Raw genomic sequence first — 115,343 nt, forward strand, 5'->3', positions numbered from 1 at the left:
CCGCCGCGGATTCCTCTGGCGGGTGACGCGGGGCGGCTGGTGGATCCGGAGTACTGGGTGCGTCAGGTGCGTGAGCCGGTCCGGTTCGCCGACGCCGTCGATGCCCTGCGTGCCGAGGGCGTGACCACGTACGTCGAGGTGGGCCCCGACGCGGCACTGACCACCCTCGCCACCGAATGCCTCGACGGCACCCCGCACCTCGCGGTGCCCCTCCAGCGGCGTACCCGCGACCAGCGCCACACCCTCCTCACCGCCGTGGCCACCCTCCACACCCACCACGCCGCCACCCCCGACTGGCCCGCCCTCCTCCCCGACGCCCGCCTCACCGACCTGCCCACCTACCCCTTCCAGCGGCAGCGCCACTGGCTCGCCCCCGCCGCTTCGACCGGCGACGTCACCCACGCCGGCCTCGGCCCCACCGAACACCCCCTCCTCGGCGCGGTCGTCGAACTCGCCGACGCCACCGCCGACGGCCTCGTCCTCACCGGCCGGCTCTCCCTCCACACGCACCCCTGGCTCGCCGACCACGCCGTGTCCGGCTCGGTGCTCCTCCCCGGCACGGCGCTGGTCGAGCTGGCGCTGCACGCCGCGCAGCAGCTCGGCGGCGGCCACGTCGACGAGTTGACCCTCGCCGTCCCCCTGCGCGTCCCGGCGACCGGCGCCCTCGACATCCAGGTGGCCGTGGGCGCGGGTGACGCGGACGGCCGCCGGCCCGTCAGCGTCCACTCCCGTCCCGCCGGTGACGCGGACGCCCCGCCGTGGACCCGCCACGCCGAGGGAACGCTCGTCCCCACCGCCGAGGCCCACTCCGAGCCCTCAGCCGGCACCGCATGGCCGCCGCCCGACGCCCACGCCCTGCACCTGACCGACGCCTACCGCTCACTGACCGAGCGCGGCTACCACTACGGGCCCACCTTCCGCGCGCTCCGGCACCTGTGGCGGGCAGCCGACGGTGACGAGCTGTACGCCGACGTCACCCTGCCCGACGACGCCGCAGCCGACGCCGACGCCTTCGGCATCCACCCCGCCCTCTTCGACGCCGCCCTGCACGCCCTCGTCCTCGCCGCCGGGACCGAAAAGGCGGACGCCGCCGACGAGGCCGTCCGGCTCCCCTTCGCCTGGGCGGGCGTGCGCCTGCACGCCACCGGCGCCACCACCCTGCGCGTACGCCTCACCCCCGCCGGCCCCGACACGGTCACCCTGCACGCCGTCGACCCGGCGGGGCAGCCGGTTCTTTCCGTGGACCGGCTGACGCTGCGGGCTGTCGCGCCCGACGACGGGGCCGCGGCCCCGGCCGGCGACATGCTGTTCCGCCGGGAGTGGGTCCCGCTGCCGGACATCCCGCGTGCGGAGGCGGGCCGTTGGGCCGCTCTGCGCGCAGCGCCCTGGGCGGGCTTCGAGGGGCCCGTCTTCGCCGGCCCCGACGAGCTGGCCGCCGCCGTGGCGGCCGGCGGGACCGAACCGCCCGACGCGGTCTTCGCGCCCCTCGCCCCCGCCCGCGACGCGGAGCCCGAGGCGGCGGAGACGATCCACGCGGCCTGTGCGGAGGCCCTGTCCCTCGTCCGGTCCTGGGTGGCGGACGACCGGCTCGCCCCCGCCCGGCTCGTGCTGGTGAGCGCCGGGGGCGCGGTGCCGGAGCTGGTGCGGGCGCCGGTTCAGGCCCTCGTGCGGGTCGCGGAGTCGGAGCACCCGGGCCGCTTCGTCCTCCTGGATCTGCAGTCGGACCCCGCCCCGGACCCTCTCCCGACCCCGAAGGCCGCCGCGGCGGCACTGGCCGCCGGAGAGCCGCAGGTGGGGCTCCGCAACGGCCGGCTGTCCGCCCCCCGCCTGACCCGCCACCGCCCGGAACCCGGCTCCGGCTCCGACCCGTCGGCCGCCGCCTGGGCCGCCGACCCCGACGGCACCGTCCTCGTCACGGGCACCGGCACCCTGGCCGCCCTGGTCGCCAGGCACCTCGTCTCCCACCACGGCGTCCGCCACCTCCACCTCGTCTCCCGCCGGGGCGACCGGGCACCCCACGCCGCCCGGCTCCGCACCGAACTCACGTCTCTGGGCGCCGCCACCGTCACCGTCACCGCCTGCGACCTGACCGATCCGCAGGCCGCCCGCGCGCTGATCGACGGCCTCGACCCCGGCCACCCGCTCCGCGCCGTCGTCCACACCGCCGGGGTCCTCGACGACGCGCCGGTCACCGCCCTCACGCCGGAACGCCTGCGCGCGGTCCTCGCCCCGAAAGTCGACGCGACCCTCCACCTCCACCGGGCGACCGCTCACCTCCCGGACGTCGCGTTCGTTCTCTTCTCCTCCACGACCGCCACCCTGGCCACCCCCGGCCAGGCCAACTACGCCGCCGCCAACGCCTTCCTCGACGCCCTCGCCCAGCACCGGCCCCGTACCCGCTCCATCGGCTGGGGCCTGTGGGCGGAGACGAGTGGCATCACCGCCCACCTGACGGAGGCGGACCTCGCGCGGATGGCGCGGCTCGGCCTGCTGCCGTTGGAGACACCACAGGCCCTCGCCCTCTTCGACGCCGCGACCCGCGACGCGGCGCCCGGTCTCGCCGCCGTACGGTTCGAGCCCGCCGCGCTCCGCGCCCGCGCCGCGGACGGGACGCTGCCCCCGCCGCTCCGCGCCCTCGTCCCCGCCGCCACCGCACCGCGCCGCGCCCGGCGGTCGTCGGGCGGCACCTCGGCCGTGCCGCTCGCCGACCGGCTCGCCGGACTCGGCCCGAAGGAGCGGAAGGCGGCCCTGCTCGACCTCGTGGCGGGCGAGGTCGCCGCCGTGCTCGGCCATCCGCGCACCACCCCGATCGAGCCGACCCGCGGCTTCAAGGACCTCGGCTTCGACTCGCTGACGGCCGTGCAGTTGCGCAACCGCCTCGCCGACACCGTCGGCCGGCGCCTGCCCGCCACCCTCGTCTTCGACTACCCGGACCCGCTGGCCCTCGCCGACCACCTGGGCACCCAACTCCTCGGCGACCGGGCCGAGTCCGCGCCCACCGCGGCACCGCCCGCCACGGCCGTCGAGAACGAGCCGATCGCCATCGTCGGCATGGCCTGCCGCTACCCCGGCGGCGTCACCTCCCCGGCGGAGCTGTGGCAGCTCGTCGCCACCGGCCGCGACGCCGTGACCCCCTTCCCCACCAACCGCGGCTGGGGCCTGCACACCCTCTTCCACCCCGACCCCGACCACCCCGGCACCAGCTACGCGCGACACGGCGGATTCCTGCACGACGCGGGCGACTTCGACGCGGACTTCTTCGGGATCTCGCCGCGGGAGGCGCTGGCGATGGATCCGCAGCAGCGGTTGCTGCTGGAGACGAGCTGGGAGGCGTTCGAGCGGGCCGGCATCGACCCGTCGGCGGTGCGCGGCAGCCGCACCGGCGTCTTCACGGGGCTGATGTACCACGACTACGCCGCCTGGCTCCCGGAGCTGCCGGACGAGGTCGCGGGCTACGTGGGCACGGGCAACACCGGCAGCGTGGCGTCGGGTCGGGTGTCGTATGCGTTCGGTCTTGAGGGGCCGGCGGTGACGGTGGATACGGCGTGTTCGTCGTCGTTGGTGGCGTTGCATCTGGCGGCGCAGTCGTTGCGGTCGGGTGAGTGTGAGGTGGCGCTCGCGGGTGGTGTGACGGTGATGGCGAGTCCGGGGACGTTTGTGGAGTTCAGTCGTCAGCGTGGGCTGGCGCCGGACGGCCGGTGCAAGTCGTTTGCGGCGGGTGCGGATGGTACGGGGTGGGCTGAGGGTGTCGGGGTGCTGGTGGTCGAGCGGTTGTCCGTTGCCCGCCGCCATGGGCATCGGGTGCTGGCGGTGGTGCGCGGTTCGGCGGTGAATCAGGACGGGGCGAGCAACGGGCTGACCGCGCCGAACGGGCCGTCGCAGCAGCGGGTCATCCGCGCGGCGCTCGACAACGCCGGGCTGACCCCGGAAGACATCGACGCCGTGGAGGCGCACGGCACCGGCACGGAGCTGGGCGACCCGATCGAGGCGGAGGCGCTGCTGGCGACCTACGGCCAGGGGCGGGCCGAGGACCGGCCGCTGTGGCTGGGGTCGATCAAGTCGAACATCGGGCACGCCCAGGCGGCGGCGGGAGTCGCGGGGATCATCAAGATGGTCGAAGCCATGCGGCACGGGGAGTTGCCCGCGACCCTGCACGCGGAGGAGCCGACGCCCCACGTGGACTGGGAGTCCGGCGCCGTACGCCTGCTGACCGAGCCCCGTCCGTGGCCGGAAGCGGAGCGGGCGCGCCGCGTCGCGGTTTCGTCGTTCGGCATCAGCGGCACCAACGCGCACGTGATCCTCGAACAGGCCCCGGACGCCCCCGGGGCCCGGGAGTCGTCACCTCCGCCGGCGCTGCTGTGGCCGCTGTCGGCGAAGTCGCCGGCCGCGCTGGCGGCCCAGGCCGCCCGGCTCGTACGCCATCTGGACGCCGAGCCGGATCTTCACTCCGCCGACGTCGCCGCCACGCTGGCGAGGGCCCGGGCCGACCACCGGCACCGCGCCGTGGTCCTCGACGGCGACCGCGCCGCCCTGGCCGCGCTGGCGGAGGGCGCAACCCACCCCCACCTCGTCACCGGTCCGGCCGCCGGCCCCGAGTCGGGCAGGCTGGCGTTCCTCTTCTCCGGTCAGGGCAGTCAGTTCCCGGGGATGGGGCGGGAGTTGTATGACGCGTTTCCCGCGTTCGCCGCGGCGCTGGACGAGGTCACGGCCGCTGTGGACCCGCATGTGGATCGTCCGCTGCGTGAGGTGATGTTCGCGGGGGAGGCGGAGGTGCTGGGCCGGACCCGGTATGCCCAGCCCGCGTTGTTCGCGCTGGAGGTCGCTCTCTTCCGGCTGCTTGAGCACTGGGGTATCTCCCCGGACTGTCTGGCGGGTCATTCCGTGGGGGAGGTGGCCGCGGCGCACTGTGCGGGTGTCCTTGATCTCGCGGATGCCGCGTTGCTGGTGGCCACCCGGGCTCGCCTGATGCAGGAGATGCCGGCGACCGGCGTGATGATCTCTGTGCAGGCGTCCGAGGAAGAGGTTGCACCGCTTCTGACCGAGGGCGTGGCGATCGCCGCTTTCAACAGTCCTGTCTCCACGGTCGTTTCGGGTGAGGCGGGGGCGGCTCGGGCGGTGGCGGAGGGTTTCCGGTCGCGTGAGCTGCATGTCAGCCATGCGTTTCACTCGCCGCACATGGACGGGATGCTGGATCCGTTCCGCGAGGTCGTCCGCACGCTCACCTTCCACCCGCCGCGGATTCCTCTGGCGGGTGACGCGGAGCGGCTGGTGGATCCGGAGTACTGGGTGCGTCAGGTGCGTGAGCCGGTCCGGTTCGCCGACGCGGTCGATGCGCTGCGTGCAGCCGGTGTGACCACGTACGCCGAAATCGGCCCCGACGCCGCACTCACCACCCTCGCCACCGAATGCCTCGACGGCACCCCGCACCTGGCGGTGCCCCTCCAGCGGCGTACCCGCGATCAGCGCCACACCCTCCTCACCGCCCTGGCCACCCTCCACACCCACCACGCCGCCACCCCCGACTGGCCCGCCGTCCTCCCCGACGCGCCCCTCGCCGACCTGCCCACCTACCCCTTCCAGCGGCAGCACCACTGGCTCACCCCACCCGAGACCGCGACGACGCGCGCCGCCCTCGACTCGTGGCGCTACACCCTCACCTGGCAGCCTCACGACCCCCCGCCCTCACCCGCTCCCGCCCTCACCGGCACCTGGCTGCTCCTCACCCCCGCCGGCGCCGCCCCGCCCGCCGACCTCGTCGCCGCTCTCGACGGCGCCGGCGCGTCCACCACCACCGACCCCGGCCACCCCGGCGTCACCGCCGTCCTCAACCTCGACCCCGACCCGTCCTCCGCCCTCCGCCTCCTCCACCGCCCGCAGTTCGCCGCCGCGCCGCAGTGGACCCTCACCACCCACGCCGTCCACACCGGACCCCACGACCCGCCCCCGGACCCGGACCAGGCACGGACCTGGGGGCTCGGCCGGGTGGCCGCGCTCGAACACCCCGAGCGCTTCGCCGGGCTCGTCGACCTGCCCCGCGCGCCCCGCCCCGTCCACTACGCCCGGCTCGTCCGGCACCTCGCCACCGCTGACCACACCCACGAGGCCCAGCTCGCCGTGCGTGACGACGCCGCGTACGTTCCGCGCCTCACCCGCGCACCGCACGCCGGCCCACCCCCCGCCGCGTACCACTTCCGCGACACCTCTCTCGTCACCGGCGGCACGACCGGCATGGGACTGCTCGTCGCCCGCCATCTCGCCCGTGCCGGAGCCGACCACCTGCTGCTCACCCGCGCCCCCGACGGCGGCCCGGACCAGGAACCAGGCGCGTCGACCGCGGGCCTCACCGCCGAGCTGACCGCCGCGGGCGCCGGTGTCGTCACCGTCGTCGACACCGACCTCCGCGACCGCGACGCCGTACGCGCTCTCCTCGCCTCCGTGCCTCCCGACCGGCCGCTCACCACCATCATCCACACCGCCGAGGCCGACACCTGGTCCCCGCTGGCCGATCTGACCCCCGACGACCTCGCCGACGTCCTGTCCGTACGCGCCGGAGGCGCCGGGCTGCTGCATGAGCTGACCCTCGAACGCGGCCTGGCCCCGGACGCGTTCGTCCTCTTCTCCTCCGTCGCCGGCGTGTGGGGGAGCGCGGGGCAGGGCGCGCACGCCGCCGGGGTGGCGTATCTGGACGCGCTCGCGCACGCCCGGCGTGCGGCCGGGCTGGCGGCCACGTCGATCGCCTGGGGGCCGTGGGCGGACGTGTCCGTCGGCGTGCCGGACGGCGCCGTCGATGCGGACCGGCAGGCGCAGCTCGCGCGGCGCGGGCTCGGCGGGCTGCCGGCCGGGCCGGCCCTCGCCGCGCTGCAGCAGGCGCTCGACCACGACGAGACCTTCGTCGCCGTCGCGGACGTCGACTGGGCGCGCCTCGCGCCGGTGTTCGCCTCCATACGCCCCAGCCCTCTCCTCTTCTCCCTGCCCGAGGCGGCCGGGGCCCTGGGGCGGGGAGACGACGACGCCGGGAGCGGCGCAGAGGCGGCCGGTGACGCCGGCGCCTCCGCGTTCGCGACGCGCCTGGCCGCGCTGGACCCGGACGAACGCGCGGCGGAGGTGCTCGCCCTGGTGCGTACGGCCGCCGCCGAGGTGCTCGGCCATCCCGGGGCGGCGGCGGTGGACCCGTCCCGGCCGTTCCAGGACCTCGGTTTCGACTCGCTCGCCGCCGTGTCGCTGCGCAACCGGCTCGGCGAGGCGGCCGGCCTGACGCTGCCGTCGACCCTCGTCTTCGACCATCCGACACCGGCTGCGGTCGCGGAGTTCCTGACCGGCGAACTGCTGGGCACGGCCGGGGCCGAGGCGCCGGAGACCGCGTACGGGCCCACGGACCACGGGCTCGCGGGCTACGACGCCGCGTACGCCTCGCGACCGGAGGTCGCGAGGGCCGTGGCCGGGTTCACCGACGACGAGTTGTTCGCGTTCATCGACGAGCGGCTGGGCGCCTTCGGGTCCGGCCGCGGCCACCACTGAGGACCGCCATGGCGAATACGGCCAACGAGGCGCGCCTCCGGGACTACCTGGAGCGCGTGACCGTCGACCTGCACGAGGCGCTGCGCCGGCTGCACCGGGCCGACCTGCGCGAGCGCGAGCCCGTCGCCGTCGTCGGCATGGCCTGCCGCTTCCCCGGCGGCGTCGCGACGCCGCGGGAGCTGTGGGAGCTGCTGGCCGCGGGGCGGGACGCCATCGGCGGCTTCCCCGCGGACCGCGGCTGGGACCTGGACGGGCTCTACCACCCGGACCCCGACCACCCGGGCACCAGCTACGTCCGGCACGGCGGTTTCCTGTACGACGCGGGCGACTTCGACGCCGAGTTCTTCGGCATCTCGCCGCGCGAGGCCCTCGCGATGGACCCGCAGCAGCGGCTGGCGCTGGAGACCGCGTGGGAGGCGGTCGAGCGGGCGGGCGTCGACGTGTCCGCCCTCGCGGGCAGCCGGACCGGCGTCTTCGTCGGGACCAGCGGCCAGGACTACGGGATGCTCACGACGACGACCGCCGACCGCGTCGAGGGCTACGTGATGACGGGCAACGCCGCCAGCGTGCTGTCCGGGCGGCTGTCGTACACCCTGGGCCTGGAGGGCCCGGCGCTGACGGTGGACACCGCCTGTTCGTCGTCGCTGGTGAGCACGCACGTCGCCGTGGGGTCGCTGCGCGCGGGGGAGTGCGACCTGGCGCTCGCGGGCGGGGTGACGGTGCTGGCCACGCCCGCCGGGTTCGTGGAGTTCAGCCGGCAGCGGGGGCTGGCGCCGGACGGGCGCTGCAAGTCGTTCGCGGCGGCGGCGGACGGCACCGCGTGGGGCGAGGGCGTGGGGATGCTGCTGCTGGAGCGGCTGTCCGACGCGCGCCGGAACGGCCACCCGGTGCTCGCGGTGATCCGCGGCTCGGCCGTCAACCAGGACGGCGCGAGCAACGGCCTGTCCGCCCCCAACGGGCCGTCGCAGCAGCGCGTCATCCGCGCCGCCCTCGCCGCCGCCGGGCTGGCGCCCGAGGACGTCGACGCCGTGGAGGCGCACGGCACGGGCACCCGGCTCGGCGACCCGATCGAGGCGCAGGCGCTGCTCGCCGCGTACGGCCGCGGGCGGTCGGCGGAACGGCCGCTGTGGCTCGGCTCGTTGAAGTCGAACTTCGGCCACACGGCGGCGGCGGCCGGGGTCGCGGGGATCATCAAGATGGTCCTGTCGCTGCGGCACGGGCAGTTGCCCGCCACCCTCCACGTGGACGAGCCGACGCCGCACGTCGACTGGACGACGGGGCACGTACGGCTGCTGACGGAACGTACGGACTGGGCGGCGGCGGACCGGCCGCGGCGGGCGGGGGTGTCGGCGTTCGGGGTCAGCGGCACCAATGCGCACCTGATCGTGGAGGAGGCTCCTCAGGCGCCCGACGCGTCGGAGGCGCAGGATCCCGGCGGCGGCGCTACGGGCGGGAAGGCCCCGCTGGTGATCGGCACCGGCACCGGCACCGGACCCGCGGTGCCGTGGCCGCTGTCGGCCCGTACCGAGGACGATCTCCGCGCCCAGGCCGCCCGCCTGCACGACCACCTCGGTTCGGGAACCCCGGTGCTGGACACCGGGTTCACCCTGGCCGCGGGCCGGCGCTCGTTCCCGCACCGGGCGGTGGTGACCGCCGCCGACGCGGACGGCTTCGCGCAGGGACTGCGGGCCCTGGCCGAGGGGCGGTCGGCGGCGGGCGTGGTACGGGGACGGGCGAACGGGCCGGGCGCGGCCCCGGAGGGCGGCGGCGCCGCCCCGGGGCCGGTGTTCCTCTTCGGCGGCGGCGGGTCGCACTGGGCCGGGATGGGCCGCGAACTCCTCGACGCCTCCCCGGTGTTCGCCGCGCACATCGCCGCCTGCGAAGAGGCACTGGCCCCGCACGTCGACTGGTCGCTGCGCGACGTCCTCCGGCACGCCGAGGGCCCCGAGCTGGAGCGCGCCGACGTCGTCCAGCCCGCGCAGTGGGCCGTCGCCGTGGCGCTCGCCGAGCTGTGGCAGGCGTGCGGCGTGCGCCCCGCGACCGTCGTGGGCCACTCGCAGGGCGAGATCGCCGCGGCCGTCGTGGCGGGCGGGCTCTCCCTCGCCGACGGCGCCGCCGTCATCGCCCACCGCGGCGCCGTGCTGCACACTCTCGCCGGGCAGGGCGGCATGGCCGTCGTACCGCTGCCCGAGGACGACGCCGCCGGCCGGCTCGCGCCCTACGCCGACCGGCTCACGGTCGCGGCCGTCAACGGACCGGCGGGTGTCGTGGTCTCCGGCGAGAATGCGGCGCTGGACGAGCTGCTGGCGGTCCTCGGCAAGGAGGAGGTCGACGCCCGCAGGGTCCGGGTGGACTTCGCCGCGCACTCGCCGCAGATCGAGCCGCTGCGCGCCGGACTCCTCGCGGGCTGGCGGGACATCCGGCCGCGGCGGGGGCGGGTGCGGTTCGTCTCGACGGTCACCGGCCGGCCCTTCGACACCGCCGGACTCGACGCCGGCTACTGGTACCGCAACGCGCGCGGCACCGTCCGCTTCGGGGCCGCCGTCGCAAGCCTGGCGGGGGCGGGGCACCGGGCGTTCATCGAGGTGGGCGCCCATCCGGTGCTCACGGGGGCGGTGCAGGACGTCCTCGACGCGGAGGGCGCGGAGGCCGGCTCGGCGGTGCTCGGCTCGCTGCGGCGGGACGACGGCGGCGCCGGCCGGTTCGTCACCGCGCTGGGAGAGGCGTACGCGGCCGGGCTGCCGGTCGCGTGGCCGGAGCTGTTCGCCGGCACCGGCGCCCGCCGCCGCGAGCTGCCCACCTACCCCTTCCGGCGCGAGCGGTTCTGGCTCGCCCCGGCCGCGAAGGGCACGGGGGGCACCGGGCCGGACGACTGGTTCTGGGACCACGTGCGGCAGCGGGACTCCCGGACCCTGGGCCAGGCCGTGGGCGTGGAGCCCGCAGCACTCGACACCGTGCTGCCGGCGCTCGCCGACTGGCGCGCCCGGGGGGAGGAGAGCGCCGCCCGGGACCGGCTGCGCTACCGGGTGGTGTGGCGCGCGGCGGCCCGGCCGGGAGACGCGGCGCGTCTCGACGGCGACTGGCTGGTCGTCGCCCCCGCCGACGCGGGCGCCGAAGCCGACGCCGCCGTACGGGCGTTGACCGCACGCGGCGCGCGCTGCCGCCCGCTGCGGGTCGACACCGCCACCGCCACGCGCGCGTCGCTGGCCGGACGGCTGCGCGAAGCGGCCCCGGCGGGCGCGGCGGGCGTGCTCTCGCTGCTGGCCCTCGACGGGCCGGGTCCGCCCGGCGACCGGATCCTCACCCCCGGCATGGCCGCCACCCTGGCGCTGGCGCAGGGCGCCGCCGACGCCGCGCTCGACGCCCCGCTGTGGGTGGTGACCAGGGGCGCCGTCGCCGTCGATGCGGAGCACGAGGCCCCGGAGCCGGACCAGGCCGCGGTCTGGGGGCTCGGCCGGGCGGTCGCCCACGAGCACCCGGGGCGGTGGGGCGGCCTCGTGGACCTGCCGAAGGCGGACGAGCCGCAGACGGACGAGCCGCGGGAGGCCCCGGCGAGCGAGGACATCCCCCGGGACGTCCCGCCGCAGCGGTGTCTGCCCCGCGAAGACGGGCCGCCGGACGGCCCCTGGGCCGGTCTGGCCGAGGCCCTCACCCTCGCCGCCGCCGACGGCACGCGCCGCGAGGACGAGGTGGCCGTACGCCCCGAAGGCACCTTCCTCCGCCGCCTCGTCCGCGCCCGCCCCGCGGGCCGCGCGACCCCCGGCTGGCAGCCCCACGGCACCGTGCTCGTGGCCGGCCCGGACGACGGCCCGCGCGCCGACGCCGCGCGCCTGCTCGCGGCCGGCGGAGCGGCGCACGTGCTGCTCGCCGGCGGCACCCGGGCCCGTACGGACGCGGAGGCCGCGGAGCTGACGGCCGCCGGGATCCCGGCCACGGCCCTCGACCCCCGCCCGGACCTCGACGCCGCCCTGGCGGACCTGCCGCCCGACCGGCCGCTCACCGCCGTCGTCCACACCGGCACGGCGCCCGGGGACATGCCGGTCGACCGGCTCACCCCCGACCGGCTTGCCGCGGGCCTCGCGGCGACCGAGGAGGCCGGCGCGCTGCTGGCGCAGCTTCAGGGCCGGCCGCTGGAGGCGCTGGTGTGCTTCTCCTCCGTCGCCGCGACCTTCGGAGGCGCCGGCCAGGGGGCGTACGCGGCCTGCTGCGCGCGCCTGGAAGCGCGGGCCGAAGGGCTGCGGACGGCCCTCGGTCTGCCGGTGGCGTCCGTCGCCTGGGGCCCGTGGAGCGGGACCGGCGGACCGGAGGAGCAGCGGTTCGCCCGCGCCGGTCTCGGGCAGCTCGGCCCCGCGGAGATGCTGCACGGGATGCGGTGGGCCGTGGCCGGGGGCGGGGCGGGGGACGACGGGGTCGCGGTGGTCGCGGACGTCGACTGGGAGCGGTTCGCCGCCGCCTACGGCGCGGCCCGCCCCGGCGCGCTCCTCGCCGAGCTGGCCCCCGGCTCGCCCGTACGCACCGCAGGACCGGCCGGGGACGGCGCCGGGCCGGCGCCGCGGCGGCTGGCGGACGCCACCGGCGAGGAGCTGCGCGGGCTGCTGGCCGAGCTGGTCAGGACCGAGGTCGCGGCCGTGCTCGGCCACGCCGACCCCGCGGCGCTGCCCGACCGGGGACTGCTGGAGCTGGGCTTCGACTCGCTCACCACCGTCGAACTCCGCAACCGGCTCAACACCGCCACCGGCGCCCGCCTCCCGGCGGCCGTCCTCACCCGGAACCCCGACCTGGCCGCGCTCACGGAGCAGTTGTACGCCGAGCTGTCCCCCGCACTTGGGACGCCCGGTTCGTCCGACACGGGCGGCGGCTTCCTGCCCGCGATGTTCCGCAACGCGCTGGCGCAGGGCCGGTCGCGGGAGTTCGTCGACCTGCTGGGCCAGGCGGCTTCGTTCCGTACCACGTTCACCGGCCCGGACGATCCCGGCGCGCTCCCCGCGCCCGTCGCCCTCACCACCGAGGGCGCCGGCCCGCGGCTGCTCGCGCTGCCCAGCGCGCTGGCGGCGTCCGGGCCCCACCAGTTCGCGCGGCTCGCCGCCGCGCTGCGCGGCGACGGCCACCGGGTGACCGCGCTGCCCCTGCCCGGCTTCCGCGCGGACGAACCGCTGCCCGCGAGCCTGCCGGCGCTGCTCGACGCCCTGGCCGCCGCCGCCTCGCAGGCCGCGGACGACGCGCCGTTCGCCCTCGTCGGGTACTCCTCCGGCGGGCTGCTCGGGCACGCGGTGGCGGAGCGGCTGGGGGCCACGGCCGTGGTGCTGCTCGACAGCCGGCCGCTGACCGCGTACAGCCCGGCCGACCATCCGGAGCTGCTCGACGGCGTCGCCGCGCGGATGGACGTCATCGACGACACCCGCCTCACCGCAATGGGCCGCTACCTGGAACTCCTGCACACCCTGCACCCCCAGCCCACCGAAGTCCCCACCCTGCTGGCCGCCGCGGAGCGGCCGATCCCGGCCCGGCCCGTGCCGTGGCCGCTGCCGCACACCGAGGTCGTCGTGCCGGGCGATCACTTCACTCTCATCGAGGACCACGCCGCGACGACCGCCGCCGCCGTGAGCGCATGGCTGAGCAACGTCTGGAGAACGAACCATGAGTAACGACCAGGACCACAGCCGGGACCGCACGACGGAATCCGGCCCGGTCGTCGTGGTCGGCGCCGGCCCCTGCGGGCTGGTGATCGCCTGCGAGCTGCTGCGGCTCGGCGTCCCGACCCGGCTGCTGGAGGCCGACACCGAACCGCACACCGGCTCCCGCGCCGTCCTGCTGTGGCCGCCCACGCTCGACGTACTCGACGGCCTCGGCATGCTCGACGACGCGCTGGCGCGCGGCGTGCGCCCCGCCGCCCTCGCGTACCACATGCCCGACGGCAAGACGCTGCGCGTCGCGCTGGGCGAGGCGAACGAACCGCTGGTGCTGCCGCAGCAGGAGACCACCCAACTCCTGCTGGGCGTACTGGAGAAGCTCGGCGGCCGGGTCGAGTACGGGGTCCGCGTCAGCGACGTCAGCACCGGGGACGACGCGGTCACGCTGCGCACCGAGGGCCCGGACGGCGCGACGGAAACCGTCACGGCCCCCTGGCTGGTCGGCGCCGACGGCGTCGGCAGCACGGTGCGCCAGGCGCTGGGCGTCCCGTTCGAGGGCGGCAGCGTGCCGATGACGTTCGTCCTGGCCGAGGGGGAGGTGACCGGCGACTTCGGCCGGGACGCGGTGCAGTACTTCCTCGGCCACAAGGGTGCCGTACTCCTGTCCCCGCTGCCGGGCGGGCTGGTCCGTATCTCCGGCCCGGTCGCGCCCGACATGCCGATGACGCGGGAGGCGGTGCAGCAGATGCTCGACGAACGCGCCCCCGCCGGCCTGCGTTATGTCTCCGCCACCTCCATCGACTCCTTCACCAGTCAGGAGCGCATCGCGAAGACCCTGCGCTCCGGCCGCGCGTTCCTCGCCGGCGACGCCGCCCACGTCCACTCCGTCGTCGGCGGGCAGGGCCTCAACCTCGGCATCCAGGACGGCCGCAATCTGGCGTGGAAGCTGGCCGGGGTGATCCACGGCACCCTGTCCCCCGCGGTGCTCGACAGCTACACCGCCGAGCGGCGGGCCGTCGCCGAGCAGGTCGTCCAGACGACGGGCCGCATGATCCGGCAGGCCGCCGCCGGGCCCTTCGCCTCCCGCGTACGGAACGGCGTCTGGGCCCTGATGCAGGCCACCGGCACCCTGCGCCGCTGGTACGCGCCCATGCTGGCCGGCCGGCTGACCCGCTACCCCGACGTGCTCTTCGGCGCCCCCGCGCCCAAGCCGCCCCGCGGGCTGCCGGCCCCCGGCAGCCGGACGCCCGCCTGGGTCCCGGCGGCGGACCCCGGGCAGGACGGTTTCCGGCTGCTCACCCTGGGGCCCGCCGGCGCCTCTCCCCTGCGGCCGGCCGCCGAGTCCCTGGCCGCCGGTCACCCGGACGTCCTCACCCACGACCACCTCACCCACCGCAAGGCGGGCTGGCTGCTGCTGCGCCCGGACGGATTCGTCGCCGCGGCCGGCCGCTCCGCCGCGCAGCTCGCCGCGGTCGAGTCGCTTCTCGCCCGGGTCCTCGCCGACCGGGGCGTGGCATCGGAAAGCGCTGGTCAGGCAGACGACTGACCGGACCGTGGCACCACCGGCCCCGGTCCTCGGACGGGGCCGGATGTTTCACGTGAAACGCCCGGACGGGGTAACGCCCCGCCCGGGGGGTTCCGGGCTGATCGGCGAAGGTGGTAGACCCGAGGGCACGAGGTCCGATTCGTCGCCGTACGCTGGCGGGAACCGAGGTCCCGGGGTGCTCGTTGCACCCGGTGGGTGCCGCGGTCAGCCGGGCCCGGCAATGTTCGTCAAGCGGCGCGGCCCGCGCCGGATTGGGGCAGGGTAAGTCATGGGTGTCAGCCTCGCTAAGGGTGGAAACGTCTCGCTGACGAAGGAGGCGCCGGGGCTCACGGCCGTCGTCGTCGGCCTCGGCTGGGACGTGCGGACCACCACCGGCTCGGACTTCGACCTCGACGCCAGCGCGCTGCTGCTCGGCGCCGACGGGAAGGTCCTTTCTGACCAGCACTTCATCTTCTTCAACAACCTCAAGAGCCCCGACGGTTCCGTCGAGCACACCGGTGACAACCTCACCGGTGAGGGCGAGGGCGACGACGAGCAGGTGAAGGTGAACCTCGCGGGCGTGCCCGCCGAGATCGACAAGATCACCTTCCCGGTGTCGATCTACGAGGCGGAGAGCCGCCAGCAGAGCTTCGGCCAGGTGCGCAACGCGTTCATCCGCGTCGTCAACCAGGCCGACAACAATGAGATCGCCCGCTACGACCTCAGCGAGGACGCCTCGACCGAGACCGCCATGGTCTTCGGCGAGCTGTACCGCAACGGGGCCGAGTGGAAGTTCCGTGCCGTGGGCCAGGGGTACGCCTCGGGGCTGCGCGGCATCGCGCAGGACTTCGGCGTCAACGTCTGAGTCAGCAACCGAGCCGGTAACGGCTCGTGAGGCGGCGGATCGACGGGCCCCCGGGCCCGTGGTCCGCCCGCCCTGCCCGGTCGGCGGACCGGCGACGGCCGAGCCGTCGCCGGTCCCGTCGTTTTCGCGGCCGGCGGTGGCGGGGGCACGGTCCGTAGGCGGCGGCCACTCCTGGCGGAACCGGCCGTCCCCACCCGGGGCCCACCCCGTACGCTGGCGGGGTGACGGAACCCGCGGAATCCGACGAGCAGACGCCCCCCGACGACGAGCACGCGCGTGCCGACGGGTCCGCCGCCGAGAGCGGCGAGCGCTCCGCGGGCGCGGGCGACGACAGCGGCGCCGAGCGGCTGGAGCGCGCCGTACGGGCCGCGGAGCAAGCACTCATCGAGTTCGAGGTGGCCGTCGAGACCTTCCGTATCGAGGTCGACAACTTCTCCCGCCTGCACCACCAGCGCCTCGGCCCCATGTACAGCCGCCTCGACGAGCTGGACGCCCTCATCGCCGAGGCCCGCGCCGAGCGGACCGGTGACCCGGAGGACAAGCGCAGGGCCGACGAGGCGCGGGCGCTGGTGATGCCGATGCCCGGCGTCGAGGAGCTGTTCGGCGGCTGGCTCGACTCCGACGGGCTCTCGCCGGAGGCGGCCGACATGCTCACCGGCCGGCCGGTGTCGCCGCCGCCGCGGGTGCGGCCCAGCGAGGAGGCCCGCCGCATCTACCGCGAGCTGGCCCGCATGGCGCACCCCGATCTCGCCCAGGACGAGCACGAGTCGGACCGGCGCAGCGCGTTCATCGCCCGCGTGAACACCGCGTACGCCTCCGGGGACGTCGAGGCGCTGACCGCGCTCAAGGCGGAGTGGGAGGCCGGGCCCGTGCCCGAGGAGCCCCGGCGCAGCCGTACCGAGGAGCTGTACGCGCGGCTGGAGTGGCTGGCTCAGCGCAAGGAGCTGCTGGTGTCGGTCGCCAAGCAGTTGGAGGAGGGCGCGATCGGGCAGATGCTGAAGCTGGCGCCCGACGACCCGGACCGGCTGCTGGAGGAGATCGCCGAAGAGCTGCTCGCGCGGGTGGCCGAGAAGGAGTCGACTCTCGCGGAGCTGGCCCGCGGCTGAGGCGCGGGCAGCCGGACGGGGACGAGGGGGACGGCCGGGACGGGCGGCGGCGCGGAGCCGGCCGGCGGCGGTCAGGTAGCGTCGTCGGTATGAGCTTTGGTCACGTACCCACGGTCGGCGTCGACGAGGTCGCGCAGGCCGACTTCCTGCTGGACGTCCGCGAGGACGACGAGTGGCAGGCCGGCCACGCCGAGGGCGCCCTGCATGTCCCGATGAGCCAGTTCGCCGCGCGCTACGGCGAGGTGACCGAGGCGGCGCCGCAGGACGGCCGGATCAACGTGATCTGCCGCTCCGGCGGGCGCTCGGCGCAGGTGGCGATGTACCTCGTGCAGCAGGGGATGGACGCGGTGAACGTCGCCGGGGGCATGGAGGCGTGGGCCGCGGCCGGCCGGCCGGTCGTGGACGACAAGGGCGCCCCGGGATACGTGCTCTGACCCGCCCGCGGCCCGCCCCGGGTCAGCGGTCGAAGTCCACCTCCACCTGCTCCGTCACCGGGTGCGACTGGCACGCCAGCACGTATCCGGCCGCCAGCTCGTCCGGCTCCAGCGCGTAGCTGCGGTCCATCCGGACCTCGCCGCGCACGAGGAACGCCCGGCACGTGCCGCAGACGCCGCCGCGGCAGGCGTACGGGGCGTCCGGCCGGGCCCGGAGCACGGCGTCGAGCAGCTTCTCGCCCGGCCGCAGCGGCCACGTGCCCGAGCGGCCCGCGAGGGTGGCGGTCAGCGTGCTGTGCTCGGGAGTGGCGCCCGCGGGCGCGGGGGGCGGGACGTCGTCGACGTGGAAGATCTCCTCGTGGATCCGGCGACGGGGCACGCCGAGGGCGCGCAGCCCCCGCTCCGCCTGCTGGATGAGGCCGAAGGGCCCGCACAGGAACCAGCCCTCGACCTCGGCGACCGGCAGCAGCGCGGGCAGCAGCTCCGCCAGCCGCGCCGCGTCCAGCCGCCCGGCGGGCAGCCCGGCCTGCTGCTCCTCGCGGCTGAGCGACTGCACGACCTGGAGCCGGTCGGGATAGCGGTCCTTGAGGTCGGCGACCTCCTCCAGGAACATCGCCGAGTCGGTCGACCTGTCGCTGCGGACGAGACAGAAGCGGGCCCGCGGGTCGCGCCCGAGGAGGGTCGCGGCGATCGAGAGCACCGGCGTGATGCCGCTGCCGCCGACCACCGCGCCGTAGCGCCCGCCGGGGACGGGGGTGCCGCGCAGCCCGAAGCGGCCGGCGGGGGTGAGCACGGGCAGGGTCTCCCCCGGCGCGAGCCGCCGGTTGACGTACGGCGAGCAGGCGCCGTCGGCGACCTCGCGGACGCCGACGGTCAGCTCGGCGGGCTCGGGGTCCTCGGGGGAGCAGATCGAGTATGTCCGCCGGTCGCTGGCGCCGCCGTCGGTGCCGGTGGGGATCCGCAGGGCGAGGTGCTGCCCGGCCCGGAAGCCGTACGCGGCGCGCAGCTCCGGCGGGACGGCGAAGGTGACGGCGACGGCGTCATCCGTGAGGCGGCGGATGTCGGCGACCTTGAGGTCGTGGAAGACGGCGTGGCCCCGGGGTGCGGCGGCGGAGGTCACGTCAGCTCCTTGAAGTGGTCGAAGGGCTCCAGACAGGCGGTGCAGCGGCGGAGGGCCTTGCAGGCGGTGGAGGAGAAGGGGGACAGCAACTCGGTCTCGGCGGACCCGCAGTGGGGACACCGGACGCCTGCCGCGGGCGCGGCGGGGCCGCGGGCGCCGGGAGCGCCGGATGGTGCGGTGGCGGCGGAGGGCCGGGCCGGGTCGGCGGCTCGGCTGCCGGAGGCGTCCACGGCGGACAGCGGCCCGGCCGGTCCGGCCGCTCCGGCGGGCACGGCGGTCTCCGGCGCCGCGGCGGGGCCCCGGGGGCTGAGCGTGACCGGGACCGGCCCGGCGGGGCGGGACGTACGGGGCGGGGCGATGCCCGACTCCGCCAGCTTGCGGCGGCCCTCCGCCGTGATGTCGTCCGTCGTCCACGGGGGCGCCAGCACGCGCCGCACGCGCACCTCCGCCATGCCGCCGCGCTCGCGCAGCACCCGCTCGATGTCCTCGGCCATGGACTCCACCGCCGGGCAGCCCGTGTACGTCGGCGTCAGCTCGACCTCCACCGCCGACTTCCCGGTCCTGCGCACGCCGCGGACCACACCCAGCTCCGCGAGCGTCAGCATCGGCAGCTCCGGGTCGGGCACGCTGCCGGCCAGCTCCCGCAACCGCTCCTCCAGCGGCGTGCCCGCGGGGGCGGCCTCCGGAGCCTCCGCCGGGGTGTCCGCGTCCGTCACCATGACGCCCCCGGGTGGCTGCGGTGCAGATGCTGCATCTCCGCGAGCATCCGGCCGAACGGCTCCGTGTGCACGCCCTCCCGCCCGCCGCCGGCCGACCAGCCCGTGCCGCGCGGGCCCTCGGGCAGCGTGAGCGTCGCACGCCGGAGCACGTCCCCCACGGTCTCCAGCCAGGCCGTCTCCAGCCCGGCCCAGTCCACCGCGAGGCCCTCGACGGGCCGGAACAGCTCGCCGGTGTACCGCCAGAGCGCGTCGAGGCCGGCCCGCATGCGGGCATGGGAGGTCTCGGTGCCGTCGCCGAGACGCAGGGTCCACTGCTCGGCGTGGTCGCGGTGGTACGCGACCTCCTTGACCGCCTTCGCCGCGAGCGGCGCCAGCGGCGAGGCGTCGCCGCCCGCGGCCATCTGCCCGTACAGCAGCTCCTGGTAGACGGAGAAGTACAACTGGCGGGCGATCGTGTGCGCGAAGTCGCCGTTCGGCTGCTCGACCAACTGGACGTTGCGGAAGGCACGTTCCTCGCGGAGGAACGCCAGCTCGTCCTCGTCGCCGGCGAGGGACAGCAGCGTGCGCGCCTGACCGAGCAGGTCGAGCGCGATGTTCGCGAGGGCGACCTCCTCCTCCAGGACCGGCGCATGGCCCGTCCACTCCGTGAGCCGGTGGGACAGGACGAGCGCGTCGTCCCCCAGCTCCAGCGCGCCCGCGGCCGTCGCGGCGGCCGGGTCGGCGGTGGCCGGGTCGGGGGCGGTGCTCACAGGTTCCGCACCCCTTCCGGCAGCTCGTAGAACGTGGGGTGGCGGTACGGCTTGTCGGCGGCGGGCGCGAAGAACGGGTCCTTCTCGTCGGGCGAGGAGGCGGTGACCGCCGAGGACGGCACGACCCACACCGAGACACCCTCCTGGCGGCGCGTGTACAGATCGCGGGCGTTGCGCAGGGCCATGGCGGCGTCGGGGGCGTGCAGCGAGCCGGCGTGCACGTGCGACAGGCCGCGCCTGCTGCGGACGAACACCTCCCACAGCGGCCAGTCCCCCGCCGCGGCACCTTCGCCGGCGCCGCTCCGGGCGTCCTCCCCGCCCGTACGCCCCGCGGCCACACCGGGCCCCGCGGCAGGGCCGGGGTCCGCACCCGGCCCGGCGCCGACGGGGTCCGCGCCTGCGGCCTGCACCGCGCCGTGAAAGTCCGTTCCCGTGCCCGGCTCGGTGGCGCCGGGGCTCGCACCCGACTCCGTGCCTGCACCGGGGACCCGCCCGGCGCCCGCACCCGGCCCCACGACCGCGCTCACGCCGCCGCCTTCCCGCGCTCCGCGGCACGCGGGCCCCGCTTCGCGGCGTACGCCGCGGCGGCGTCGCGCACCCACGCGCCGTCCTCGTGCGCCTGTCGTCTGCGGCCGATCCGCTGCTCGTTGCACGGCCCGTTCCCCCGCAGGACCTCCTTGAACTCCGACCAGTCGATGGCGCCGAAGTCGTGCTGACCCCGCTCCTCGTTCCACCGCAGGTCCGGGTCGGGGAGCGTCAGGCCCAGGATCTCCGCCTGCGGGACGCAGATGTCGACGAAGCGCTGGCGCAGCTCGTCGTTCGAGTGGCGCTTGATCTTCCAGGCCATGGACTGCGCCGAGTGCGCCGACTCGTCGTCGGGCGGGCCGAACATCATCAGCGACGGCCACCACCAGCGGTCGACGGCGTCCTGCGCCATCGCATGCTGCTCGGGGGTGCCGTGCGCGAGGGTGTGCAGCAGCTCGTACCCCTGGCGCTGGTGGAAGGACTCCTCTTTGCAGATGCGGACCATCGCGCGCGCGTACGGGCCGTAGGAGCAGCGGCACAGCGGCACCTGGTTGATGATCGCGGCGCCGTCCACGAGCCAGCCGATGGCGCCGACGTCGGCCCAGGTGAGGGTGGGGTAGTTGAAGATCGAGGAGTACTTCTGGCGGCCGGCGTGCAGCTTGTCCAGCAGCTCGTCCCGGCCGGTGCCCAGGGTTTCGGCGGCGCTGTACAGATACAGGCCGTGGCCCGCCTCGTCCTGCACCTTGGCCAGAAGGATGGCCTTGCGGCGAAGGGAGGGGGCGCGCGTCAGCCAGTTCGCCTCCGGCTGCATGCCGATGATCTCGGAGTGCGCGTGCTGGGCGATCTGGCGCACGAGCGTCGCGCGATAGGCGTCGGGCATCCAGTCGCGCGGCTCGATGCGCTCGTCCGCGGCGATCTTCGCCTCGAACGCCGCCTCGGGCGCCGCCGCCCGCGGTGGGGCGTCGGGTGCCCCCGTGCCCGTACGAGGTCCGGAGCCGGGCTCGGCTCCGGACCGGCTGCCTCTTTCGGTGATCGTCTCCGGCATCTCGGCTCCCGCATCCCCTACCGACCGATCGTTCGGTTCCATGCTCCTTGCCCACCCGTACCCTGTCAAGGTCGGTTTCTGCCCCCGCGCGCTGCGCGGAGGGGGTCGGGGTGGGTAGCGTGCCGGTCCTAAGGACCGGAGGAGACGGGAGCCCGGGGGTTATGGAATCGCGCCAGCCGGACGAGAGCCGCGCCGGCATACCCGACGACGGGGGCGTCGCGGGGGCGGAGCCGGGGCCGGCGGAGCAGGAGCCGGCAGCGGCACCTGAGCCGGCGGCGCCGGGGCAGGCGCCCGGCATCGCCGGGCTGTCGCCGTTCTCGCGGATCGTCATCGCGCTGGCCATCGCGGTGCTCGTCGGCCTCGTCACCGTGCACCTGGGCGCCGGCTTCCTGCACGTCGCGCCGGCCAACACGCTCAGCAAGAAGCACGACGAGACGATCGACCGCATCGTCTTCCCCGAGTTCGAGCAGAACTGGCGGCTGTTCGCGCCCAACCCGCTGCAGACCAACATCCACGTCGAGGTGCGCGCCCAGGTGGAGATGCCCGACGGCGACACCGAGGAGACCGGCTGGGTCGACCTCACCGCCATGGACCACGAGAACATCCGGGGGAACCCGGCTCCCAGCCATACCGAGCAGAACGAGCTGCGCCGCGGCTGGGACTACTGGACCGACACCCACGACGAGGACAACCGCGCCATATCCGACCGCGCCGACCTCGCCGAGGACTACGTCAAGCGCATCGTGATGCGGCGCCTGGGGCCCGTGCTGAACGACGGCCGGGTCGAGCGGATCCAGCTCCGCCAGGCCAGCCGCCGGATCGCCCCGCCGCCGTGGAGCGCCGAGCAGTGGGACACCGCCCCGGTCTACCGCGAGCTGCCCTGGTGGATCATCACGGGGGAGGACCTGATGGAGAGCGACCGTGAGGTGTGGGAGGAGAGCGCCCAGTGACCTCGGCACCGCACCCGCCCCACGCGCCTCACCCGTCCTACACCCCGCCTTCGCCCCCCGCGCCCCCGAAGGTGCCCTCAGCGCGCGAGCTGCGGCACCGCTTCGAGGGCGCCCTCACCCGCGGCCTGGGGCACGTCACGATGCGGGCGCTCGGCCCGTACCAGACGGCCGTCGTGCGCATCGGCTTCGCGTTCACCTGGCTCTGCTTCCTGCTGCGCGAACTGCCCCACCGGCACGAGCTGTACGGTCCCGACGGGCCGTGGAGCTACGACCTCGGCAAGCGGCTGCTCGCCGAGACCGACGCGTTCACGCTGCTGATGTGGTCGCGCAGCGAGTTCTGGTTCGAGACCGTCTATCTGCTCGCCGTGGCCGCCAGTGTGATGCTGCTGCTGGGGTGGCGGACGCGGACCGCGTCCGTGCTGTTCATGGTGGGCGTGCTGTCGCTGCAGAACCGCAGCATCTTCATGGGCGACGGCGGCGACAACGTCATCCACCTCATGGCCACGTACCTGGTGGTCACGCGCTGCGGCCAGGTGTGGTCCCTGGACGCCCGCCGCGCGCGGCAGGCGGAGCGCGCGGTGGCGGAGCCCGGCGCGGCGCCGCCGCCGGACCGGGTGGGCGCGGTGCTGTGGGCGGTGACCGGCGTCGCGCTGGCCGTCGTGACCGTGCTGGGACACCTGACCTGGGGCTGGGCGCTGATCTTCTGGGGGCTGTGGGTCGCGCACGCGGTGTGGTGGTCGGCGCTCCGCGCCAGGTCCGCCGAGCCGCGGACGGTCTGCGACGTGCTGGCGAACCTCGTGCACAACGCCGGGCTGCTCGTGATCTTGGCGCAGGTCTGCTTCATCTACGCGACCGCCGGCTGGTACAAGGTCCAGGGCACCCGCTGGCAGGACGGCACCGCCGTCTACTACCCGCTCAAGCTGGACTACTTCACGCCCTGGCCCGGGCTCGCGGACATGATGGCGGGCAGCGGGACCCTGATCATGCTGCTCGGCTACGGGACCGTCATCGTGCAGGTCGCCTTCCCGTTCACGCTCTTCAACCGTCGACTGAAGAACGTGCTGCTGACCATCATGATCATCGACCACGCGTCGATCGCCGTGATCATGGGTCTGCCGTTCTTCTCGGCGGCGATGATCTCGGCGGACCTGGTGTTCCTGCCGACGATCTTCCTGGTCTGGGTGGGTGCGAGGGCCACCGGCCTGAAGAACCTGCTGCTCGGGCGGCTGCCGGGCACGGCCCCGCCGGTCGGCCGGGAGCCCGGGCGGCCGGAGGCCGGAACGCCGGACCCGGCGATCCCGGCGCAGGCGGGCGCGGCTGAGGCGCACGCGGACGCCCGCCGGGCCTGACGGGCCCGGGCCCGCCCGCGCGCGGCAGGACCGCCGGCCGGCCGTCCGCCCGGGACGCGTAGGCTCGGCGCATGAGCGGTGACGTCGTACGGCAGTGGCGCGAGGCCGCCGCGGACGACGGCGCCGTCCTGCTCGACGGCTTCCACGCGCTCAAGCACGCCCTGCGCTTCGGTGCCCGCGTACGGGTCGCCGTCACCGCCTCGCGCGCCGGTACCCGGGCGCTGGCCGGCGAACTGGCCCCCGACCTCGCCGGCCGTCTCGACGCCCTGCTCGCCGAGCTGCCCGACCGCGAGCTGCGCGAGCTGGTACCCCGGCGGCACCCCACCGGCGTCGCCGCCCTGGCCGACCGGCCGGAATCGGCCGCCGTCCGCGCCGCGCTGCGTGCCCCCCGCGCCGCGCCGGTGGTCGTCCTCGACAACCCGCGCAACCTCGGCAACGTGGGCGCCGTCGTCCGCCTCGCCGCCGGCATGGGCGTCACCGGCGTCGTCACCACCGGTGACGCCGACCCCTGGCACCCCCACGCGGTCCGCGGCGCCGCCGGGCTGCACTACGCCACCGCCGTCGCCCGCCTTCCGCTCGGCGACCTCTCCGATGCCGCACCCGGCCCGCTCTACGCCCTCGACCCCGCCGGGGACGACCTGCGCGCGCTGCGGTTGCCGGACGACGCGCTCCTCGCCTTCGGCTCGGAGCGGCACGGCCTCTCCCCGGCCCTGCGGGCGCGCGCCGACCGGCTCGTCTCACTGCCGATGCGTCCCCAGGTCTCCAGCTACAACCTCGCCACCAGCGTGGCGATGGCGCTCTACCACTGGTCCCTCGGCGGCGGTCCGAACGGCTGACCGCCGCACGCTACGCGGGGCGCCTGACCTCCACCATCCGGAAGCGGTTGGCCACGAACGCGGCGTCCGTCAGCGCCGCGTTCGCCGCCGGGTTGCCGCCCGAGCCGTGGAAGTCGGAGAAGGCCGCGGTCTGGTTCACGTACACCCCGCCGGTGAGGTTGAACGACAACTGCGCCGGCTCCTCCAGGCACGCCTCCTCGATCAGCCCCTCCACGTCCTTCGACGTCGTGTAGGCCCCGACCGTCATGGCGCCCTTCTCCCGGATCGTGCGCCGCAGCAGCTCCACCGCGTCGCCCGTCGAGTCGACCGCGACCGCGAACGACACCGGCCCGAAGCACTCGGTCATGTACGCCGCTTCGGCCTCGGGCTTCGCGCCGTCGAGCTTGACGATCACCGGCGTACGCACCGTGGCGCCAGGGAACTCCGGATGGACCACCGCCCGCGAGGCCAGGGCCACGTCGCCGAGGCCGGGGGCCGCCTCCAGCCGCTCCCGCACGCCCGGGTTGACGAGCGCGCCGAGCAGCGCCGCGGCCCGCTCGTCGTCACCGAGGAGCTTGTCGACCGCGGCGGCGAGGCCGGCGGCCACCTCGTCGAACGACTTGCGGCCCTCGTCGGTGTCGATGCCGTCCCGGGGGATCAGCAGGTTCTGCGGGGTGGTGCACATCTGGCCGCTGTAGAGCGAGAGGGAGAAGGCGAGGTTGGCGAGCATGCCGCGGTAGTCGTCGGTGGAGTCGATGACGACGGTGTTGACCCCGGCCTTCTCCGTGTAGACCTGAGCCTGGCGGGCGTTGTCCTCCAGCCACTCGCCGAAGGCGGAGGAGCCGGTGTAGTCCACGATCCGGATCTCGGGGCGCAGCGCCAGCGTCTTGGCCGCTCCTTCGCCCTCCCGCTCGGCGGTCAGACAGACCAGGTTCGCGTCGAAGCCGGCCTCCGTCACCACCTCGCGAGCGGCCTGCACCGTCAGCGCCAGCGGCAGCACGGCCCGCGGGTGCGGCTTGACCAGCACCGCGTTCCCCGTGGCCAGGGAGGCGAAGAGGCCGGGATAGCCGTTCCACGTCGGGAACGTGTTGCACCCGACGAGCAGCGCGACGCCGCGCGGCACGGCCGTGAACGTCTTGCGCAGGTGCAGCGGGTCACGCTTGCCCTGCGGCTTGGACCACTCGGCGACCAGCGGCGTGCGGCTCTGCTCCGCATACGCGTACGCGACGGCCTCCAGGCCGCGGTCCTGCGCGTGCGGCCCGCCGGCCTGGAACGCCATCATGAACGCCTGCCCCGAGGTGTGCATCACGGCGTGGGCGAACTCGTGGGTGCGGGCGCTGATCCGGGCCAGGATCTCCAGGCACACCAGCGCCCGCAGCTCGGGCCCGGCCCGCCGCCACGCGCCCGTCGCCGCCCGCATCTCGGGCAGCAGCACGTCCGGGTCGGCGTGCGGGTACGTGATGCCCAGCTCGACGCCGAACGGCGACACCTCGTCCCCGGCCCAGCCGTCCGTACCGGGCTGGCCGAGGTCCATGCGGCTGCCGCGCAGCGCCTCGAAGGCGGCATGGCCGTCCGCGGGGGCACTCTCGCCGTACGCCTTCGGGTGCTCGGGGTGCGGCGACCAGAAGGCCCGCGAACGGATCGCGTCCAGGGCCTGGTCGAGAGTGGGGCGGTGCTTCCCGGCGAGCGTGTCGGGCGTCAGGGCGGCGGGCATGCGGAACCAACTCCTCGTCGAGCTGGGCGGAAATCGGGCGTCGCGGCTAGAGTAACCGAATGATCGGTCGGGGCAAGAGAGGCTGTGGATAAGTGGCCGAGAGCAGGCGGACAGGCGCGCAAAGCGGCGCGAAGCGGGACACGTACACCCCCGAGACGCTGCTCGCCGTGGCCGTCGAGGTCTTCCTGGAGCGCGGCTACGACGGCACCTCGATGGAGCACCTCTCGCGCGCCGCGGGCATCTCCAAGTCCTCGATATACCACCACGTGCGCGGCAAGGAGGAACTGCTGCACCGTGCGGTCAGCCGGGCGCTCGACGGCCTCTTCGGGGTCCTCGACGAGCCCGCCGCGCGCACCGGCCGCGCCGTGGACCGGCTGGAGGCCGTCGCCCGGGGCACGACCGCGGTGCTGATGGCGGAACTGCCGTACGTGACGCTGCTGCTGCGGGTGCGCGGCAACACCGAGACGGAGCGCTGGGCCATGGAGCGGCGGCGCGAGTTCGACGCCCGGGTGGCGGCGCTGCTGAAGGAGGCGGTCGCGGACGGCGACCTGCGTGCGGACGTGGACGTCCGGCTGGCCACGCGGCTGCTCTTCGGCATGATCAACTCGATCGCCGAGTGGTACCGCCCGCGCGCGGGCAACGCCCACGACGACGACGAGGTCGCGTCGGCGGTGGTGACGCTGGCCTTCGCGGGGCTGCGTACCTGACGGCAGAGGCCCGTGCGGGCGGCGGGCCCGGGTGCGTCCTCAGCCCAGCAGGTCGTTCTGCACGTCCGTCTCCTCGAAGACCAGCAGCGTGCGCGTCGACAGCACCTCGGGGATCGCCTGGATCCGGGTCAGCACGAGGTCGCGCAGCGCCCGGTTGTCCTCGGTGTGCACCAGCAGCAGCACGTCGAAGTCCCCGCCCACCAGGGCGATGTGGGCCGCGCCCGGCAACTGTTCGAGCTGGCGGCGGGCCGTGCGCCAGGTGTTCTGGACGATCTTCAGGGTGATGTACGCGGACGTCCCCTGCCCGGCCCGCTCCTGGTCGATACGGGCGGCGAAGCCGCGGATCACGCCGTCGTCGATGAGGCGGTTGATCCGGGCGTAGGCGTTGGCGCGGGAGACGTGGACCTTCTCGGCCACGGCGCGTACGGAGGTGCGGCCGTCGGCGCGGAGGATGCGGATGATCTCGCGGTCGACGGCGTCCAGCCGGCGGGCCGGCGGGCGCGGCGCGGGTACCGCGGGAGTGGAGGCGGGCAGGTCGGGGGTGTCGTCGGCCAACTGTTCTTCCGCCATGCCCTACCGCCTTCCCCGTCTGGACGACCTGCTGGTATTGGAAGCTGTGCAGAACCGTTTGTCCACAGGCTGGGGTTCCCTGTAGCCAAAATGTGCCGTCAACCGAACAATCGGTAGGGAGTGCACGAGTTCAGCCACGCCCACAAGGAGGTGGACGTCATGACGGTTCTTGAGCAGCCCGGCCGCGCCTACCACCCGGCGCCCCCGCCGGCCTGGAAGCCCCGTACCGACGCGGCACCCCTGCTGCCCGACCCCGAGCCGTACCGCGTGCTCGGCACCTCCGCCGCGGGGGAGAGCGACGCGGGACTGCTCCGCGAGCTGTACGGCGCGCTGGTCACCGGCCGGCGGTACAACGAACAGGCCACGACCCTGACCAAGCAGGGCCGCCTCGCCGTGTACCCGTCGACGACCGGCCAGGAAGCCTGCCAGGTCGCCGCCGCCCGCGCCCTGCGCCCGCAGGACTGGCTCTTCCCCAGTTACCGGGACACGCTCGCCGCCGTCGCCCGCGGCCTCGACCCCGTGCAGGCCCTCACGCTGCTCCGCGGCGACTGGCACACCGGGTACGACCCCGCGGAGCACCGCATCGCTCCCCTGTGCACCCCGCTCGCCACCCAGCTCCCGCACGCCGTCGGCCTCGCCCGCGCCGCCCGGCTCAGGGGCGACGACGTCGTCGCCCTCGCCATGGTCGGCGACGGCGGCACCAGCGAGGGCGACTTCCACGAGGCGCTGAACTTCGCCGCCGTCTGGCGCGCTCCCGTGGTCTTCCTCGTGCAGAACAACGGCTATGCGATCTCCGTCCCCCTCGCCAAGCAGACCGCCGCCCCCTCCCTCGCCCACAAGGCCGTGGGGTACGGGATGCCGGGCCGCCTCATCGACGGCAACGATGTGGTGGCCGCCCACGAGGTCCTCACCGAGGCCGTCGAGCGGGCCCGGGGCGGCGGCGGCCCGACGCTCGTCGAGGCCGTCACGTACCGCATGGACGCGCACACCAACGCCGACGACGCCACGCGGTACCGCACGGACAGCGAGGTCGAGCCCTGGCGCGCGCACGATCCGATCGCGCTGCTGGAGGACGAGCTGACCGGCCGCGGGCTGCTCGACGAGGCGGATGCGGCCGCCGCCCGCACCGCGGCGGAGGAGCTGGCGGCGGGCATGCGCGAGCGGTTGCACGCCGATGCGGAGCTGGACCCGATGGACCTCTTCGCGCATGTCTTCGCCGAGCCGACGCCGCAGCTCCGCGCGCAGGAGAGCATGCTGCGCGCCGAGCTGGAGGCGGAGCTGCAGGCCGAGCAGTCCGCCGGGGAGGAGGAGCGATGACGACGACCGCGGTCGCCGGCACCGAGGCCGGGCGCAAGCCCGCCACCATGGCGCAGGCCCTCACGCGCGCGATGCGCGACGCCATGGCCGCCGATCCCGCCGTCCACGTCCTCGGCGAGGACGTGGGGCAGCTCGGCGGGGTCTTCCGGATCACGCAGGGCCTGGCGGAGGAGTTCGGCGAGGACCGCTGCACGGACACCCCGCTGGCCGAGGCCGGCATCCTCGGCACGGCGGTGGGGATGGCGATGTACGGCCTGCGGCCCGTCGTGGAGATGCAGTTCGACGCCTTCGGGTATCCCGCGTTCGAGCAGCTCGTCAGCCACGTCTCCCGGATGCGCAACCGGACCCGGGGCGCCACCCCGATGCCGCTGACCATCCGGGTGCCGTACGGCGGCGGCATCGGCGGCGTCGAGCACCACGGCGACTCCTCCGAGGCGTACTACATGGCCACCCCCGGGCTGCACGTGCTCACCCCCGGCACCGTCGCCGACGCCTACGGGTTGCTGCGCGCGGCCATCGCCTCCGACGACCCCGTGGTCTTCATGGAGCCCAAGCGGCTCTACTGGTCGAAGGCCGGCTGGGACCCCGAGCGGCCGGAGCAGGTGCCGGGCATCGGGCGCGCCGTGGTGCGCCGGCCGGGCACGACGGCCACGCTCGTCACGTACGGCCCGTCGGTGCCGGTCTGCCTGGAGGCCGCCGAGGCCGCGCGGGAGGAGGGCTGGGACCTGGAGGTCGTCGACCTGCGCTCCCTGGTGCCGTTCGACGAGGAGACGGTGGTGGCGTCCGTACGGCGTACGGGCCGCGCCGTCGTCGTCCACGAGTCGCCCGGCTTCGCGGGCCCCGGCGGCGAGATCGCCGCCCGCATCGGCGAGCGGTGCTTCCACTACCTGGAGGCGCCGGTGCTGCGCGTCGCCGGCCTCGACATCCCGTACCCGCCGCCGATGCTGGAGAAGCACCACCTGCCGGGCGTGGACCGCGTGCTGGACACGGTGTCGCGGCTGCAGTGGGAGGCCGAGTGGACGGAGGGCGGCTGATGCCGGAGGTCCGCGAGTTCGCGCTGCCCGACCTGGGTGAAGGTCTGACGGAGGCGGAGATCGTCACCTGGCTGGTGGAAGTCGGCGACGTGATCGCCGTCGACCAGCCGGTGGTGGAGGTGGAGACGGCCAAGGCGATGGTCGAGGTGCCGTGCCCGTACGGCGGTGTGGTCACCGCCCGCCACGGCGATCCGGGCACGGAGGTGCCGGTGGGGTCGGTGCTGGTCACGGTGGCGGTGGAGGCCGGTACCGGCGGCGGAAACCCGGACCGGACCGGGGCCGGGCCCCGCGGCGCGGGCGCCGGCCCGGCCGGCCGCGCGGTCGACGGCGCGGTGGTCGGGGCGCGGGCCGCGGCGGAGTTCGCCGGGGAGGAGACGGGCGGCTCGGGCAACGTCCTCGTCGGCTACGGCACGAGCGCCGGCGGCACGCGCCGCCGGCGGCGGGGCCCGGCGGGAGCGGGGCGCGCCCGGGGCCGGAAAGCGGCAGGTGCCGCCGCCTCCGGGGCGCGTGCCGGTGGCGCGGCCCGGCCGGGTGCACGCGCGGGCGCGGGAGCCGCGCCCGCCGCGGACGGCGGCGGCCCGGTCCGCCCCGAAGAGGGCGGGCCGTCGGCGCAGAGCGCGACGGTGCCGGGAGCCGTGGCGGACGGCCCGGTGGCCGTCATCTCGCCGCTGGTGCGGCGGATCGCCCGGCAGTCCGGGCTCGACCTGCGCACCGTCGCCGGTACCGGGCCGCACGGGCTGATCCTGCGCGCCGACGTCGAGGCCGCGATCCGGGCCGGGGCGCCCGTGGACGGCCGGACGGCGGGCGCGGCGGCGGCCGGGGAGCGCGGCGCCGTCGGGGCCGCGGGATCTACGGCGGTGGGCGACACGGCCGGCCCCGCCGGTGTGCCCGGCGAGGAGCGGGTGCCTCTGCGCGGGGTGCGGGGGGCCATCGCCGACAAGCTGTCGCGCAGCCGGCGGGAGATCCCCGACGTCACGTGCTGGGTGGACGCCGACGCGACGGAACTGCTCGCCGCCCGGCGGGAGATGAACGCGGCGGCGGGCGACCGGCCACCGGTGTCGCTGCTCGCGCTGCTCGGCCGCGTCTGCACCGCCGCGCTCGCGCGCTTCCCCGAGCTGAACTCCACGGTGCGGGACCGCGACATCGTCCGGCTGCCCGCCGTCCACCTCGGCTTCGCCGCGCAGACGGACCGCGGGCTCGTCGTGCCGGTCGTCCGCGACGCGCACACGCTCTCCGCCGAGCGGCTCTCGGCGGAGATGGCCCGGCTGACCGAGGCGGCGCGGGCCGGCACGCTGACCCCCGCCGAGCTGACCGGCGGCACGTTCACGCTGAACAACTACGGCGTCTTCGGCGTCGACGGCTCGACCCCGATCCTCAACCATCCCGAGGCGGGCATGCTCGGCGTGGGGCGGATCACGGAGAAGCCGTGGGTGCACGGCGGTGAGCTGGCGGTGCGGCGCGTGGTGCAGTTGTCGTTCACGTTCGACCACCGGGTGTGCGACGGTGGCACGGCGGGAGGTTTCCTGCGGTACGTGGCCGACTGCGTCGAGCATCCCGCGGTGCTGCTCAGGGCGCTGTAGAGGAACGGCACGCGGCGGGTAGGGTCCCCTGCCATGGAGGAGTCCGGCGGTACGGGGTCCGGGGCGGGGCCCCGCGTGGCGCACCCGGGTGCGGACGCGGGTGCCGGCGCGGCGGGGCCCTACGCCGCCGTCGTGCTCGCCGGAGGAGCCGCGCGGCGGCTCGGCGGGGTCGACAAGACGGCGCTGCGCGTCGGCGGGCGGACCCTCCTGGACCGGGTGTTGCGCGCGTGCCGCGGCGCCGGGCAGACCGTCGTCGTGGGGCCGCGGCGCCCCACGGCCCGCCCCGTGACGTGGACCCGCGAGGCGCCACCCGGCGGCGGACCCGTCGCCGCGCTGGCCGCCGCGCTGCCGCTGACCTCGGCCGACACCGTCGTCCTGCTCTCCGCGGACCTGCCGTTCCTGCACGACGGCACGGTACGCACCCTCCGCGACACCCTCGCGGCGGCCGGCGACGGCGTCGACGGGGCGATGTTCGTGGACGGCACCGGCCGCGACCAGCCGCTCGTCGCGGCCTACCGGGGCGAGTCGCTGCGGCGGGGCCTCGCGCTCCTCGCCGTCGAGTACGGAGGGCTCGCCGGGCTGCCGCTGCGGCTGCTCACCGGGGAGCTGCGGGTCGTCCGGTCGGCATCCGGTGCCACGTTCGACTGCGACACCTGGGAGGATCTGGCCACGGCCAGGCAGCGGATCAGGGAGCATGGGCACGTGCTGGATGAATGGCTCGCAGCGGTCAAGGAAGAACTCGGTCTCGACACGGACGTGGACACCCGCGTCCTGCTCGACCTCGCGCGCGACGCCGCGCACGGAGTGGCGCGCCCCGCGGCGCCGTTGACGACGTTCCTCGTCGGCTACGCGGCCGGGCGGGCCGGCGGTGGCCCGGAGGCGGTCGCGGAGGCGGCGCGCAAGGTCACGGCGCTGACGAAGCGATGGGCGGAGGAGACGGCCGGGGAGGGCCGGGCGGACACATGACCTCTGGTCGGCGCGGCGACCGACGCACTCCCGGGGCGGGCGCCGGATCGGGGAGCGGCAACCGGAACGCGCACGGAAACGACGGCGGAACCGGGGCCGGCGGCGACGAGTTCGCGGACGCGCTGGCACTGGCGAACGACCGCCGCGACCTGGCCGCCACCTACGGCGACGCCTTCACCCTCGCCGACCCGCCGCCTGCGACCCCCCGGGAGCCCGCGGCTCCCGCGCGGCCGGGCACGACCCGTGGACCGGCGCGGACGGACGAGTTCGGCGACGCCCTGGCGCTCACGGACCGGGACGGAGCGGCCGGCGGCCCGCCGCCGTCGGCGCCGCGCCGCCGTCCGGGCGGCCCGGACCCCGCTGCCGGACCGGCCCGGCGGACGGGCGGGGACGCGCCCGCGGCGCCGGGCGGGCGTGCGGCTCCTGCGCCACCGACCGGCTCCGGGCGTCGCACCGCAGGCGCGGCGCGCGGGGGCACCGACCGCGTTCTCCGCGAACCCGGCGACGGCGCCGACGCGCCGTCGGGGCGTACCGGCCCGGGGCGTCGCGCCGACGGGTGCGGGGCCGGAGCGCAGGACGGGGCAGGTGCGCCGGCTCCGGGCTCGGGCCGGGCCCCCCGGGGGAGTCGCGGCGGGCCGGCCGCCGGCGAGGACGGACTCTCCGGACCGGGGGCCCGTGCGCGTGCCCGGCGTTCTGCCGGGGCGCGTGACGCGGCGGCACCGGACGGCGCCGGCGCGCGTGCGGCGCGTACGTCGGCGGGCCGGGGCCCGCAGGGGCGCGGGAGCACGCCCGCGGCGCGGGGCGGCTCCACGCAGGGCGGCTCCGCGCGCGGCGGGGATCCGCTGGACGTCGCGCTCGGACTCGACGCGCGCGCCGGGCGGGCCGGGCACTCCGGGCGCGAACCCCGCGACCCGCGGGGGCTGTCGTGGGACACCGCCCGGCGGGTCGCCGTGCGGTCCGGGCGGCGGCTGGGCGCCGCCGTGGTGCCGGTGGCCGGGGCGTACGGGCAGGTGCTCGCCGAGCCGCTGAAGGCGCTCGTCGACCTGCCCCCCTTCGACACCTCCGCCATGGACGGCTACGCCGTCGCCGGCCCGGGTCCCTGGCGGCTCGGCTCCGCCGGGCAGGGCATCCTCGCCGGCCACGCCGCCCACCCCGCGCTGCCCGACGGCCACGCCGTACGCATCGCCACCGGCGCCCGCGTCCCGCCCGGCGCCACCGGCGTCCTCCGCTCCGAGCACGCCGAACTCCGCGACGACGGCAGCCTCTACGCCATCGGCCACACCGCGGCCCAGGACGTCCGTACCGGCCAGGACATCCGCCCCCGCGGTCAGGAGTGCCGCGCGGACGCCGAGTTGCTGCCCGCCGGCGAGCGCGTCACCCCCGCGGTCCTCGGTCTCGCCGCCGCCGCGGGCCACGACGAGCTGCGCGTCGTCCGCCGGCCCCGCGTCGAGATCCTCGTCCTCGGCGCCGAGTTGCTGCACCGCGGCCTGCCGCGCGAGGGCCGCATCCGCGACGCGCTCGGCCCGATGCTGGAGCCGTGGCTGCGCGCGTGCGGCGCCGAGCCGTTCGTCACCCGGCGCCTCGGGGACGACGCGGAGCTGCTGTACGAGGCGGTCGCCACGTCCACCGCGGACGTCGTGGTGACCACCGGCGGCACCGCCGCGGGCCCGGTCGACCACGTCCACGGCACCCTGCGCCGGCTCAAGGCCGATCTGCTCGTCGACGGTGTCGCCGTGCGCCCCGGCCACCCGATGCTGCTCGCCGTGCTGCCGACCGGCGCGCACGTCGTCGGGCTGCCCGGCAACCCGCTGGCGGCGGTCTCCGGGCTGCTCACGCTCGCCGAGCCGCTGGTGCGCGTGCTCGGCGGCGCACCCGTGCCGGAGCCGCCGGAGGCGGTGCTCCTTGCGGACGCCAAGGGCCACCCGACGGACACCCGGCTGGTGCCGGTCGCCCTGGAACAGGGCGGCGCCGGGCGGGCCGTCGTCGAGCAGGGCGCGCGGGGGTCCGCCGCCGCAGCCTCCGGCGCACCGGCGCACCGGGCCGCGCGCGTGTCGCAGACCCCGCCGCCCAGTGCCCGGCCCCCGGCGCGTACGCCCGCCCGCGCCGCGGCAGGCGGCGCCCCGTACCCGGTCGCGCGCCCCCTGCACTTCACCGGCCCCGCGATGCTCCGCGGCCTCGCCGCCGCCCACGGCCTCGCCGTCGTCCCGCCCGGCGGCGCCCCCGCCGGCGCCCCCGTGCGCGTCCTCCCCCTCCCGTGGGCCGCGACGCCCCCGGCCACCGCCGCGACGGCCCCGGCAGGCCCCGCGTGAAGTACCCCGATCAACGCGTCGCCCTGCCCCGCCGCCCCCGCGCCCCCCTGCGCCAGGTCGGCGGCCGGATACTGGCCGCGCTCTTCGTCCTCGCGCTCGCCGTGTTCGTCGTCTACCTCGGCCGCGATGGCTACCACGACAACGACGGCGGCAAGGTCGGCCTGCTGGACTCCGCGTACTACGCGACCGTCTCGCTCTCCACCACCGGCTACGGCGACATCGTCCCCGCCACCCCGGGCACCCGGCTCAGCACCATCCTCGTGGTGACCCCGCTGCGCGTGCTCTTCCTGATCATCCTCGTCGGCACCACCCTTGAGGTGCTCACCGAGCGCACCCGCCAGCAGTGGCGGCTCGATCGCTGGAGGTCTACGTTGCGCGATCACACCGTGATCGTCGGGTACGGCACGAAGGGCCGCTCCGCGCTGCAGACGCTGCGCGCCAAGGGGCTCGACAAGAGCCAGGTCGTGGTCATCGATCCGAGCGGGAAGGTCATCGAGGCGGCCAACGCGGACGGCTACACCGGCGTCGTCGGTGACGCGACCCGCTCCGCCGTGCTGCTGCGCGCCGAGGGGCAGCGGGCGGCGCAGTTCGTGATCTCGCCGCAGCGCGACGACACGGCGGTGCTGGTGACGCTGACGGTCCGGCAGTTGAACCCGCGGGCCAAGATCGTGACCGCGGTGCGCGAGGAGGAGAACGCGCCGCTGCTGCGCCAGTCCGGCGCGGACGCGGTGATCACCAGCTCCAGCGCGGCGGGCCGGCTGCTCGGCCTGTCGGTGCTCAGCCCGAGCGCGGGCACGGTGCTGGAGGACCTCATCGTGCAGGGCTCGGGGCTGGACCTCATCGAGCGCCCGGCGACCAAGGCGGAGGCGGGCCTGATGCCGCGTGAGACCGACGACCTGGTGGTGGCGGTCAAGCGCGGGCACCGGCTGATGGCGTACGACGATCCGGACGTCGGCCGGCTGGAGATGACGGACCGTCTGATCACGATCAGCCGGGCCTCGGGCCCCCCGACGACGCCGGAGAACGAACGCATAGTCACCCGCGAGGGTGGCTGGGACCTGGGTGGGCGCCGGGACCGCGGCTACCGGGACTACGACGACGTCCGCGGCGCCAGGGAGCCACGGGGCTACGGCGGGTACGGGGAGTGGCGCCGCGGCGCGGACCGGGAGCGCGGCCGGGGGCGCGGCCGGGGCGGGAACCGGAACGGCGACGTCGGTCCGGGGGAGGACGCGGACGGCGCGGACGACGCGGAGTAGTAGCGTCCACGTCATGCATGCGATCACCATCTCAGAGCCCGGCGGCCCCGATGCACTCGTCTGGGCCGAGGTCCCCGACCCCGTGCCGGCGGAAGGCGAAGTGCTGATCGAGGTGGCTGCCGCCGGCGTGAACCGTGCGGACGTGCTGCAACGCCAGGGATTCTACGAACCGCCCGCCGGCGCGTCTCCGTACCCCGGACTGGAGTGCGCGGGACGTGTCGCCGCGCTCGGCCCCGGGGTGACGGGCTGGCAGATCGGCGACGAGGTGTGCGCGCTGCTCGCCGGGGGCGGTTACGCGGAGCGGGTCGCGGTGCCGGCCGGCCAGCTCCTGCCCGTACCGCGCGGGCACGACGCCGTGACCGCCGCCGCGCTGCCCGAAGTGGCGTGCACGGTCTGGTCGAACGTGTTCATGATCGCCCACCTGCGTCCGGGCGAGACGCTGCTCGTGCACGGCGGCGGCAGCGGCATCGGCACGATGGCGGTGCAACTGGCCAAGGCGGTCGGCGCCCGGGTGGCGGTGACGGCGGGCAGCGCGGAGAAGCTGGAGTACTGCCGCGAGCTGGGTGCGGACGTGCTCGTCAACTACCGGGAGCAGGACTTCGTCAAGGAGGTGCGGTCCGCCACGGGGGGCGCGGGCGCGGACGTGATCCTGGACATCGTCGGGGCGGCGTACCTGGCGCAGAACGTGAAGGCGCTGGCGGTCAACGGCCGGATCGCGGTGATCGGCCTGCAGGGCGGCGCGAAGGGGGAGCTGAACCTAGGCGCGCTGCTGGCCAAGCGCGGGGCGATCACGGCGACGTCCCTGCGCGGCCGGCCGCCGGGCGAGAAGGCGGCGATCGTGGCGGCGGTACGGGAGCACGTGTGGCCGCTGGTGGAGGCGGACCGGGTGCGGCCGATCGTGGACCGGACGCTGCCGGTCCGGCAGGCGGCCGAGGCACACCGGGTGATGGAGTCGAGCGCGCACGTGGGCAAGCTGCTGCTGACGACGTGACGGGAGACCTGACCGGCGGTGCGCCGTGCGCGTGCCGCACTCGCACGGCCTAGCTCCGAATGTCGGTTTTATTGGTTTATGTGACTCTGGTCATATCGCCATTGCCGGCACGGAAGGGTCTCCGCCGTGGCTGCTCCCGCACGTCGCCCGTGCCTCGCGGCCGGGGTGGTGGCGGTGGTGCTCTGGCAGGGGGTGGTGTCGGGGGAGGCGGTGGCGTACGGGAGGGTCGACGCGGCACCGGCCGCGACCCGGTACGAGGCGGCCCTGCCGGGCGTGGCGGCGGGGCACTCCGGTCGCGCCCGCGACGCCGAGCGCGACGACGACTCCGATCGCGACCGCCCTCGTCGCCCCCGCGCCGGGAACGGCGCGGGCGAGGGCCGCCGCCACCCCGGTCGCCCGCACCCCGCCGAACCCCCCGGTGGCGTCACCTCACCACCCCGCCCCGCGCCTCCCTCCCCGCCGTACCCGGGCGCCCCGGGCGGACCCCGCGCCGACGGGCCCGCCCCCCCGGCCCCGCACCGCCCCTCACCGCCCGACCTGGACCGCCCGCCGCCCGCGGCCCCTCTCCCGGACCGCCCCGCCCGACCGGACCGCCCCGCCCGACCGGACCGCCCCGACCGCCCCACCGCACCCCGCCCCCCGCACTCCGACCGCTCCCCCGCGCCCACCGCCACCCCCCGCGGCAAGCGCCGCGACGCCGGCCCCCACCCCCGTGCGGAACGTGACCGCCCCCGCGACCGGCCCAGAGGAACCCGCGGCCACCGCCCCGGCCGCCCCCGCCCCGCCGGTCCTCCGCACTCCCGCCTCCGCGCCCCCGACCCCGCCCCGTACCGCAGCAGCAACACGCCCGTACCCGGCGCGGACCGCACCCCGGACCCGGAGCAGAGCCTCACCTTCGTCCCGGACACCCGGGCCGACGCCACCAGCAGCCCTCCGCGGCGCGCCTCCGGCGCGTCGGACCGCGTCCTGCCCCTCGGCACGGGCATGACCCTCACCGGCCTCGGCCTGGCGTACTTCGCCCTCCGGCTCCGCCGGCGCTGACCGGCGAGCCCGGGGCAACGACGCCGCCCGGATGGACCTCCCCCGGCCCGGCAACGCTCCAGGCCGGTGCACCCGGCGGCGATCCCGCCGGCCCTCCGGGCCCTCCGACCAGCGATCCGGCCCCTCCCGGCACGATCCGCCCCGCGGCTCAAGATCCCGACAGCCCCTCCGCCGGGCCCGTGCGCGACAATGGACGCATGAATACTCCGAGCAACGAGCGCCCGCCAGAGACACCCCAGGTGGTGGTGGTCGGACCCGACGGCATGGCCCGCGGGACCGTCGCGCCGGGCGAGGGCGGGGCGGACGAGGAGGGCCGCGAGATCCCGCTGACGGACAAGGTCGAGCAGCCGGCGAAGGTCATGCGCATCGGCAGCATGATCAAGCAACTGCTGGAGGAGGTGCGGGCCGCGCCTCTGGACGAGGCGAGTCGCGCCCGGCTGAAGGAGATCCACTCCAGCTCGGTGAAGGAGCTGGAGGACGGTCTCGCCCCCGATCTGATCGACGAGCTGGAGCGGCTGACGCTGCCGTTCACCGACGAGACGGTGCCCACGGAGGCGGAGCTGCGCATCGCCCAGGCACAGTTGGTCGGCTGGCTCGAAGGGCTCTTCCACGGCATCCAGACCACGCTGTTCGCCCAGCAGATGGCCGCGCGGGCGCAGCTTGAGCAGATGCGCCGGGCGCTGCCCGCCGGCGGTGGTCTCGGCGGCGAGGAACCGGGCGAGATGGGCCCGGAGCACGGCCGCACCGGCGGCCCGTACCTCTGAGCCGGACCGTCCGCTCTCTCCTCTGTCCACGCACTCCACATCGCACCGGGCCGGTTCGTCACACGGTACGAACCGGCCCGGAGTCCTGCGGGGGAGCGGGACCTACTGCGCGTACCCCGTCGCGATGACCAGCTCGATCTTGTCCTTCGACGGGTCGAAGTAGTCGTCGTAGTCGTCGAAGTTCTGATCGAGCACGGTGTCCTTGCCCCACAGCGGGTCGGGCTCCTCGTCCACCTCGTACGACCACTGCGCCGCGCGCAGGCACTCGCGCACCGACTGGTAGTCCTTGAACTTGAAGTCCGGCACCCTGACCAGCTTCTCGTTCTCGGGGTCGGTCAGCGGATCCGTGCAGCGGGTCGAGTCGATCGTGCGGGTCCGGTCCGGGGGCTTCACGCCGCCGTCGGTGCCCTCGCGGCCCCCGTCGGCGCCGGGATCGGCGGTCGGGTCGGCGGTCGGGTCGGAGGTCGGGTCCGTCTGCTGGGTCTGGCCGGTCTCCTTGGCCTCGGGGTCGCCGCCGTCGCCACTGTTGAGCACGACGAGGATGATGGCGGTGGCGGCGATGACGGCGATGGCGATGACGACGGTCAGCCCGATGACCGCGACGTTCCGGTTGCCCCCGCCTCCGTTGCCTCCCCCCGGCCCGCCCTGCGGGCTGAGCGAGTACGGCTGGGGCGTGGAATACCCGCCGTGCGGCGACTGCGGGCCGCCGTGCTGCGGCTGCGCCGGGCCGAAGCCCTGCTGCTGCATCGGCTGGTACGGGGTGGCGGCGCCGGGCGGCGGCGAATGGTACGGGTTGACCGGCGGGAACACCGCCGAGCCGACGCCCGCGCCCGAGTCGCGCGCGTGCTCGCCCGCGACGACGGACGGCATCGCGCCCGGCGGCGTCATGCCGCCGGCGTGGCGTACCTCCTGGCGCATCTGCTCGGCGCTCGCGAACCGCTCGTCGGGGTTCTTCGCCAGCGCGCGCGCAACCAGCGCGTCGACCACCGGCGGTATCGTCCGGTTGATGGACGACGGCGCCGGCGGCTGCTCCTGTACGTGCGCGTAGGCGATGGCCAGCGGCGAGTCCGCGTCGAAGGGCAGCCGCCCGGTCAGCAGCTCGAAGAGCATCACGCCCACCGAATACAGGTCGGAGCGGGCGTCCACCCCGCGGCCCAGGGCCTGTTCGGGGGAGAGGTACTGCGGGGTGCCCACGACCATGCCGGTCTGCGTCATCGACGTGACGCCCGACTGCACGGCGCGGGCGATGCCGAAGTCCATCACCTTGACCTGCTCGCGGCGCGTCATCATGACGTTGCCCGGCTTGATGTCGCGGTGGACGAGACCCATCTCGTGGCTGGCGTCGAGCGCGGCGAGCACGTCCGAGACGATCCGCAGCGCCTTCTCCGTCGGCATCGCGCCGTACTGCGCCACGTCCTCGTCGAGCACCGAGCGCAGGGGCCGGCCCTCGACGTACTCCATGACGATGTACGGCACGGGGCCGCCGCCGTCGCCGGCGAAGCGGTCCTCGCCGGTGTCGAAGACGGAGACGACGTTCGGGTGGGACAGCCGGGCGACCGCCTGGGCCTCACGGCGGAAGCGCTCGCGGAAGGAGTCCTCGCGGCCCAGCTCGGTGTGGAGCGTCTTCACCGCGACCTGGCGGTCGAGGACGGTGTCGTGGGCGAGGTGGACGGATGCCATGCCGCCCGTGCCCAGCAGGTCGAGGAGCGGATAGCGGCCGCCCCCCACGGATCGACCGGCGTAGTCGTCCTGGCCGCCGTACTCGGTCATGCTGGATTCTCCCCCGGGTGCCTGCCTGATGCTGAAAGTCTGCCTCAGGCGGAGGAGAGGTCAAGCGGGTTGCCCGTTCCGTGACCACCTGCCCAGTTGGCCCGTCCCTTTGCGCCCCCTTTACCCACCGCTCACGTCCGGCGCCGGTCGTCGGTCCCGTCCCCCGCGCACGGTGGGCACCGCCGCGGTGAGGGAGCGGGTGAAGGGGCCCTCTCCCCTCCTCCGGGCCCGTCCGGGATTTGCGTACGGGCCCCCGGACCCGGTTGCATGTTCCGTTCAGTGGGGTCCGGTGTGTCAGGGGCAGGGGGTAGCGTGCCCCCTACCGGACGGACGACGGAACAACGACGAGACGACCACGAACCGAACCACCGCGAGGAACTGATGTCACAGACGGAGCCCCCCGAGGAGCCGTCGGCGAACGGGCCGGGCCGCGGCGGTATGGCTGACTCTCCGGAGAACTGGGGCGTGGGCGGGCTCGTCGGGGACGGGCGCTACCGGCTGACGCGCCGCCTGGGCCGCGGCGGCATGGCCGAGGTCTTCGCCGCGGAGGACGTGCGCCTCGGCCGCGAGGTGGCGGTCAAGCTGCTGCGCAGTGACCTCGCCGAGGATCCCGTCTCCAAGGCCCGCTTCACCCGCGAGGCGCAGTCGGTCGCGGGTCTGAACCACCACGCGGTCGTCGCGGTGTACGACTCGGGTGAGGACCAGGTCGCCGGGTCGACCGTGCCGTACATCGTCATGGAGCTGGTCGAGGGCCGGACGATCAAGGAGCTGCTGACCGGCGCCGAGATCCCGCCGCCCGACCAGGCGATGCTGATCGTCTCCGGGGTGCTGGAGGCGCTGGCGTACAGCCACCAGCACAGCATCGTCCACCGCGACATCAAGCCCGCGAACGTCATCATCACCACCACCGGCGCGGTGAAGGTGATGGACTTCGGCATCGCCCGCGCGCTGCACGGCGCGGCCTCGACCATGACGCAGACCGGCATGGTCATGGGCACCCCGCAGTACCTCTCCCCCGAGCAGGCGCTCGGCCGGCCCGTCGACACCCGCTCCGACCTCTACGCCGTGGGCTGTCTGCTGTACGAGCTGCTGACCGGCCGCCCGCCGTTCGTCGGTGAGACCCCGCTGGCCGTGGTCTACCAGCACGCGCAGGACAACGCCGTGCCGCCGTCCCAGATCGGCGAGGACGCGCCGCCGGAGCTGGACGGCCTGGTCATGCGCGCGCTCGCCAAGGAGCCCGACGACCGCTTCCAGACCGCCGACGAGATGCTCGGCCTCGTGCAGTACGCGCTGCGCATGCTGCGCGACGTCGGCCCGCACACCGGCACGTGGGACACCGGCGCGGTGGCCGCCGGCGGTACGCCGCCGATGGGCACCCAGGCCGTCGGCGCCACGGCCGCCACCACGGCGATGGCCGCCGCGGGCGGCGACACCTCGCAGCGTCCGCTGCTGCGGCCCAGCGGGCCGGACGACGGCGGCTTCGAGCCCGGCCCGCGCCGCGCGGGCCGGAGGCGCGGGAAGATGTGGGCGATCGCGGCCCTGGCGGTGGTCGCCATAGTGATGGGCGTGGCGTTCGCGCTGAGCGGCGGCGAGGAGGAGAACCCGAAGCAGGCGCCGCCGTCGCCGACGAAGCAGGAGCCGAAGCAGAAGAAGAACGAGGAGACGGAGAACGAGACGCCCGCGCCCACGGAGGAAGAGCCCACGTACGAGGACGACGATCCGACGTGGGAGAACACCTCCGAGCCTCCGCCGAGCACCTCTCCGACGGACAGCCCGACGGACACCGGCAGCCCGACCGGCTCGCCCAGCGAGCCGACCGAGGACGCCGGCGGCACCACGAGCGAGGGCAGCGGCAGCACGACCGAGGGCGGCACGCAGGGCGGCACGGCGGGCGAGACCACCGGGGAGACGACCGGCGAGACGTCGGGCGAGACCACCGGGGAGACGACCGGCGAGGCCGACGGCGGCGAGATCGGCGGCGACATCGCGGGCCGGGCCAGCGGCGGCGCCGGCACCGAAGGCTGACCCCGGCCGCCCGCCGGGCCGCCATGTGACGGGAAGAGCAGGGGCGCGGCGCTCACGCGCGCGGCGCTTACGGGCCGCGCGTGCGCCGTATGCCGTACGCGGGGCGTGCCGCCCGCGCACACCGTGCCTCAGCCGCCCCGGCCGAAGCAGCCCGGGGCCGCCTACCCCTCCCGGTCGCCGCCGCCCTGTTCCGCCTGGCGGCGCGCGACGTACGCCGCCGCCTGCGACCTGCGCTCCATGTTCAGCTTCGACAGCAGGCTGGACACGTAGTTCTTGATCGTCTTTTCCGCCAGATGCAGCCGCTCGCCGATGGCCCGGTTCGTCAGCCCTTCGCCGATCAGATCGAGGATCCTGCGCTCCTGGTCCGTCAGCCCGGCCAGCCGCTCGTCGTCCCGCCCGCGGCCGCCGTCGCGCAGCCGCTCCAGCACCCGCGCCGTGGCGACCGGGTCGAGCAGTGACTTGCCGGCGGCGACGTCCCGTACGGCGGTCAGCAGCTCGTTGCCGCGGATGGCCTTGAGCACGTACCCGGACGCACCGGCCATGATCGCGTCGAAGAGCGCCTCGTCGTCGGCGAACGAGGTGAGCATGAGGCACTTGATGCCCTCGTCCCGGGAGCGGATCTCCCGGCAGACCTCGACGCCGCTGCCGTCGGGCAGCCGGACGTCGAGCACGGCCACGTCGGGCCGGACGGCGGGGATGCGGACGAGCGCGTCGGCGGCGGTGCCGGCCTCGCCGACGACCTCGATGTCCGGCTCGGCCTGAAGCATCTCGTGTACCCCCCGACGGACCACTTCATGGTCATCGAGGAGGAATACCGTGATTTTTCCATCCATCGCCACTGTTCCAGTCTCACATACCGGGTCTTCCCGCGCTTGAGGCCGCCGGGATAACGTGCCACTGTCCCGGCGGCCTGCGAGGCTGTGACCAGTGGACCTGATGCCGACGAGGCGAGCCGGCTCCTGCGTTACTAGGAAATCAAAGCAAAACCGCAGGTCAGGACCGCTTCGCGAAGCAGCGGACCACTGTGTAACGTGCCTGCCAGTGGGAAGGACGCCGGGCGCCTGTCACCCCGGATCCCCTCGGTGCACCCACCCCGTGCACGCAGGGACCCGGGTGAGCCGCCCTCCGCTGCCGCGGGGGACCGAAGGCCACCGGCGATCCCGGGGGCCGGAGAGACGTCAGGAGAGACCGTGACCGAGAGCACTGCCGCGCGCGACCCGCGCCGCAGCAGCAAGCGCACCGGCGGGAGCGCAGCCGCGTCGGCGGCGCCCGCGAAGAAGGCAGCGGCCAGGAAGACGCCGGCCAGGAAAGCGACCGCCGACGCCGAGCCGCCCGCGAAGAAGGCCGCCGCCGGGAAGACGGCGGCGAAGAAGACGGCGCGCGGGAAGACCGCGGCGAAGAAGACGGCCGGGACGGCGAAAGCAGCCGCGACGGTGCCCGCCGGCCCTCTCGCGCACGGTCCCGGCACCGATGCCGGCGAGCTGGTCCAGCTCCTCACTCCCGAGGGTGAGCGCGTCGAGCACCCCGAGTACGCGGTCGACCCGAGCCCGGAGGAACTGCGCGGCCTCTACCGCGACATGGTCCTCACCCGCCGCTTCGACTCCGAGGCCGTCACCCTGCAGCGCCAGGGTGAGCTGGGCCTGTGGCCCTCGCTGCTCGGCCAGGAGGCCGCCCAGGTCGGCTCCGGCCGGGCGACCCACGAGGACGACTACGTCTTCCCCACCTACCGCGAGCACGGCGTCGCCTGGTGCCGCGGCGTGGACCCGACGCTGCTGCTCGGCATGTTCCGCGGCGTGAACAACGGCGGCTGGGATCCGAACAGCAACAACTTCCACCTCTACACGATCGTCATCGGCTCCCAGACGCTGCACGCCACCGGCTACGCGATGGGCGTCGCCAAGGACGGTGCCGACTCCGCCGTCGTGGCGTACTTCGGCGACGGCGCCTCCAGCCAGGGCGACGTCGCCGAGGCGTTCACCTTCGCCGCCGTCTACAACGCCCCGGTCGTCTTCTTCTGCCAGAACAACCAGTGGGCCATCTCCGAACCCACCGAGCGCCAGAGCCGCGTTCCGCTGTACCAGCGCGCCGCCGGCTACGGCTTCCCCGGCGTCCGCGTCGACGGCAACGACGTGCTCGCCGTGCTCGCCGTCACCCGCAGGGCACTGGAGCACGCCCGCTCCGGCCAGGGCCCGATGCTGATCGAGGCGTACACGTACCGCATGGGCGCCCACACCACCTCCGACGACCCCACCCGCTACCGCCGCGACGACGAGCGCGCCGCCTGGGAGGCCAAGGACCCGATCCTGCGGCTGCGCACCCTGCTGGAGCGGGAAGACCTCGCCGACGAGGCGTTCTTCGCCGGGCTCGACGAGGAGAGCGACGCGCTGGCCAGGCGGGTGCGCGAGGCCATCAGGACCATGGCGGACCCGGACCCGATGGCCATCTTCGAGAACATCTACGCCGACGGCCACGCCGTCGTCGACGAGGAACGCACGCAGTACGCGGCGTACCAGGCGTCCTTCGCGGACTCCGCCGACGAGGCGGGCGCCCCCGCCGGGAAGGGGCACTGACCATGGCGGTCGAGAAGATGGCACTGGCCAAGGCGATCAACGCGTCGCTGCGCACGGCCATGGAGGACGACGCCAAGGTGCTCGTCCTCGGCGAGGACGTCGGCAAGCTCGGCGGCGTCTTCCGCGTCACCGACGGGCTGCAGAAGGACTTCGGTGAGGACCGGGTCATCGACTCGCCGCTGGCCGAGTCCGGCATCGTCGGCACCGCGATCGGGCTGGCGCTGCGCGGCTACCGGCCGGTGGTGGAGATTCAGTTCGACGGGTTCGTCTTCCCGGCGTACGACCAGATCGTCACGCAGCTCGCGAAGATGCACGCGCGCGCGCTGGGCACGGTCAAGCTGCCGGTCGTCGTCCGGATCCCCTACGGCGGCGGCATCGGCGCGGTCGAGCACCACAGCGAGTCGCCGGAGGCGCTGTTCGCGCACGTGGCGGGGCTCAAGTGCGTCTCGCCCTCGACGCCCGCGGACGCGTACTGGATGCTCCGGCAGGCCATCCACAGCGACGACCCGGTGATCTTCTTCGAGCCCAAGCGGCGATACTGGGACAAGGGCGAGGTCAACACCTCGGCCATCCCCGGTCCGCTGCACGAGGCGCGGGTCGCCCGGGAGGGCACGGACCTGACGCTCGTCGCCTACGGGCCGATGGTGAAGACGTGCCTGGAGGTCGCCGCGGCGGCGGCCGAGGAGGGCACGTCGCTGGAGGTCGTGGACCTGCGCTCCATGTCGCCGATCGACTTCGACGCCGTGCAGCGTTCGGTGGAGAAGACCGGCAGGCTGGTCGTCGTGCACGAGGCCCCGGTGTTCTACGGCTCCGGCGGGGAGATCGCCGCGCGCATCACGGAGCGGTGCTTCTACCATCTGGAGGCCCCGGTGCTCCGCGTCGGCGGCTTCCATGCGCCGTACCCGCCCGCGAGGCTGGAGGAGGAGTACCTCCCCAACCTCGACCGGGTGCTCGACGCCGTCGACCGCGCGCTTGCGTACTGAAGAGGGAGCGTGTCCGTGACCATGAGCAACACCGCGCGGCTCCGTGAGTTCAGGCTGCCCGACGTGGGCGAGGGCCTGACGGAGGCGGAGATCCTCAAGTGGTACGTCCAGCCTGGTGACGCCGTGCACGACGGCATGGTGGTGTGCGAGGTGGAGACGGCCAAGGCGGCGGTCGAACTGCCGATCCCGTATGACGGGGTGGTGCAGGAGATCCGCTTCGCCGAGGGCGACACGGTCGACGTCGGAACACCCATCATCGCGGTCGACACGGAACCCGGTGCCGCCCCCGGACCCGGGGGGACCGAGGCCCCGGCCGACGCCGCACCCGAACCGGGCGGTGCCGGACCCGCCGGCGGCCCGGCGGCCCCGGAACCGGGTGCCGCGGCGCCGGATGACGCGGGGGCGGGGGCCGGCGGCGCCAAGCGGGAGCCGGTGCTCGTCGGCTACGGCGTGGCGCAGAGTTCGACGAAGCGCCGCCCGCGCAGGCCGCAGTCCGGCACCGAGTCGGGGGTCGCCTCGGCGGCGATCCAGGCCGAGCTGAACGGCCGCGACGCGCCACCGCAGGCGCCCGCCGGCCCGGCCGGTACCGGCACCACCGTCCCGTCCGGCGGCCCCGCCGCCGCAGGCGGCATCGCGGGCATGCCGGGAGCAGGCGGCCCCGCCGCCGCGGCACCCGCCGCGCCCGCCGCAGGCGGCCCCGCAGGTGGCCGCGTGCTCGCCAAGCCGCCCGTGCGCAAGCTCGCCAAGGACCTCGGCGTCGACCTGACCGGCGTCGTGCCCACCGGCGACGGCGGCGTCATCACCCGCGACGACGTCCACGCCGCCGCGGCCCCGCCGCCGAAGGCGCCGTCCGTACCGGCCGCCCAGCCCGAACCGGAGCCGCAGCGGGCGCCCGCCGAAGAACCGGCGGGCACCGCCCGCGAGACCCGTATCCCCATCAAGGGCGTCCGCAAGGCCACCGCCCAGGCGATGGTCACGAGCGCCTTCACCGCACCGCACGTCACGGAGTTCGTCACCGTCGACGTCACCCGCACGATGAAGCTCGTACGGGAGCTGAAGGAGGACCCCGATCTCGCCGGGCTGCGGATCAACCCGCTGCTCATCGTCGCCAAGGCGTTCCTGCTGGCGATCCGGCGCAACCCCGAGGTCAACTCCGCCTGGGACGAGGACCGTCAGGAGATCGTCCGCCGGCACTACGTGAACCTCGGCATCGCCGCCGCCACGCCGCGCGGCCTGATCGTGCCCAACATCAAGGACGCGCACGCCAGATCGCTGCCCGAGCTGGCCACGGAGCTGTCCGGGCTGGTCGCCACCGCCCGCGAGGGCAGGACGACGCCGGAGGCGATGCAGGGCGGCTCGGTGACGATCACCAACATCGGCGTCTTCGGCATCGACACCGGTACGCCGATCCTCAACCCCGGCGAGCCGGCGATCCTCGCCTTCGGCGCGATCAAGCAGCAGCCGTGGGTGCACAAGGGGAAGGTCAGACCGCGGCATGTGACGACGCTCGCGCTCGCCTTCGACCACCGGCTGGTCGACGGGGAGCTGGGCTCGAAGGTGCTCGCGGACGTCGCGGCGGTCCTGGAGCGGCCGAAGCGGCTGCTCACCTGGGGCTGATCAGCGAATAACGCCCACGCCCCCGGCCCGTGCGGACGGTGCCGGGGGCGTCGGCATGCGTGCGCGGAGGTGCGGCCCGTGTCCGTATCGCGGACGGCGGCGGCATACGCATACGTGTGGTATCTATGCTGTGCGCATGCCTCCGAGCCCGTCCGCCCCGGCCAAGCCCGCGCCCGCCGCCGACCGCGTCTACGCCCACGTCAAACAGGGCGTGCTGGAACGGCGTTACGAGGGCGGCACGATGCTCACCGAGGGCGAGCTGGCCGACGCCGTCGGCGTCTCGCGGACGCCCGTGCGCGAGGCGCTGCTACGGCTGCAGGCGGAGGGGCTGCTGGAGCTGTACCCGAAGAAGGGCGCGTTCGTCCTGCCCGTCTCCGCCCAGGAGATCGCCGACGTCGTCGAGACCCGGATGCTCGTCGAGGAGCACGCGGCCCGCCGTTCCGTACCCGCGCCCGCCTCGCTGCTCACCCGGCTCGAAGAGCTGCTGGAGGAGCAGCGCCGGCACGTCGAGGCCGACGACCGCGCCGCCGCGTCCGTCACCGACCGCTGCTTCCACGCCACGATCGTCCGCAACGCCGGCAACGACATCCTCGTCCGCCTCTACGACCAACTCCGCGACCGCCAGCTCCGCATGGGCGTCGCGCTCATGAACGCCCGGCCCGGCCGCATGCACCGCTCGCTCACCGAGCACGCCGAGATCCTCCGGGCGCTGCGCAGCGGCAGCGCCGACGCGGCCGCCGCCGCGGTGCACGGCCACGTCGCCTCCGTACGGGACCTGCTCCGCGGGGACGTGCGGTGACCGCCGTCCGCGCGGGGGGTACCGCAGGCGCCCGCGGCCTGCCCGGCGACCCGCCGGGCGGGGTGAGGGCCGCCGCCGTCTGGAGCCTGGGCGTCGCCGTCTACTTCGTCGCCGTCACGTACCGGACGAGCCTGGGCGTCGCCGGCATCGACGCCGCCGAGCGCTTCGACGTCGGCGCGTCCGCCCTGTCGGGCTTCTCCATCCTCCAGCTCCTCGTCTATGCCGGGATGCAGATCCCCGTCGGCCTGCTCGTCGACCGGCTCGGCACGCGCCGGGTGCTGGCGATGGGCATCGTGCTGTACACGGCGGGGCAGTTCGGCTTCGCGCTCTCCGGCACGTACGGCACCGCCCTGGCCTCCCGCGCGCTGCTCGGCTGCGGCGACGCGATGACGTTCATCAGCATCCTGCGGCTCGGCGCGCGCTGGTTCCCCGCCCGCCGCGGGCCGCTGATAGCGCAGCTCGCGGGGCTCGTCGGGATGGCGGGCAACCTGGTCTCCACGCTCGTACTCTCCCGCATGCTCCAGGAGTTCGGCTGGACCCCGACCTTCGCGGGCAGCGCGGTGGCCGGCGCGGTCATGCTCGTCCTCGTCCTGCTCTTCCTGCGCGACCAGCCCCGGGACTACGTCGCGCCGCCCCCCGAGGACCACCGCGGCGGCGGCATCCGGGCGCAGATAGCCGGCGCCTGGCGCGAGCCGGGTACGCGGCTGGGCTTCTGGGTGCACTTCACCACCCAGTTCCCGGCGATGATCTTCCTGCTGCTGTGGGGGCTGCCGTTCCTCGTCGAGGCCCAGGGGGCGAGCCGCGCGGAGGCCGGCCAACTGCTGACGCTGCTGGTGCTGTCCAACATGGCCGTCGGCCTGGTCTACGGCCAGCTCGTCGCCCGGCACCACGCGGCGCGGCTGCCGCTGGCGCTGGGCACGGTGGCGGCGACGGCGGCGGTGTGGGGCACGGTGCTGAGCTGGCCGGGGGGACACGCGCCGGGGTGGCTGCTGGTGGTGCTGTGCTGCGTCCTGGGCGCGTGCGGGCCGGCGTCGATGATCGGCTTCGACTTCGCCCGCCCGGCGAACCCGCCGGAGCGGCTGGGCACGGCGTCCGGCATCGTCAACATGGGGGGCTTCACGGCGTCCATCACGACGCTGCTGGCGGTGGGTCTGCTGCTCGACGCCACGGGCGACCGCTACGGCATCGCGTTCGCGAGCGTCTTCGTCCTGCAGATCCTGGGGACGACCCAGATCCTGCGCCTGCGCCGACGGGCCCACCGCCGCGAACGCGAACGCCTGGTGGCGAGCCGCGTCTCGGCCGTCCACGTACCCGCGTGAGGCGCCGGGCCTCCGCGTGACCCGCAGGGCCGCCCGCCGCGCCGGAGCCGCCGTCTTCTCCCTGCCCGGTGCCGACCACGACGGCGGCTGGGTACGGGCCGCCGGGATCCTGCCCCGTGTGCGGCGCTTCCTCACGGCCGGCACGACGGCGGTCAGCCCTTCGGCGGGCGACGCTCCGGTGCACCACTCCTAATCGGTCGCGACCTCCGTGGGCACGTCGGCCGCGCCCTGGGCGGCCTGCGGAGCGGGAGCCGGTGCCGAACCCGGTGCCGGCCCGCGGAAGTCCGCCGGACCCGGAGGCGCGTCGGGGAGGGACTCCGGCGGAGCGCCGTTCTCGATCATGGAGCCGAGGCCCACCACCGCCGCCACGTCCGGGCGTTCCGCGATCTGCACGGGCAGCCCCACCGACGTCCGCAGCATCGTCTCCAGGCCCGGCATGGTCGCGCTCTCGCCCGCCAGCACGATCCCGCGGTCCCCGATGTCCGCCACCAGGTCCGGCGGGCAGCGCCGCAGCACCGAACGGATCCCGTCCAGCACCGCCAGCATCGGCACTCCCGCCGCCTGCCCGACGGCCGCCGGGTCGACCCGCACCGTACGCGGGCGGCCCGAGATCACATCGCGGCCGAGCACGTCGAGCGACGCCGCGCCCTGCGCGCCGGCGAGCGACAGCTCGCGGTGCACCTGGCCGACGGTGTGGCTGCGCAGCATCACCTCGTGGTTGATGCGCAGGTGCTCCACCAGCGCCCGGTCCACCGCCGCGCCGCCCACCGGCACCTTCTCGGCGGCGACGACGTTGCCCAGCGACAGCACGGCGATCTGCGTCATCGCCGTACCGCACACCACGATCAGCGTGCCCTCCGCCGCCGGCACCGGCAGCCCGCAGCCCACCGCCGTGGCGATGAGGGTGTCGACGAGGATGACCCGCTTCGCGCCCAGCCCCGCCAGTGTGTCGATCATCGCCCGCTGCGTCAGCGGCTCGACGTCGTGCGGGGTGCACGCCGCGGCCCGTAGCGCGGGGTGGAAGCGCCAGGATCTGCGGACCCTGGCGTGGATGAGGTGGCGCAGCATGCGCTGGGCCATCTCGATGTCGGTGATGCCGTTCGGCCCCACGGGCCGGGCGACCTGGATGTGCGCGGGGGTACGCCCGGTCATCGCCTCGGCCTGTCCGCCGACGGCCACCAGGGCGCCGGTACGGGTGTTGAGGGCCACGGCGCTCGGCTCGTCCACGACGAGGCCGGTGCCCTTGAGGTAGACGCGGGTGCGGGAGGAACCGATGTCGACGGCGACGCTGCAACGGAGAAGCTGATCCTGGCTGATACTCACATGATCAGCCTGGGGCGCGGGAGCGCGGGACGCCCGCCGGGCTGTGCCGGTCGGATGAGCGCCGCCCCCCTACGGGTGAAGGCGCGGGTCCGTCGCGGCGCGCGGGGCGCCCGCCGCCGGGCCGTACGCCCGCCACGGCATGCGACGCGGCGTCATGTCCCGCCGCGCCGGCCCGCCGTGGCGCCGTCTTCGAGGTGGTCCTGCCGGCCCGCGGTCAGTCGGTCACCGTGAAGTGCCGCAGGACCGCCTCCGCCAGCTTCGGATCACCCTCCGCCTTCACCCGGTCCGCCGCCGCTGCCGCCCGCAGCCGGCCCGTCGCCAGCCACAGGTACGTCTCCCAGTCCGTCGTCAGCGTCACCGTCGGCCCGAGCGAGACGCTGCCGTCGATGGACCCGCGGCCGTCCTCCCCCACCCGTACCGTGCGCATGAACTCCAGCGGACCCGTCACGTCCACGACCACGACCGAACCCGGCCGGGCGCCCGCGTCCTCGGCCACCACCTTCGGCAGCCGCCTCAGCAGCTCGTCCCGCGCGATGTGGGCGCCGGGCGAGTCGAGGTTCCCCGGCTTGCCGAGTGCGCGGCGGATGTCCTGCTCGTGCACCCAGATGTCGAAGGCCCGGTAGTGCGTCAGCTCGGCCAGCGTCATCTCGCTGCCGAACGCCCCGCGCACCGTGGCGTCCGGCGCGCGCTTCTCGTCGCGGAGCTGGCGCCGGCGGCGGATCAGCGTGTACTCGAGGTCGGCGGTCATCTCCGGCGCGGTGTGGTGGCGGCGCGTGTCGACCTGCACCTCGACGTAGCGCGCCTTTTCGCCCGTGATGTGCATAAGGTCGGCCGGAAGGTTGTGGATCGGCCGCGGATCGCCGAGTGCCTCGCACTCCGCGCCGATGATGTGGGAGACGACGTCGCGGACGGACCACCCCGGCAGTCCGCTTCGACCGCTCCACTCCCCCTCGGAGAGCGGTGCCACGAGTTCGGATATGGCCTCGGCCGAGTGGGCCCAGGCATCGATGGACGGCTGGAGGCTGGAGTGGACGGTCACACTACCCCTTACGGGATCGTTCGCGAGATGCACGGCAGGCCCTAAGTTACGCTGCGCGCGGGTGCCCCGGCAGTGCTTTCGGGTGACGATTATGCGGTGAGGCAAACGACTTGGACTTCGAGGTGGTGGTAAGGTGCGCGCTTCTCTGATCCAGTTTCGGGTGGATCCGGATGAAACCGTGGAAAGCAGGCGGGCCCGGGCGGCGGCGCTCGTGCGTGCCGAGAAGGGCTCCGGGCTGGTGGTCCTGCCCGAGCTGTGGCACCTGGGTGCGTTCGCCTACGACGACTTCGAGACCGGGGCCGAGACCCTCGACGGACCCACGGCGGCGGCGATGGCGGCGGCGGCCCGGGACGCCGGCGTGTGGCTGCACGCGGGGTCGCTCGTGGAACGGGACGCGTCCGGGACGCTGTTCAACACGAGCCTGCTCTACGCGCCGGACGGCGAGCTGGCGCACAGGTACCGCAAGATCCACCGCTTCGGCTTCGACAGCGGCGAGGCCGTGCTCATGGGCGCCGGCGAGGAGGTCGTCACCGCGGACCTCGCCGACACCGTCGTCGGCCTCGCCACCTGCTATGACCTGCGCTTCCCCGAGCTGTTCCGGGCCCTGACCGACAAGGGCGCGCGGGCCTTCGCCGTCCCGGCCGGCTGGCCCGCCACGCGCCGCGGCCACTGGCGGCTGCTGGCGCAGGCGCGGGCGGTGGAGAACCAGGCGTACGTCCTGGCCTGCAGCACGGCGGGGACCACCGGCGGGGTGGCGCAGGCGGGCCACAGCATGATCGTGGACCCGAAGGGCGGGATCCTGGCGGAGGCGGGCGAGGAGGAGGAAGTCCTGCGCGCGGAGCTGGACCCGGCGCTTGTGGCGCGTACCCGGGAGGAGTTCCCGGTGCTGCGGGACCGGGTGCTCGGGCGGCCGTAGGGCCGGAGCGCTCGTACGGCCGGAGCGGCCCCGGGCGCCGGGGTCGCGGGCCCCCCTGCCGCAGCGCCTGGGAATGGCCGCGGCGGCGGTGTGGTTGGCTCTGCTTATGGCGAAACGTGCCCGTCTCCGGGCTCCCGAACTGGTCGGCAGGGGCGGCTGGCTGAACACCGGCGGGGCGGAGCTGAGCCTCGCCGCGCTGCGCGGCCGTGTCGTGATCCTGGATTTCTGGACCTTCTGCTGCATCAACTGTCTGCACGTCCTGGACGAGCTGCGTGAGCTGGAGGAGAAGCACCGGGACACCGTGGTCGTCGTCGGTGTGCACTCGCCGAAGTTCGTGCACGAGGCGGAGCACGCGGCCGTCGTGGACGCCGTCGAGCGCTACGGCGTCCACCACCCGGTGCTGGACGACCCGGAGCTGGCGACGTGGAAGCAGTACGCGGTGCGGGCGTGGCCGACGCTGGTGGTGATCGACCCGGAGGGGTACATCGTCGCGCAGCACGCCGGGGAGGGGCACGTCCACGCCATCGAGCGGCTGGTCGCGGAGCTGGAGGCGGAACACGCGGCCAAGGGCACGCTGCACCGCGGGGACGGCCCGTACGTCGCGCCGGAGCCGGTGGCGACGCATCTGCGCTTCCCCGGGAAGGCGCTGCGGCTGCCGTCGGGGAACCTGCTCGTCTCCGACACCACACGGCACCGGCTGGTGGAGCTGGAGCCGGACGGCGAGACGGTGGTGCGGCGGATCGGAAGCGGGGAGCGGGGGTTCACGGACGCCGAGCCCGGCGGTCGGGGGGCGCGCTTCAACGAGCCGCAGGGGCTGGCGCTGCTGCCGTCGGGCGCGGTGGCGGTGGCGGACACCGTGAACCACGCGCTCAGGTCCGTCGACCTCGCCACCGGGTCGGTGACGACGCTGGCGGGGACCGGGCGGCAGTGGTGGCAGGGCTCGCCGGCGTCGGGGCCGGGGCGGGAGGTCGACCTGTCGTCGCCGTGGGACGTGGCGTGGTTCGACGGACGGCTGTGGATCGCGATGGCGGGCGTCCACCAACTGTGGACGTACGACCCGGAGACCGGCACGGTGGCGGTGGCGGCCGGCACGACGAACGAGGGGCTGTTCGACGGGCCGGCGGAGGAGGCGTGGTTCGCGCAGCCGTCGGGCCTTGCGGCGACGGACGGCCGGCTGTGGATCGCGGACTCGGAGACCTCGGCGCTGCGCTGGCTGGAGCCGGCCGGCGGGCCGGGGCGGCGGGCGCGGGTGCACACGGCGGTCGGCACCGGGCTCTTCGACTTCGGCCACCGCGACGGCCCTGCCGGCGAGGCGCTGCTCCAGCACCCGCTGGGCGTCACGGCCCTGCCGGACGGCTCGGTGGCGGTCTCGGACACGTACAACCACGCCGTGCGCCGCTACGACCCGGCCACCGGCACGGTGACCACCCTGGCGACGGACCTGCGGGAGCCGTCGGACGCGGTGGTGGACGGCGACGAGATCGTGGTCGTCGAGTCCGCCCGCCACCGCCTGACCCGCCTCCGGCTGCCGGAGGAGGCGGTCCGGGTCGCGCCGGTGGCCCACCGCACGCGGCGCGCGGCGACGGACGTGGCACCGGGCGGTCTGTCGCTGGACGTCGTCTTCCGCCCCCCGCCGGGCCAGAAACTCGACACCCGCTACGGCCCGGCCACACGTCTGCTCGTCAGCGCCACCCCTCCGGAGCTGCTCGCGGCCGGCGAGGGCCCGGGCACGGACCTGACCCGCGAGGTGGTCGTGTCGGCGGACGGCCCGGCGGAGGGCGTCCTGCACGTCTCGGCGATGGCGGCGAGCTGCGACGACGACCCGTCGGTGGAGTACCCGGCGTGCCACGTGCACCAGCAGGACTGGGGCGTTCCCCTCCGCGTCACGGAGTCGGGCGCACGACGCCTGCCGCTGATCCTGGCGGGGATGGACGAGGGGCCGTAGCGGCGCATCGGCAGGGCTTCGGTCGAGGCCGGAGAGTGACGCCCGGCGGCGGGGGCCGCCCGGCTGGTCCGCCGGGATGCCGAACCAGCGAGGGGTGGATCGGCCGCGCGCCCGGGGCGGCGTCTTCGGGCTCGAACCGGACGCGACGGTGGCCGTCAGGCCGTACGCGTGACGCCACGCGGGCGGCGCGGCCCGGGGGCCGGGAGGAGCCGCCCGCCCGGTTCACTCCGTCAGGAACGCCGCCAGCGCGCCGGCCAGCAGGTGCGGGTCCTCCGCGCCGCACAGCTCCCGCGCCGAGTGCATCGAGAGGATGGCCGTCCCGATGTCCACGGTCGTGATCCCGTGGCGGGCCGCCGTGATGGGGCCGATGGTCGTGCCGCAGGGCATCGCGTTGTGGGAGACGAACGTCTGCCACGGCACCCCGGCCCGCTCGCAGGCGTGGGCGAAGATCCCGCGGCCGGCGCCGTCCGTGGCGTAGCGCTGGTTGACGTTGACCTTGAGGATCGGTCCCGCGTTCGGCATCGGGTGGTGGCCCGGCTCGTGGCGCTCGGGGTAGTTCGGGTGCACGGCGTGGCCGGTGTCGGAGGAGAGGCAGACGGAGCCGGCCAGTGCGCGGGCGGCGTCGTCGTAGGAGCCGCCGCGGGCCGTGACGATGCGGCGCAGGACGGTGCCGAGGAGGGGACCTTCCGCGCCGGTGTCGGACTGGCTGCCGGTCTCCTCGTGGTCGAAGGCTGCGAGCACGGGGATGGCGGCGAGCGGGGCGCCGGCCTCCCCCGTGCCCCCGTGGACGTGAGCGGTGCCGGCCGCGGCGGTCAGGGCGGCGAGGCCGGCGTGTACGGAGAGGAGGTTGTCCATGCGCGGACCCGCGAGCAGCTCGCGGTCGCGGCCGAGGTAGGCGGGGGGTTCGACGCTGTGCACCATCAGGTCCCAGCCGATGACGTCGTCCGCCGCGACCGCGGCCTCCGCGGCCAGGAACCCGACGAGGTCGCCCTCGCGCACGGCGCCGAGACCCCAGATCGGCGTCACGTGGCGCTGCTTGTCGAGCTTCAGGCCCTCGGAGACCACGCCCCTGTCGAGGTGGATGGCGAGCTGGGGTACGCGCAGCAGCGGCCGGTCGATGTTGACCAGCCGTACCTCCGCGCCGCCCGGCCCGTGGCCCCCGCCGTCCGCGCCCCCGCCCGCGTCCGCCGCCCCCGGCCGCAGCGTCAGCCGGCCCGCCAGCCCCAGATCCCGGTCCAGCCAGCTGTTCAGCAGCGCTCCGCCGTAGACCTCCACCGCGATCTGCCGCCACCCGTGCGCGCCCGTGTCCGGAACCGGCTTGACCCGCAGGTTGGGCGAGTCGGTGTGGGCGCCCACGATGCGGAACGGGGTCTCGGGGGCGCTGCCCTCGGGCACGTACCAGGCGATGAGCGCGCCGCCCCGCAGCACGTACCGGCCCCCGGCCGTCGCGTCCCAGGCGTCGGTCTCCCGGAGCTGGGTGAACCCGGCCTTCTCCAGCCGCCGGGCGGCCTCGGCCACGGCGTGGTACGGCGTGGGGGAGGCGGTGAGATACCCGGCGAGGTCGTCGGTGTGGCTGCGGTCGAACCGGGGTGAAGGAGCAGAGGTCATGAGCAAAGCCTAAGACGTGGGTGAGAAGCGGAATCGAGCCATTGCCTTTGCTGAATCGTTGTCTTACGTTCTTCCGGGTGCGTGTCGCCTGTGGCCACTGAGGCGCCGGCTGTCCGCACGGGGGGAGTGACAGGCAGGCACGGGGTGAAGGAAGGGTGGCAAGAGCCCTATGGGAGTCGTGAACACGGGCATCAAGCGCAGAGCGCGGCTGCTGGGCGAGGCGCTCCGGCCGCCGCGGCAGTTGACGGGCCCGGGCGCGGAGGCGGCCTCCGGGGCCCGGGCGGCGCCCGAAGCCGCGACGCCGCGGACGACCGCGGTGAAGACCAAACCGAAGGGTCCGCGCCCGCCCAAGAAGACGGTCGCGCTGGAGTACGGGGCGGAGCCCATGCCCCGGCAGGTCGAGGCGCCGGTCTTCGTGCTCGCGCCGGTGCGCTCCGGCTCCACCCTGCTGCGCATGCTGCTCAACAGCCACTCCCGCATACGCGCCCCGCACGAGCTGCACCTGCGGACCCTCGGCGTGGAGCTGACCCCCGGCTTCTCCGACCAGTCCATGCTCGAACTCGGGCTGGACAAGGTGGAGCTGGAGCACGTGCTGTGGGACCGGGTGCTGCACCTGGAGCTGGAGCGCAGCGGCAAGGACATCGTCGTCGACAAGACCCCGGGCAACGTGTGGACCTGGGAACGGCTGCATCACGCCTGGCCCAAGGCGAAGTTCCTGTTCCTGCTGCGCCACCCCGAGGGTGTCGTCAGCTCGTTGGAGAACCGCAAGTCCAACACCTCGACCCGCGCGCAGAACGAGGCGAACGCGCTGAAGTACTTCGAGCCGCTGGAGCGGGCCCGCACCACGCTCGACGGCCACACCCTCACGTACGAGGACCTGACCTCCGACCCGGAGCGGGTCATGCGGGAGGTGTGCGCGTACCTGGAGGTGGAGTTCGAGGCGTCGATGCTGGAGTACGGCGAGCAGGACCACGGCCGGCTCCGGCCCAACCTCGGGGACCGCAGCGACAACATCAAGTCCGGCCGGATCCAGGCGGCCCGCACCTTCGAGGGGGAGGCCGTCGAGCTCTCCCCGGAGCTGGCGGAGTACGCCGCCGCCTGGGGCTACCGGGCCTGACCCCGCCCGGCCCTCCGGAGCCCACCGGGGTCCGGATCCGGCGCCTTCGTCGTCGTCAGAAGGGCGCCGTGTCCGGACCCCGGGGCCGGGGGCCCGGACACGGTCCCGCGTCAGCGCGGACGCCCGTGACCCGCGTGCCGTACGCCACCGGCTCACGCCGGGGCGGCTCCCTCGGACCGGGGCCTCAGCACGCGGCTCGGCACGGGGCCCTCAGAACGCGGCCTCGTCCAGCTCCATCAGCGACTGGTCCGTGGTCTCCGCCAGCGCCCGCTGCACCCCGACCCCCGGCAGCACGTTCCGCGCGAAGAAGGTCGCCGCGGCGATCTTCCCCTGGTAGAACGCCACGTCCTTCGCCGCGGCCGTCGGCAGCTTCTCGGCGGCCACCGAGGCGCCCCTGAGCAGCAGATAGGCGATCACGACGTCGCCGGAGGCGAGCAGCAGCCGGGTGGTGTTGAGCCCCACCTTGTAGAGGGACTTCACGTCCTTCTCGGTGGCCGCGAGGTCGGACAGCATCGCCCCGACGATGGCCTCCAGGTCCGCCGCCGCCCCGGCCAGCTCGTCGCGCGCCGCGGCGAGTTGCTCCCCGCCGGCCGCCTCGGCCAGGAACTTCTTGATCTCCTCGGCCAGGGAGGTCAGCGCCTGTCCCTGGTTGCGGACGATCTTCCGGAAGAAGTAGTCCTGCCCCTGGATGGCGGTGGTGCCCTCGTAGAGGGTGTCGATCTTCGCGTCCCGGATGTACTGCTCGATCGGGTACTCCTGCAGATAGCCGGAGCCGCCGAAGGTCTGCAACGACTGGGCGAGCTGCTCGTACGACTTCTCCGACCCGTACCCCTTGACGATGGGCAGCAGCAGGTCGTTCAGCGCGCGCTGCGCGGAGGCGTCCTCGCCGGCGGCCTCGCGGACCTGGATGGTGTCCTGCACGGAGGCGGTGTAGAGCACGAGGGCGCGCATGCCCTCGGCGTACGCCTTCTGCGTCATCAGCGAGCGGCGCACGTCCGGGTGGTGCGTGATGGTCACGCGCGGCGCGGTCTTGTCGGTGAACTGCGCCAGGTCCGGTCCCTGGACGCGCTCCTTGGCGTACTCCAGCGCGTTGAGGTAGCCGGTGGAGAGGGTGGCGATGGCCTTCGTGCCGACCATCATCCGCGCGAACTCGATGATCTTGAACATCTGGCGGATGCCGTCGTGCTTCCCGCCGAGCAGCCAGCCCTTCGCCGGGTGCCGGTCACCGAAGGTCAGCTCGCAGGTGTTGGAGACCTTCAGGCCCATCTTGTGCTCGACGTTGGTGGCGTAGACGCCGTTGCGCTCGCCCAGCTCGCCGGTCTCCGGGTCGAAGTCGTACTTCGGCACGACGAAGAGGCTCAGCCCCTTCGTGCCGGGCCCGGCGCCCTCCGGGCGGGCCAGCACGAAGTGCACGATGTTCTCCGACAGGTCGTGCTCGCCGGAGGTGATGAAGCGCTTCACACCCTCGATGTGCCACGTGCCGTCCGGCGCCTCCAGCGCCTTCGCGCGCCCGGCGCCCACGTCGGAGCCGGCGTCCGGCTCGGTGAGCACCATCGTCGAGCCCCAGCGCCGCTCCACCATCAGCCGGGCGGCCTTGCGCTGCTCCTCGGTGCCCTCGTCGTACAGCACGCCCGCGAAGGCCGGCCCGGAGGCGTACATCCACACGGCCGGGTTCGCGCCGAGCACCATCTCGGCGTACGCCCAGATCAGTGACGACGGCGTCGCCGTGCCGCCGATCTCCTCGGGCAGGCCCAGCCGCCACCACTCGGCGTCCATGTAGGTCTCGTACGACTTCCGGAACGCCGCCGGGACGGGGGCGGCGCCGGTCTCGGGGTCGAAGACCGGGGGGTTGCGGTCGCCCTCGGTGAAGGACTCGGCCAGGTCGTTCTCGGCCAGCCGGGCGATCTCGGTGAGGACGCTCCGTGCGGTCTCGGTGTCCATGTCCTCGAACGGGCCCGTGCCGTAGACGTCGCCGCGGCCCAGCACCTCGAAGAGGTTGAACTCGATGTCCCGGAGGTTCGACTTGTAGTGGCCCATGCGCAGGCTCCGTATCAGGCATCAGGGGTCAGCGACCATCCATGATGCTACCCGTCAGTAATAAAACGCAACCCTCGTCTTGTCACATCCGTCCGGCCGGCGGAGTCTCCACCGGTACCCCCGCGGCGCGGCTAGGCTTGAAAACATGTACGGCTACGACCAGTCCGCCGGCTACGGCGCCCCTCAGGGCCACCCCCAGGCACCCCCGGGGCACCCCCAGGGGCACCAGTACGCCGCACCGCCTCCCGGGCCGTACGACCAGCCCGCCCCCGGCTACGCCGAGCAGCCCCTCTACCCCGAGCCGTCCCAGCCCTCCCCGCCGTCCCTGGCCGACGCGGTCAAGGCGTTCACGGGCGGGACCCTCAGCTCCGAGGACTTCCAGCAGATCTTCGCCACCTCCAAGATCTACTGCCCCCGCGGCGACAACCCCGGCTTCCTCGCCCTGCACAACACCCAGCAGCCGGTGATCCCGCTCTTCAGCTCGCTGAAGGAGCTGCGCCGCTACGCGGGCCGGGAGTCGAAGTACTTCACGGTCACCGGCGCGGAGGTCATCGACCTGCTGCCCACGGGGTACGGCTTCGTGCTGGACATCGAGGGCGACCACCGGATGGTCGTGGACGCGAAGGCCGTCGAGGAGATGGTCGACTTCGCGATGCGCAGCATGTACGGCTGAGCCCGCCGGGGCGGCTGAGCCGGCCGGCGGCGCCCGGCGGCCGGCCGCTCACAGCTCCTGCCGCTCCTCCTCGTGGAACTCGCACCAGATCTCCTTGCCGTCGCCGCGCGGCTCCGTGCCCCACTCCCCGGACAGCTCCTGGAGCAGGAACAGCCCGCGGCCCGAGGAGGACAGCTCGCCCGGGTGGCGCAGGTGCGGCAGGCCGGTGTCGGCGTCGCCCACGGAGACGCGCAGGGTGCGGTTGCCGCGGGGGCCGGAGACGTCGGCGCTGATGTCGGCGTCGCTGTCGGTGTGCAGGAGGACGTTGGCGACGAGTTCGGAGAGGACCAACTCGGCGGAGTCGACCTGCGCGGGGGTGGTCCAGTCGTAGAGCATGGAGCGGAGTTCGTGGCGGGCGTCCGCGGTGCGCTGCTGCTCCGCCTGGGGGACGGTGAGGTGCATGTGGCGGCCGGTGGCGGGCGCGGCGCCCGGTTCGCCCTCGCGCGGGGGCTGGTCGCGGCGGAGGAGGACGAGGGCGATGTCGTCCTCGCGGCGCTCCGCGTGCGGTCCGGGGGCGGCGTGGGAGTCGGGGCCGCTGACGGCGTCGATGAGCGCGTCCGCCAGCGTCTCCGGGTCGTCGCCCACGTGCTCGGCGAAGACCCGGCGCAGCCGTTCGCGGCCGGTCACCAGGTCGTGACCGCCGGTCTCGATGAGCCCGTCGCTGCACAGCAGCATCAGCTCGCCCGGCTCCAGGACCAGCCGGGTGACGGGATAGTCGGGGTCCTCGACGACACCGAGGGGCAGCCCGCCCTGGACGGGGCGGACCAGCAGGGTGCCGTCGCCGATGCCCATCGCCGGGTCGAGGTGGCCGGCGCGGGCGATGGTGAGGGAGCCGGTGGCCGGGTCGGCCTTCATGTACAGGCAGGTGGCGAAGCGGGGGTCGGCGTCGTCGGGCGGGGAGCCGCCTTCGAGGCCCTCGCGCTCGTTGAGCTGGGTGAGGAAGTGCGAGGCGCGGGTGAGTACGGCGTCCGGGTGGTGCCCTTCGGAGGCGTACGCGCGGATGGCGATGCGCAACTGGCTCATCAGCCCGGCGGCGCGGACGTCGTGGCCCTGGACGTCGCCGATGACCACCGCCGTCTTCCCGGACGGCAGCGTGATCACGTCGTACCAGTCGCCGCCGATCTCCAGCCCGCCGCCGGTCGGCACGTAGCGGGCGACGACCGTCATGCCCGGCGTCGGCGGCACCTCCTCCGGCATCAGGCTGCGCTGCAGTCCGGCGGACAGCTCGCGCTCGGACTCGTGCACGTGCGCGCGGGACAGCGCCTGCGCCAGCATGCGCGCCACGGTCGTGAGCACGGAACGCTCGTCGGGCGTGAAGGGCGCGGGGTAGGAGAAGGCCACCAGCCACACGCCGATGACGCGGCCGGCCACGATCAGCGGTACGTACGCCCATGAGCGCCGGCCCAGCCGGCTGGCGAACCGCCACGCCTCGGGGAAGCGGCGGCGGTACTCCTCGGGGCCCGCGATGTAGACGGCGCGGCCGGTGCGGACGGCCACGGCGCCGGGGTAGTCGGAGTCGAGGGAGATGTCGGTGAAGGGGTGCTCGTCCTCGGGGCGGTAGCCGTGCTGGCCGATGAAGGTGAGGTGGTTGCCCTCGACGCCGAAGACCGCCATGCCGTCGGGTGAGAAGCCGGGCATCGACAGGGACGCGGCCACGCGCAGCACCTGGTCGGTCCCCCGGGACTCGGCGAGCGCGCGCCCGGCGTCGAGCAGGAACGCCTCGCGGGACAGCCGCCAGTCGCTGGTCAGCGGTGACGGCGGGGAGGTGCCGGCGCTGGCGCCCGGCAGGGGCTCGACGATCTCCTGCACGGTGCCGGACAGGAACATGTCGTCGGTGGGTCCGTCGCCGTCCTCCCAGCCCGCCCGCCCCGGCCCGCCGTGTTCCCCGGGTGCCGGGTGCCCGGCGCGGAACGGCCGCATCCGGGTCCGTACGACCCGCAGTACCGTCCCCTCCTCGTCCACGATCCGCAGGTGGGCCTCCGCCACGGTGCCCTCGGCGCGGGCCAGGTCCATCGCCCCGGCCAGCTCGACGTAGTCCACGCCGTGGCAGCGGCCCCGCAGGACCGCGGCGGTCGTCTCCGTCGGCCGTGCGGGCAGGCCGACGAGCCGGGCGGCCTCGGCATCCATGGTCACGGTGCCGGAGGCGGCGTCCCAGCTCCATACCCCGGTGCCGACGGCGGCCAGGACCTCCTCGGTGCGCATTGCCTTATTTTAGGGCGATTGATCCGGTTCGGCCGGGGAAGGCGGGGACGGTAGTCTTGGCGCGCTGAACACTCTCCTGGCCGAATCGGCAGCCGCCGAGGACGACGAGCCGACGACGACGATGAGTCCGACGAACTGGATGGATGATGCACCGGTACCGGTCCCACACCTGCGGCGAGCTGCGCGCGAGCGACGTCGGCGGCGACGTCCGCCTCTCCGGCTGGCTGCACAATAGGCGCGACCTGGGCGGCATCCTCTTCATCGATCTGCGCGACCACTACGGCATCGTCCAGCTCGTCGCCCGCCCCGGCACCCCGGCGAACGAGGCGCTGGCGCACCTGACCAAGGAGACCGTCGTCCGGGTCGACGGCAAGGTCGTCTCGCGCGGCGCCGACAACGTCAACCCCGAGCTGCCCACCGGCGAGATCGAGATCGAGGTCGCCGAGGTCGAGGTGCTCGGCGCGGCGGAGCAGATCCCGTTCACGATCAACGCCGAGGACGGCGTCGGCGAGGAGCGCCGCCTCGAATACCGCTTCCTCGACCTGCGCCGCGAGCGCATGCACCGCAACATCATGCTGCGGACCGCGGTCGTCACGGCCATCCGGCAGAAGATGACGGCCCTCGGCTTCAACGAGCTGACCACCCCGATCCTCTCGGCCACCTCCCCCGAGGGGGCCCGCGACTTCCTGGTCCCCTCCCGGCTGCACCCCGGCTCGTTCTACGCGCTCCCGCAGGCCCCGCAGCAGTTCAAGCAGCTCCTGATGATGGCCGGGTTCGACCGCTACTTCCAGATCGCGCCCTGCTTCCGCGACGAGGACGCCCGCGCCGACCGCTCGCCCGGCGAGTTCTACCAGCTCGACATGGAGATGAGCTTCGTCGAGCAGGAGGACGTCTTCGCCGTCATCGAGAAGGTGATGACGGAGCTGTTCGAGGAGTTCGGCAACGGCCGGCACGTCACGTCGCCGTTCCCGCGGGTCCCGTACCGCGAGGCGATGGTCAAGTACGGCTCGGACAAGCCGGACCTGCGCGCGGAGCTGGAGCTGGCGGACGTCACGGACGTCTTCGCGGCCGGCGAGTTCAAGGCGTTCGCGGGCAAGCACGTGCGGGCCCTGCCGGTGCCGGACGTGCAGGACCAGCCGCGGAAGTTCTTCGACGCGCTCGGCGACTTCGCCGTCGAGCAGGGCGCGAAGGGCCTGGCGTGGGTCCGGGTCGGCGAGGGCGGGGCGCTGTCGGGGCCGATCGCGAAGTTCCTCACCGAGGAGAACGTCGGGGTGCTCACCGAGCGCCTGGACCTGGCCCCCGGGCACGCGGTGTTCTTCGGCGCCGGGGAGACCGACGAGGTCTCCAGGATCATGGGCGCCGTGCGTGTGGAGGCCGCGAAGCGCGCCGGGCACTTCGCGGAGGGCGTCTTCCGGTTCTGCTGGATCGTCGACTTCCCGATGTTCGAGAAGAACGAGGACACGGGCGGGATCGAGTTCTCGCACAACCCGTTCTCCATGCCGCAGGGCGGCATCGACGCGCTGGAGAACAAGGACCCGCTGGACGTGCTCGCCTTCCAGTACGACATCGTCTGCAACGGGGTCGAGCTGTCCTCCGGCGCGATCCGGAACCACGAGCCCGAGGTCATGTTCAAGGCGTTCGGCATCGCCGGGTACAGCAAGGACGACGTGGAGCGCGAGTTCGGCGGCATGCTGCGCGCGTTCCGCTTCGGCGCCCCGCCGCACGGCGGGATCGCGCCCGGCATCGACCGCATCGTGATGCTGCTGGCCGACGAGCCGAACATCCGCGAGACGATCGCCTTCCCCCTCAACGGCAACGCGCAGGACCTCCTGATGGGCGCGCCCAGCGAGGTCGACGAGGCGCGCCTGCGCGAGCTGCACATCGCCCTGCGCAAGCCCCAGCCCAAGTAGGCAGCCCAAGGAGGCAGCCCAAGGAGGCAGCCCGGTAGCGGGCACTTTTCCCACCGGCGTACGGGCCGGGGCGCCCGGCGGCCCCGGCCCATGGTGGTGCCAGCTACACCCCCGATCCGGGTGGGCATCCCATGGGGTGCGCGGACGCGCGTTCCTACGTTGATGTCATCCGACATCGCAGAGGGGACCCGTCCCATGTGGGCCATGGCCGTCCGTACGCTCCGCCACAGAGCCGCCGCGCTCTCGGCGACCTTCCTGGCCCTCTTCCTGGGCGCCGTCATCGTGATGACGTGCGGCGGTCTGCTGGAGACCGGCATACGCAACAACGCGCCGGCGCAGCGCCTCGCGGGCGCCGACCTCGTGGTCACCGGCGACCGCGGCCTGCCCCGCGGCGACGAGACCGCCGTCCTGCCCGAGCGCCCTCCGCTGGACGACTCCCTGACCACGGCCGTACGGAACGTCCCCGGCGTCGCACGCGCCGTGCCCGAGCGGGTCTTCGACGCGGCCGTGCTCGGTGCGGGCGACGCCCCCGGCGCCCAGGCCCACGGCTGGTCCTCCGCCGCCGTCACCCCCTACGAGCTGAGCGCCGGCCGGGCGCCGGCGGGACCGGGCGACGTGGTGCTGGACGAGGCGACGGCCCGGGCGAACGGGCTGCGCCCGGGTGACGAGGTGCGCGTCGCCGCGCAGGGCGGCGCTGCGGCCTACCGCCTGACCGGCGTGGTCCGCACCGCGCACGCCGTCGACCGCGGCGCCGTGTTCTTCACCGACGACCGAGCCCGCGCGCTCTCCCCCGCCGTCGCCGACATCGCCGTCACGGCCGCGCCCGGCACCGACCACGGCGAGCTGAAGGACCGCCTCGGTGAGGTCGTCGCGGACCGTACCGCGCAGGCGCACGCCCCGGCGAAGGTCGTCTCCGGCGACGACCGCGGCGCCGTCGAGTACCCCGAGGTGCTGACCCGCAAGGAGGACCTCATCGCGCTGGCCGGCGCCTTCGGCGGCATGGCCACCCTCGTCGCCGTCTTCGTGGTCTCCGGCACCGTCGCGCTGTCCGTCGAGCGCCGCCGCCGTGAGTTCGCACTGCTGCGCACCATCGGCGCCACCCCGCGCCAGTTGCGCCGGCTGCTGCTCGCCGAGACGCTCATGGTCGCGCTCGTCGCGGGGGCCGCGGGCTGGTTCACCGGGCCGCCCGCGGGGGAGCGGCTGTTCGAGGAGTTCACCGGCAGCGGCATGGTCTCCCCGGCCGTCGCGTACGAGCAGGGCTGGATCCCCGCCGTCGCCGCGGCCGGCGCGCTGCTGCTGACCTCGCTGCTCGGCGGCCTCATCGGCGGCCGGCGCGGGGTGCAGGTCACCGCGGTGGAGGCGATGGCGGAGTCGGCGGTACGGACCCGCTGGGCGAGCCCGGTGCGGATCGTGGCGGCCCTGCTCTTCCTCGCCGGCGCCGCCGCGCTGGCGATCCTGACCTGGGTGCTCTTCGACGGCCCGATCGCCGCCAGCACCGCCGGGCCCACCGTGCTGTGCACGGCCATCGGTCTCGCGCTCCTCGGGCCCGGCCTGACGAAGCTGTGCACCCTGCTGATCTCCGGCCCGGTCAGGGCCGTCACCGGTGCCGGCGGCGAACTGGCCGTCCTCACCGCGCGGGCCCGCGCCGTGCGGATGGCGGGCGTCGTCACGCCCGTGATGCTGGCCGTCGCCATGGCCACCGCGAACCTGTACCTGCAGACCACGCAGACCGACGCCTCCCGCGAGGCGTACGCGCAGAACCTGCGCGCCGACGCCGTCGTCGAGTCCGCCTCCGGCACCCTCGACCCCGCGCTCACCGCCGAGGTCCGCGCCACGGACGGCGTCGCCGCGGCCGGCGCGTACGTCACCGGCACCGGCTGGATCGACGGCCTCGGGGACGAGGACGGCGTACCGCTCCAGGGCATCGACGCCCGCGGCGCCGCCCGCACCACCGCCCTGGACCCCGTCGAGGGCCGGGTCGCCGACCTCACCGGGGCCACCATCGCCCTGCCCGCCGGCGCGGCGGACGGCCGGAGCGTCGGCGACACCGTCGAGGTGCGCTTCGGCGACGGCGCCGCCGCCGGCCTGCGGATCGCCGTGCTCTTCGAGGGCCGCGCCGGCTACGACACGGCGTTCGTGCCCGCGGACCTCCTCGCCGGGCACACGGACGGCGCGCTGCCGCAGCAGATCCTCGTCCGCGCCGAGGACGGCACGGGCGCCGCGGCCCTGACGGCGAACCTGGAGAAGACCCTCGCGAACCATCCCGGCACCGCCGTCGCCGACCGGGACGAGCTGATCGAGGCCAACATCAAGGACACCGAGACCCAGGCGTGGGTCAACTACCTGATGGTCGGCATGATCGTCGCGTACACCGCGATCTCGGTGGTCAACAACCTGGTGCTCTCCGTCTGCGGCCGCCGCCGGGAGTTCGGGCTCCAGCGGCTCGCCGGCGCCACCCGCCGGCAGGTGCTGCGGATGCTGACGATCGAGGCGCTGATCGTCGCCGGGATCGGCGTGGCCCTCGGCACGGCCGCCGCGGCGACCGCGCTGCTGCCGTTCAGCCACGCGGCGGCGGACAGCCTGCTCCCCTCCGGCCCGCCGTCCGTCTACGCCGCGGTGGTCGCCGGTGCCGCGGCCCTCGCCCTCACCGCCACCCTGGTGCCCGGCTGGGCGGCTCTGCGCAGGCGCCCCGCGGAGGCGGCGCTGGCGGAGGAGTGAGAGGCGGGCCCGCCCCGGGTGCGGGGCGGGCCCCGGTGTCTTGCGGCGGCACCGCCAGGCAGCACCGCAAGACGGCTCGGCCGGCCGGGGTCCCCCGGGCCCCGGCCGGAGTCGTCGGCTCAGCCGAAGCGGCCGGAGACGTAGTCCTCGGTCGCCTGCACCGACGGGTTGGAGAAGATCTTGTCGGTGTCGTCGATCTCGATGAGCCGGCCCGGCTCGCCGACGGCGGCCAGGTTGAAGAACGCGGTGCGGTCCGAGACGCGCGCCGCCTGCTGCATGTTGTGCGTGACGATGACGATCGTGAACCGCGTCTTCAGGTCCCCGATGAGGTCCTCGATGGCGAGGGTCGAAATGGGGTCGAGGGCCGAGCAGGGCTCGTCCATGAGGAGCACCTGCGGTTCGACGGCGAGGGCGCGGGCGATGCACAGCCGCTGCTGCTGGCCGCCCGAGAGGCCGGAACCGGGGCGGTTGAGGCGGTCCTTGACCTCGTTCCACAGGTTCGCGCCGCGCAGGGACCTCTCCACCACGTCGTCCAGCTCGGACTTCCTGGACGAGCCGTTGAGCTTCAGGCCCGCGGCCACGTTCTCGTACACGCTCATCGTGGGGAACGGGTTCGGCCGCTGGAAGACCATGCCCACCACGCGCCGTACGGAGACGGGGTCGACGCCGGTGCCGTAGAGGTTCTCGTCGTCCAGCATCACCTTCCCCTCCACCCGCGCGCCCGGGATGACCTCGTGCATGCGGTTGAGGGTCCGCAGGAAGGTGGACTTGCCGCAGCCGGACGGGCCGATGAAGGCGGTCACGGACTTCGGCTCGACGGCCATCGAGATGTCCTCGATCGCCTTGAAGTCGCCGTAGTAGGCGGTGAGGCCGCTGATGTCGATGCGCTTGGCCATGTCAGATCACTTCTCCTGTGGCCGTCAGTGGCCGGTTTTCGGGGCCTTCCAGCGGGCTATGCCGCGGGCCAGCAGATTGAGGACCATCACGAAGACGATGAGGACCAGGGCGGCGGCCCAGGCGCGGTCGAACGACGCCGCGGTGCCGGCTCCCCACTGCTGGTAGATGTACAGCGGCAGGGACGCCTGGCCGCCGTCGAAGGGGTTGCTGTTGATCGCGGGGCTGCCGAAGACGAGCAGCAGCACGGGCGCGGTCTCGCCGGTGATGCGGGCGACGGCGAGCATGACGCCGGTGGTGATGCCGCCGACGGAGGTGGGCAGGACGACCTTGAGGATGGTCTTCCACTTCGGTACGCCCAGGGCGTACGACGCCTCGCGCAGTTCGTTCGGGACGAGCTTCAGCATCTCCTCGGTGGAGCGGACGACCACGGGCATCATCAGGATCGCCAGGGCCAGCGCCCCGGCGAAGCCGGAGTAGCCGAAGTCCAGGATCATGATCCACAGGCTGAGGACGAACAGGCCGGCGACGATGGACGGGATACCCGTCATGACGTCCACGAAGAACGTCACGGCCTTCGCCAGCGCTCCGCGGCCGTACTCCACCAGGTACACGGCGGTCAGCAGCCCGATCGGGGTGGCGATCACCGTGGCGATCAGCACCTGCTCGATGGTGCCCAGCAGCGCGTGGTAGACGCCGCCGCCCGGCGCGACGTTGACCACGCCGCTCATCGAGTGGGTGAGGAAGTAGCCGTCGGTGACCGTGATTCCCTTGCTGACGGTCTCCCAGATCAGCGACGCCAGCGGGATGACGGCCACCAGGAACGCCACCCAGACCAGGGAGGTCGCCAGCCGGTCCTTCGCCTGCCGGCCGCCCTCGACCACCGTCGAGAGGACGTACTGGCCGGCGACGAAGAGGATCGCCGCGATCAGGCCCCACTGGATCCGGCTGCCGAGGCCGCCGAGCACACCGGTCAGCACGGCCACGGCGGCGGCGCCGGCCGCGACGGCGAGCGGCGCCCAGCGCGGCAGCCGCGGCTGCTGGACGCCGAGGCGGTCGGCCCTGCCGGCCGCGAAGTGCGTGGTGGCGCTCATGCGGCTCACGCGTGGGCCCCCGAGTACTCCTTGCGGCGCGCGATGATCAGCCGGGCTGCGCCGTTGACCAGCAGCGTGATGACGAACAGCACCAGGCCGGAGGCGATCAGCGCGTCCCGCCCGAACTGCCCGGACTCGCCGAACGACGCGGCAATGTTCTGCGCGAACGTCCCGCCGCCCGCCTGGAGGATCTCCGCCGACAGCAGCGCCGACGGCGACAGCACGGTGGCCACCGCCATGGTCTCGCCGAGCGCCCGGCCGAGGCCGAGCATCGAGGCGGAGATGACGCCGGAGCGCCCGAAGGGCAGCACCGTCATGCGGATGACCTCCCAGCGCGTGGCGCCCAGCGCCAGCGCCGCTTCCTCCTGGAGGCGGGGGGTCTGGGCGAAGACCTCGCGGCTGACGTTGGTGATGATCGGCAGGATCATCACGGCGAGCAGGATGCCCGCGGTCATCAGCGAACGCGGCGCGGTCCCGTCGAAGGACAGCACGACGGTCCAGCCCAGGTAGCGGTCCAGCCACTCGTACGTGCCGACCAGGTGCGGCACGAGGAACAGGGCGCCCCACAGGCCGTAGACGATCGAGGGCACGGCGGCCAGCAGGTCGATGACGTACGCGAGGGGCGCCGCCAGCTTCCGCGGCGCGTAGTGGGTGAGGAACAGCGCGATGCCCACGGCGAGCGGCACCGCGAGGGCCATGGCGACGATCGAGGAGACGACCGTGCCGAAGGCCAGCACCGCGATGCCGAAGACCGGCGGGTCGGCGTTGGCGTCCCATTCGAAGGTGGTGAGGAAGTCGCCCTCGTTCTCCGCCAGGGCGAGGGACGCGCGGTAGGCGAGGAACGCGGCGATCGCGGCCATGATCAGCAGCAGCGTGATCCCGGATCCCTTCGACAGGCCGGAGAAGACCTTGTCGCCGCGGCGGGAGCCGCCCTTGCCGTCCGGCAGCAGGACCTCTGACGGCGGTGGGGCGGGGGATTCGATGTCGGTGGGTGGTGCAGTCATACGGGAATCTCCGGTCTGGTGTGGGGCGACGGCGCGGTCTGCGCCCGCGTCCCGGCGGCGGTGCACCGGATGGCCCCCGCCGGCCGGACGGTGTGGTCCGCCGGCCGGCGGGAGGGGGGTCAGGACAGGGTGTCGATGGTCTTGGCGACCTCGGCGGCCATCTCCGCGGGCAGCGGGGCGTAGCCGATGTCGGTGATCGACTGCTGGCCGGCCTCGCTGGCGGTGTAGCCGAGGAAGGACTTCACCGCGTCCAGGGACTCCGGCTTGTTGCCCTTGTCGCACGCGACCTCGTACGTCACGAGGGTGATCGGGTACGCGCCGTCCGCCTGGGTGGCGTAGTCCAGCTCCAGTGCCATGTCGGGGGCCTCACCGACCCGCTTGCCGGCGGCGATGGCCGCGGAGGCGTTCTCCACGGTGGCCGCGACCGGCTCGGCGGCACCGGTGTCCAGCTTGACGGTGGTCAGCTCGTTGGACTCGGCGTGCGAGATCTCCATGTACGAGAGGGCCCCGTCGGTCTGCTTCACCTGCGAGGACACCCCCGCCGAGCCGCTGGCGGCCTGGCCGCCCTCGATCGGCCACTTCTTGTCCGCCTCGTGCGGCCAGGCGTCCTTGACGACCGTGTTGAGGTAGGCGGTGAAGTTCTCGGTGGTGCCCGACTCGTCGGAGCGGTGGACGGGCTGGATCGTGGTGTCCGGCAGCTCGGCGCCGGGGTTCAGCTTGGCGATGGCCTCGTCGTTCCACTTCGTGATCTCGCCGTTGAAGACGTTCGCCAGGGTCTCGGCGTCGAGCACCAGCTCGTCCACGCCCTCCAGGTGGTACGCGATCGCGACGGGGCCGCCGACCATCGGCAGGTTGATGCCCTGCCCGCCGGAGCAGACCTCCTTGGACTTCTCCACCTCCTCCGGCTCCAGCGCGGAGTCGGAGCCGGCGAAGGCGGTCTGGCCGTTGAGGAACTCCTCGATGCCGGCGCCGGAGCCGACCGGCTTGTAGTTGACCGTCACGTCGGGGCAGGCGGCCTGGTAGTCGGCCACCCACTGCTGGATGGCGTTGTCCTGGGAGCTGGCGCCCGAGGCGAGCAGCTCGCCGCTGCCGCCGCACGCGATGTCGCCGGCGGCGGCGCTGCTCCCGCCGCCTCTGCCTTTGTCGTCGCCTGTGCCCGCGTTGTCGTCCGAGCCGCACGCCGAGAGGACGAGGGCGCCGGAGAGGGCGAGAACGCCTGCGGCGGTGCGGAACCGGATCGTGCTCTGAGACTTCACTGGGGACTTTCCTTCCTGAGGCCGCACTGCAGGGGCGGCTGGGTGTCGGGACATACGGAGTGGTGGGGTCTAGGGGAGGCCCGCGACCGGCGGCACGAAGCGGTAGCCGACGTTGCGGACGGTGAGGATGATCCGGGGAGCGTGGGGGTCGTCCCCGATGCGGTCGCGCAGACGGCGGATGTGCACGGCGATCGTGTTGGACTTCGGTGCGCTGCCACCCCACAGCTCGGCGCTGATCTGGTCCCGGGTGACGACCTTCTCGGCGTTGGCCACCAGCAGGTGCAGCAGCTTGAACTCGCGGAGCGGAAGCTGCACCAGCCGGCCGTCGACACGGGCCTCGAAGGTGGCGGGGTTGACGCTGTAGGGACCCGAGGAGACCGTCTGGTCCACGTCGTACGTCGCCGGGCTGGCGACGCCGAGCATCTTCAGGACCTCGTACGGCCGGTAGGGCCGGGCGACGCAGGCGCTGGCCCCCGCGGTGAGCGCCTCGACGGCGTCCTCCGCGTCGTCGGGGCCGACGCCGATGAGGACCGGTGTGGCGCTGCGCCGCCGCAGCACCTCGACCACGCGGGCACCGGGCACGAGCGGCAGCTTGGCGCTGACGAGCAGGGCGTCGGGCGCCTGCAGGCCGGCCTGGAGCAGCGCCTCCGCCCCGTCGGAGCAGAAGACGACCTTCACCTGATGGCCCGCAAGGTGCTCGGCCAGGTCATGCGCCACCTGTTCGTCCGGATCGGCGAGCAGCAGGACGTGCCCGTGTCGCCGGCCGGGTATCGCCGGTGTGTCCATTGGTCGGTCACCACCCCCTTCGTCGCGTCCCATGGAAATCCGTGTCGGCGGACGCGGCCGGTGGTGGCGGTTAACTGAAGGTGAACATCGGAACAGGAGCGCGTGATGCCGTTACCGGCCCGTGATGAACGGTGTGGTCCGCGGCGCCTTCCGCCCCGCGCGTGGTCCCGCGTGGGGCCGCTAGATCGGATCTAGCGGGCGCCCGCCGGATTCTGGCGCCCGAAGGGTGAGGGCCCCGGGCACACCGCCCGGGGTGGCCGAGACCCGGGAGGTGTCCGATGCGGAACGGCGAGTCCGCCCCGCGCGAGACCCCCGGCCCTTCGGGTGCGCCCGGCGGGCCCGCGGGGCTGCGGATCGCCTGCATCCTGGGCGGCCCGGCGGAGTCCGGCTGCGGCTCGCCCGCCGTCGCGCACTGGCTCGGTGAGCTGGCCGGCGAGCGGGGCGATGTCCTGCTGCGCGTCCTGGATCTCGCCGACTACGACCTCCCGCTGCACTCCCCCGGGCACCCGACCGCGCAGATCTCCTCGTTCACCGGGGAGCTGGCGTGGGCGGAGGGGTTCGTCGTGGTCACCCCGGAGTGCAACCGCAGCTTTCCCGCGCTGCTCAAGCACGCCATCGACCTGGGCTACGACGAGTGGCACGCGAAGCCGGTCGGCTTCGTGTCGTACGGCTTCGGCTGCGACGGCGTGCGCGCGGTGGAGCACCTGAGGTCGGTCTTCACCGAGCTGCACACGGTCACGGTGCGGGACTCGGTCGGAATAGATCTGCGCTTCACCGATGAGAAATTCCCGGCCGGGGGGTCCCTCTACTCGGACGGTCTGGTACGCGCCGCCGGCGCCCTGCTGGACCAGCTCACCTGGTGGGGTCTCGCGCTGAGAGAGGCCCGCGCGACGCGGCCGTACGTGGCATAGCAGAAGCCGCACATATACCTGATGTTGGAGAATCTGGAGAAGAAGCACATGACTAACGACCCGTCCGGCCCGGCGATCGAGACGTCGGGACTTGTGAAGGTGTTCGGCGAGACCCGTGCCGTGGACGGCGTCGACCTCGCCGTTCCCCGCGGCACCGTCTACGGCGTCCTCGGCCCCAACGGCGCCGGGAAGACCACCACGGTGAAGATGCTCGCCACCCTGCTGCGCCCCGACGGGGGCGAGGCCCGGATCTTCGGCAAGGACGTCGTCCGCGACGCGAACGCCGTACGGTCCCGGGTCAGCCTCACCGGCCAGTACGCCTCGGTGGACGAGGACCTGACCGGCACCGAGAACCTGGTGCTGCTCGGCCGCCTCCTCGGGCACAGGCCCGCCGCCGCGCGCGTGCGCGCCGCGCAGTTGCTGGAGGCGTTCGGCCTGAGCGAGGCCGCGGCCAAGCAGGTGAAGAACTACTCGGGCGGCATGCGGCGGCGTATCGACATCGCCGCGTCCATCCTCAACACCCCCGACCTGCTCTTCCTCGACGAGCCGACCACCGGCCTCGACCCGCGCAGCCGCAACCAGGTCTGGGACATCGTCCGCGCCGTCGTCGCCCAGGGCACCACGGTCCTGCTCACCACCCAGTACCTGGACGAGGCCGACCAGCTCGCCTCGCGGATCGCCGTCATCGACCACGGCAAGGTCATCGCCGAGGGCACCAAGGGCGAGCTGAAGGCGTCCGTCGGTGCCGGCTCCGTCCACCTCCGGCTGCGCGACGCCGCGCAGCGCGCGGAGGCGGTCGCCCTGCTGGAGTCGGTTCTCACCGGCGCCCAGGTGCAGCTCGAACCCGACCCCGTCGCGCTGACCGCCCGCGTCGGCAGCGGCGAGGAAGGTGCCCCCGGCGCCGGAGGCCACGGCGCCGCCGCGCAGGCCGCCGCCGCGCTGGCCGAGCTGGCCCGCGCGGACATCACCGTCGACAACTTCTCGCTGGGTCAGCCCAGCCTGGACGAGGTCTTCCTCGCCCTCACCGACCGCAAGGCCGGTGCTGAGACCCAGGAGGCAGCAGCATGAGCACCGCGACCGAGACCCGGGCCCAGACCCGTACGGAAGAGCTGGCGCCGGTCACCACCGAGAGCCTGGCGGAGCTGCTGGTCGCCAGGGAACGGCCGCCGCAGCCGAGCGCGTGGTCCGCCTCCCTGACGTTCGGCTGGCGGGCCGTGCTGAAGATCAAGCACGTGCCCGAGCAGCTTTTCGACGTCACCGCTTTCCCGATCATGATGGTGCTGATGTACACGTACCTCTTCGGGGGTGCGCTGGCCGGGTCCACCTCGGACTACCTGCAGTACCTGCTGCCGGGCATCCTGGTGATGAGCATCGTCATGATCACGATGTACACCGGTGTCTCCGTCAACACCGACATCGAGAAGGGCGTCTTCGACCGCTTCCGGTCGCTGCCGATCTGGCGTCCCGCGGTGATGGTCGGCTACCTGCTCGGCGACATGCTGCGGTACCTCATAGCGTCGGTGGTGATGATCGGCGTCGGCCTCATCATGGGCTTCCGCCCGGACGGCGGCGTGGCGGGGATCCTCGCGGGGGTGGCGCTGCTGATCGTCTTCTCCTTCGCGTTCTCCTGGATCTGGACGATGTTCGGCCTGCTGCTCCGTACGGAGAAGTCGGTCATGGGCGTCAGCATGATGGTCCTGTTCCCGACGACGTTCCTCAGCGACATCTTCGTCGAGCCGGAGACGATGCCGGGCTGGCTGCAGGCGTTCGTCAACAACAACCCGGTGACGCACCTCGCCGCCGCCGTCCGTGACCTGATGCACGGCGACTGGCCGGGCTCGGACATCGCGTGGACCCTGGGCTGGGCGGGGGCGATCGTGGCGGTCTTCGGCCCGATCACGATGCGCCTGTACGCCAGGAAGTAGCCCGCCCCGACGACCGACCGGGCCCGCCCTCCGCCGAGCAGACGGAGGGCGGGCCCGGTCATGTCCGCCCGCGGTCTGCTAGGTTCGGCCGCATGTTCCTCCCCCGTGCATAGGAGCCGGCGCCGCCGCGCCGCTTCGGGCGTGGCCGTACGCCGCCCCTGCACGCTCTCTCTTCGAGGAACACCACCATGTCTGCGCCGTCCTACGCGGCTGTGCTGCGCGTCCCCCATGCCTCCCGCACCTTCGGCGCCGCCCTGCTGGGGCGGTTGTCGTACGGGACCGTCTCGCTGTCGCTGCTGCTCTCCGTCAAGGACGCCACCGGTTCGTACACCGCGGCGGGCGCCGCCCTGGCGTGCTTCGGGGCGACCAGCGTGACGCTGTCGCCGGTACGGGCCGGGTTCATCGACCGGCACGGCCCGCGGCGGGCGCTGCCGCCGATGGCCGCGGTGTACGCGGTGCTGCTGGCGGTGCTCGCCCTCGTCACCGCGGGCGGCGGCGCGGGCGCCGCAGGGCCGGTCGCGCTTGCGGCGGCGGCCGGGGCGTGCACGCCGCCGCTGGGGCCGGTGATGCGGGTGCTCTGGGGCGACCTGGTGCCGCCGGGGCTGCTCCCGCGCGCGTACAGCCTGGATGCGGTCGCCGAGGAACTGTTGCTCGTCACGGGGCCGTTGCTGGTCGGGGCGATCGTGACGGTGGCGCCGGCGCCGGTGGGCCTGGGGGCGAGCGCCGCCTTGATCCTCGGCGGCACGCTGGCCCTGGTGGCCTCCCCGGCGGCCCGCTCCCGGGAGGGCTCCCGCAGGCCGCCGGGGAAGGCGCCGGGGGCCCGCCCCGGGGCCCTGCGCGGGAACCCGTCGATGCGCCGGGCGGTTGTCGGGGTGGCGGGGGTGGGGGTGTGCCTGGGAGCGCTGAACCTGCTCGTCGTCGCCTTCGCCGACGCGCACGACGCCCCCGGGCTGGTGCCCTGGATCCTCGCGGCGATGTCCGCCGGCAGCGCGGCCGGCGGGCTCGCGTACGGCGCCGTCGCCTGGCGCGCTCCCGCCACCCGCCGGCTGCCGGTACTCGCGGCGGCCCTCGGCCTGCTGCTCGCCGCCGCGGGCCTGTCCCCGCACGCGTACGTCCTCCTCGGCTGCGCGGCCCTGTCCGGCGTCTTCGTGGCGCCGGGCATCACGACGGCGTACCTGATCGCCGATGAGTCCGCCGCCCCGGGCTCCCGTACGACGGCGGGCGCCTGGGTCAACACCGCCCTCAACGCCGGTTCCGCCACGGCCACGGCGGCCACGGGCGTCCTGATCGACAACGCCCCGCTCCCGTTGTGCTTCGCCCTGGCCTCCCTCCCGGCCGTTCTCGCCGCGACGGCCCTCGCGTGCGCCGGCCCCGGCCCGCGGCCTCCGTCCGCCCTGTCACGCCGCCCTGCCGGCGCGGCGGTGGAGGCGGGCCGCGGAGAGGAGAAAGAAGACGCCGCCCAGCGTGGCGTAGCCGGCGACGGAGGTGAGTGAGTCCGCCTCGTCGGCCGTCAGGAGGAAGCGGGCACCCGCGAGGGCGGAGATGCCGCCGCTGAGGATCATCGCCCACTGGGCGCCGAGCCGGTAGCGCGCGAGCGCGACGGCCAGTTGGACGATGCCGGCGGTGATGGCCCAGGCACCCCACACCCGCAGTACGTCCGGGATGCCGGAGGCGACGGCGACGCCCAGTCCGGCGGCGGTGAGCAGGCTCAGGGCCATGTTGACGCGGAGCAGCGCCCGCGGTCGTGCGGCGCCCGAGGAGCGGAAGTCGACCACGGCCGCCACGACGTCGAAGACCGGATAGACCACCAGCAGGGCGACGCTCGCGGGGTTGAGGTCCGAGGCGGTGAGGGCGACCAGGGCCGCCCAGATCACGGCGAAGCCGAAGCGCACGTAGTACAGGTTCCGCAGCCGGTCGCTCGCGCGGGCGGTGTCCGCCGCGGCGCCGGGACTGCCGGTCCGGGCGGTCTCGATGAAGGGTGATGACATGTGTGCTCTCTCCCGAGGGGGCCATGAGATAGAACGGTCGGTCCACTTCACCGTGCGGCATGCCGTGTCCGGCTGTCAAGACCGACCGTTCTATCTGCTAGCCTGGAGGAGACGCAGGAGGGAAGCGGATGTCGGAAGCACGGACCCGGCTGCTCGACACGGCCGTCAGGCTGTTCTACGCCGAAGGTCTGCACGCCGTCGGGGTCGACCGCGTCATCGCGGAGGCCCAGGTCACCCGCGCCACGCTCTACCGGCACTTCCGGAGCAAGGACGACCTCCTCGTCGCCTATCTGACCCAGGTCGACGAGGCGATCCGGGCGCGGGTGGACGCCGCGCGCGACCAGGGTTCCTCCCCCGAGGAGGCCCTCCGGACCATCGGCCGGGGGATCGCCGACGACATCCGGCGCGAGGGCTTCCGGGGATGCGCGTTCCTCAACGCCGCCGCCGAGTACCCCGACCCGGAACACCCGGTCCACCGGACGGTCCTCACCCACCGGCGGTGGTTTGTGGACACCGTCACCGAGCTCTTCACCGACACCGGGAAACCCGACGCGGAACCCGCCGGCCGGCACTTCGTCATGATGAGGGACGGCGCCATGGCCGCCGGCTGCCTGGCCGACCCGGAGACCGTCGGCGAGACGTTCCTGCGCGGGGTCGAAGGGCTCCTCACCTACCGCAGCGCTCTGTGACCCGCGGTTTCCCCGCAAACCGGCGCCGGGCCCCGCGGCACGCCGGCACGTGCACGCGGAGCCGCGGGGCCGTCTCCGAACGGCAGGGTTCTAGGCCCCGATGCGTCCGCCCCCGCTGCGCCAGACGTTGACGACCGCCGGGCGGTTCGGCCTGCCCGGGCCGTCCGGCCACGCCGAGCCCGGGTTCTCGTACGTCGCGCCGTCGACCTCGCCGGGGTGCTGCACCGCGACCAGCACGCGGTCCTCCCGCACCACCGGGCCGCAGGTCTCCGCGCCCGCCGGCACCGTGAGGAACTGCTTGACCTGGCCCTCGTACCGGCCCGTGGCCGCCACGCCGAAGAGCCCGTCGTGGTGGCCCAGCGCGTTGCCGTCGGTGGAGATCCACAGGTTCCCGTACGGGTCGAAGGTCACGTTGTCCGGGCAGGAGAGAGGGCTGACCTTCTCCTTCGGGAAGCCCGCGAAGTACGTCGAGGGATCCGCCGGGTCGCCGCAGACCAGGAACAGCCGCCAGCCGAAGCGGGTCGACGCCGGGTCGTCGCGCTGCTCGGTCAGCTCCAGGACGTGGCCGTGCTTGTTGGCGTTGCGCGGGTTGGCCTCGTCGGCCACGGCGTTGGTGCCGGTGCCGCGGGCGGTGTTGTTCGTCAGCGCGACGTAGACCTTGCCGCTGTTCGGGCTGGGCTCCACGTCCTCGGGGCGGTCCATCTTCGTCGCGCCGGCCCTGTCGGCGGCGAGGCGGGTGAAGACGTAGACCTCCTCGGCGGTCATACCGGGGACGAAACTGCGGCCACCGCGGGCCAGCTTGATCCACTCGCCGGTGCCGTCGAACTCGCCGTCCGCCGGCAGCGTGCCGCTGCCGTCGATCCCGGCGACCGGGCTGTCGCCGGTGAGCCTGGCGACGTACAGCGTGCCCTCGTCGAGCAGCGTCATGTTGTGGGCGCGCGCCCAGCGGCTGTCGCCGCGCACCATGCGCTTGTCGGAGACGAACTTGTAGAGGTAGTCGAAGCGCTCGTCGTCACCCGAGTAGGCGACCGCGCGGCCGTCGCGCGTCAGCCTGATGCTGGCCCCCTCGTGCTTGAAGCGGCCGAGCGCGGTGTGCTTGACGGGGGTCGAGTCCGGGTCGTACGGGTCGATCTCCACCACCCAGCCGAAGCGGTGCGGCTCGTGGGGCTCCTTGACGACGTCGAAGCGGTCGTCGTACTGCTCCCACCTGCGCTGCGAGGCGCCGCCGGAGAAGCCGTAGCGGGCGAGGCGCTGCCGGGCGACCGGGTCGGTGACGGCGTCGGTGTGGGCGAAGTACTGGTTGAAGTTCTCCTCGCCGGAGAGCACCGTGCCCCACGGCGTGGTGCCGCCGGCGCAGTTGTTGAGGGTGCCGAGCACGCGCCGCCCGGTGGGGTCCGCGGAGGTCTTGAGCAGGTCGCCGCCCGCGGCCGGGCCGCGCAGCTCGAACTCGGTGGTGGCGGTGATCCGGCGGTTCAGCGGGTGCCGCGGTACGGCGCGCAGGCTGCCGCCGCCCCTGCCCGCGCCGCCCCTGTCCCCGTGGCCCTCCTCCTGGACGGCCACGACGGACATGCCGTGCGCGGCCCAGCCGATCTCGGCCTGCTCGCGGGTGACGTTCTCCGGGTCGTAGCCGGGGAACATGAGCTGCTCGTCGGTGTACTCGTGGTTGGCCACCAGCAGGTGCCGGCCGCGCTCGCCGCGCAGCGGCAGCAGGGTGAGGAAGTCGTTGTTGTAGCCGAACTGGCCGGCCTGGGCGGCGGCCGACTGGCGGGCCGGGTCGAAGGCGGGGGCGCCGCGCAGGATCGGGTCGCCCCAGGCGACGACGACGTTCTGCTCGTAGCCCTCGGCGACGGTGACGGCGTCGTCGGTGTTGGGCTCGACGGCCTCGAAGCGCAGCCCGCGGGCGGCGTCCCCGCCGCCGTGCCCGCCGCCGTGCCCGGTGCCCGGCCCGCGGCCGAAGGTGCCGGCCGGCGACGTGGGCGCGGGGATCGCCGGGGCGGCCCCGACGATCCCCGCACCGGCCGCCACCACGGTCACCGCGGCCCCGGCGCGCAGCGCCCCGCGGCGGGAGACGGCGCGGGCGACGATGTCGCCGGCGTACTCGTTGTCGCTGGTGTTCGGAACCTCGTGGAAGCAGGCGTCGCCACAGCGGTAGCGACAGGTCAGGGCCGAGCGGCCGGCCGGGTGCGGCGAGCCGACGAGCGGCAGAAGTCTGCGCACGATCTCCTCCGGATTCTGTGAGTCCGCGCCGGACGCTAGGCGCGTCGTCCCGCCGGAGGGAGAAGGGAGCCTGAACGCCGGGTGAACCCGCGCCGGTGGGGCACGCGCGCGGCGTACGATGAGCGATCCGTCACTGTACGTAATCGGATGAGTGCGGTGGTCCGCGGCCGTTAGGATTTCGATATGGCGGCCACTGGAGAAGAGCAGCAGGGGGCGAAGGCGTACTACGTCTCGACCCCCATCTACTACGTGAACGACGCTCCGCACCTGGGCCACGCCTATACGACCGTCGCAGGCGACGTGCTCACCCGCTGGCACCGCCAGCGCGGCGAGAAGGTGTGGTACCTCACCGGCACGGACGAGCACGGTCAGAAGATCATGCGCACCGCGGAGGCGCACGGCGTCACCCCGCAGGAGTGGTGCGACAAGCTCGTGGAGGAGGCGTGGAAGCCCCTCTGGGAGCACCTGGAGATCGCGAACGACGACTTCATCCGCACCACGGAGAAGCGGCACACGGACCGGGTGCAGGAGTTCGTCCAGGATCTCTACGACAAGGGCGAGATCTACCAGGGCGGCTACGAGGGCCCGTACTGCGTCGGCTGCGAGGAGTACAAGACCCCCGGCGAACTGCTCGACGGCGAGGGCGAGTACGCGGGCCTGAAGCTCTGCCCGATCCACAAGAAGCCGGTGGAGATGCTGAAGGAGGAGAACTACTTCTTCAAGCTCTCCGAGTACGGCCCGAAGCTCCTGGAGTTCTACGAGGCCAACCCCGGCTTCATCCAGCCCGAGTCGGCCCGTAACGAGGTCGTCAACTTCGTCCGCAAGGGCCTCAACGACCTGTCGATCTCCCGCTCCACGTTCGACTGGGGCGTGCGGGTCCCGTGGGACGACAAGCACGTGATCTACGTGTGGATCGACGCCCTGCTCAACTACGCCACCGCCGTGGGCTACGGCGCGGACGAGCAGAAGTTCGCCGGCACCTGGCCGGCGGACGTCCACCTCGTCGGCAAGGACATCCTCCGCTTCCACGCGGTGATCTGGCCCGCGATGCTCATGGCCAACGGGCTGCCGCTGCCGGGCAAGGTCTTCGCCAACGGCTGGCTGATGGTCGGCGGCGAGAAGATGTCGAAGTCCAACCTGACCGGCATCAAGCCGCAGGACCTCACGGACCACTTCGGCGTCGACGCCTACCGCTGGTACTTCCTGCGTGCCATCCAGTACGGCCAGGACGGCTCGTTCTCCTGGGAGGACTTCACCCACCGCTACACCAGCGAACTCGCCAACGACTTCGGCAACCTGGCCTCGCGCGTGGGCGCGATGACCGTCAAGTACTTCGGCGGCGACCTCCCGGCGGCCCCGGCCGCGGGTGCCGCGGAACAGGTGATCGTCGACGGCCTGGCACACGCGACGGCGGAGGCGGACCGGCGGATCGGCGAGGAGCTGGACTTCGCGGGCGGCATCGCGGCGGTCTTCGACTTCATCAAGAAGGTCAACCTGTACCTGACGGAGCAGGAGCCCTGGAAGGTCGCCAAGGACCCGTCCGACGAGGCGCAGGCCCGCCTGGCGACGATCCTCTACACCGCGGCGGAGGCCCTGCGCGCGGTCGCGGTCCTCCTGCACCCGGTGATGCCGGCCACGGCCCAGAAGCTCTGGGCCTCCCTGGGCGCCGAACCGGCCCTGGGCCCCCTGGCGGACCAGCGCATCGCGCAAGCCGCAGAGTGGGGCCGCCTCCCGGCGGGCGCGAGGGTCACGAAGGGCGCCATCCTGTTCCCCCGCCTGGAGGACCCCAAGCAGAACTGAGGGGTGACGGCCGGGAGCCCGCGAGGGCCTAGGGGGCGCACCTCGGCGATCTCGGTCCTGTTCCGGGTGACGTGGTAGGTCTCACCCGCTTCGACGTCATCGAGCACGGCCGTGGAGCGGGCCGGCGAGCTGACGCTGGCTGATGGTCTCCATGACACCGTGTGATCCAGCGTCATACGCCGTGCAACGCGTGCTTACGCGGCTGTCGTCGGGGGTGTGGTGCCGGGGAGCTTGAAGGTCGCCCAGACTGCCTTGCCGGGGCCGTTGCGTTCGGAGATGCCCCAGTCGTCGGCGAGTGCGGCGACCAGGAGCAGTCCGCGGCCGTGGTCGTCGGTGTCCGCGGGTGCGCACACGCGTGGTTCGCCGTCCCCGGCGTCGTGCACCTCGACGTGGACGAGGTGGTCCTGCGCGCTGACGCGTACGAGGAAGAGGCGGCCGACGGGGGTGTGGCGCAGCGCGTTGGTCGCCAGTTCGGAAACGCACGCGCGGATGTCGTCCGTCCGGTCGCCCGCGCACACCCGGGAGACGACGAAGTCCCGTGCCTCGCCTACCGAACGGGCACTCCGGGCGAACATGCGCGACTCCGGGGTCATGAGGTGTTCCCCGTGCCGGGTGAAGCCTGGCTGTGGCCCCTGTCCGTCTCCTGCTTGTCCGTCGATCTCCATGTCTGGCACTCCGTACGCCGGGACAGTTCGAACTCCGCGTAAGCGGGTAACTACGCGGTGTACTCAACCGTTCACCCAGCAGACCCTTGTTCACCAGGGGTGTTGCCTTAACGGCCCAGAAGTTAAAGAGGGGGACTGCAACCAGTGACGACGGACAGCCGTGACGGCCGATCGGAGACTCCCGCAAGCCTGCTGGCCTTCTTCGGCTCGCGGGTGCTCAAACTGCGCAGCGAACGCGGTTGGTCTCAGGCCGAGTTGGCGACGAAGGCGCACACCACCGGGGCCATGGTCAGTTACGTCGAGAACGCGAAGCGGGTGCCGAGCGCGGACCTGGCGCGTGACCTCGACGCGGCGTTCGGCAGCGACTTCTTCGCGGATTTCTTCCCGCTGGTGATCCAGTTCGCCTACCCGAGCTGGTTCCTGCCGTTCGTGGAGATGGAGCGCGACGCTGCGAGGATCGCCACCTTCGAAAGCCAGATCATCCCGGCCCTGTTGCAGACGGAGGAGTACGCGCGGGCGATGCTCGCCCCGGTGCGCCCGGACGACCTGGCCGACCTCGTCGCCGCCCGCATGACCCGGCAGGCCATCCTGGAACGGGAGAACCCGCCGCACACCTGGTTCATCATCGATGAGCAGGCACTGCGCAGGAAGATCGGCGGGCCCGCCGTCATGCGGGCTCAGCTTGAGCGTCTGCTGACGGCCGGCCAGGCGCCCCGGACGGTGATCCAGGTGGTGCCGGACGAGGTGGCGGCGCACCCGGGGCTGGCCGGCCCCTTCACCCTCCTGAGCTTCGACCAGGGCCGGGACCCGAAGACAGGGGACCGGAAGCCGCCGCACGACGTGCTGTTCGTGGACGGCTTCTCCCAGGGGCGAACGGCTCTCGACGCGACCGAAGTCGCCGAAGGCGTCCGGGCCTATGATCTGCTACGTGGCTACGCCTTGTCGCCCGAAGCGTCTGCCGAACGCATCGGCATGCACCTGGAGGGGTGGGAGAAGCGATGACCAGCGCAAGTGAGTCGTACATCCGCTGGCGCAAGTCCAGCTACAGCACCAACGGGGGTAACTGCGTCGAGATCGGAGAAGGGGCCACGGACGTGGTCCCGGTCCGCGACAGCAAGGACCCGCACGGCCCCGCGCTCACCTTCACCATGGAGGGCTGGGCCGACTTCGTGTCCGCGGTGAAGGGCGGACGGTTCTCCGCGTAGCAGGGCGGGTGTCCGGGTGGCCGGCCCGGCACCCGTTGCGGGGGGGAAGGTGGAGGCGCGGCAGGGCTCGGCCGTGGTTGCGCGGCCTACGGGCGCGGACCGGTGCCGCTGCCGCTGCCGTGCCAGGGGAGAGGCCGGGGTAGCGGGTCATCGCGTGTTGAGCCGCCAGGTGGGGGCCGGGTGCGGGGGGTGGTAGGTGCAGGTGGTGCCCGTGGAGACGGTGTCCCTGAGGTGGGCGGCCAGGTCCGGGTGGCCCTTGGCGATCTTGCGGAGGGCGTCGCGGATGCGGGCGCCCACCGCCTTGCGGGCGCGTTCCGCCTCGTCGCCGAGGCGGCGGGTGCGGCCCGCGAGGCCCGCGGCGGCACGTAGCTCCTGAAGGAGGGCGGCCCGTTCGCGGTCGTACGCGGCCGCGCGGCTGTCGTCGCCGGTGGCGGTGGCGTGGTCGATCTCCTCGTCGAGGAGTTCCAGCCGGCGGCGGTAGCGGGCCTTGGCCTCGGCGTCCAGCACCGGGTCGCCGCCCATGCGGTGGGCCGCCGCCACCTCCTCGCCGCCCTGCGGGCTGAGCAGCCGCACGGCGGGGACGCCGGTGCCCGGGGTGCCGAGCAGGGTGTGGAGGTCGCGCAGGCCCTTGGCGTCGGGGAGGTGCACGGTCCGGCCCGCGTACGCCAGGGTCCACACCCGGCCGTCGTAGCGGAACTCCCCGCCGGAGGACGCGGACGGGGCCGGCGGCGGGGCGGGCTCGGCGGCCGGGGGGAGGGGCTCCACCGTGTCCGGCTTCATGCCCAGGCGCGCCGCTTCCTCCGCCGTCTCCCGCGCCAGCTTCTCCGCCGCCGGGTCGCCCTGCTCCCGCAGCACCCGCGCCAGCCCGTGGCGGGCCAGCACCGACCACGGGCGGGCCTGGAGGAGGTCCGCCGAGCGGCGGGCGGCGCGGAAGCCGTCGGCGGCCAGGGCCCAGCGGCCCTCCGCGGCGTCGACCAGCGCCAGCCAGTAGTCGACGGGGCCGCTCATGTCCCAGCCGTAGACCGCCACGAGCCACTGCCCCCGGTACGGCGTCAGCTCTTCCCGCACCTTCGCGGCCAGCTCCGGATCCCGTGTCGCGACCGCCGTCTCCGCCTCCAGCCGCAGCCAGAGCGGGAAGAAGCCGCGGTCCTGCTGCTCGTCGGTCGGCCGGCCCGCGGCGATCAGCCGCTGGGCCGGCTCCGGGTCGCCGCGGCGCAGCTCCGTCAGCGCCCGGAGGAGCTCCGGGAAGCCGTGCCCGGCGAGGGTGACCCGGCCCGCCGCCTCGGCCGCCTCCGCGTACCGGCCCTGGAACATCCGGATCGTCCACCTGTGGTGGTCGAGCAGCTCGATCCAGTGCTCGTGCTCGTTCTTCCGCCCCAGTTCCACGACGTGCTCAAGGTGCCGTTCGGCGGCGTCGAAGTCGCCTCGCAGCGCCTCTACCAGGCTCTCGTCCATCACCAGGGTGTGGCGGATGCTGGGCAGGTCGCTTCGCTCCGCGGCCTCGACGTAGCCGCGGTACGCGTGCGGGAAGCGCGGGTCGCCCAGCTCCAGCATCGCCACCCAGCGCATCGCCGCCGCGATGTGCCGCCCCGAGGGGTTGCCGGCCCGTTCGGCGAGCGTGATCAGCTCCTCCGTCAGCGCCAGCCGCTCGGCGGCCGTGCCCAGGCCCCAGATCGCGTTGTGCCTGGTCCACAGGCCGAAGCCCAGCTCCTCGTCGTCCTGGCCGCGGCGGGCGCTGACCGACAGGGTGATGCTCAGCTCCGCCGCCATCTGGTCGGACGACAGCTCTCCCCCGGCGTCCGGGTCCCCGGCCCGCTCCGGGTGGGAGCTGCGCGCCAGCGCGCGATGCGCCTCCTGCAGCAGCCGGCGGTTGGCCGCGGCCTGGTCCTGGGGGACGGTCGCGCAGTAGCCCTCGGCGCTGTAGAGGCCGAGGGCGACGCGGGCCAGCATCTCGGGGTCCTTCTGCGCGCGGGCGGTGCGCACCGCCTCGTCGAACAGCGGCCAGGCGTCGGTCGTCCTGCCCGCGTGCAGCAGGGCGCCGCCCAGGTCCAGCGCGGTGAGCACCCGGCAGCGCGGCGACGCGTCGGCGGACCGCTCGTACGCCCGGCGCAGATGCGCGACGACCTCCTCGAACGCGAGCCGGCCCCCGGCGTCCTGCCCGGCGGCCCGCAGCAGGCCCACGACCTGCTCGGCGGGCAGTTCGTCGCCCGCGGCCCAGGCGTGCCGGGCGAGGTCGGCGGGGAAGATTTTCTCGTTCAGCGCGGGCGCGGCGTCGAGGGCGCGGACGACGGCCGCGTGCCGGCGGCGGGCCTCGGCGGGATCCAGCTCCCCGTACAGCGTCTCGCGCACCAGGTCGTGCCCGAAGGCGAACGTGCCCGCGCCCCGGCCCACCACGAGCCGGGCGGCGACGGCGGTCTCCAGCAGCCTGTCGATGTGCGCCGGGGGCTTGCCGACGGCCGCGGCGAGCACCTGGCGGTGGAACTCGCGGCCGAGTACGGCGGCGGCGACGAGCAGCTCGGCGACCGGCGCCGGCAGCAGGTGCAGACGGCGCTGCAGCGCGTCGCGCACGCCGGGCGCCACGGCCTCCGCGGACGCGCCGCCGGCCCAGAGGCGGGCGGTCTGCTCGATGAAGAACGGGTTGCCGCCGGTGCGCCGGTGCACCTCGGCGGCCAGCTCCTCGTCCGGGTCGCGGCCGGCGGTACGGGCCATGAGCCGGGCCGTACCGGCGCGGTCGAGGCCGGTGAGCGTGAGGATGGTGGCCTTGGCGACCAGCGGCGCGATCTGGTCGCGCAGCGGGTGCCCGGGGGTGTCGACCTCGGCGTCGCGGTACGTGCCGATGAGCAGCAGCCGCTCGAACCACGTGTGCTGGGCGGCGAACTCCAGCAGGCGCAGGGAGGCGGGGTCGGCCCAGTGCAGGTCGTCGAGGACGACGATGACGGGGCGGGTGTGCGAGACGGCGACCAGGGCGGTGGTGACGGCGTCGGCGAGGTGGAAGGGGTCGGCGGACGTCCCGGCGCCCGTGGCGTCGGATCCCGGGCCGGCCGGGGGGCCGGCGAGGGGCGCGGGGTCGGTCCCGCGGCGGGGTGCCCCGTCCTGGGGCGGACCGTGGCGGTCGCGTACGCGGCCGGCGTCGGCGTGCCCGGCGCCGCCTCGATCCCCCCGCGCCCGGTCGTCCCGTGTCCCGTCGTCCCGTACCCGGTCGTCGCGGGTCCCGTCGCGGTCCCGTACGTCCGCGGGCGGACCGTGCTCGTGCTGCCCGCCCGGCGGCGCACCGGCCCCCGCCGGTGCCTCGCCGAGCAGCACCTCCAGACCGCTGCCCGCCGCCTCGCGGGCCTCCGCCCACTCCGCCGCCGGCACACCGCGCCGCAGCGCCCGGACGACCTGGACCCACGGCCAGTACCCCGGGGCGCTCTGCGACGCCCAGCACGAGCCGCCGAGCACCAGCGTCCCCCGCCGTCTCGCCTCCGCCACCGCGGCGGTGACCAGCGTCGTCTTGCCGATGCCCGCCTCGCCCGTGACCAGCACGAGGCCGCCGTGGCTGTCCGCGGCCCGGTCGGCCTCGGCCCTGAGGACGCCCGCGGGGTGATCTCGTCCGATGAGTGCAGCAGTCATGTCCCTAGCACTGTGACATGCGCCTGTGACAGCGGGGCAGCCCTTTTCCCCCCGATGTGCCGCTACGCCCCTGTTCAGCGGGCCCGTGGCCGCTCGGGGGAATGACCAGGGGGCAGGGGGGTGTTACGCTGACACCAGCACCGAGTCGCGCCCCCGTCGGCGCCCGTGCTTCTTCACCACCCCGCTGCGGTTCTCCGTCGAGTCGCTGACTGACGCCGGGCGAGGTCGTTTCACCCCTCTACGCGGCCGCGCGTGCCCAAGCCGCGCCTCTGCCGCAGATCCCACACACCTTGGAACCGCGACACCGTCCGTGAAAGGACCGTGCATGACTACGACGACACCCACCACAGCAGAAACCCGGGCGGCCGGCGCCGTCCGGGCCACGTCCGAACTCGCCGCGGTCGCCGGGGTGTTCGAGCCCTCGGGCAACCACGGCTTCCTGCGCACCGGCAGCTACCAGCCGGGCGACGACGACGTCCAGGTGCCGGCGAACCTCGTACGCCGCTTCGGCCTCCGCAAGGGCGATCTCGTGGAAGGCGGCGTACTGCCGGCCGGCGGGTCCGCTTCCAGCCCGGGATCGGGCCCGGGCCCGGGTGCGAACTCCGGCTCCGGCAGGCGCCGCGACCGCGACCGCGGCGCCGCCGCCGACCGGCGCCCGAAGGGCCCCGCCCTCGCCCGCGTCGACCGCGTCGCCGGTCTCGACCCCGAGGCCGCCGCCCGCCGCCCCCGCTTCGCCGACCTCGTCCCCCTCCACCCCACCGAGCGGCTGCGCCTGGAGACCCCCGCCGGCCGGCTCACCAACCGCGTCGTCGACCTCCTCGCCCCCGTCGGCAAGGGCCAGCGCGGGCTGATCGTCGCCCCGCCCAAGACCGGAAAGACGATCCTCCTCCAGCACCTCGCCGACGCCATCGCCGTCAACCACCCCGAGTGCCACCTGATGGTCGTCCTCCTCGACGAGCGCCCCGAGGAGGTCACCGACATGCAGCGCTCCGTGCGCGCCGAGGTGATCTCCTCCACGTTCGACCGCCCCGCCCGCGAGCACGTCGCCGTCGCCGAGATGGCCGTCGAGCGCGCCAAGCGGATGGTCGAGGCCGGGCAGGACGTGGTGATCCTGCTGGACTCGCTGACCCGGCTGTGCCGCGCCGCCAACAACAGTGCCGGCGCCGGCGGCCGTACCCTCAGCGGCGGCGTGGACGCCTCCGCGCTGCTGCTCCCCAAGAAGCTCTTCGGCGCCGCCCGCAACATCGAGGACGGCGGCTCCCTGACGATCCTCGCCTCCGCGCTCGTCGAGACCGGCTCGCGCGCCGACGACTACTACTTCGAGGAGCTGAAGAGCACCGGCAACATGGAGCTGCGCCTCAGCCGCGCCCTCGCCGAGCGGCGCATCTTCCCCGCCGTCGACGTGCACGCCTCCGGCACGCGCCGCGAGGAACTCCTCGCCGCCCCCGGCGAGGTCGCCCTGCTGCACCGGCTCCGCCGGGTGCTCGGCGACCGCGACACCGTGCAGAGCATGGAGCTGCTGCTGGAGCGGATGAAGGCGAGCGGCGGCAACGCGGAGTTCCTGCTGCGCCTGGGGCGCACGACCCCGGCGTGACACGGACATCCGCGCGGGCCGGCGAGCCGGTGATACGCGGGCGTACGAAGCCGGGTGTGCACCCGGTGCGTACGACATGAACGCCGCGCGCTGCGCCGCCGGGCCCCGCTCAGGCCGCGTCCGGCAGTGACGTCGGGCCGCTCTCGCCGCCTTCGCCGCGCTCCCTGCGCTCCATGCGCTTCACCTCGTCCTCCTCCGTCTTCGAGTCCTCCGGCCGTGCGAGGGTGCACACCAGCTCGCCGCTGTCCGGATCCACGTCGGCGAGCACCGTGTCCCCGGGGCGTACCGACCCGTCCAGCAGCAGGTTGGAGATGCGGTTGTCCAGCTCCCGCTGGAGTGTGCGCCGCAGCGGACGGGCGCCGAACTCCGGCTGGTGCCCGAGCGCGACGAGCCGCTCCTTCGCCGCCGTCGTCACCTTCAGGTCGACCTCCTGCGCGCGCAGCCGCCGCCGGCTGCGGTCCAGCAGCAGGTCCACCACGGAGGACAGGTCGTCGGCGGAGAGGCCGTGGAAGATGATGACCTCGTCGATGCGGTTGAGGAACTCCGGCAGGAAGCGCGCCCGCAGGTCCTCCATCAGGTCGTCCCTGATGTCGTCGACCTGGCCCTTGTGCGCCAGGATGCGCTGGGCGCCGACGTTCGAGGTCATGATGACCACGGTGTTGCGGAAGTCGACCGTGCGCCCCTGGGCGTCCGTCAGCCGGCCGTCCTCCAGCACCTGGAGCAGCGCCGAGAAGATGTCCGGGTGCGCCTTCTCGATCTCGTCGAAGAGCAGCACGCTGTACGGGCGCCTGCGTACCTTCTCCGTCAACTGCCCGGCCTCCTCGTAGCCGACGTAGCCGGGCGGGGCGCCCAGCAGCCGGGAGACCGTGTGCCGCTCCTGGAACTCGCTCATATCGAAGCGGATCATCCGGTCCTCGTCGCCGAAGAGCAGGTCCGCCAGCACCCTCGCCAGCTCGGTCTTGCCCACGCCTGTCGGGCCGAGGAAGAGGAACGAACCCGTCGGCCGGTCCGGGTCGCTCATGCCGGCGCGCCCGCGGCGTACCGCCTCGGCGACCGCCACCACCGCCTCGTCCTGCCCGACGACCCGTTCGTGCAGCGCCTCCTCCAGCTTGAGCAGCTTGTCCTTCTCGCTCTCCGTCAACTGCGAGACGGGGATGCCGGTCGAGCGGGACAGCACTCCGGCGATGTCGTCCGCGGTCACCTCCATCACGCCCTCGCGCCGCTCCTCGACGCCCGCCAGCTCCGCCTCCGTCCGGGCGATCTGCTCCTTGATCTCCGCCGCCTTCTCGTACTTCTCGGCCGCGACCGCCTCGTCCTTCTCGCGGCGCAGCTTGGCGAGCCGGTCCTCGCGGTCGACGACCTCGGTGCTGCGGCCCATCGAGCGCAGCCGTACGCGCGCACCCGCCTGGTCGAGGAGGTCGATGGCCTTGTCGGGCAGGAAGCGGTCGGAGACGTAGCGGTCGGACAGCTCGGCGGCGGAGGCCAGCGCCTGGTCGGTGAAGCGGACCTGGTGGTGGGCCTCGTAGGAGTCCCGCAGCCCTTCGAGGATCTGCACCGTCTCCGCGACGGTCGGCTCCGGCACCAGCACCGGCTGGAAGCGGCGCTCCAGCGCGGCGTCCTTCTCGACGTGCTTGCGGTACTCGTCGATCGTCGTCGCGCCGACGACGTGCAGTTCGCCGCGGGCGAGCGCGGGCTTGAGCATGTTGCCCGCGTCCATGGCGCCCTCGCCGCCGGCACCGGCGCCGACGACGGTGTGCAGTTCGTCGATGAAGAGGATCGTGCTGCTCTCGGTGCTCTTCACCTCCTCGATGACCTTCTTCAGCCGCTCCTCGAACTCCCCGCGGTACTTCGACCCCGCGACCAGCCCGGCCAGGTCCAGGCCCACGACCCGCTTGCCGGTGAGCGTCTGCGGCACGTCGCCCGACTCGATGCGCTGTGCCAGGCCCTCGACGATGGCGGTCTTGCCGACACCGGGTTCGCCGATGAGGACGGGGTTGTTCTTGGTGCGGCGGGAGAGGATCTCCACGGTCTGCTCGATCTCCGCGGCACGCCCCACGACGGGGTCGAGACGGCCGGCCCGGGCCTCGGCGGTGATGTCGCGGCCGTACTCGTCGAGGGTCGGGGTCTCACTCTGCTGCGCCCGGCCCTGCATGCCGGGCCTGCCGGGTGCCTGACCGGGGGCTTGACCGGGCGCCTGGGCGGTGCTCGCGGCGTCCGCGATGCCGCGGAGCCGGCCGGTGTCCATCCCGTACGCGTCGAGCAGCCGCGCGGCGCCGGCGTCCGGGTCGTCGAGGAGGGCGCCGAGGATGTGCTCGGGCCCGATGTACGAGGTACCGACGGCCTGCGAGCGGGCCACCGCGCCGCGGAGCACCCGCTTCGCGGCGGGCGTCAGCTCCGGCTCCGACGACGCCTCCCTCCCCTCTTCCGGCAGCGCTTCGGCGATGGCCCGGGCCAGCTCGTCGGGGTCGGCCCCGGCCTCGGCGAAAACGGAGCGTGCGGGGTCCACTTGGGTGGAGGCCCAGAGCAGGTGCTCGGTGTCGAGGTCGACGCTGCCGTCCTCCTCGGCCCGGCGCTGCGCCCGGCCGATCAGCTCGCGCGCCGAGTCGGTGAGGAGGCGGCCGATGGGCACGCGCTGGACGGCCGGCGGTGAGGTGGCGGGGGACATGCCGAAGAAGCGGTTGAGCAGCTCGGAGAACGGGTCGGAGGAGCCGTAGGAGCCGAGGGGGGAGAAGGACATGATGAGTCTCCGCGGCGCTGGGGGGAGTGGTACCTGGGCCTCACCTCACTGAAACAAGAGCGGTGGAAGGGTGCAAACGGTACGAACTGTCGCAGGGGTGGCCGGGCGCTGGATGCGGTGGGGTGAGCCGCGGGAATGCTCGGGCGCCGGTGTGGGAGCGATGGCGGGTCAGGGGCCGGTGCGCTCGGGATGCTCGCCGGCGAGGGGCTACCCGGCGGGGTCGGCGGTGCGATCGGGCTGCCCGGTGCCGGCCGCCTGCCCGGTGCCGGCCGCCTGCCCGGTGCCGGCCGCCTGCCCGGCCCGCCTGCGGCGGCGGTGGGCGGCGACGCGCGTACGGGAGGCGCAGGCGGAGGAGCAGTAGCGGCGGGCGCTGCCCGGGCCGGTGCCGAGGTAGAGGACGGTGCAGTCGGGGGCGGCGCACTCGCCCCAGGGGGGCTGCCCGTACTCGGTGAGGATCTGCGCCAGCGCGAGGGCACCGGAGGCGAGGAACCAGTCGGCCCAGCCGGCGTCGTCGCCGCGGTCCACGTGCAGGTGCCAGGGGTGGCCCCCGTGCCGGGAGAGCCGGGGCCGGGCGCCGCACTCCGCGAACACGTCGTTCAGCGCGGCGGCGGCGCGGTCCGCGTCGGATTCGGTGAGCAGGGCGGTCATCAGCCGTGCGGCGCCGCGCAGCGCCTCGGCGTCGGCGTCGGTGAAGGAGCCGGGTGCGAGGTCGGCGGGGGTCTCGCCGTGGACGGCGAGGAGCCGGGCGAGGTCGGCGCGGGGGACGTCGGGATCGCGCCGGACGGCGTTGGCGACGTCGAGGAGGCGCTGGGCGGGACGGAATCCGTGGCCCGACGGCGGCGGGGGCATCGGGGCTCCTGGGGTGGGCGGAGGTGTGGGGTCCAGGCTAATGGTAACGTCTTTAAGAAATAAGCCGTTACGACGCTCGGTGCGCTGCACTGCTCGGGACAGGGGAGGCCGGAGGATGGCACGCGGGCTGCGGGCGTACCTGGCCACCGCCACCTGCGCCCGCCTCGCCGACGACGGCATGGCCGTCTCCGTCACCCTGCTCGCCCTCCAGCGGACCGGCAGCGCCGCGCTGGGCGCGGTGGTGCTCGCCGCGTGGATGGCGCCGCACGCCGTCGCCGCCCCGCTGACCGGGGCGCTGGCGGCGCGGGCGCGGGGCGCGGGCGCGGCGTTCCACGTCGCGGCCCTCGGCGTCTTCGCCGCGTCGATCGCCGGCGTCGCGCTCACCCTCGGCCGCGCGCCGGTGCCGGTGGTGCTCGCGGCGGCGGCGCTGGGCGGCTGCTGCGGTCCGATGGTCACCGGCGGCCTGTCGAGCCTCCTCGCGGGCCTGGTCCCGGACTCCGGCGCGCGCGCCCGCGCGTACGCCCTGGACGCGGCCACCTACAACGCGGCGGGTATCGCGGCCCCCGCGGCGGTGACGACGGCGGCGGGCCTGTGGGGCGCGGGCCCGGCCATGGCGACCCTCGCCGCGTCGGCGGCGGGCGCGGCGGGCCTGGCGACGACTCTGCGGGTGCCGGGGCCGGCGGGAGCGGGGCTGCCGGGGCCGGCGGGGCCGGGGCCGAAGGGACGGGCGGCGGACGGTGGTGGGCACCGGCTGTGGCAGGAACTGCTCGGCGGGCTCCGGGTGCTGTGGCGGGTACGCGCCCTGCGGGGCATCACCGCCGCCACCTCCCTGGCCTTCGTCGGCGTCGGCGGGCTCGCCCCCGCCGCCGTGCTGCTCGGTGACGAGCGGGGCTACCCCGGCGGTGGCGGTGTGCTGCTCACCGTCCTGGCCGCCGGGGCGCTCGCCGGGTCGCTTGCCGCCGCGCGACGGCCGCCGGGGCTCTCCGACGTGCGGCTCGCCGCCGTCTCCCTCGTCGGCACCGGGGCCGCCCTCCTCGGCGCCGCCGCGTCCGGCCCGTACCCGCTGTGCGTGGCGCTCTTCGCGCTCGCCGGGCTCTGCGACGGGCCGCTGCTCGCCGCCACCCTGCGGATCCGCGCCGACCACGCGCCGCCCGCCATGCGCGCCCAGGTCTTCACCCTCGGCGCCGGGCTCAAGACCACCGGCGGCGCCGCCGGTGCGGCGCTCACCGGCGCCGCCGCGTCCGCGCTCGCGCCGGCCCAGCTCCTCGCCGGTCTCGCCGCGCTCCAGCTCGCCGCTGCCGTGCTGCTGCGCGGTGCGTCCCGTTCCGTACAGACGGAGGACCGCATGGGCCAAGGCGCAGACGAACGCAGGGAGGAACGCACGGAGGAACGCAGGGAGGAACCAGGGCCGTGAACCCGCTGCGCCGGCCCCGCGTCCCGGCGGTCGGACGGCCCTGGCGCCCCCCGCTTTCTCAGCAGTCGGACGGCGCCGCCTCGCCGGCCAGCCGGTCCTCCAGCCACCCGTACGCCGCCGGATACGACGCCACCGCGCCGCCCACGTGCGTCGGCGCGACGTTCGTCGAGAAGTCCACTGTCGCGCCCTTCGCGCACCAGTCCGCGACGAGCTGCTCCCCGACCGCGTACGGAATCACGTCGTCCAGCACGCTGTGCGAGACGAACACCGGAACCTCCGGCTTCCGTACGCCGATCCGCTGCTCCTCGACGACCTCGCGCCACGGCGACTCGTCCATGTAGTCGGTGATCGGCCTGCCGTCGGCGGTCAGCGTCTTCGACTGCAGGAACGGGTAGCGCAGGACCGCCTCGGCCGTGCACGTCTCCGCCGCCTCGGCCATGACCTGCCGGCCGCGGTCGTTGAGGTACGGCCCGAGGTCGACGTCCGAGCCCTCGGCGAGGCCCGCGACGGCGAAACCGAGGAACGCGGCGTACAGGGAGCCGTCGAGGTTGCGTCCGACCCTCGCCAGGTCGGCGGGGACCGCGCCCGCGGCGACGCCCTTGACGTCGAGGTCCGGGGCGTAGGAGCGGGCGAGTTCGGCGGCGGAGGCCGCGGCGCCGCCGCCCTGGGAGTAGCCGTAGACGGCGACGGGCCCGTCGTCGGGGAGTCCGGCGGCGGGCAGGCGCTGCGCGGCGCGTACGGAGTCGAGGACGGCCTGGCCCTGGACGGCGCGGTTCATGTACGTGTGCAGGCCGGGGGTGCCGAGGCCCTCGTAGTCGGTCATGGCGACGCCGTAGCCGCGGGCGAGGAGGCCCTTGACGAACAGGCCCTCGTATTCGGTGCCGTTGGCGAGCTGCCGCGAGGGCGCGCACTGGTCGCCCATGCCCTGGGTGCCGGCGGCGTATCCGATGACGGGGCGTTCGCCGGGGCCCGGCCAGGCGGACTTGGGGGTGAGGACGGTGCCGGTGACGGCGACGGGTGCGCCGTGGCCGTCGGTGGAGCGGTACATGACGCGCTGGACGTGCGCGTCGACCTTGAGGGTCTTGAGCGGGTCGAGGTAGTAGACGGACGGCTCGGAGCGGATGACGTCGCCGTTGTCCGCGGGAAGCGCGGCGGGCGGCTCGTAGAACGGCGGGCGTTCCGCCGCCGTGGCGGTGAGCGGGAGGGCGACGGTGGCGGCGACCGCCGCCGCGGTGGTGCCGGCGAGCGTGCCGAAGGCACGCCGGAGGGTACGGCCATGCATGGGGCAACTCCTCGGTGGGCGACTCTGCCAACAGAAGTTACTGACTTGTCAGTAAGGAACGCCCCCTGCGCGAACATGTCAACCCTTCGCGCGCGTACGGGCCGGCGGCCCGGCCCGTACGCACACGTTCCGTAGCGCTCCGGCCGTCAACTGATGTCGAAGAGCGGCCCGGTGATCGTGAGCCCGAGGTCGTCGCCCACGTACGAGAAGAACGCGAACAGCATCAGCGCCGCCCCGGCCAGGGCGAAGTCCTTGTTGAACTGGATCATCACCGTCTGCTTGGTCTCCGCGTCCTCCTCCTTCCAGAACGCGTGCATCAGCACCGCCGTCGGCACCAGGAACACCAAGAGCAGCAGCGCCCCCAGATCCGCCCACACCCCCAGCAGCACGCTGAGCCCGCCCACCAGCATCACCACACCGCTGCCCGCCGTCGCCGGCACGGCCGCCGGTACGCCCTTGGACGCGGCGTACGCCCCCAACTGCTTGCTCTGCGTCAGATGGCCGGCCGCGGAGCCGAGGAAGAGGAGGGCGAAGAGAATCCGGCCGACTAACACCAGTACGTCCATCGAAGCCTCCGGTCACAGGAGTGAGAGAAAGCTGGACTATTCCTCAGGCGTGCTCGCGTCAAACACACAGGCGTCACGGGAGTGCACGTACGCCCCGCCGGGCATCGCGAAACTCACCGCTCCCGCCGTACATCCATCGGGCCCCCTCGTGAGTCGGAACAGGAAGCGGCGTTGCCGCCGCGCCCGCCGTGAGGCTCATGCCGGCGCCGTGCGCAGCGTGTACGCGCGCCGCGCACCGACCTTCGGAGCATCGGAGCAACTGCCTTGACGACAACAGAACACAGCGTCCGCCCGCGCCGTACAGGCATCCGGTTGCGCAGGGCGACGGCCGGCGTCGTGGCCGTGGGCGCCCTCCTGGCCGTGGCCCCGATGACCTCCCCGGCGAGCGCGGCCGAGGCCGCCGCCGCACCCACGGTCTCCGCCAAGGGCGCGTTCCTGATCAACGGGTCGGGCACGAAGGTCTTCGGCAAGGGGTCCGACACCAAGCGGCAGATCGCCAGCACCACGAAGATCATGACCGCGCGCGTGGTACTCAGCCAGCCGGACCTGAACCTCGACAAGAAGGTCACCATCAAGCAGGCGTACCGCGACTACGTCGCCAACAGGGGCGCCAGCACCGCCGATCTGAGGACCGGCGACAAGGTCGCCGTCGGCACCCTGCTGTACGCGATGATGCTCCCCTCCGGCTGCGACGCCGCGTACGCGCTGGCCGACACGTACGGCTCCGGCAGCACGCGCTCGGCGCGGGTGAAGTCGTTCATCAAGAAGATGAACAAGAAGGCCGCCTTCCTCGGGATGACGAACACCCACTTCGACTCCTTCGACGGCGTCTCCAGCACCGGGGACAACTACTCGACGCCGCGCGACATGGCGAAGCTGGCGAAGAGCGCGTACAACTACTCCGGCAAGTTCCGCGAGATCATCGCCAAGACGAAGGCGGTGCGCTACGGCACCGCCAGCAACGGCAACCGCCGCACGTACACCTGGTACAACACCAACCAGCTCCTCGGCTCCTACAGCGGTGCCAACGGCATGAAGACCGGCACCACCACCCCGGCCGGCCCATGCCTGGTCTTCACCGCCAAGCGCGACGGCAAGACGTACATCGGCGTGGTCCTCAACGCCGGCGACCGCTACAAGGACGCGGCCAAACTCCTCGACTACGGCTTCGGCAGCCGCACGGCCAGCACGATGCAACTCCGCCAGCTCCCGGAGAACGCCCAACGCGACTGATCCATAGGCTCGCGGGCCCGGACCCCGCTCTGGGCCCGCGAGCCGGGTGCGGCGTTCCCCGCCCGCGCGGTTCGGTGACCGAAGGTGCGCGGATCCCGCCTGAGAAGGGCCGTTGAGTGGAGCCCCGCGGGAGTACGAACAGGCCGCAGTGCCGCGGTGGAGTCAGTCCTCGATGTCCACGCCGTAGGAGCCGGCGAGGGTGGCCAGGTCGTGGTCGTATCCCTGTCCGACAGCGCGGAGGCGCCAGGTGTCCGCGCGTCGGTAGACCTCGGCCAGGAGCAGGGTGCGCTCGGTGGTTGCGGCATCGAGGGTCGCTTGGGCCACGGGGGGTGCGTCGGCCCCGGGAGCGGCCACGATCTCGATGGGGCCCACGTCGCCGAAGGTGGCGGCGCCGTCGATGGCCGCCGCGATCACGATCTTCCGGATGCCGGGCCGGAGTCCGGTGAGCGCCATGGTCACGGCCTGTTCGCTCGGTGCCTCGGCGGCCAGGCGGACGGTGCCGTCCGGGTTCTCAGCGGCACCGTAGAAGACGAACTCGTCGTCACCGGGGACCTGTTCGTCGCCGTCCACGGCGAACGCGACGACGTCGACTTCGCACCGCGTCGACTGCGCCCAGGAAGCCGTGAGGGTCCAGCGGGCCGGGGGGACGGTGGCCGGGAGGTCGACGACTCCGCCCCGGGGCAGCACGGTGGCGGGCACCGTCCGCTCCTGCGCGGGTGTGTCCTTCGCAGCCCCGGGTTCCTGCCCCGGGGGCCCGCCCGGCGCCGTGCCGGAGTCCGGGACATGCGCGGCATCGGGTTCCTCCAGCCATGCCGCGTCGCGAAGCGGTAGCCCGAGCCAGCGGATCCGCTCCATGCGCCGATCGTGCCGGCCGTCGCGCAGACACAGCACGTCCGTCACGCGCGCCGAGAGATTGACCGCCGCGGACGCGCCCAACTCCACGATGCGGACCCGGGCGGCGGCGGCTTCATCGTGGCGGCCCCCCAGGACGAGCACCCGGCGCCCCACAAGCGGCCGTTCGGACTCGCCCGCGGATGAGGGCAGGGTGAACGCACGCGGTGGTGATGGCGCTCCGGCGGGTCGTGGCGAAGGCCGGGAGGGAGGCGTACGGACGGCGGACGGGGAGTCTGCGGGGGACGACTCGGGCGGCGGGGGTGAGGGCGGACCGGGGAGCGCCGCCACCTCCCGCGCGGCCGGCCGTGACGACGTGTCCACTGCGGTACCCGGCCGGACGTCCTCCAGGAGACGTACGAACGTGCGCTCGTCCAGCAGCGGCACACCCTCCGCCACCGCCCGTCGCAGCTTCGCCGACGAGGAGTACCGGTCGTTGGTGATCAGCACGCTCGTCTGCCGGCTGACGGAGGTCATCACGTTGAGCCCGGCCGCCACCGACCTCGCGATCAACTCCTCACGGGAGATGTCGGTCTCCCCGGTGATCGCGATCGCCATGCCCTGTACCAGCGGTTCACCGCTCCGGAGCCGTCCGGGATTGCGGAAGGCGCAGGGGGTCTTGGGGACCCGCGGCCTGTACTCCTGCCGTGGCGGACAGGCGACCAGTGGCAACGGCACACCGAGGTTCGCCGCCGAGATCAGCGAGGCCCGCAGGATGCCGGCCAGCACCCGGACGTCGTCCGCCGCGTCGTGATGACGCACTTGCCGCACGCTGTAGTAGGCGGCGAGGGTGTCGAGCCGCAGGTCCGCGGTCGGAGGGGCGATCTGACGGTTCAGCGCAAGGGTGCACAGCCGCCGGGAGACCGGCAGCCACGAGCGGGCGCGCGCGAACTCGTGCGCTAAGAAGGCGTAGTCGAATTGGGCATTGTGCGCCACCAGCACCCGGCCTTTCAGAAGCCCGCCCAGCCGGGTGGCGACCTCCTCGAACTGCGGCGCGCCGGCGAGTCGGTCCCGGGTCAGCCCGTGGATATGGACCGGCCCGGGATCGCACCCGGGGTCGAGGAGTGTCTCGTACCTGCCCGTCTGCCGCCCGTTCGCGGCGATCGTGGCGACGGCGACGGACAGCACCCGGTCCCGGCCGGGGCGGAGGCCCGATGTCTCCACGTCGACCAGGGCCCACTCGTGTGTGTAGTCACGTGCAGTCGACCAGATGTCTTCGTTCGCGTTCACCATCGCCGCCACGGCCCCCACCCCTCTTGTGCACCGCTTCCCGCTGATCGGACGTCATCGGCGTGGGGATTCTGTCAGCGGGGCGCTGCTGTGCCACGGGACCGTTCGGCCCTTACAGGGGCGTGTCGGAGCATTCCCGAACGAGAAGGGCGGTCCGCGGCATCGCGGGCCGCCCTCCTCAAGGCCGCGGCGCTAGGTGAACAGGCGCAGGGGGATGGCTGCTGCCATTGCCGCCATGCCCGCGTCGTTCGGGTGCAGGCCGTCACCGCTGTCGTACGCCGGCAGCAGGCGGCCCGGGTGCGCCGGGTCGCGGGTGACCGCGTCGAGGTCGATCGTGCCGTCGTACTCGCCGGCGGTGCGGATCCAGTCGTTGACCGTCTGGCGGACCTCTTCGCGTTCCGGGGTGTAGAAGCCGAGGGCGTTGCCCTCCATCGGCAGGACCGTCGCGCCGTGGATGCGCAGGTGGCGGGCGTGGGCCTGGCGGATGAGGGTGCGGTGGCCGGCGATGAGGTCGGCGGCCGTGACCTCCTCGTCGACGGGGGCCGCGAGACCGGGGTGGCCGATGTCGTTGATGCCGAGGAGCACGATGACGTGCCGGGCGGCCGGCTGGTCCAGGACGTCGCGGGCGAAGCGGTGGATGCCGGCCTCGCCGAAGTACGGGGCGTAGTCCTCGGCGGGGTCGCCGGGCGGCGGGTTGGGGTCGCGCAGGAGGCGGTTGCCGCCGATGCCGGCGTTGAGGACGCCGGTGCCGGGGCGGCCCGCCTCGTCGCGGAGGCGGCCGGCGAGGACGTCCGGCCAGCGGCGGTTGGCGCCGACGGTGGTGACGGAGCCGTCGGTGATGGAGTCGCCGAAGGCGACGATCGCCTGCCGCGCACCGGGCCCGGCGGCGGTTCCCGGCGCGGTACCGGCGACGGCGACTCCGGTGAGGAAGTACCAGCTCGCGACGGTGCTTTGGGGGTCGACGGCGGGCTTCGCGGTGACGTTTCCGGCGGCGACGTAGTTGTTCTGGAACGCCGAGCGGTGGACGGTGGCGGCCGGCGTCGGCCGCGGCAGGTGGACGCTGACGGCGAGGTCGGCCGCCGTCGGTACGTCCAGCACCACCGGGTCGCTCCACCGCCGGGTGCCGGGCGCCAGCGTCACCGACCTCCGGCCGCCGAAGCGCACCGCGCGGTCGGTGCCGGGCACGACGGCGGTGCCGTCGCCGGGGACCGAGCGGGCGACGCGGACCTCGCCGATGACGAGGGGTTCGGTGCCGTACAGGTTGCTGAGCCGGATGCGGAGTGCGCGCCCGCCGGCGCTGGTGTGGACGACCTGGCGCAGGGTCTGGTCGGCGAAGGCGGTGGTGTCGGTGGCGGGCACCGCCGTCTCGGCGCAGGCCCATGTGCCGGTCCAGGCCCGGCTCTCGGCGCCGCCGGACTCCGCGGCGGAGGCGGCGGAGGCGGCGGAGGCGGTGAGCGCCTGCCACGTACCGGCGAGGACGGGGGTGGCGGCGACGGCGGCGGCGGCGCGGCCGAGGCTGCGTCTGCTGGGGCCGTGCGCGGGTGCGGAACCGGGTGACGAGGTGGCTTCTTGGGGCACGTGCGTACCTCCTGGCTCGGCGGTCGGGGTACGGCCGGGGAGTCGCTGTCGCACGGCGTCACATCCGGCTGTCCGACCGGCTGAGAAACCAAACGGAAGGAAGGTACGGCTGCTCGGAGCGGTGGTCAACGGTGCCTCGCGGGCGTCCACGTGGCGCGCCTGCCCGCGATAGAAAGCCCTTGCTGGTGAGGGCCTGTGGGCCGGTGTGCTGATCCTGGGGGTATTTGTTGGTCTAGACCTTGACAGGTCCAGACCAATGGGCTTTGCTCCACCATGCCACGTATACACCCCCACTGACAGGATGTGATGACGTGTCAGCCACACACGTGCACGTACACCTGCACCGCAGACTCGGCAGACGGATCAGAGGCATCGTCGCGGCGCTCGCCGCCGTTGCCGTCCTCGCCGTGCTCGTCCCTCTCGCCACCGCCACGACCGCCAGCGCCGCCGCCTGCGCGGCGGCGTGGAACAGCGGCGCGGTGTACACGCAGGGCAACGTCGTCTCCCACAACGGCCACAACTGGCAGGCCAAGTGGTGGACCCAGGGTGAGACCCCCGGCACCACCGGAGAGTGGGGCGTCTGGGCCGACCAGGGCGCCTGCGGTGGCAGCGACCCCGGTCCCGGACCCGGGGGCTTCGTGACCGAGGCCCAGTTCAGCCAGATGTTCCCGAACCGGAACTCCTTCTACACCTACAGCGGCCTCACCACCGCCATGCAGTCCTACCCCGCCTTCGCCAACACAGGCGACAACACCACCAAGGCCCGCGAAGCCGCCGCCTTCCTCGCCAACGTCAGCCACGAGACCGGCGGCCTCGTCCACATCGTCGAGCAGAACCAGGCCAACTATCCCCACTACTGCGACCCGAACCAGTCCTACGGCTGTCCCGCGGGCCAGGCCGCGTACTACGGCCGCGGCCCCATCCAGCTCAGCTGGAACTTCAACTACAAGGCCGCCGGCGACGCCCTCGGCCTCGATCTCCTCACCAACCCCTGGCGGGTGGAGCGCGAACCGGCCGTGGCCTGGCAGACCGGCCTGTGGTACTGGATGACCCAGTCCGGCCCCGGCACCATGTCCGGACACACCGCGATGACCACCGGCGCCGGCTTCGGTGAGTCGATCCGCTCGATCAACGGCTCCCTGGAGTGCAACGGCGGCAACCCCGCGCAGGTCCAGAGCCGCATCGACACCTACCAGCGCTTCACGCAGATCCTCGGCGTCACCCCGGGCGACCGGCTGAGCTGCTGACCCCACGCCCCGTCCCCCGAGGACGGCGGGCCCGTCCCCACGCCGGGCCCGCCGTCCGCCTCCCGGCACGCGCCGGGTCCGCGCGCCGGGGTCACTCGGCGGGCAGGGGGAAGAGGAAGCGGAACTCACCGTGTCCCGGGCCCTCGAAGCCGGGATTCCTCCAGGTCAGCGTCGTGTCGCAGGCCGCGTCGTCCAGGCGGGAGGCGGTCACGCGCACGACGGCCGGGACCTCGGCCGTCAGCTCCACGTCGCCGAGACCGCGCCTCTCGCCCTCGCCGAACGTCCCGGCCGCCAGCGGCGTGCCGGTTGCTCCTGACGCCTCGCCTGCTGAGGGAGCGTCAGGTACGTCACCGGCCCCACCGGCGGTGACACGCCAGCGGACGCGCGCCGCCTCGCAGCCGTAGCCGAGGCTCAGGTTGCCGGCGAGCCTCTCGGCGTCGGACCCGCCGTCGACGCTCAGGGTGGTGCTCACGCCGGCGCCGGGCTTCAGGTCCCAGATGTGGTAGATGCCCGTGCCCTGGACGTCCACGGCCGGCCGGTCGCCGCTCTCGTACGTCAGCGGGTAGTCCGTCAGCGACTGCCACATGAAGAACGCGAACAGGCTCGCTATCGCGACGACGCCCCCGCCGACGACGAGGTTCCATCCCCCGTCCGTGGCGGCGACATACGCGAAGACCGCGGCGAAGAGGACCACCGCGGGGATCCAGCCGTTCACGTACACGACGTCCGAGGCCGTCGTCACGGCCCCGGACCCCCCGGCGTACATCATGGTCATCGGCTGCCCGTCGCCCTACGGTGTCCCCTCACCCCGTGCCACGGACGCCGGGGCTCACTCCACAGTGTGCCCCGGGCAGCCGGGGACCCTTCCCGGAGTTCCGGGTACGGGCCCCGGCGCCCCGGTGTCCGGCGTCCTCCCGGCGCTCCGGGAGCCCGGCCCCGTGCGCCGGTCAGGCCGGCGGCCGTACGGACAGCGCGTGGCGGAACACGTTCCGCGGGTCGTTCTCCTCGGGCCGGAGCCGGTGGCATCCGACGCTAAGGAGCCGGCGTGCGGGGGGACATGGCCCTGGCACCCGGCCCGCGGGTGGACTCACCCCCCCTGCGCCGGCTCACATTCCGCAGGGCTGTTCCGTCAAAAGGGGTGACCGAGGGAGAACTGATAATGAGCGACACCATCGATTTCACGCTGATGTACGTACTGCACGACGCACTCCGCCGCGACCTGGAGCACATCGCGCGGACGACGGAACGCACCGACGACGACCCGCGCCGTATCCTCGCCGCCGCGGCCGGCTGGGAGCTGTTCAAGAAGGTGCTGCACATCCATCACACCGCCGAGGACGAGGCGCTCTGGCCGCCGCTGCGCGACGCCCTGGCGAGCCGGCCGGACGACCTCGCCGTCGTGGACGCGATGGAGGACGAACACGCCCAGATCGACCCGCTCCTCGACGCCGTCGACGCCGCCCTGGCCGACCGCGAGAAAGGGCCGGAGCAGCTCGGAGGGCTGGCCGGCGAACTGGCCGCGAAGCTGACCGCGCACCTCACCCACGAGGAGGACGTCACGCTGCCGCTGATCGAGCGGACGCTGGGACCGGCGCAGTTGCAGAACTTCGGCGCCGTACACGCCGCCAAGGGCGCCGCCGACGGGCCGGTGCTGACGGCGTGGATGCTGGAGGGCGCGGACGAGGAGAGGCTGGCGTCGAGGCTGGCGATCCTCCCGGAGCCGGTCCGTGCGGCGTACCGCGACGAGTGGCGGCCGGCGTACGTGGCGAAGGACTGGTGGGGCACGGGTAGCTGACCCGCCCGGGGTCGGCCGTACGGGCCGGGCCTGTTCGGTGCGGCGGCCCGTACGGCCGGTCTTCGAAAAATTTCGCTCCGGGTGTCACATCTGCCGGCTCCTGACTGTCATCTTCTGGACGGAGGTGTCACCGGGAGGACACGACCAGATGAACCGACACGACTGGCTGGCCGAACGCTTCGAGACCGACCGCCCCGGCCTGCGCCCCCTGGCCTACCGGCTGCTCGGCGCGGCCGACGCGGCAGGCGGGGACTGCGGGGAGGCGGGGGACCGCGGGGAGGACTGGACGAGGCTGAGCCGCGCCGACCGCCCGGGCCGCGCCGGTGCGGACGGCCTCGACGGCTGTCTGCGTACGACCGTCGCGCAGGTCACGCTGCACATGCTCCGGTCCGGAACCGCCGGGGAGACCCCCGGCGCGGGCGAGCGCCCGGCGGCCACCGCCCGCTCCGTACGGGTGAGCCTGCTGGTCGTACTCGACACGCTGACGCCGCCGGAGCGGCTGGCGTACGCGCTGCAGGAGATGCTGGCCGGTTCGTTCGAGGAGGTCGCGGCGCTGGCGGCGCGGACGACGCGCCAGTTGGCGGGCAGCGCGCGACGGCCGGGCCCGGCGGTCGAGGGCGGCTACGCCGGGGGCACCCCCGGGAACCCGCCGGCCGTGGACCTCGCCGCGAGGACGGGGGCGGACATCGCGGGCGCGTTCCTGGCGGCGTCCCGCGGGGGCGACTTCGAGGCGATGCTGACGGCGCTGGACCCGGACCACCCCGAACGCCGCAGGACGACGCAGCCGTTGCCGCCCCTGAACGCGGCGGACGCCACCCCGGGCGGGGCCGCCCCCGGCGACGCCACCCCGCAGCCCGCCTCCGCGGACTCCCCCGCGCCCGCGGGCACGGGACCCGGGCCGCACGCCGAACGCCGCGGCGGCGACGCCGTCATCGGCACCACGGAGTTCCGCGGCCCGGAGTCGGTCACCCGCGTCTGCACGGTACGCACCTGGGCCCCGATCCCCGCCCTCATCGACGGCGCGGCCGGACTGGTCTGGGTCCGCAACGGCCGCCCCCAACTCGCCTTCCGCTTCGAGGTCCACGAGGGCGAGATCACCGCCACGGAACTGGAAACGGACCTGTCGGCTCTGAGCATCGTGTACTGACGGGTTTCACCGTGGGGGCGGGGTCCCCAGGATTCGTAGGGGCCGCCCCGGAGGTACTGCCCTGAGCACGATGGGCGCCCGCGACCGCATGTTCCGTACGGCAACGCCGGCTCAGGCTGCGACGTCGGCTTCTGGCGGGAGTGCGGGGCCGAGCAGAAGGCCCCCGTCCAGGACGAACTCCGAGCCCGTGGCGAAAGATGCGTCCTGGGAGGTGATGAAGAGCAACAGGAGGGTGATCTCGGAGGGTTCGGCGAGGCGGGGGATGGCGAACGGATCGGGGGAGTAGAAGTCGGCGATGGCTGGCTGACCTGCGGCGGTGGGTTCGTTGATCAGTGGTGTGGAGACGACGCCGGGGTGGAGGGAGTTGACTCGGATGTTGTCCCGTCCCAGCTCCAGCGCGGCCGTCTTGGTCAGTCCGCGCACGGCCCACTTGCTGGCGGTGTAGGGGGCGTAGAAGGCCGTGCCGACGTGGGCCATGGTCGAGGCGATGTTGACGATGGTTCCGCCGCCGCCCCTGCGCATCGACGGCGCCACGGCCCTGATGCCGAGAAACTGACCGGTGACGTTGACGCTGAAGGTGTGCTCCCAGGTGCGGAGGTCGGTGTGCTCGATCGGGGCCGCCGGGTTCTGGACGCCCGCGTTGTTGACCAGGATGGTGATCTGCCCGAAGCGGTCTTCGACTTCTCGCACCGCCGCCGCCCAGTCGTCCTCGCTGGCGACATCCAGGTGAACGGACAGAGCCCGATGACCGAGCTGAGCAGCGAGATCACGGCCGGCGTCGTCGTCGCGGCCGGCGATGACGACGTTCGCCCCCTCGGCGTGGTAGCCCTTCACATGACTGCTGCCCATGCCCCCGCCGCCGCCGGTGACGATGACGGTCTGGCCCTCGAAGCGTCCCATGATGCTTCCTTCCGGACGTACCCAGATGGTGAGCCGAGTGACTCACCTCCTCTCTCAACGTACGGGCGGACTAGAGGTGAGTCAAGTGACTCACCTCGTAGCCGGAGGCATACTGGAGGGCATGACGGCACAGCCTTCGGAATACCACCGGCGCGTGGCAGCGCAGAAGCGGACGGCCATCATCGAGGCAGCGACGAGGCTGTTCCTCGACTCCGGCTACGACGGCACCTCGCTGGCCCGCATCGCCGAGGCGGCCGGAGTGTCGAGGGCGACTCTGTTCAAACAGTTCACCACCAAGGCGGCCCTGTTCGAGGCGATCGTCACCGAATACTGGAAGGTCGACGACGAGGAGGCGCCCCTGCCCGAGCCGGGGAACCTCCGCGCAGGACTGGAGACCATCGGACGCCGCTACGTGGCGCTTCTCACCCAGCCCGGCATGGCCGCCCTCTTCCGCATCGTCATCGCCGAGGTGCCGCGCTTCCCGGAGCTCGGCGAGACCCAGTTCAAGCTCGGCAAGATGCCCTACTTCGAGTCGGTCCGCCGCTACCTGGCAGCGGAAAACGCCGCCGGTACGGCCCGGCTTGACGATGCGGAGACGGCGGCGACCCAGTTCCTCGGGATGATCTCCAACTACGTGTTCTGGCCGCGGATGCTGCTCGCACGCTGGGAGCCCGACAACTCCGCGCTCACCCACGCGGTCGACCAAGCGGTGCTCACCATGCTCGCCCGCTACGGCGCGCCGGGGACCCCCGGCACCTGAGACCCCAGGTGCCCCACCGCTCCGCGTCACCACCCGATACCTCCGGGCACCCGCCGCCCGGTGGCTGACCCGACTCCTCCGGGCGACCCCGCCCCGCCGCATCCCCGCCGCACCCCCGACGGGCCCGCGAGCGGGTGGCGCGGGCCGGGGAGATCCGCACGGCGGAGGTGCCCATGGGGTACGACGAGACCATCGGCGACCGAGTCGGACGGCTGCGTGCGCGACGGGAGTTGACGCAGGAGGGTCTTGCCTGGCGAGGGCTGGCCGTCGTCGCCGGGTACTCCGCCGCGTGGGGCGCCGACCGCGTGCCGTGGGGCAAGCGGGTGTGGGCGGACGTCGATGTTTCCGGCGACGGCTCGTGAACGTGGCCGAGGTGGTCTACGTGGTCGCATGGGTCGGCGTGCTCGTGCTTCTTGCCGTGGGGTTCGCCTCGGCGGGGCGAGTCGGCTATCCGGAAGGAGGGAGTGGCGCGACACCCCGGGGGAAGGTGCCGCGCCACTCGGTCCTGGGGCCCCGTCAGGTGCGCCCCGGCCGGAGGGCCGGGGTGGGGCTCGGGTGGGGCGGCGCAGGGCTCGGGTGGGGGGGGGTGGCGTGGGGCCCCGGCGGTGGGCTCACGCCACCCACGCTCTCCCCGGCGCGGCCGGGGCGCGGGCGCCGGCGGCTGCGGTTCGTCGCCGCCGCGGCCGATCGCGCACGGAAATGTCCCGGTTGCCGCACAGCGTCCCCCCTCGGTCGCCTGTGAAGTGCCGTCCTCCCTCTATGACCGATGAGGGCCGCCAGATGTGACCGGCCGGTCTTGCTAGGGGTGTGGGCTGAGGCTTACCTTCTCGCTGTCGCCGCCCGCGACGCGCCCCGCACCACCCCAGCCCGGCGTGTCGCTGGACCCCACCGGCCGGAGGCGCTCATGACCGTGACCGTTCCGCGCCCCGCGGAGGCGCCCGTGCTGGTCGGTCGGGCGCGGGAGTTGGGCGCGCTCGTGGATGCCGTCAGGCGGTCGCCGTCGGTGGTGATGGTCGAGGGCGAGGCCGGGATCGGGAAGACCCGGCTGATCCGTGAGGCGCTGCGGGATCCCGCCGTGCGGGGGCGGCGGGTGCTGCTCGGGGGGTGCCGGCCGCTGCGGGAGCCGTTTCCGTACGGGCCCGTGTTCGATCTGCTGCGGCATCTGGACGGCGGGCTGCCGACCGTGCTCAGCCCGGTGTGCGGTGCGCTGCGGGCGTATCTGCCCGAGTTGGCCGACCGGCTGCCCCCGGCGCCGGAGCTGCTCAGCGATCTGCGGGCCGGGCGGCACCGGCTGTTCCGGGCCGTGCGGGCGCTGCTGGACGCCGCGGGCGAGACCGTGATGGTGGTCGAGGATCTGCACTGGACCGACGACGGCACCCGCGACCTCCTGCGCTTCCTCGTCGACGATCCCCCCGGCGGGCTGTCCGTCGTGCTCAGTTACCGCCGCGAGGACCTGCCCGGCAGCGGGCTGCCGCTGGGCCGCGCGTACCGGCAGCCGCCCGGCACCGCCGCCGTCGTCATTCCGCTGCGGCCCCTGGACGTGAACGGCGTACGCGGCATGTTCACCGCCCTGACCGGGAGTCCGGCCGACGCCTCCGCCGCCTTCGCCGCCGAACTGCACCGCCGTACCGCGGGCATCCCCTTCGTGGTCGAAGAGGTCGTACGCGCCCTGCCCGCCGACGCGGAACACCGCGCCCTTATCGAGCTTCCCGTCCCCACCCGCCTCCAGGAAGCCGTCGCCGACCGCATGAGCGTGCTCTCCCCCGGGGCCGCCGACGCCGTACGGGCCGCCTCCGTCCTGCGCGTGCCCGCCGGCGAGGCGCTCATCGCCGCCGTCGTCCGCGGCACCCCCGGGCGGCCCGCCGGGCCGGCGGACTCCGAGGCCGTCCGCGAGGCGCTGCTGGCCGGCGTCCTGTTCGAGTGGGGCGAGGACCGCTACGGCTTCCGCCACGCCCTGGCCCAGCAGGCCGTCTACGCCGGTCTCCTCGGCCCCGACCGGCGCCGCCTCCACCGGCAGGCGATGCGCGCCCTGGCCGCCGAGGACCCGCAGCCCCTCATCCAGCTCGCGTACCACGCGCACCACGGCGGCGAGCTGGCCCAGTGGCAGCGCTACGCCGAGGCCGCCGCCGGCTCCGCGCGCGAGATGGGCGATCTGGCGCTCGCCGTGGGGGTGCTGGAGGAACTGCTCTCCGACGGGCGCCTGGGGCGGCCCGAGTGTGCGCGTATCGCCGTCGACCTCAGCCGCGACGCCGTGGTCGGGCTCACCCACCACCGGGCGACCGCGCTGCTGTACGACATCGTCCGCGACGGCCACATCCCCGAGGGCGTACGCGGCGAGATCCGGCTCAACCTCGGGCTCCTGCTGTACAACCAGGCGGGCCGCTACGAGGAGGGCCGGGTCAACACCGAGGTCGCCGTGGCGGAGCTGCACGGCCGGCCCGCGCTCGCCGCCCGCGGCATGGCGGCGCTCGCCATGCCCAGTTGGGGCGATCATCCGCGGCAGATCTACGAGGGCTGGATCGAACGGGCGGAGGCGCTGGTGGCGCACGAGTCCGACCCCGCGGTCCGTACCGCCGTACGCGGCAACCACCTGGCCCTGCGCATGAGCCTCGGCGACCCCGCCGTCTGGGCGGAGGCGGAGCATCTGATCGCCGGTCCGGGCCCCGGCACGCACCGCCGCCAGGTCGCCCGCGCCTGCGGCAACTTCGCCGACGCCGCCGCCTGCCTGGGCCGCTACCAGGCGGCGCAGCGCTACCGCGGCGAGGGGCGGCGGCTGGCGGCGGAGTGCGGGGCGGCGTACCTCGAAGGCATCGTGGAGGGCACGGCGCTGCGGCTGGAGTGGTACGCGGGCCGCTGGCGCGGGCTCGCGCAACGGTGCCGGCACACCCTCGACGCGGTGCACGGCGTCTCCAGCATCGCCGCCGACGCGCACCTGGTGCTGGGCCTGCTGGCGTCGGCACTGGGCGAGTGGGACGAGGCGGCGGCGGAGCTGGGCGCGGCCGGGCTCGCCGACCCGCGCAACGCGCCCGCGCCGATACTCGCCACCGCCTCCGGCGCCATGACCCGGCTGCTGGCGGCCCGCGGTGAGCCGGAGCGGGCGCGGACGGAGGCGGAGCGCGGGCTGGCGCGGATCCGGCGCAAGGGCATCTGGCCGTGGGCGGGCGACCTGGCGCCGCCGGCGGTCGCGGCCCTCGTACGGAGCGGGGAGCTGCGGGCGGCGGCGGAGGTCACGGCGGAGCTCGCGGAGGGCATCGCGGGCCGGGACGCGCCGCTGGCGGCGGCGGCGCTGCTGGCGTGCCGGGGGATCGTGGCGGCGGGACACGGGCGGCCCGGGGAGGCGGCGGGGGCGTTCACGGCGGCGCAACGGGCGTACGGGGCCCTGCCGCAGCCGTACTCGGCGGCACGGGCGGGTGAGGCGGCGGCGCGGTGCCGGCTGGCGGCTCGCCGCGGAGGGACGGCCGGGGGCGAGGGCGGCGCCGCCGATCCCGCGTACGGTCCGGGGCGCGGTGCCGCGTACGGTCCTGAGCGCGACCCGGCGTACGGCCCCGGTCCGACCCCCGGGCCCGCCTCCGATCCCGCCCGTGAACTCGCCGTGCTCGCCCAGCAGTTCGCCGACCTCGGCGCCGTCCGCGACGCCGCCCGCTGCCGTCGCGTGCTGCGCGGCAACAACGTCCCGCTCCCGTCCCGCCGTGGCCGCCGCGGCTACGGCGACCAGCTCTCCCCGCGCGAACGCGAGGTCGCCCGGCTTGTGGCGCTCGGCCACACCAACCGGCAGATCGCCGGCGTGCTGTATCTGTCCCCGCGCACCGTCGAGCAGCACGTGGCGAAGCTGCTGCGCAAGCTCCAGGTCGGCTCGCGGGCGGAGGTGGCGGGGGCCGCGGAGGTGGCGGGGGCCGCGGAGGCGGCGGAGGCCGCTGAGGCGGCGCCCACCGCGGGGCAGAGGCCCGCCGGCAATTAATACGTGGCCCCTACCTACCGTTTCCCGGATTGTTCTCGGTCCGCAGACGTGCGATCTGTGAGAGGGGGCGGCGCGCCGCCCCATCCCCCACCAACCGAGGAGCACTTCATGCGGAGCAAGGTACTCCTGAGATCCGTCTTCGTGGGCATCGCGGCCATGGCCGCCGCCGTCGTCGGTCCGGGTGCGCAGGCGGCGCCCGCGCCCGAGGCCCGTACCGCTGTCGAGGCGTCCGCGCACGAGCACGCCGACCACGCCGCCGGCGAACTCGGCGAGGGCCACGGCATCACCGCGGAGGAGTTCGAAGCGCTCGTGGCCGGTAAGGCCAAGGGCCCGCAGGCCGGCGACGTCGGGGTGCAGGCCTGGCCGGTCCCGACCGACCGCGCCTACCACCTCACCTCGTCCTGCAGCGGCGCCGCCGGCGTCATCGGCCAGGGCGCCGCGGCCTGGGCGAACCTGAACCAGACCAGCGGCAGCGACACCCCCGTGGAGTGCCGCAACAGCTACATCACCGACTGCGGTGGCGGTGGCAACATCGTCGGCTGCAACTGGGGTCAGGGCCAGCGCATCGCGCTGTTCCTGGGCGGCGTGAACGACGACGCGCTGCTCGCGGCGCACGAGTTCGGCCACGACTGGTACGGCCACTCCAGCTACCAGTGCGCAGGCTGGTCCAGCCCGTCGCACGTGATGGCCCCGTCGATATGCAACTTCGCGGGTCAGGGCGCCAAGCAGGGCCCGGTCCGCATCGACTGACGCATCCCGGTCCGCGGGGGCGCCGGCACGCCGAACGCCCCCGCGGAGCACCGGAAACCGGTTCTTCCCGACTCGCCACCCGCACCGTGCCGGCCTCCTGCCCGCACGTGATCCCGGGCCCGCCACCGGTGGCGGGCCTTTTCGCTGTCCGGCGTACCCACCTTTTTGTGGGTACTTGGCACGCCGCCGCCGGGCGGCGAGGCGCTGGAGACGGACGCGCAGCACGAAGACCCGCGGCACGGAGGTGGTCAGGGAGCCGGGGCGGCTCCGGTGTCCGCCGCCGAGGCGGTGGCCGCGAGCGACCTGACCGTCGTGTGCGTCGTGGACGACGACGCCGCCGACACCGTGCTGCGGCGCGCGGACGTCGCCGGGGCGCTCACGGGCCGTACGGTGGCGAACCTCAGCGCCGACACCCCCGCGCGGGCCCGTGACGCCGCCGCCTGGGCGGCGGACCACGGAGTGCGCCACCTGCGGCGGGCGGCCGACCGGCGGCGGCGAGTGGGTGACGGTCACCGGCGACCACGGCCGCGCGTGCACCGCGGCCGTGGTCACCCGCACCCGCTGCCGCCGACCGCACCCGTCGCGCATACGGCCGCCCGTCCCGTCGACGGCACCCCCTCGCAGTGTGACCGTCACCCGTCGGCCGCGGTGTCTTTCCGCCCTCGTACGCCCACCAGTGTCACCAGCGCCGCCGTCGCCACCGTCAGTGCCGCGCACACCCCCGCCGCCACCTGGAAGCCCGTCTCGAACGCCTCCCGTGCCGCGGTCAGCAACTCGTCCGCGGCCGGTCCCGGCAGCCGCTCCGCCGCTGTGACCGCCGCGCTCAGGTCGTCCCCGAACGCCCCCGCCGCCTCCGCCGGTACGCCGTCGGGGACCGCGCCGTCCGTACGGCCCCGGTAGACCGCCGTGATCACGCTGCCCAGCAGCGCGATGCCCAGCGCGCCGCCCAACTGCGGCGCCGTGGAGGAGATCGCCGCCGCCGCGCCCTGCCGTTCCGGCGGGGCCGCGCCGACGACCATGTCGGTGGCCAGCGCCATCATCGGCCCCAGCCCCGCGGACACGATCACCGCACCCGTGACGAGCACCGGCAGCGCGTGCGCGCCGCCGGTCTGCGTCAGCACCCCGTACCCGGCCGCCGAGAGCCCCAGCCCGGCGCCGATGATCCGCGCGGGCGCGTACCGGCGGGCCAGCCGCGGCGCCAGCATGGAGCCGGCGATGACGCCGAGCGCGGACGGCGCCGTCCACAGCCCCGCGTCCAGCGGCGACAGCCCTTCGACGAGCTGGAGGTACTGCGCGAGCGCGTAGTTGGAGCCCCACAGCACGAAGATCCCGGCGGCCAGCGTCGCCGCGGCCGTGGCGAGCGTACGGTCGGCGAAGAGACGGAGGTCGACGAACGGGTCCGCGAGCGCCCGCTGCCGGCGCACGAACGCCACCGCCACCAGCACCCCCGCCGCCACCGCCCCCACCGGCACCGCCCCGGCGCCCTCGGCGGCGATCTGCTTCAGCCCGTAGACCACCGGCAGCACCGCACCGAGCGACAGCAGCGAGCTGAGCACGTCCACCCGCCGCCCCGCCGGGCCGCGCGACTCCGGCAGCAGCACGGGCAGCAGCACCAGCAGCACCGCCATCACGGGGACGCCCAGCAGGAACGCCGAGCCCCACCAGAACCGCTCCAGCAGCCACCCGCCCACCAGCGGCCCGATCGCCGTGCCCGCCGAGACGCCGGCCACGATGACCCCGATGGCCGTCGTCCGCTCCCGCGGCCGGGGGAAGAGCGCCGCCGCCAGCGCCAGTGTCGAGGGCATGAGGGTGGCGCCGGCGACGCCCATGAGCGCGCGGGCGGCGATGAGCATCTCCGCGTTCACGGAGTACGCGGCGAGCAGCGAGGCGGCGCCGTACCCGGCGGCCCCGTACAGCAGCAGCCGGCGGCGGCCGACGCGGTCGCCGAGGACGCCCATGGTGATGAGGGAGCCGGCGAGGAGGAAGGCGTAGATGTCGACGGTCCACAGCAGGTGGGTGCTGCCGGCGGAGAGGTCGCGGCCGATGGCGGGCAGGGCGAGGTTGGTGACGGTCAGTTCGAGGGAGGCGAGCAGCGCGGGCAGCACGAGCACGGCGAGCCCGAGCCACCTGCGCCGCTGTCCCCGCTGTTCCGAGGTGCCGGCAGTGGTCATGGCGGCAAGTCTTGAACCTCGACCATTGTCGAGGTCAAGGGCTAGCCTGACGCCCATGGACAAGCCGCCCTTCGACGCGAAGGAACTCACGGTCGGCCAGCTCGCCGCCCGCTCCGGCGTCGCCGTCACGGCCCTGCACTTCTACGAGGGCAAGGGCCTCATCCGCAGCCGCCGCACCCCTGGCAACCAGCGCCGCTTCAGCCGCGACACGCTGCGCCGCGTCGCGTTCATCCGCACCGCGCAACGGGTGGGCATCCCGCTGCGCACGATCGCCGAGGCGCTGCGGACGCTCCCCGACGAGCGCACGCCGACGCAGGAGGACTGGGCCCGGCTGTCGGCGGCGTGGCGTGACGAACTCGACATCCGCATCGACCAGATGGTGCGGCTACGGGACCGGCTGACCGACTGCATCGGATGCGGCTGCCTGTCGCTGGAGCGCTGCCTGCTCCGCAACCGCGACGACGTCCTCGGCGACACCGGACCGGGCCCGCGCCGCCTGCTCACCCGCCGGCTGGCCCAGGAGACCCGGAACCCGCCGCGGGACGACGAAGACGGCGAACGTGACTGACGAGGCGTCAGCGTACGGTCCGGGCCGGACGGCCGGCGGCCCTCCGGACGCTCACACGCCACCCGGCGCCCGCACCGGGAAGAACGGCTTCTCCGGGCGGGCCGCGGCGCCCGCAGGGCAGACGGCGGCCCGCCCTACCGCCGCAGAGCGTCGCCGGGGACCCCTGCCGGGCGAGAGCGATGGGCCAGACGGCGGTATTCGCGGCACGGTGACGGTCGGGGCGGTCCATCGGGGGAAAGGCCACAAGGTGGACGAGTACGACGTCGATGCGCTCCTTCAGCAGGCGCTTGACCGGCTGACGGTGCTTGCCGACATCAATGCGGCGCTGGCCGGGACCCTGGAGATGAACGAGGGGCTGCGTCGGGCCACCCGGATCATGGCCCGCCGGCTGGGTGACTGGTGCGCCATCGACCTGCTGGCCGACAAGGGCCGGATCGAGCGGTTCTGCGCCTCCCGTACGGACAGCGGTCCGCAGCCGCACGAGGAGCATGCCTTCCTGCCCCTGCCGCCGGGGCCGGCCGCCGATCCCCTGGTACGCGCGCTACGCGGCGCCGGCCCTCTGCTGCTGACGGGGAGTGACCTCACCCCCGGCGGCCGGGAAACCTCGCACGAGGGGGAGGCCGGACTCGGCGCGGGCGCCACCAGCGCCGTCATCGCCCCGCTGCGGGCCCGGAGGGAGGCCATCGGCGCCCTTTCCGTCAGCCGCTCGGGAGACCACCCTCCGCTGACCGAGCACGACCTGCCCCTCATCGAAGACCTGGTCCAGCGGATCGGCCTCGCCATCGACAACGCGCGTCTGCACCGCCAGCGTCAGCGGATCGCCGAACGCCTCCAGCGTTCGCTGCTGCCCGAGCTGCCCCTCGCCGGCGACCTGCAGATGGCGGCCCGCTACTCCCCCTCGCACACCACCGCCGAGGTCGGCGGGGACTGGTACGACAGCTTCGTGCTGCCCACCGGCAGCATCACGCTGATCATCGGCGACGTCACCGGCCACGACCTCAAAGCCGCCGTCACCATGAGCCAACTGCGCAACATGCTCCGCGGCATCGCCAGCGACCGCCAGGAACCCCCCGAGAGGATCCTGCACCGGATGGACGTGGCCCAGCACACCCTCTACCCCGGGACCACCGCCACCTGCATCTTCGCCGTCATCAACGGATCCGGGGCCGGTCCCTGGGAGCTCAACTTCGCCGTCGCCGGCCACCCCCCGCCACTCCTGATCACCCACGACGGCGACACCCGCTACCTCGAAGGCGGGCGCAGCCACCTCCTCGGCGCCAGCACCGAACTGTCCCGCACCAGCGCCACCGAGCCCCTGCCCGCCCAGTCCACTCTCCTGCTCTACACCGACGGGCTCATCGAACGCCGGGGCGAGACCCTCGACCGCAGCCTCACCCGCCTGCGCCAGCACGCCGCGG

General features: G+C 74.2%; 83 protein-coding genes and 2 pseudogenes (1 of these 85 running past the window's edge). 53 read left to right on the forward strand and 32 right to left on the reverse strand.

Annotated elements, in window-relative coordinates; translation table 11 throughout:
• The first annotated feature begins 66 nt into the window (after nucleotides 1-66).
• The 6 genes from I003_RS32340 (at nucleotide 67) to I003_RS0115985 (ending at nucleotide 17,078) form a co-directional block, all read left to right on the forward strand.
• Nucleotides 67-7,518, forward strand: a complete 7,452-nt coding sequence (locus I003_RS32340; protein ID WP_486584243.1) for an SDR family NAD(P)-dependent oxidoreductase — start codon at nucleotides 67-69, stop codon at nucleotides 7,516-7,518.
• Nucleotides 7,519-7,526: 8 nt separating this feature from the next.
• The gene (locus tag I003_RS0115965) at nucleotides 7,527-13,163 is read left to right on the forward strand and encodes a type I polyketide synthase (protein WP_027772439.1); all 5,637 of its coding nucleotides are present in this window, start codon (nucleotides 7,527-7,529) and stop codon (nucleotides 13,161-13,163) included.
• Nucleotides 13,156-14,694: an FAD-dependent monooxygenase gene (locus tag I003_RS32345; RefSeq protein ID WP_051368270.1), complete on the forward strand. Its 1,539-nt coding sequence runs from the start codon at nucleotides 13,156-13,158 to the stop codon at nucleotides 14,692-14,694. The genes I003_RS0115965 and I003_RS32345 overlap by 8 nt, the downstream gene beginning before the upstream one ends.
• A 268-nt stretch (nucleotides 14,695-14,962) precedes the next feature.
• Nucleotides 14,963-15,538 (forward strand): TerD family protein, encoded by a 576-nt coding sequence (locus I003_RS0115975; protein ID WP_027772440.1) that lies wholly within the window; start codon nucleotides 14,963-14,965, stop codon nucleotides 15,536-15,538.
• A 221-nt stretch (nucleotides 15,539-15,759) separates the two neighbouring features.
• A complete protein-coding gene (locus I003_RS0115980; RefSeq protein ID WP_027772441.1) occupies nucleotides 15,760-16,644 on the forward strand; it encodes a hypothetical protein in 885 nt (294 codons plus the stop codon).
• Between the two features lie 89 nt (nucleotides 16,645-16,733).
• Complete coding sequence (locus I003_RS0115985) at nucleotides 16,734-17,078, forward strand: rhodanese-like domain-containing protein (protein WP_027772442.1); 345 nt, start codon at nucleotides 16,734-16,736, stop codon at nucleotides 17,076-17,078.
• Between the two features lie 22 nt (nucleotides 17,079-17,100).
• Here the strand turns inward: I003_RS0115985 and I003_RS0115990 are convergent, their stop codons facing one another.
• The 5 genes from I003_RS0115990 to paaA form a co-directional block, all read right to left on the reverse strand.
• On the reverse strand, nucleotides 17,101-18,198 hold the full coding sequence (locus I003_RS0115990) for a 2Fe-2S iron-sulfur cluster-binding protein (RefSeq protein ID WP_027772443.1): 1,098 nt from the start codon (nucleotides 18,196-18,198) through the stop codon (nucleotides 17,101-17,103).
• Entirely contained in the window at nucleotides 18,195-18,917 is a 723-nt protein-coding gene (locus I003_RS0115995) for a PaaD-like zinc ribbon domain-containing protein (RefSeq protein WP_037720956.1), read from the reverse strand. The genes I003_RS0115990 and I003_RS0115995 overlap by 4 nt, the downstream gene beginning before the upstream one ends.
• Nucleotides 18,911-19,666, reverse strand: coding sequence for a 1,2-phenylacetyl-CoA epoxidase subunit PaaC (gene paaC, locus I003_RS0116000; RefSeq protein ID WP_027772445.1), 756 nt, complete (start codon nucleotides 19,664-19,666; stop codon nucleotides 18,911-18,913). The genes I003_RS0115995 and paaC overlap by 7 nt, the downstream gene beginning before the upstream one ends.
• The gene (paaB, locus tag I003_RS0116005; protein WP_027772446.1) at nucleotides 19,663-19,929 is read right to left on the reverse strand and encodes a 1,2-phenylacetyl-CoA epoxidase subunit PaaB; all 267 of its coding nucleotides are present in this window, start codon (nucleotides 19,927-19,929) and stop codon (nucleotides 19,663-19,665) included. The genes paaC and paaB overlap by 4 nt, the downstream gene beginning before the upstream one ends.
• Nucleotides 19,930-20,189: 260 nt before the next feature.
• On the reverse strand, nucleotides 20,190-21,236 hold the full coding sequence (gene paaA, locus I003_RS0116010) for a 1,2-phenylacetyl-CoA epoxidase subunit PaaA (protein ID WP_027772447.1): 1,047 nt from the start codon (nucleotides 21,234-21,236) through the stop codon (nucleotides 20,190-20,192).
• Between the two features lie 161 nt (nucleotides 21,237-21,397).
• Here paaA and I003_RS0116015 point away from each other — a divergent pair, with 161 nt between their 5' ends.
• The 3 genes from I003_RS0116015 (at nucleotide 21,398) to I003_RS0116025 (ending at nucleotide 24,371) form a co-directional block, all read left to right on the forward strand.
• Complete coding sequence (locus I003_RS0116015) at nucleotides 21,398-22,186, forward strand: DUF5819 family protein (protein WP_027772448.1); 789 nt, start codon at nucleotides 21,398-21,400, stop codon at nucleotides 22,184-22,186.
• Nucleotides 22,183-23,535 carry an HTTM domain-containing protein gene (locus tag I003_RS0116020; RefSeq protein WP_027772449.1) on the forward strand — a complete coding sequence of 451 codons (1,353 nt, stop codon included), beginning with the start codon at nucleotides 22,183-22,185 and terminating at the stop codon, nucleotides 23,533-23,535. Before I003_RS0116015 ends, I003_RS0116020 begins: the two co-directional genes overlap by 4 nt.
• A 71-nt stretch (nucleotides 23,536-23,606) precedes the next feature.
• The gene (locus I003_RS0116025; RefSeq protein ID WP_027772450.1) at nucleotides 23,607-24,371 is read left to right on the forward strand and encodes a TrmH family RNA methyltransferase; all 765 of its coding nucleotides are present in this window, start codon (nucleotides 23,607-23,609) and stop codon (nucleotides 24,369-24,371) included.
• A 10-nt stretch (nucleotides 24,372-24,381) separates the two neighbouring features.
• Here I003_RS0116025 and paaN read toward each other — a convergent pair whose 3' ends face one another.
• Nucleotides 24,382-26,064, reverse strand: a complete 1,683-nt coding sequence (gene paaN / locus I003_RS0116030) for a phenylacetic acid degradation protein PaaN (RefSeq protein WP_027772451.1) — start codon at nucleotides 26,062-26,064, stop codon at nucleotides 24,382-24,384.
• Between the two features lie 92 nt (nucleotides 26,065-26,156).
• Here paaN and I003_RS0116035 point away from each other — a divergent pair, with 92 nt between their 5' ends.
• Entirely contained in the window at nucleotides 26,157-26,771 is a 615-nt protein-coding gene (locus I003_RS0116035; RefSeq protein ID WP_027772452.1) for a TetR-type transcription factor C-terminal domain-containing protein, read from the forward strand.
• Nucleotides 26,772-26,810: 39 nt separating this feature from the next.
• Here I003_RS0116035 and I003_RS0116040 read toward each other — a convergent pair whose 3' ends face one another.
• On the reverse strand, nucleotides 26,811-27,341 hold the full coding sequence (locus tag I003_RS0116040) for an Lrp/AsnC family transcriptional regulator (protein ID WP_027772453.1): 531 nt from the start codon (nucleotides 27,339-27,341) through the stop codon (nucleotides 26,811-26,813).
• 159 nt (nucleotides 27,342-27,500) lie between these two features.
• Here I003_RS0116040 and pdhA (I003_RS0116045) point away from each other — a divergent pair, with 159 nt between their 5' ends.
• The 9 genes and pseudogenes from pdhA (I003_RS0116045) (at nucleotide 27,501) to I003_RS0116085 (ending at nucleotide 38,599) form a co-directional block, all read left to right on the forward strand.
• Entirely contained in the window at nucleotides 27,501-28,658 is a 1,158-nt protein-coding gene (gene pdhA, locus I003_RS0116045) for a pyruvate dehydrogenase (acetyl-transferring) E1 component subunit alpha (RefSeq protein WP_027772454.1), read from the forward strand.
• Nucleotides 28,655-29,692, forward strand: a complete 1,038-nt coding sequence (locus I003_RS0116050) for an alpha-ketoacid dehydrogenase subunit beta (RefSeq protein WP_027772455.1) — start codon at nucleotides 28,655-28,657, stop codon at nucleotides 29,690-29,692. The genes pdhA (I003_RS0116045) and I003_RS0116050 overlap by 4 nt, the downstream gene beginning before the upstream one ends.
• Nucleotides 29,692-31,272 carry a dihydrolipoamide acetyltransferase family protein gene (locus tag I003_RS0116055; RefSeq protein WP_027772456.1) on the forward strand — a complete coding sequence of 527 codons (1,581 nt, stop codon included), beginning with the start codon at nucleotides 29,692-29,694 and terminating at the stop codon, nucleotides 31,270-31,272. Before I003_RS0116050 ends, I003_RS0116055 begins: the two co-directional genes overlap by 1 nt.
• 33 nt (nucleotides 31,273-31,305) lie before the next feature.
• Nucleotides 31,306-32,238, forward strand: a complete 933-nt coding sequence (locus I003_RS0116060) for a DUF6457 domain-containing protein (RefSeq protein WP_027772457.1) — start codon at nucleotides 31,306-31,308, stop codon at nucleotides 32,236-32,238.
• Nucleotides 32,235-34,547 carry a molybdopterin molybdotransferase MoeA gene (locus I003_RS34265; RefSeq protein ID WP_027772458.1) on the forward strand — a complete coding sequence of 771 codons (2,313 nt, stop codon included), beginning with the start codon at nucleotides 32,235-32,237 and terminating at the stop codon, nucleotides 34,545-34,547. Before I003_RS0116060 ends, I003_RS34265 begins: the two co-directional genes overlap by 4 nt.
• A pseudogene (locus tag I003_RS0116070) lies at nucleotides 34,544-35,557 on the forward strand (potassium channel family protein); the annotation flags it as partial. The gene I003_RS34265 and the pseudogene I003_RS0116070, both read left to right, overlap by 4 nt.
• 259 nt (nucleotides 35,558-35,816) lie before the next feature.
• Entirely contained in the window at nucleotides 35,817-36,794 is a 978-nt protein-coding gene (locus tag I003_RS0116075) for an NAD(P)H-quinone oxidoreductase (protein ID WP_027772460.1), read from the forward strand.
• A gap of 126 nt (nucleotides 36,795-36,920) precedes the next feature.
• Nucleotides 36,921-37,835: a hypothetical protein gene (locus tag I003_RS36090; protein WP_158688985.1), complete on the forward strand. Its 915-nt coding sequence runs from the start codon at nucleotides 36,921-36,923 to the stop codon at nucleotides 37,833-37,835.
• A 197-nt stretch (nucleotides 37,836-38,032) separates the two neighbouring features.
• The gene (locus I003_RS0116085) at nucleotides 38,033-38,599 is read left to right on the forward strand and encodes a bacterial proteasome activator family protein (RefSeq protein WP_027772462.1); all 567 of its coding nucleotides are present in this window, start codon (nucleotides 38,033-38,035) and stop codon (nucleotides 38,597-38,599) included.
• Between the two features lie 102 nt (nucleotides 38,600-38,701).
• Here I003_RS0116085 and I003_RS0116090 read toward each other — a convergent pair whose 3' ends face one another.
• Nucleotides 38,702-40,369, reverse strand: a complete 1,668-nt coding sequence (locus tag I003_RS0116090) for a protein kinase domain-containing protein (protein ID WP_027772463.1) — start codon at nucleotides 40,367-40,369, stop codon at nucleotides 38,702-38,704.
• A gap of 381 nt (nucleotides 40,370-40,750) precedes the next feature.
• On the opposite strand from I003_RS0116090, the gene I003_RS0116095 reads away from it, so the two are divergent.
• Nucleotides 40,751-42,394, forward strand: coding sequence for a protein kinase domain-containing protein (locus I003_RS0116095; protein ID WP_027772464.1), 1,644 nt, complete (start codon nucleotides 40,751-40,753; stop codon nucleotides 42,392-42,394).
• 161 nt (nucleotides 42,395-42,555) lie between these two features.
• Here I003_RS0116095 and I003_RS0116100 read toward each other — a convergent pair whose 3' ends face one another.
• A complete protein-coding gene (locus I003_RS0116100) occupies nucleotides 42,556-43,227 on the reverse strand; it encodes a response regulator transcription factor (protein WP_037720960.1) in 672 nt (223 codons plus the stop codon).
• Between the two features lie 357 nt (nucleotides 43,228-43,584).
• Here I003_RS0116100 and pdhA (I003_RS0116105) point away from each other — a divergent pair, with 357 nt between their 5' ends.
• The 6 genes from pdhA (I003_RS0116105) (at nucleotide 43,585) to I003_RS36095 (ending at nucleotide 49,875) form a co-directional block, all read left to right on the forward strand.
• Complete coding sequence (gene pdhA / locus I003_RS0116105) at nucleotides 43,585-44,964, forward strand: pyruvate dehydrogenase (acetyl-transferring) E1 component subunit alpha (protein WP_027772466.1); 1,380 nt, start codon at nucleotides 43,585-43,587, stop codon at nucleotides 44,962-44,964.
• A 2-nt stretch (nucleotides 44,965-44,966) separates the two neighbouring features.
• Nucleotides 44,967-45,947 (forward strand): alpha-ketoacid dehydrogenase subunit beta, encoded by a 981-nt coding sequence (locus I003_RS0116110; protein ID WP_027772467.1) that lies wholly within the window; start codon nucleotides 44,967-44,969, stop codon nucleotides 45,945-45,947.
• 21 nt (nucleotides 45,948-45,968) lie between these two features.
• Nucleotides 45,969-47,564, forward strand: coding sequence for a dihydrolipoamide acetyltransferase family protein (locus I003_RS0116115; protein ID WP_027772468.1), 1,596 nt, complete (start codon nucleotides 45,969-45,971; stop codon nucleotides 47,562-47,564).
• Between the two features lie 136 nt (nucleotides 47,565-47,700).
• A complete protein-coding gene (locus tag I003_RS0116120; RefSeq protein WP_027772469.1) occupies nucleotides 47,701-48,363 on the forward strand; it encodes a GntR family transcriptional regulator in 663 nt (220 codons plus the stop codon).
• Entirely contained in the window at nucleotides 48,360-49,682 is a 1,323-nt protein-coding gene (locus tag I003_RS0116125) for an MFS transporter (protein WP_027772470.1), read from the forward strand. The genes I003_RS0116120 and I003_RS0116125 overlap by 4 nt, the downstream gene beginning before the upstream one ends.
• Nucleotides 49,683-49,698: 16 nt before the next feature.
• Complete coding sequence (locus tag I003_RS36095) at nucleotides 49,699-49,875, forward strand: hypothetical protein (RefSeq protein WP_158688986.1); 177 nt, start codon at nucleotides 49,699-49,701, stop codon at nucleotides 49,873-49,875.
• Here I003_RS36095 and I003_RS0116135 read toward each other — a convergent pair.
• Nucleotides 49,872-51,005 (reverse strand): rod shape-determining protein, encoded by a 1,134-nt coding sequence (locus I003_RS0116135; RefSeq protein ID WP_027772471.1) that lies wholly within the window; start codon nucleotides 51,003-51,005, stop codon nucleotides 49,872-49,874. The genes I003_RS36095 and I003_RS0116135 overlap by 4 nt on opposite strands.
• 214 nt (nucleotides 51,006-51,219) lie before the next feature.
• Nucleotides 51,220-52,044, reverse strand: coding sequence for a maleylpyruvate isomerase family mycothiol-dependent enzyme (locus tag I003_RS0116140; protein WP_027772472.1), 825 nt, complete (start codon nucleotides 52,042-52,044; stop codon nucleotides 51,220-51,222).
• A gap of 133 nt (nucleotides 52,045-52,177) precedes the next feature.
• On the opposite strand from I003_RS0116140, the gene I003_RS0116145 reads away from it, so the two are divergent.
• Both I003_RS0116145 and I003_RS0116150 read left to right on the forward strand, forming a co-directional pair.
• A complete protein-coding gene (locus I003_RS0116145) occupies nucleotides 52,178-52,960 on the forward strand; it encodes a carbon-nitrogen family hydrolase (RefSeq protein WP_027772473.1) in 783 nt (260 codons plus the stop codon).
• A 106-nt stretch (nucleotides 52,961-53,066) separates the two neighbouring features.
• Nucleotides 53,067-54,905: an NHL domain-containing thioredoxin family protein gene (locus tag I003_RS0116150; RefSeq protein ID WP_027772474.1), complete on the forward strand. Its 1,839-nt coding sequence runs from the start codon at nucleotides 53,067-53,069 to the stop codon at nucleotides 54,903-54,905.
• A 222-nt stretch (nucleotides 54,906-55,127) separates the two neighbouring features.
• Here I003_RS0116150 and I003_RS0116155 read toward each other — a convergent pair whose 3' ends face one another.
• Nucleotides 55,128-56,513 carry a M18 family aminopeptidase gene (locus I003_RS0116155; protein ID WP_027772475.1) on the reverse strand — a complete coding sequence of 462 codons (1,386 nt, stop codon included), beginning with the start codon at nucleotides 56,511-56,513 and terminating at the stop codon, nucleotides 55,128-55,130.
• A gap of 169 nt (nucleotides 56,514-56,682) precedes the next feature.
• Here I003_RS0116155 and I003_RS0116160 point away from each other — a divergent pair, with 169 nt between their 5' ends.
• Nucleotides 56,683-57,630: a sulfotransferase family protein gene (locus I003_RS0116160; RefSeq protein ID WP_027772476.1), complete on the forward strand. Its 948-nt coding sequence runs from the start codon at nucleotides 56,683-56,685 to the stop codon at nucleotides 57,628-57,630.
• A gap of 210 nt (nucleotides 57,631-57,840) precedes the next feature.
• On the opposite strand, the gene I003_RS0116165 is transcribed toward I003_RS0116160, so the two are convergent.
• Nucleotides 57,841-59,667, reverse strand: a complete 1,827-nt coding sequence (locus tag I003_RS0116165; RefSeq protein ID WP_027772477.1) for an acyl-CoA dehydrogenase — start codon at nucleotides 59,665-59,667, stop codon at nucleotides 57,841-57,843.
• Nucleotides 59,668-59,812: 145 nt separating this feature from the next.
• Between I003_RS0116165 and I003_RS0116170 the strand changes: the two genes are divergently transcribed.
• Nucleotides 59,813-60,340, forward strand: coding sequence for an SseB family protein (locus I003_RS0116170; protein WP_027772478.1), 528 nt, complete (start codon nucleotides 59,813-59,815; stop codon nucleotides 60,338-60,340).
• A 48-nt stretch (nucleotides 60,341-60,388) separates the two neighbouring features.
• On the opposite strand, the gene I003_RS0116175 is transcribed toward I003_RS0116170, so the two are convergent.
• Entirely contained in the window at nucleotides 60,389-62,581 is a 2,193-nt protein-coding gene (locus tag I003_RS0116175; protein ID WP_027772479.1) for a SpoIIE family protein phosphatase, read from the reverse strand.
• A gap of 146 nt (nucleotides 62,582-62,727) precedes the next feature.
• Between I003_RS0116175 and aspS the strand changes: the two genes are divergently transcribed.
• Together aspS and I003_RS0116185 are read left to right on the forward strand one after the other, a co-directional pair.
• Nucleotides 62,728-64,491 carry an aspartate--tRNA ligase gene (gene aspS, locus I003_RS0116180; RefSeq protein ID WP_027772480.1) on the forward strand — a complete coding sequence of 588 codons (1,764 nt, stop codon included), beginning with the start codon at nucleotides 62,728-62,730 and terminating at the stop codon, nucleotides 64,489-64,491.
• A gap of 204 nt (nucleotides 64,492-64,695) precedes the next feature.
• Entirely contained in the window at nucleotides 64,696-67,209 is a 2,514-nt protein-coding gene (locus I003_RS0116185; RefSeq protein WP_486584244.1) for an ABC transporter permease, read from the forward strand.
• Between the two features lie 119 nt (nucleotides 67,210-67,328).
• On the opposite strand, the gene pstB is transcribed toward I003_RS0116185, so the two are convergent.
• The 5 genes from pstB to I003_RS0116210 all read right to left on the reverse strand — a co-directional run bounded on the left by pstB (nucleotide 67,329) and on the right by I003_RS0116210 (nucleotide 72,243).
• Nucleotides 67,329-68,105: a phosphate ABC transporter ATP-binding protein PstB gene (gene pstB / locus I003_RS0116190; protein ID WP_027772482.1), complete on the reverse strand. Its 777-nt coding sequence runs from the start codon at nucleotides 68,103-68,105 to the stop codon at nucleotides 67,329-67,331.
• 24 nt (nucleotides 68,106-68,129) lie between these two features.
• On the reverse strand, nucleotides 68,130-69,197 hold the full coding sequence (gene pstA, locus I003_RS0116195; protein ID WP_027772483.1) for a phosphate ABC transporter permease PstA: 1,068 nt from the start codon (nucleotides 69,195-69,197) through the stop codon (nucleotides 68,130-68,132).
• Between the two features lie 5 nt (nucleotides 69,198-69,202).
• A complete protein-coding gene (pstC, locus tag I003_RS0116200) occupies nucleotides 69,203-70,201 on the reverse strand; it encodes a phosphate ABC transporter permease subunit PstC (protein WP_037720961.1) in 999 nt (332 codons plus the stop codon).
• 119 nt (nucleotides 70,202-70,320) lie between these two features.
• Nucleotides 70,321-71,457, reverse strand: coding sequence for a phosphate ABC transporter substrate-binding protein PstS (gene pstS, locus I003_RS0116205; RefSeq protein WP_027772485.1), 1,137 nt, complete (start codon nucleotides 71,455-71,457; stop codon nucleotides 70,321-70,323).
• A gap of 69 nt (nucleotides 71,458-71,526) precedes the next feature.
• Complete coding sequence (locus tag I003_RS0116210; RefSeq protein WP_486584245.1) at nucleotides 71,527-72,243, reverse strand: response regulator transcription factor; 717 nt, start codon at nucleotides 72,241-72,243, stop codon at nucleotides 71,527-71,529.
• Between the two features lie 278 nt (nucleotides 72,244-72,521).
• On the opposite strand from I003_RS0116210, the gene I003_RS0116215 reads away from it, so the two are divergent.
• From I003_RS0116215 to I003_RS32360, 4 genes are all read left to right on the forward strand, one after another.
• The gene (locus I003_RS0116215) at nucleotides 72,522-73,154 is read left to right on the forward strand and encodes an NAD(P)H-dependent oxidoreductase (protein WP_027772487.1); all 633 of its coding nucleotides are present in this window, start codon (nucleotides 72,522-72,524) and stop codon (nucleotides 73,152-73,154) included.
• 48 nt (nucleotides 73,155-73,202) lie between these two features.
• On the forward strand, nucleotides 73,203-74,222 hold the full coding sequence (locus I003_RS32355; RefSeq protein ID WP_037720979.1) for a daunorubicin resistance protein DrrA family ABC transporter ATP-binding protein: 1,020 nt from the start codon (nucleotides 73,203-73,205) through the stop codon (nucleotides 74,220-74,222).
• Complete coding sequence (locus I003_RS0116225) at nucleotides 74,219-75,079, forward strand: ABC transporter permease (RefSeq protein ID WP_027772488.1); 861 nt, start codon at nucleotides 74,219-74,221, stop codon at nucleotides 75,077-75,079. The genes I003_RS32355 and I003_RS0116225 overlap by 4 nt, the downstream gene beginning before the upstream one ends.
• Nucleotides 75,080-75,291: 212 nt before the next feature.
• Nucleotides 75,292-76,572, forward strand: coding sequence for an MFS transporter (locus I003_RS32360; protein ID WP_037720963.1), 1,281 nt, complete (start codon nucleotides 75,292-75,294; stop codon nucleotides 76,570-76,572).
• On the opposite strand, the gene I003_RS0116235 is transcribed toward I003_RS32360, so the two are convergent.
• Nucleotides 76,477-77,067 carry a hypothetical protein gene (locus I003_RS0116235; protein ID WP_037720965.1) on the reverse strand — a complete coding sequence of 197 codons (591 nt, stop codon included), beginning with the start codon at nucleotides 77,065-77,067 and terminating at the stop codon, nucleotides 76,477-76,479. The genes I003_RS32360 and I003_RS0116235 overlap by 96 nt on opposite strands.
• A gap of 128 nt (nucleotides 77,068-77,195) precedes the next feature.
• On the opposite strand from I003_RS0116235, the gene I003_RS0116240 reads away from it, so the two are divergent.
• Nucleotides 77,196-77,756, forward strand: coding sequence for a TetR/AcrR family transcriptional regulator (locus I003_RS0116240; RefSeq protein WP_027772490.1), 561 nt, complete (start codon nucleotides 77,196-77,198; stop codon nucleotides 77,754-77,756).
• Nucleotides 77,757-77,846: 90 nt separating this feature from the next.
• Here I003_RS0116240 and I003_RS0116245 read toward each other — a convergent pair whose 3' ends face one another.
• Nucleotides 77,847-79,973, reverse strand: coding sequence for a PhoX family protein (locus I003_RS0116245; RefSeq protein ID WP_027772491.1), 2,127 nt, complete (start codon nucleotides 79,971-79,973; stop codon nucleotides 77,847-77,849).
• A 183-nt stretch (nucleotides 79,974-80,156) separates the two neighbouring features.
• Between I003_RS0116245 and metG the strand changes: the two genes are divergently transcribed.
• On the forward strand, nucleotides 80,157-81,773 hold the full coding sequence (gene metG / locus I003_RS0116250; protein WP_027772492.1) for a methionine--tRNA ligase: 1,617 nt from the start codon (nucleotides 80,157-80,159) through the stop codon (nucleotides 81,771-81,773).
• A 194-nt stretch (nucleotides 81,774-81,967) separates the two neighbouring features.
• Here metG and I003_RS0116255 read toward each other — a convergent pair whose 3' ends face one another.
• On the reverse strand, nucleotides 81,968-82,366 hold the full coding sequence (locus tag I003_RS0116255) for an ATP-binding protein (protein ID WP_027772493.1): 399 nt from the start codon (nucleotides 82,364-82,366) through the stop codon (nucleotides 81,968-81,970).
• Nucleotides 82,367-82,582: 216 nt separating this feature from the next.
• Here I003_RS0116255 and I003_RS0116260 point away from each other — a divergent pair, with 216 nt between their 5' ends.
• Together I003_RS0116260 and I003_RS0116265 are read left to right on the forward strand one after the other, a co-directional pair.
• Complete coding sequence (locus I003_RS0116260; protein ID WP_027772494.1) at nucleotides 82,583-83,440, forward strand: Scr1 family TA system antitoxin-like transcriptional regulator; 858 nt, start codon at nucleotides 82,583-82,585, stop codon at nucleotides 83,438-83,440.
• Nucleotides 83,437-83,643 (forward strand): DUF397 domain-containing protein, encoded by a 207-nt coding sequence (locus I003_RS0116265; RefSeq protein ID WP_027772495.1) that lies wholly within the window; start codon nucleotides 83,437-83,439, stop codon nucleotides 83,641-83,643. Before I003_RS0116260 ends, I003_RS0116265 begins: the two co-directional genes overlap by 4 nt.
• Nucleotides 83,644-83,790: 147 nt before the next feature.
• Here I003_RS0116265 and I003_RS0116270 read toward each other — a convergent pair whose 3' ends face one another.
• Nucleotides 83,791-87,255, reverse strand: a complete 3,465-nt coding sequence (locus tag I003_RS0116270) for an AAA family ATPase (protein WP_037720967.1) — start codon at nucleotides 87,253-87,255, stop codon at nucleotides 83,791-83,793.
• Nucleotides 87,256-87,580: 325 nt separating this feature from the next.
• On the opposite strand from I003_RS0116270, the gene rho reads away from it, so the two are divergent.
• Nucleotides 87,581-88,849, forward strand: a complete 1,269-nt coding sequence (gene rho, locus I003_RS0116275; protein WP_078564064.1) for a transcription termination factor Rho — start codon at nucleotides 87,581-87,583, stop codon at nucleotides 88,847-88,849.
• Between the two features lie 109 nt (nucleotides 88,850-88,958).
• Here the strand turns inward: rho and I003_RS0116280 are convergent, their stop codons facing one another.
• Both I003_RS0116280 and I003_RS32365 read right to left on the reverse strand, forming a co-directional pair.
• Nucleotides 88,959-91,586, reverse strand: coding sequence for an ATP-dependent Clp protease ATP-binding subunit (locus I003_RS0116280; protein WP_027772498.1), 2,628 nt, complete (start codon nucleotides 91,584-91,586; stop codon nucleotides 88,959-88,961).
• A 207-nt stretch (nucleotides 91,587-91,793) separates the two neighbouring features.
• The gene (locus tag I003_RS32365; RefSeq protein WP_078564066.1) at nucleotides 91,794-92,435 is read right to left on the reverse strand and encodes a CGNR zinc finger domain-containing protein; all 642 of its coding nucleotides are present in this window, start codon (nucleotides 92,433-92,435) and stop codon (nucleotides 91,794-91,796) included.
• A 115-nt stretch (nucleotides 92,436-92,550) separates the two neighbouring features.
• On the opposite strand from I003_RS32365, the gene I003_RS32370 reads away from it, so the two are divergent.
• Entirely contained in the window at nucleotides 92,551-93,849 is a 1,299-nt protein-coding gene (locus I003_RS32370; protein WP_486584246.1) for an MFS transporter, read from the forward strand.
• 58 nt (nucleotides 93,850-93,907) lie between these two features.
• On the opposite strand, the gene I003_RS0116295 is transcribed toward I003_RS32370, so the two are convergent.
• Both I003_RS0116295 and I003_RS0116300 read right to left on the reverse strand, forming a co-directional pair.
• Nucleotides 93,908-95,131 carry a lipase family protein gene (locus I003_RS0116295; RefSeq protein WP_027772499.1) on the reverse strand — a complete coding sequence of 408 codons (1,224 nt, stop codon included), beginning with the start codon at nucleotides 95,129-95,131 and terminating at the stop codon, nucleotides 93,908-93,910.
• 146 nt (nucleotides 95,132-95,277) lie between these two features.
• A complete protein-coding gene (locus I003_RS0116300; RefSeq protein WP_027772500.1) occupies nucleotides 95,278-95,697 on the reverse strand; it encodes a DoxX family protein in 420 nt (139 codons plus the stop codon).
• Between the two features lie 312 nt (nucleotides 95,698-96,009).
• Between I003_RS0116300 and I003_RS0116305 the strand changes: the two genes are divergently transcribed.
• A complete protein-coding gene (locus tag I003_RS0116305) occupies nucleotides 96,010-96,930 on the forward strand; it encodes a serine hydrolase (protein WP_027772501.1) in 921 nt (306 codons plus the stop codon).
• Between the two features lie 162 nt (nucleotides 96,931-97,092).
• Here the strand turns inward: I003_RS0116305 and I003_RS0116310 are convergent, their stop codons facing one another.
• Together I003_RS0116310 and I003_RS0116315 are read right to left on the reverse strand one after the other, a co-directional pair.
• Nucleotides 97,093-99,054, reverse strand: coding sequence for a TerD family protein (locus I003_RS0116310; RefSeq protein ID WP_037720985.1), 1,962 nt, complete (start codon nucleotides 99,052-99,054; stop codon nucleotides 97,093-97,095).
• A gap of 189 nt (nucleotides 99,055-99,243) precedes the next feature.
• Nucleotides 99,244-100,629, reverse strand: coding sequence for an SGNH/GDSL hydrolase family protein (locus tag I003_RS0116315; RefSeq protein ID WP_027772503.1), 1,386 nt, complete (start codon nucleotides 100,627-100,629; stop codon nucleotides 99,244-99,246).
• A gap of 326 nt (nucleotides 100,630-100,955) precedes the next feature.
• On the opposite strand from I003_RS0116315, the gene I003_RS0116320 reads away from it, so the two are divergent.
• Nucleotides 100,956-101,876, forward strand: coding sequence for a glycoside hydrolase family 19 protein (locus I003_RS0116320; protein ID WP_027772504.1), 921 nt, complete (start codon nucleotides 100,956-100,958; stop codon nucleotides 101,874-101,876).
• Between the two features lie 91 nt (nucleotides 101,877-101,967).
• Here I003_RS0116320 and I003_RS0116325 read toward each other — a convergent pair whose 3' ends face one another.
• Complete coding sequence (locus I003_RS0116325) at nucleotides 101,968-102,618, reverse strand: hypothetical protein (protein ID WP_486584247.1); 651 nt, start codon at nucleotides 102,616-102,618, stop codon at nucleotides 101,968-101,970.
• A gap of 417 nt (nucleotides 102,619-103,035) precedes the next feature.
• Between I003_RS0116325 and I003_RS0116330 the strand changes: the two genes are divergently transcribed.
• Nucleotides 103,036-103,671, forward strand: coding sequence for a hemerythrin domain-containing protein (locus I003_RS0116330; RefSeq protein WP_027772506.1), 636 nt, complete (start codon nucleotides 103,036-103,038; stop codon nucleotides 103,669-103,671).
• A gap of 148 nt (nucleotides 103,672-103,819) precedes the next feature.
• Nucleotides 103,820-104,818 (forward strand): hypothetical protein, encoded by a 999-nt coding sequence (locus I003_RS0116335; protein ID WP_027772507.1) that lies wholly within the window; start codon nucleotides 103,820-103,822, stop codon nucleotides 104,816-104,818.
• 111 nt (nucleotides 104,819-104,929) lie between these two features.
• Here the strand turns inward: I003_RS0116335 and I003_RS0116340 are convergent, their stop codons facing one another.
• On the reverse strand, nucleotides 104,930-105,718 hold the full coding sequence (locus I003_RS0116340; RefSeq protein ID WP_027772508.1) for an SDR family oxidoreductase: 789 nt from the start codon (nucleotides 105,716-105,718) through the stop codon (nucleotides 104,930-104,932).
• 121 nt (nucleotides 105,719-105,839) lie between these two features.
• On the opposite strand from I003_RS0116340, the gene I003_RS0116345 reads away from it, so the two are divergent.
• The 5 genes and pseudogenes from I003_RS0116345 to I003_RS36905 form a co-directional block, all read left to right on the forward strand.
• Nucleotides 105,840-106,478 (forward strand): TetR/AcrR family transcriptional regulator, encoded by a 639-nt coding sequence (locus I003_RS0116345; RefSeq protein WP_027772509.1) that lies wholly within the window; start codon nucleotides 105,840-105,842, stop codon nucleotides 106,476-106,478.
• 173 nt (nucleotides 106,479-106,651) lie between these two features.
• Entirely contained in the window at nucleotides 106,652-106,840 is a 189-nt protein-coding gene (locus I003_RS0116350; protein ID WP_158688987.1) for a hypothetical protein, read from the forward strand.
• Nucleotides 106,841-107,382: 542 nt separating this feature from the next.
• Complete coding sequence (locus I003_RS0116355; protein ID WP_027772511.1) at nucleotides 107,383-110,436, forward strand: helix-turn-helix transcriptional regulator; 3,054 nt, start codon at nucleotides 107,383-107,385, stop codon at nucleotides 110,434-110,436.
• Nucleotides 110,437-110,544: 108 nt separating this feature from the next.
• Nucleotides 110,545-111,186: a hypothetical protein gene (locus I003_RS0116360; protein WP_027772512.1), complete on the forward strand. Its 642-nt coding sequence runs from the start codon at nucleotides 110,545-110,547 to the stop codon at nucleotides 111,184-111,186.
• A gap of 144 nt (nucleotides 111,187-111,330) precedes the next feature.
• A pseudogene (locus tag I003_RS36905) lies at nucleotides 111,331-111,657 on the forward strand (NAD(P)-dependent oxidoreductase); the annotation flags it as partial.
• A 161-nt stretch (nucleotides 111,658-111,818) separates the two neighbouring features.
• Here I003_RS36905 and I003_RS0116365 read toward each other — a convergent pair.
• Nucleotides 111,819-113,357: an MFS transporter gene (locus I003_RS0116365; RefSeq protein WP_027772513.1), complete on the reverse strand. Its 1,539-nt coding sequence runs from the start codon at nucleotides 113,355-113,357 to the stop codon at nucleotides 111,819-111,821.
• 55 nt (nucleotides 113,358-113,412) lie between these two features.
• On the opposite strand from I003_RS0116365, the gene soxR reads away from it, so the two are divergent.
• Together soxR and I003_RS32380 are read left to right on the forward strand one after the other, a co-directional pair.
• Nucleotides 113,413-113,925 (forward strand): redox-sensitive transcriptional activator SoxR, encoded by a 513-nt coding sequence (gene soxR / locus I003_RS0116370; RefSeq protein ID WP_027772514.1) that lies wholly within the window; start codon nucleotides 113,413-113,415, stop codon nucleotides 113,923-113,925.
• A 247-nt stretch (nucleotides 113,926-114,172) separates the two neighbouring features.
• Nucleotides 114,173-115,343, forward strand: partial view of a GAF domain-containing SpoIIE family protein phosphatase gene (locus I003_RS32380; RefSeq protein WP_051368271.1) — the 5' portion only. 143 nt of this gene lie beyond the right edge of the window; the window shows 1,171 of its 1,314 coding nt (coding positions 1-1,171); it begins with the start codon at nucleotides 114,173-114,175; its stop codon lies off the right edge, out of view.

The organism is Streptomyces sp. CNQ329, from assembly GCF_000482585.1.

What these genes read in the sequence shown, in the direction of transcription:
- I003_RS0116060 (WP_027772457.1), top strand. Translation starts at nt 31,306, where the DNA reads ATGGAGGAGTCCGGCGGTACGGGGTCCGGGGCGGGGCCCCGCGTGGCG.
- I003_RS0116225 (WP_027772488.1), top strand. Translation starts at nt 74,219, where the DNA reads ATGAGCACCGCGACCGAGACCCGGGCCCAGACCCGTACGGAAGAGCTG.
- I003_RS0116150 (WP_027772474.1), top strand. Translation starts at nt 53,067, where the DNA reads ATGGCGAAACGTGCCCGTCTCCGGGCTCCCGAACTGGTCGGCAGGGGC.
- I003_RS0116300 (WP_027772500.1), bottom strand. Translation starts at nt 95,697, where the DNA reads ATGGACGTACTGGTGTTAGTCGGCCGGATTCTCTTCGCCCTCCTCTTC.
- pdhA (WP_027772454.1), top strand. Translation starts at nt 27,501, where the DNA reads ATGACGGTTCTTGAGCAGCCCGGCCGCGCCTACCACCCGGCGCCCCCG.
- I003_RS0116050 (WP_027772455.1), top strand. Translation starts at nt 28,655, where the DNA reads ATGACGACGACCGCGGTCGCCGGCACCGAGGCCGGGCGCAAGCCCGCC.
- I003_RS0116310 (WP_037720985.1), bottom strand. Translation starts at nt 99,054, where the DNA reads ATGGTGAACGCGAACGAAGACATCTGGTCGACTGCACGTGACTACACA.
- I003_RS0116175 (WP_027772479.1), bottom strand. Translation starts at nt 62,581, where the DNA reads ATGCGCACCGAGGAGGTCCTGGCCGCCGTCGGCACCGGGGTATGGAGC.
- I003_RS0116095 (WP_027772464.1), top strand. Translation starts at nt 40,751, where the DNA reads ATGTCACAGACGGAGCCCCCCGAGGAGCCGTCGGCGAACGGGCCGGGC.
- I003_RS0116165 (WP_027772477.1), bottom strand. Translation starts at nt 59,667, where the DNA reads ATGGGCCACTACAAGTCGAACCTCCGGGACATCGAGTTCAACCTCTTC.
- I003_RS0115975 (WP_027772440.1), top strand. Translation starts at nt 14,963, where the DNA reads ATGGGTGTCAGCCTCGCTAAGGGTGGAAACGTCTCGCTGACGAAGGAG.
- paaA (WP_027772447.1), bottom strand. Translation starts at nt 21,236, where the DNA reads ATGCCGGAGACGATCACCGAAAGAGGCAGCCGGTCCGGAGCCGAGCCC.
- I003_RS0116340 (WP_027772508.1), bottom strand. Translation starts at nt 105,718, where the DNA reads ATGGGACGCTTCGAGGGCCAGACCGTCATCGTCACCGGCGGCGGCGGG.
- I003_RS0116270 (WP_037720967.1), bottom strand. Translation starts at nt 87,255, where the DNA reads ATGACTGCTGCACTCATCGGACGAGATCACCCCGCGGGCGTCCTCAGG.
- pstA (WP_027772483.1), bottom strand. Translation starts at nt 69,197, where the DNA reads ATGAGCGCCACCACGCACTTCGCGGCCGGCAGGGCCGACCGCCTCGGC.
- pstC (WP_037720961.1), bottom strand. Translation starts at nt 70,201, where the DNA reads ATGACTGCACCACCCACCGACATCGAATCCCCCGCCCCACCGCCGTCA.
- soxR (WP_027772514.1), top strand. Translation starts at nt 113,413, where the DNA reads ATGGACAAGCCGCCCTTCGACGCGAAGGAACTCACGGTCGGCCAGCTC.
- I003_RS0116240 (WP_027772490.1), top strand. Translation starts at nt 77,196, where the DNA reads ATGTCGGAAGCACGGACCCGGCTGCTCGACACGGCCGTCAGGCTGTTC.
- I003_RS0116040 (WP_027772453.1), bottom strand. Translation starts at nt 27,341, where the DNA reads ATGGCGGAAGAACAGTTGGCCGACGACACCCCCGACCTGCCCGCCTCC.
- I003_RS0116335 (WP_027772507.1), top strand. Translation starts at nt 103,820, where the DNA reads ATGAACCGACACGACTGGCTGGCCGAACGCTTCGAGACCGACCGCCCC.
- I003_RS0116025 (WP_027772450.1), top strand. Translation starts at nt 23,607, where the DNA reads ATGAGCGGTGACGTCGTACGGCAGTGGCGCGAGGCCGCCGCGGACGAC.
- I003_RS0116345 (WP_027772509.1), top strand. Translation starts at nt 105,840, where the DNA reads ATGACGGCACAGCCTTCGGAATACCACCGGCGCGTGGCAGCGCAGAAG.
- I003_RS32365 (WP_078564066.1), bottom strand. Translation starts at nt 92,435, where the DNA reads ATGCCCCCGCCGCCGTCGGGCCACGGATTCCGTCCCGCCCAGCGCCTC.
- I003_RS0116100 (WP_037720960.1), bottom strand. Translation starts at nt 43,227, where the DNA reads ATGGATGGAAAAATCACGGTATTCCTCCTCGATGACCATGAAGTGGTC.
- I003_RS0116115 (WP_027772468.1), top strand. Translation starts at nt 45,969, where the DNA reads ATGAGCAACACCGCGCGGCTCCGTGAGTTCAGGCTGCCCGACGTGGGC.
- I003_RS0116090 (WP_027772463.1), bottom strand. Translation starts at nt 40,369, where the DNA reads ATGACCGAGTACGGCGGCCAGGACGACTACGCCGGTCGATCCGTGGGG.
- I003_RS0116160 (WP_027772476.1), top strand. Translation starts at nt 56,683, where the DNA reads ATGGGAGTCGTGAACACGGGCATCAAGCGCAGAGCGCGGCTGCTGGGC.
- I003_RS0116235 (WP_037720965.1), bottom strand. Translation starts at nt 77,067, where the DNA reads ATGTCATCACCCTTCATCGAGACCGCCCGGACCGGCAGTCCCGGCGCC.
- I003_RS0116075 (WP_027772460.1), top strand. Translation starts at nt 35,817, where the DNA reads ATGCATGCGATCACCATCTCAGAGCCCGGCGGCCCCGATGCACTCGTC.
- I003_RS32370 (WP_486584246.1), top strand. Translation starts at nt 92,551, where the DNA reads ATGGCACGCGGGCTGCGGGCGTACCTGGCCACCGCCACCTGCGCCCGC.
- I003_RS0116185 (WP_486584244.1), top strand. Translation starts at nt 64,696, where the DNA reads ATGGCCGTCCGTACGCTCCGCCACAGAGCCGCCGCGCTCTCGGCGACC.
- I003_RS0116215 (WP_027772487.1), top strand. Translation starts at nt 72,522, where the DNA reads ATGCGGAACGGCGAGTCCGCCCCGCGCGAGACCCCCGGCCCTTCGGGT.
- I003_RS32345 (WP_051368270.1), top strand. Translation starts at nt 13,156, where the DNA reads ATGAGTAACGACCAGGACCACAGCCGGGACCGCACGACGGAATCCGGC.
- I003_RS0115965 (WP_027772439.1), top strand. Translation starts at nt 7,527, where the DNA reads ATGGCGAATACGGCCAACGAGGCGCGCCTCCGGGACTACCTGGAGCGC.
- I003_RS0116110 (WP_027772467.1), top strand. Translation starts at nt 44,967, where the DNA reads ATGGCGGTCGAGAAGATGGCACTGGCCAAGGCGATCAACGCGTCGCTG.
- I003_RS0116155 (WP_027772475.1), bottom strand. Translation starts at nt 56,513, where the DNA reads ATGACCTCTGCTCCTTCACCCCGGTTCGACCGCAGCCACACCGACGAC.
- I003_RS0116265 (WP_027772495.1), top strand. Translation starts at nt 83,437, where the DNA reads ATGACCAGCGCAAGTGAGTCGTACATCCGCTGGCGCAAGTCCAGCTAC.
- I003_RS0116210 (WP_486584245.1), bottom strand. Translation starts at nt 72,243, where the DNA reads ATGGACACACCGGCGATACCCGGCCGGCGACACGGGCACGTCCTGCTG.
- I003_RS0116330 (WP_027772506.1), top strand. Translation starts at nt 103,036, where the DNA reads ATGAGCGACACCATCGATTTCACGCTGATGTACGTACTGCACGACGCA.
- I003_RS0116255 (WP_027772493.1), bottom strand. Translation starts at nt 82,366, where the DNA reads ATGACCCCGGAGTCGCGCATGTTCGCCCGGAGTGCCCGTTCGGTAGGC.
- pstB (WP_027772482.1), bottom strand. Translation starts at nt 68,105, where the DNA reads ATGGCCAAGCGCATCGACATCAGCGGCCTCACCGCCTACTACGGCGAC.
- I003_RS0116170 (WP_027772478.1), top strand. Translation starts at nt 59,813, where the DNA reads ATGTACGGCTACGACCAGTCCGCCGGCTACGGCGCCCCTCAGGGCCAC.
- I003_RS0115995 (WP_037720956.1), bottom strand. Translation starts at nt 18,917, where the DNA reads ATGGTGACGGACGCGGACACCCCGGCGGAGGCTCCGGAGGCCGCCCCC.
- I003_RS34265 (WP_027772458.1), top strand. Translation starts at nt 32,235, where the DNA reads ATGACCTCTGGTCGGCGCGGCGACCGACGCACTCCCGGGGCGGGCGCC.
- I003_RS0116280 (WP_027772498.1), bottom strand. Translation starts at nt 91,586, where the DNA reads ATGTCCTTCTCCCCCCTCGGCTCCTACGGCTCCTCCGACCCGTTCTCC.
- I003_RS0116120 (WP_027772469.1), top strand. Translation starts at nt 47,701, where the DNA reads ATGCCTCCGAGCCCGTCCGCCCCGGCCAAGCCCGCGCCCGCCGCCGAC.
- I003_RS0116055 (WP_027772456.1), top strand. Translation starts at nt 29,692, where the DNA reads ATGCCGGAGGTCCGCGAGTTCGCGCTGCCCGACCTGGGTGAAGGTCTG.
- I003_RS0116015 (WP_027772448.1), top strand. Translation starts at nt 21,398, where the DNA reads ATGGAATCGCGCCAGCCGGACGAGAGCCGCGCCGGCATACCCGACGAC.
- I003_RS0116350 (WP_158688987.1), top strand. Translation starts at nt 106,652, where the DNA reads ATGGGGTACGACGAGACCATCGGCGACCGAGTCGGACGGCTGCGTGCG.
- rho (WP_078564064.1), top strand. Translation starts at nt 87,581, where the DNA reads ATGACTACGACGACACCCACCACAGCAGAAACCCGGGCGGCCGGCGCC.
- paaN (WP_027772451.1), bottom strand. Translation starts at nt 26,064, where the DNA reads ATGCCCGCCGCCCTGACGCCCGACACGCTCGCCGGGAAGCACCGCCCC.
- I003_RS32355 (WP_037720979.1), top strand. Translation starts at nt 73,203, where the DNA reads ATGACTAACGACCCGTCCGGCCCGGCGATCGAGACGTCGGGACTTGTG.
- metG (WP_027772492.1), top strand. Translation starts at nt 80,157, where the DNA reads ATGGCGGCCACTGGAGAAGAGCAGCAGGGGGCGAAGGCGTACTACGTC.
- I003_RS0116355 (WP_027772511.1), top strand. Translation starts at nt 107,383, where the DNA reads ATGACCGTGACCGTTCCGCGCCCCGCGGAGGCGCCCGTGCTGGTCGGT.
- I003_RS0116085 (WP_027772462.1), top strand. Translation starts at nt 38,033, where the DNA reads ATGAATACTCCGAGCAACGAGCGCCCGCCAGAGACACCCCAGGTGGTG.
- I003_RS0116295 (WP_027772499.1), bottom strand. Translation starts at nt 95,131, where the DNA reads ATGCATGGCCGTACCCTCCGGCGTGCCTTCGGCACGCTCGCCGGCACC.
- I003_RS0116360 (WP_027772512.1), top strand. Translation starts at nt 110,545, where the DNA reads ATGCGGAGCAAGGTACTCCTGAGATCCGTCTTCGTGGGCATCGCGGCC.
- I003_RS0115985 (WP_027772442.1), top strand. Translation starts at nt 16,734, where the DNA reads ATGAGCTTTGGTCACGTACCCACGGTCGGCGTCGACGAGGTCGCGCAG.
- aspS (WP_027772480.1), top strand. Translation starts at nt 62,728, where the DNA reads ATGCACCGGTACCGGTCCCACACCTGCGGCGAGCTGCGCGCGAGCGAC.
- I003_RS0116365 (WP_027772513.1), bottom strand. Translation starts at nt 113,357, where the DNA reads ATGACCACTGCCGGCACCTCGGAACAGCGGGGACAGCGGCGCAGGTGG.